The 112,136-nt window shown below is 67.9% G+C and carries 105 protein-coding genes and 2 pseudogenes (2 of these 107 only partly in view); 48 read left to right on the top strand and 59 right to left on the bottom strand.

The annotated features are described in order from the left end of the window. The 9 genes from IPF36_RS28060 to IPF36_RS35175 all read left to right on the top strand — a co-directional run. Positions 1–533: the 3' portion of an AMP-binding protein gene (locus IPF36_RS28060; protein ID WP_133095205.1), read on the top strand. It extends 1,021 nt beyond the left edge of the window; 533 of the gene's 1,554 nt are visible here — the last part of the coding sequence; the start codon falls outside the window, past its left edge; the stop codon is at positions 531–533. Positions 534–547: 14 nt separating this feature from the next. Beyond that, complete coding sequence (locus IPF36_RS28055) at positions 548–1,753, top strand: acyl-CoA dehydrogenase family protein (protein ID WP_135703798.1); 1,206 nt, start codon at positions 548–550, stop codon at positions 1,751–1,753. Positions 1,754–1,816: 63 nt separating this feature from the next. Continuing rightward, complete coding sequence (locus IPF36_RS28050) at positions 1,817–2,806, top strand: tripartite tricarboxylate transporter substrate binding protein (protein WP_195431579.1); 990 nt, start codon at positions 1,817–1,819, stop codon at positions 2,804–2,806. 28 nt (positions 2,807–2,834) lie between these two features. Beyond that, positions 2,835–3,935 carry a CaiB/BaiF CoA-transferase family protein gene (locus tag IPF36_RS28045; RefSeq protein WP_195431576.1) on the top strand — a complete coding sequence of 367 codons (1,101 nt, stop codon included), beginning with the start codon at positions 2,835–2,837 and terminating at the stop codon, positions 3,933–3,935. 122 nt (positions 3,936–4,057) lie between these two features. After that, complete coding sequence (locus tag IPF36_RS28040; protein WP_195431574.1) at positions 4,058–5,221, top strand: ATP-binding protein; 1,164 nt, start codon at positions 4,058–4,060, stop codon at positions 5,219–5,221. 162 nt (positions 5,222–5,383) lie between these two features. Next, positions 5,384–6,076: an aspartate/glutamate racemase family protein gene (locus IPF36_RS28035; protein WP_195431572.1), complete on the top strand. Its 693-nt coding sequence runs from the start codon at positions 5,384–5,386 to the stop codon at positions 6,074–6,076. A 457-nt stretch (positions 6,077–6,533) separates the two neighbouring features. Then, positions 6,534–6,719 (top strand): hypothetical protein, encoded by a 186-nt coding sequence (locus tag IPF36_RS28030; protein ID WP_116319659.1) that lies wholly within the window; start codon positions 6,534–6,536, stop codon positions 6,717–6,719. 65 nt (positions 6,720–6,784) lie between these two features. Beyond that, entirely contained in the window at positions 6,785–7,192 is a 408-nt protein-coding gene (locus IPF36_RS34880) for a DUF1016 N-terminal domain-containing protein (RefSeq protein WP_255519919.1), read from the top strand. Beyond that, complete coding sequence (locus IPF36_RS35175; RefSeq protein ID WP_368671207.1) at positions 7,114–7,521, top strand: PDDEXK nuclease domain-containing protein; 408 nt, start codon at positions 7,114–7,116, stop codon at positions 7,519–7,521. Before IPF36_RS34880 ends, IPF36_RS35175 begins: the two co-directional genes overlap by 79 nt. A 57-nt stretch (positions 7,522–7,578) precedes the next feature. Here the strand turns inward: IPF36_RS35175 and IPF36_RS28020 are convergent, their stop codons facing one another. From IPF36_RS28020 to IPF36_RS27960, 13 genes are all read right to left on the bottom strand, one after another. Next, positions 7,579–9,078, bottom strand: coding sequence for an aldehyde dehydrogenase (locus IPF36_RS28020; protein WP_195431570.1), 1,500 nt, complete (start codon positions 9,076–9,078; stop codon positions 7,579–7,581). Next, on the bottom strand, positions 9,075–9,989 hold the full coding sequence (locus IPF36_RS28015) for a DMT family transporter (RefSeq protein WP_195431568.1): 915 nt from the start codon (positions 9,987–9,989) through the stop codon (positions 9,075–9,077). Before IPF36_RS28015 ends, IPF36_RS28020 begins: the two co-directional genes overlap by 4 nt. Next, positions 9,986–11,233 carry a Zn-dependent hydrolase gene (locus IPF36_RS28010; RefSeq protein ID WP_135703792.1) on the bottom strand — a complete coding sequence of 416 codons (1,248 nt, stop codon included), beginning with the start codon at positions 11,231–11,233 and terminating at the stop codon, positions 9,986–9,988. Before IPF36_RS28010 ends, IPF36_RS28015 begins: the two co-directional genes overlap by 4 nt. A 38-nt stretch (positions 11,234–11,271) precedes the next feature. Beyond that, positions 11,272–12,345: a histone deacetylase family protein gene (locus IPF36_RS28005; protein ID WP_135703791.1), complete on the bottom strand. Its 1,074-nt coding sequence runs from the start codon at positions 12,343–12,345 to the stop codon at positions 11,272–11,274. Between the two features lie 32 nt (positions 12,346–12,377). Next, a complete protein-coding gene (locus IPF36_RS28000) occupies positions 12,378–14,090 on the bottom strand; it encodes a thiamine pyrophosphate-binding protein (protein WP_195431566.1) in 1,713 nt (570 codons plus the stop codon). Further along, positions 14,087–14,419 (bottom strand): cupin domain-containing protein, encoded by a 333-nt coding sequence (locus IPF36_RS27995; protein ID WP_195431564.1) that lies wholly within the window; start codon positions 14,417–14,419, stop codon positions 14,087–14,089. Before IPF36_RS27995 ends, IPF36_RS28000 begins: the two co-directional genes overlap by 4 nt. Continuing rightward, complete coding sequence (gabD, locus tag IPF36_RS27990; protein ID WP_195431562.1) at positions 14,416–15,873, bottom strand: NADP-dependent succinate-semialdehyde dehydrogenase; 1,458 nt, start codon at positions 15,871–15,873, stop codon at positions 14,416–14,418. The genes IPF36_RS27995 and gabD overlap by 4 nt, the downstream gene beginning before the upstream one ends. A 35-nt stretch (positions 15,874–15,908) precedes the next feature. Beyond that, a complete protein-coding gene (gene gabT / locus IPF36_RS27985) occupies positions 15,909–17,171 on the bottom strand; it encodes a 4-aminobutyrate--2-oxoglutarate transaminase (RefSeq protein ID WP_195431561.1) in 1,263 nt (420 codons plus the stop codon). A gap of 51 nt (positions 17,172–17,222) precedes the next feature. After that, positions 17,223–18,860, bottom strand: coding sequence for an ABC transporter ATP-binding protein (locus IPF36_RS27980; RefSeq protein WP_195431556.1), 1,638 nt, complete (start codon positions 18,858–18,860; stop codon positions 17,223–17,225). 32 nt (positions 18,861–18,892) lie between these two features. Further along, complete coding sequence (locus IPF36_RS27975; RefSeq protein WP_116345782.1) at positions 18,893–19,732, bottom strand: ABC transporter permease; 840 nt, start codon at positions 19,730–19,732, stop codon at positions 18,893–18,895. Next, the gene (locus IPF36_RS27970) at positions 19,729–20,733 is read right to left on the bottom strand and encodes an ABC transporter permease (RefSeq protein WP_135703785.1); all 1,005 of its coding nucleotides are present in this window, start codon (positions 20,731–20,733) and stop codon (positions 19,729–19,731) included. Before IPF36_RS27970 ends, IPF36_RS27975 begins: the two co-directional genes overlap by 4 nt. Before the next feature lie 157 nt (positions 20,734–20,890). Next, positions 20,891–22,453, bottom strand: coding sequence for an ABC transporter substrate-binding protein (locus IPF36_RS27965; RefSeq protein ID WP_255519929.1), 1,563 nt, complete (start codon positions 22,451–22,453; stop codon positions 20,891–20,893). A gap of 120 nt (positions 22,454–22,573) precedes the next feature. Further along, entirely contained in the window at positions 22,574–23,929 is a 1,356-nt protein-coding gene (locus IPF36_RS27960) for an ArgE/DapE family deacylase (protein ID WP_195431555.1), read from the bottom strand. Positions 23,930–24,089: 160 nt separating this feature from the next. On the opposite strand from IPF36_RS27960, the gene IPF36_RS27955 reads away from it, so the two are divergent. The 4 genes from IPF36_RS27955 to IPF36_RS34420 all read left to right on the top strand — a co-directional run bounded on the left by IPF36_RS27955 (position 24,090) and on the right by IPF36_RS34420 (position 29,392). Next, on the top strand, positions 24,090–25,685 hold the full coding sequence (locus IPF36_RS27955) for a PLP-dependent aminotransferase family protein (RefSeq protein WP_195431554.1): 1,596 nt from the start codon (positions 24,090–24,092) through the stop codon (positions 25,683–25,685). Positions 25,686–25,845: 160 nt separating this feature from the next. Continuing rightward, entirely contained in the window at positions 25,846–27,264 is a 1,419-nt protein-coding gene (locus tag IPF36_RS27950; RefSeq protein WP_195431553.1) for an FAD-binding oxidoreductase, read from the top strand. Positions 27,265–27,556: 292 nt separating this feature from the next. Further along, on the top strand, positions 27,557–28,792 hold the full coding sequence (locus tag IPF36_RS27945; RefSeq protein ID WP_195431645.1) for a DUF2252 family protein: 1,236 nt from the start codon (positions 27,557–27,559) through the stop codon (positions 28,790–28,792). A 222-nt stretch (positions 28,793–29,014) separates the two neighbouring features. Then, positions 29,015–29,392, top strand: a complete 378-nt coding sequence (locus IPF36_RS34420) for a hypothetical protein (RefSeq protein ID WP_205751607.1) — start codon at positions 29,015–29,017, stop codon at positions 29,390–29,392. A 170-nt stretch (positions 29,393–29,562) separates the two neighbouring features. On the opposite strand, the gene IPF36_RS27935 is transcribed toward IPF36_RS34420, so the two are convergent. The 5 genes from IPF36_RS27935 to gtdA all read right to left on the bottom strand — a co-directional run bounded on the left by IPF36_RS27935 (position 29,563) and on the right by gtdA (position 34,816). Then, positions 29,563–30,906, bottom strand: coding sequence for an aromatic acid/H+ symport family MFS transporter (locus tag IPF36_RS27935; RefSeq protein WP_195431552.1), 1,344 nt, complete (start codon positions 30,904–30,906; stop codon positions 29,563–29,565). 110 nt (positions 30,907–31,016) lie between these two features. Next, entirely contained in the window at positions 31,017–32,243 is a 1,227-nt protein-coding gene (locus IPF36_RS27930) for a 3-hydroxybenzoate 6-monooxygenase (RefSeq protein ID WP_135703782.1), read from the bottom strand. A 50-nt stretch (positions 32,244–32,293) separates the two neighbouring features. Further along, on the bottom strand, positions 32,294–32,935 hold the full coding sequence (maiA, locus tag IPF36_RS27925) for a maleylacetoacetate isomerase (protein WP_135703781.1): 642 nt from the start codon (positions 32,933–32,935) through the stop codon (positions 32,294–32,296). A gap of 35 nt (positions 32,936–32,970) precedes the next feature. Further along, complete coding sequence (locus IPF36_RS27920) at positions 32,971–33,669, bottom strand: fumarylacetoacetate hydrolase family protein (RefSeq protein WP_195431551.1); 699 nt, start codon at positions 33,667–33,669, stop codon at positions 32,971–32,973. Between the two features lie 100 nt (positions 33,670–33,769). After that, positions 33,770–34,816, bottom strand: coding sequence for a gentisate 1,2-dioxygenase (gene gtdA / locus IPF36_RS27915; protein WP_135703780.1), 1,047 nt, complete (start codon positions 34,814–34,816; stop codon positions 33,770–33,772). Between the two features lie 154 nt (positions 34,817–34,970). On the opposite strand from gtdA, the gene IPF36_RS27910 reads away from it, so the two are divergent. From IPF36_RS27910 to IPF36_RS27900, 3 genes are all read left to right on the top strand, one after another. After that, a complete protein-coding gene (locus tag IPF36_RS27910; protein WP_133095228.1) occupies positions 34,971–35,912 on the top strand; it encodes a LysR family transcriptional regulator in 942 nt (313 codons plus the stop codon). A 135-nt stretch (positions 35,913–36,047) separates the two neighbouring features. After that, positions 36,048–36,236 (top strand): YjfB family protein, encoded by a 189-nt coding sequence (locus IPF36_RS27905; RefSeq protein ID WP_195431550.1) that lies wholly within the window; start codon positions 36,048–36,050, stop codon positions 36,234–36,236. 108 nt (positions 36,237–36,344) lie between these two features. Further along, entirely contained in the window at positions 36,345–37,250 is a 906-nt protein-coding gene (locus IPF36_RS27900; RefSeq protein ID WP_135703779.1) for a YihY/virulence factor BrkB family protein, read from the top strand. 38 nt (positions 37,251–37,288) lie between these two features. Here the strand turns inward: IPF36_RS27900 and IPF36_RS27895 are convergent, their stop codons facing one another. Then, positions 37,289–38,029, bottom strand: a complete 741-nt coding sequence (locus IPF36_RS27895) for an SDR family oxidoreductase (protein ID WP_195431644.1) — start codon at positions 38,027–38,029, stop codon at positions 37,289–37,291. Between the two features lie 133 nt (positions 38,030–38,162). On the opposite strand from IPF36_RS27895, the gene IPF36_RS27890 reads away from it, so the two are divergent. Then, complete coding sequence (locus IPF36_RS27890) at positions 38,163–39,062, top strand: LysR family transcriptional regulator (protein ID WP_133095397.1); 900 nt, start codon at positions 38,163–38,165, stop codon at positions 39,060–39,062. Between the two features lie 29 nt (positions 39,063–39,091). Here IPF36_RS27890 and IPF36_RS27885 read toward each other — a convergent pair whose 3' ends face one another. Genes IPF36_RS27885 through IPF36_RS27870 form a run of 4 tightly spaced genes read right to left on the bottom strand, consistent with a single transcriptional unit; the run spans position 39,092 to position 43,323 of the window. After that, the gene (locus IPF36_RS27885; protein WP_195431549.1) at positions 39,092–40,045 is read right to left on the bottom strand and encodes a GTP-binding protein; all 954 of its coding nucleotides are present in this window, start codon (positions 40,043–40,045) and stop codon (positions 39,092–39,094) included. Beyond that, positions 40,042–41,697: an amidohydrolase gene (locus IPF36_RS27880; RefSeq protein WP_195431545.1), complete on the bottom strand. Its 1,656-nt coding sequence runs from the start codon at positions 41,695–41,697 to the stop codon at positions 40,042–40,044. The genes IPF36_RS27885 and IPF36_RS27880 overlap by 4 nt, the downstream gene beginning before the upstream one ends. 24 nt (positions 41,698–41,721) lie before the next feature. Next, positions 41,722–43,104: a sodium:solute symporter gene (locus IPF36_RS27875; protein ID WP_195431544.1), complete on the bottom strand. Its 1,383-nt coding sequence runs from the start codon at positions 43,102–43,104 to the stop codon at positions 41,722–41,724. A gap of 12 nt (positions 43,105–43,116) precedes the next feature. Then, positions 43,117–43,323 (bottom strand): DUF3311 domain-containing protein, encoded by a 207-nt coding sequence (locus tag IPF36_RS27870; RefSeq protein WP_111521179.1) that lies wholly within the window; start codon positions 43,321–43,323, stop codon positions 43,117–43,119. A 153-nt stretch (positions 43,324–43,476) separates the two neighbouring features. On the opposite strand from IPF36_RS27870, the gene IPF36_RS27865 reads away from it, so the two are divergent. Further along, positions 43,477–44,412: a LysR family transcriptional regulator gene (locus IPF36_RS27865; protein WP_195431543.1), complete on the top strand. Its 936-nt coding sequence runs from the start codon at positions 43,477–43,479 to the stop codon at positions 44,410–44,412. A gap of 53 nt (positions 44,413–44,465) precedes the next feature. Continuing rightward, positions 44,466–45,503, top strand: coding sequence for a substrate-binding domain-containing protein (locus IPF36_RS27860; RefSeq protein ID WP_195431542.1), 1,038 nt, complete (start codon positions 44,466–44,468; stop codon positions 45,501–45,503). Between the two features lie 4 nt (positions 45,504–45,507). Here the strand turns inward: IPF36_RS27860 and IPF36_RS27855 are convergent, their stop codons facing one another. Genes IPF36_RS27855 through IPF36_RS27845 form a run of 3 tightly spaced genes read right to left on the bottom strand, consistent with a single transcriptional unit; the run spans position 45,508 to position 49,047 of the window. Further along, positions 45,508–46,215 (bottom strand): sulfite exporter TauE/SafE family protein, encoded by a 708-nt coding sequence (locus IPF36_RS27855; protein ID WP_116319688.1) that lies wholly within the window; start codon positions 46,213–46,215, stop codon positions 45,508–45,510. 2 nt (positions 46,216–46,217) lie between these two features. Next, complete coding sequence (locus IPF36_RS27850; RefSeq protein WP_195431541.1) at positions 46,218–47,678, bottom strand: amidohydrolase family protein; 1,461 nt, start codon at positions 47,676–47,678, stop codon at positions 46,218–46,220. A gap of 19 nt (positions 47,679–47,697) precedes the next feature. Beyond that, positions 47,698–49,047 (bottom strand): uracil-xanthine permease family protein, encoded by a 1,350-nt coding sequence (locus tag IPF36_RS27845; protein WP_135703775.1) that lies wholly within the window; start codon positions 49,045–49,047, stop codon positions 47,698–47,700. 301 nt (positions 49,048–49,348) lie between these two features. On the opposite strand from IPF36_RS27845, the gene IPF36_RS27840 reads away from it, so the two are divergent. The 3 genes and pseudogenes from IPF36_RS27840 to IPF36_RS27830 all read left to right on the top strand — a co-directional run. After that, positions 49,349–50,611, top strand: a complete 1,263-nt coding sequence (locus IPF36_RS27840) for a molybdopterin-dependent oxidoreductase (RefSeq protein ID WP_133095240.1) — start codon at positions 49,349–49,351, stop codon at positions 50,609–50,611. Between the two features lie 10 nt (positions 50,612–50,621). Continuing rightward, positions 50,622–51,278: a c-type cytochrome gene (locus IPF36_RS27835; protein WP_133095241.1), complete on the top strand. Its 657-nt coding sequence runs from the start codon at positions 50,622–50,624 to the stop codon at positions 51,276–51,278. A 78-nt stretch (positions 51,279–51,356) separates the two neighbouring features. Beyond that, positions 51,357–51,497 (top strand): annotated as a pseudogene (locus IPF36_RS27830) (SRPBCC domain-containing protein); the annotation flags it as partial. 41 nt (positions 51,498–51,538) lie between these two features. Here IPF36_RS27830 and IPF36_RS27825 read toward each other — a convergent pair. Further along, positions 51,539–52,426: a universal stress protein gene (locus IPF36_RS27825; protein ID WP_195431528.1), complete on the bottom strand. Its 888-nt coding sequence runs from the start codon at positions 52,424–52,426 to the stop codon at positions 51,539–51,541. Positions 52,427–52,580: 154 nt separating this feature from the next. Continuing rightward, the gene (locus IPF36_RS27820; protein ID WP_195431527.1) at positions 52,581–52,889 is read right to left on the bottom strand and encodes a hypothetical protein; all 309 of its coding nucleotides are present in this window, start codon (positions 52,887–52,889) and stop codon (positions 52,581–52,583) included. 331 nt (positions 52,890–53,220) lie between these two features. On the opposite strand from IPF36_RS27820, the gene IPF36_RS27815 reads away from it, so the two are divergent. Further along, positions 53,221–53,628 (top strand): hypothetical protein, encoded by a 408-nt coding sequence (locus tag IPF36_RS27815; RefSeq protein WP_195431525.1) that lies wholly within the window; start codon positions 53,221–53,223, stop codon positions 53,626–53,628. Positions 53,629–53,718: 90 nt separating this feature from the next. Continuing rightward, a complete protein-coding gene (locus IPF36_RS27810; RefSeq protein ID WP_133095245.1) occupies positions 53,719–53,943 on the top strand; it encodes a DUF3820 family protein in 225 nt (74 codons plus the stop codon). An 11-nt stretch (positions 53,944–53,954) separates the two neighbouring features. On the opposite strand, the gene ggt is transcribed toward IPF36_RS27810, so the two are convergent. The 7 genes from ggt to IPF36_RS27775 all read right to left on the bottom strand — a co-directional run bounded on the left by ggt (position 53,955) and on the right by IPF36_RS27775 (position 62,043). Then, a complete protein-coding gene (ggt, locus tag IPF36_RS27805) occupies positions 53,955–55,673 on the bottom strand; it encodes a gamma-glutamyltransferase (RefSeq protein WP_133095398.1) in 1,719 nt (572 codons plus the stop codon). 111 nt (positions 55,674–55,784) lie between these two features. Next, entirely contained in the window at positions 55,785–56,321 is a 537-nt protein-coding gene (locus IPF36_RS27800; protein ID WP_195431523.1) for a DUF1097 domain-containing protein, read from the bottom strand. Positions 56,322–56,359: 38 nt separating this feature from the next. Then, entirely contained in the window at positions 56,360–57,628 is a 1,269-nt protein-coding gene (locus IPF36_RS27795; protein WP_133095247.1) for an amidohydrolase family protein, read from the bottom strand. A 136-nt stretch (positions 57,629–57,764) separates the two neighbouring features. Further along, complete coding sequence (locus IPF36_RS27790) at positions 57,765–58,433, bottom strand: response regulator transcription factor (protein WP_133095248.1); 669 nt, start codon at positions 58,431–58,433, stop codon at positions 57,765–57,767. Further along, the gene (locus tag IPF36_RS27785; RefSeq protein WP_135703770.1) at positions 58,430–59,491 is read right to left on the bottom strand and encodes a PAS domain-containing protein; all 1,062 of its coding nucleotides are present in this window, start codon (positions 59,489–59,491) and stop codon (positions 58,430–58,432) included. Before IPF36_RS27785 ends, IPF36_RS27790 begins: the two co-directional genes overlap by 4 nt. 223 nt (positions 59,492–59,714) lie before the next feature. Then, the gene (locus IPF36_RS27780; RefSeq protein WP_195431520.1) at positions 59,715–60,854 is read right to left on the bottom strand and encodes an acyl-CoA dehydrogenase family protein; all 1,140 of its coding nucleotides are present in this window, start codon (positions 60,852–60,854) and stop codon (positions 59,715–59,717) included. Further along, positions 60,847–62,043, bottom strand: a complete 1,197-nt coding sequence (locus IPF36_RS27775) for a CaiB/BaiF CoA-transferase family protein (RefSeq protein ID WP_195431518.1) — start codon at positions 62,041–62,043, stop codon at positions 60,847–60,849. The genes IPF36_RS27780 and IPF36_RS27775 overlap by 8 nt, the downstream gene beginning before the upstream one ends. A gap of 93 nt (positions 62,044–62,136) precedes the next feature. On the opposite strand from IPF36_RS27775, the gene IPF36_RS27770 reads away from it, so the two are divergent. The 3 genes from IPF36_RS27770 to IPF36_RS27760 are packed head-to-tail and all read left to right on the top strand — an operon-like array spanning position 62,137 to position 64,209. Further along, the gene (locus tag IPF36_RS27770; RefSeq protein WP_135703767.1) at positions 62,137–63,099 is read left to right on the top strand and encodes a LysR substrate-binding domain-containing protein; all 963 of its coding nucleotides are present in this window, start codon (positions 62,137–62,139) and stop codon (positions 63,097–63,099) included. Between the two features lie 54 nt (positions 63,100–63,153). Further along, entirely contained in the window at positions 63,154–63,957 is an 804-nt protein-coding gene (locus IPF36_RS27765; protein WP_135703766.1) for a BPL-N domain-containing protein, read from the top strand. A 27-nt stretch (positions 63,958–63,984) separates the two neighbouring features. After that, positions 63,985–64,209, top strand: coding sequence for a PIN domain-containing protein (locus tag IPF36_RS27760; protein ID WP_135703765.1), 225 nt, complete (start codon positions 63,985–63,987; stop codon positions 64,207–64,209). A 10-nt stretch (positions 64,210–64,219) separates the two neighbouring features. Here IPF36_RS27760 and IPF36_RS27755 read toward each other — a convergent pair whose 3' ends face one another. From IPF36_RS27755 to IPF36_RS27735, 5 genes are all read right to left on the bottom strand, one after another. Then, on the bottom strand, positions 64,220–65,293 hold the full coding sequence (locus IPF36_RS27755) for a DUF2955 domain-containing protein (protein ID WP_135703764.1): 1,074 nt from the start codon (positions 65,291–65,293) through the stop codon (positions 64,220–64,222). Then, positions 65,283–66,461, bottom strand: a complete 1,179-nt coding sequence (locus tag IPF36_RS27750) for an HlyD family secretion protein (RefSeq protein WP_195431516.1) — start codon at positions 66,459–66,461, stop codon at positions 65,283–65,285. Before IPF36_RS27750 ends, IPF36_RS27755 begins: the two co-directional genes overlap by 11 nt. After that, positions 66,458–68,032 (bottom strand): efflux transporter outer membrane subunit, encoded by a 1,575-nt coding sequence (locus IPF36_RS27745; RefSeq protein WP_195431514.1) that lies wholly within the window; start codon positions 68,030–68,032, stop codon positions 66,458–66,460. Before IPF36_RS27745 ends, IPF36_RS27750 begins: the two co-directional genes overlap by 4 nt. A gap of 18 nt (positions 68,033–68,050) precedes the next feature. Further along, a complete protein-coding gene (locus IPF36_RS27740; protein WP_195431512.1) occupies positions 68,051–69,172 on the bottom strand; it encodes an AI-2E family transporter in 1,122 nt (373 codons plus the stop codon). A 143-nt stretch (positions 69,173–69,315) separates the two neighbouring features. Then, on the bottom strand, positions 69,316–69,756 hold the full coding sequence (locus tag IPF36_RS27735; RefSeq protein ID WP_133095259.1) for a bacterioferritin: 441 nt from the start codon (positions 69,754–69,756) through the stop codon (positions 69,316–69,318). Between the two features lie 260 nt (positions 69,757–70,016). Here IPF36_RS27735 and IPF36_RS27730 point away from each other — a divergent pair, with 260 nt between their 5' ends. The 5 genes from IPF36_RS27730 (at position 70,017) to IPF36_RS27710 (ending at position 73,690) form a co-directional block, all read left to right on the top strand. Further along, on the top strand, positions 70,017–70,880 hold the full coding sequence (locus IPF36_RS27730; protein ID WP_133095260.1) for an adenylate/guanylate cyclase domain-containing protein: 864 nt from the start codon (positions 70,017–70,019) through the stop codon (positions 70,878–70,880). A gap of 199 nt (positions 70,881–71,079) precedes the next feature. Continuing rightward, positions 71,080–71,535 (top strand): Ohr family peroxiredoxin, encoded by a 456-nt coding sequence (locus tag IPF36_RS27725; protein WP_195431510.1) that lies wholly within the window; start codon positions 71,080–71,082, stop codon positions 71,533–71,535. A gap of 137 nt (positions 71,536–71,672) precedes the next feature. Further along, complete coding sequence (locus tag IPF36_RS27720) at positions 71,673–72,134, top strand: MarR family winged helix-turn-helix transcriptional regulator (protein ID WP_135703760.1); 462 nt, start codon at positions 71,673–71,675, stop codon at positions 72,132–72,134. A 34-nt stretch (positions 72,135–72,168) separates the two neighbouring features. Further along, complete coding sequence (locus IPF36_RS27715; protein ID WP_133095263.1) at positions 72,169–72,420, top strand: hypothetical protein; 252 nt, start codon at positions 72,169–72,171, stop codon at positions 72,418–72,420. Between the two features lie 82 nt (positions 72,421–72,502). Beyond that, positions 72,503–73,690: an MFS transporter gene (locus IPF36_RS27710; RefSeq protein ID WP_133095264.1), complete on the top strand. Its 1,188-nt coding sequence runs from the start codon at positions 72,503–72,505 to the stop codon at positions 73,688–73,690. Between the two features lie 7 nt (positions 73,691–73,697). Here the strand turns inward: IPF36_RS27710 and IPF36_RS27705 are convergent, their stop codons facing one another. Further along, positions 73,698–74,603, bottom strand: coding sequence for a LysR family transcriptional regulator (locus IPF36_RS27705; protein WP_135703758.1), 906 nt, complete (start codon positions 74,601–74,603; stop codon positions 73,698–73,700). A 114-nt stretch (positions 74,604–74,717) separates the two neighbouring features. Between IPF36_RS27705 and IPF36_RS27700 the strand changes: the two genes are divergently transcribed. After that, entirely contained in the window at positions 74,718–75,737 is a 1,020-nt protein-coding gene (locus IPF36_RS27700) for an NAD-dependent epimerase/dehydratase family protein (RefSeq protein WP_195431508.1), read from the top strand. On the opposite strand, the gene IPF36_RS27695 is transcribed toward IPF36_RS27700, so the two are convergent. The 5 genes and pseudogenes from IPF36_RS27695 to IPF36_RS27675 form a co-directional block, all read right to left on the bottom strand. After that, positions 75,691–76,719: a transporter gene (locus IPF36_RS27695; protein ID WP_135703756.1), complete on the bottom strand. Its 1,029-nt coding sequence runs from the start codon at positions 76,717–76,719 to the stop codon at positions 75,691–75,693. The two genes, IPF36_RS27700 and IPF36_RS27695, sit on opposite strands and share 47 nt — an antisense overlap. Positions 76,720–76,857: 138 nt before the next feature. Next, positions 76,858–77,555 (bottom strand): annotated as a pseudogene (locus tag IPF36_RS27690) (M24 family metallopeptidase); the annotation flags it as partial. Then, positions 77,522–77,725, bottom strand: coding sequence for a tripartite tricarboxylate transporter substrate-binding protein (locus tag IPF36_RS34870; RefSeq protein ID WP_240745867.1), 204 nt, complete (start codon positions 77,723–77,725; stop codon positions 77,522–77,524). The gene IPF36_RS34870 and the pseudogene IPF36_RS27690, both read right to left, overlap by 34 nt. 30 nt (positions 77,726–77,755) lie before the next feature. Continuing rightward, positions 77,756–78,097 (bottom strand): hypothetical protein, encoded by a 342-nt coding sequence (locus tag IPF36_RS27680; RefSeq protein WP_135703755.1) that lies wholly within the window; start codon positions 78,095–78,097, stop codon positions 77,756–77,758. 94 nt (positions 78,098–78,191) lie between these two features. Then, entirely contained in the window at positions 78,192–81,767 is a 3,576-nt protein-coding gene (locus IPF36_RS27675) for an indolepyruvate ferredoxin oxidoreductase family protein (protein ID WP_135703754.1), read from the bottom strand. Between the two features lie 114 nt (positions 81,768–81,881). Here IPF36_RS27675 and IPF36_RS27670 point away from each other — a divergent pair, with 114 nt between their 5' ends. Next, the gene (locus tag IPF36_RS27670; RefSeq protein WP_133095270.1) at positions 81,882–82,817 is read left to right on the top strand and encodes a LysR substrate-binding domain-containing protein; all 936 of its coding nucleotides are present in this window, start codon (positions 81,882–81,884) and stop codon (positions 82,815–82,817) included. A 35-nt stretch (positions 82,818–82,852) separates the two neighbouring features. Here IPF36_RS27670 and IPF36_RS27665 read toward each other — a convergent pair whose 3' ends face one another. Beyond that, on the bottom strand, positions 82,853–83,263 hold the full coding sequence (locus tag IPF36_RS27665) for a cupin domain-containing protein (RefSeq protein WP_133095399.1): 411 nt from the start codon (positions 83,261–83,263) through the stop codon (positions 82,853–82,855). A 283-nt stretch (positions 83,264–83,546) separates the two neighbouring features. Here IPF36_RS27665 and IPF36_RS27660 point away from each other — a divergent pair, with 283 nt between their 5' ends. Then, the gene (locus IPF36_RS27660) at positions 83,547–83,999 is read left to right on the top strand and encodes a cupin domain-containing protein (RefSeq protein WP_133095271.1); all 453 of its coding nucleotides are present in this window, start codon (positions 83,547–83,549) and stop codon (positions 83,997–83,999) included. Positions 84,000–84,583: 584 nt separating this feature from the next. Continuing rightward, positions 84,584–85,435, top strand: coding sequence for a MipA/OmpV family protein (locus tag IPF36_RS27655; RefSeq protein ID WP_195431506.1), 852 nt, complete (start codon positions 84,584–84,586; stop codon positions 85,433–85,435). 41 nt (positions 85,436–85,476) lie between these two features. On the opposite strand, the gene IPF36_RS27650 is transcribed toward IPF36_RS27655, so the two are convergent. Together IPF36_RS27650 and IPF36_RS27645 are read right to left on the bottom strand one after the other, a co-directional pair. After that, on the bottom strand, positions 85,477–86,778 hold the full coding sequence (locus tag IPF36_RS27650) for a UDP-N-acetylglucosamine 1-carboxyvinyltransferase (protein ID WP_133095273.1): 1,302 nt from the start codon (positions 86,776–86,778) through the stop codon (positions 85,477–85,479). A 182-nt stretch (positions 86,779–86,960) separates the two neighbouring features. Continuing rightward, the gene (locus tag IPF36_RS27645) at positions 86,961–88,022 is read right to left on the bottom strand and encodes a VWA domain-containing protein (protein ID WP_133095274.1); all 1,062 of its coding nucleotides are present in this window, start codon (positions 88,020–88,022) and stop codon (positions 86,961–86,963) included. A 74-nt stretch (positions 88,023–88,096) separates the two neighbouring features. Here IPF36_RS27645 and IPF36_RS27640 point away from each other — a divergent pair, with 74 nt between their 5' ends. The 7 genes from IPF36_RS27640 (at position 88,097) to IPF36_RS27610 (ending at position 96,123) form a co-directional block, all read left to right on the top strand. Next, positions 88,097–89,020 (top strand): S1C family serine protease, encoded by a 924-nt coding sequence (locus IPF36_RS27640; RefSeq protein WP_133095275.1) that lies wholly within the window; start codon positions 88,097–88,099, stop codon positions 89,018–89,020. Positions 89,021–89,033: 13 nt separating this feature from the next. Beyond that, the gene (locus IPF36_RS27635; protein WP_133095276.1) at positions 89,034–90,047 is read left to right on the top strand and encodes a MoxR family ATPase; all 1,014 of its coding nucleotides are present in this window, start codon (positions 89,034–89,036) and stop codon (positions 90,045–90,047) included. Further along, positions 90,025–91,023 (top strand): DUF58 domain-containing protein, encoded by a 999-nt coding sequence (locus IPF36_RS27630; protein ID WP_133095277.1) that lies wholly within the window; start codon positions 90,025–90,027, stop codon positions 91,021–91,023. Before IPF36_RS27635 ends, IPF36_RS27630 begins: the two co-directional genes overlap by 23 nt. After that, entirely contained in the window at positions 91,020–92,102 is a 1,083-nt protein-coding gene (locus IPF36_RS27625; RefSeq protein WP_135703752.1) for a VWA domain-containing protein, read from the top strand. The genes IPF36_RS27630 and IPF36_RS27625 overlap by 4 nt, the downstream gene beginning before the upstream one ends. 525 nt (positions 92,103–92,627) lie before the next feature. After that, positions 92,628–93,929 carry an MFS transporter gene (locus IPF36_RS27620; RefSeq protein ID WP_195431504.1) on the top strand — a complete coding sequence of 434 codons (1,302 nt, stop codon included), beginning with the start codon at positions 92,628–92,630 and terminating at the stop codon, positions 93,927–93,929. Positions 93,930–93,931: 2 nt separating this feature from the next. Beyond that, entirely contained in the window at positions 93,932–95,164 is a 1,233-nt protein-coding gene (locus IPF36_RS27615) for an amidohydrolase family protein (RefSeq protein WP_135703750.1), read from the top strand. Positions 95,165–95,220: 56 nt separating this feature from the next. Then, complete coding sequence (locus IPF36_RS27610; protein WP_133095281.1) at positions 95,221–96,123, top strand: LysR substrate-binding domain-containing protein; 903 nt, start codon at positions 95,221–95,223, stop codon at positions 96,121–96,123. Here the strand turns inward: IPF36_RS27610 and IPF36_RS27605 are convergent. Then, positions 96,120–97,334, bottom strand: coding sequence for a M20 aminoacylase family protein (locus IPF36_RS27605; RefSeq protein ID WP_195431502.1), 1,215 nt, complete (start codon positions 97,332–97,334; stop codon positions 96,120–96,122). The genes IPF36_RS27610 and IPF36_RS27605 overlap by 4 nt on opposite strands. A gap of 8 nt (positions 97,335–97,342) precedes the next feature. After that, positions 97,343–98,347 (bottom strand): tripartite tricarboxylate transporter substrate binding protein, encoded by a 1,005-nt coding sequence (locus IPF36_RS27600; RefSeq protein ID WP_135703748.1) that lies wholly within the window; start codon positions 98,345–98,347, stop codon positions 97,343–97,345. Between the two features lie 129 nt (positions 98,348–98,476). Between IPF36_RS27600 and IPF36_RS27595 the strand changes: the two genes are divergently transcribed. Beyond that, on the top strand, positions 98,477–99,388 hold the full coding sequence (locus IPF36_RS27595; protein WP_133095284.1) for a LysR family transcriptional regulator: 912 nt from the start codon (positions 98,477–98,479) through the stop codon (positions 99,386–99,388). 35 nt (positions 99,389–99,423) lie between these two features. Here IPF36_RS27595 and IPF36_RS27590 read toward each other — a convergent pair whose 3' ends face one another. Then, positions 99,424–100,320, bottom strand: coding sequence for a LysR family transcriptional regulator ArgP (locus IPF36_RS27590; RefSeq protein WP_195431500.1), 897 nt, complete (start codon positions 100,318–100,320; stop codon positions 99,424–99,426). A 74-nt stretch (positions 100,321–100,394) separates the two neighbouring features. Between IPF36_RS27590 and IPF36_RS27585 the strand changes: the two genes are divergently transcribed. Beyond that, a complete protein-coding gene (locus IPF36_RS27585; protein ID WP_195431498.1) occupies positions 100,395–101,045 on the top strand; it encodes a LysE/ArgO family amino acid transporter in 651 nt (216 codons plus the stop codon). Between the two features lie 52 nt (positions 101,046–101,097). Here IPF36_RS27585 and IPF36_RS27580 read toward each other — a convergent pair whose 3' ends face one another. The 5 genes from IPF36_RS27580 to IPF36_RS27560 form a co-directional block, all read right to left on the bottom strand. Continuing rightward, positions 101,098–102,120: a transketolase family protein gene (locus IPF36_RS27580; RefSeq protein ID WP_135703745.1), complete on the bottom strand. Its 1,023-nt coding sequence runs from the start codon at positions 102,118–102,120 to the stop codon at positions 101,098–101,100. After that, positions 102,117–102,962, bottom strand: a complete 846-nt coding sequence (locus IPF36_RS27575; protein WP_135703744.1) for a transketolase — start codon at positions 102,960–102,962, stop codon at positions 102,117–102,119. The genes IPF36_RS27580 and IPF36_RS27575 overlap by 4 nt, the downstream gene beginning before the upstream one ends. Positions 102,963–103,018: 56 nt before the next feature. Next, entirely contained in the window at positions 103,019–104,347 is a 1,329-nt protein-coding gene (locus IPF36_RS27570) for an MFS transporter (protein WP_135703743.1), read from the bottom strand. 83 nt (positions 104,348–104,430) lie between these two features. Next, positions 104,431–105,180: an SDR family NAD(P)-dependent oxidoreductase gene (locus IPF36_RS27565; RefSeq protein WP_133095290.1), complete on the bottom strand. Its 750-nt coding sequence runs from the start codon at positions 105,178–105,180 to the stop codon at positions 104,431–104,433. A 172-nt stretch (positions 105,181–105,352) separates the two neighbouring features. After that, positions 105,353–106,240, bottom strand: a complete 888-nt coding sequence (locus IPF36_RS27560) for a LysR substrate-binding domain-containing protein (RefSeq protein WP_195431496.1) — start codon at positions 106,238–106,240, stop codon at positions 105,353–105,355. 333 nt (positions 106,241–106,573) lie between these two features. On the opposite strand from IPF36_RS27560, the gene phaP reads away from it, so the two are divergent. Both phaP and IPF36_RS27550 read left to right on the top strand, forming a co-directional pair. Then, on the top strand, positions 106,574–106,969 hold the full coding sequence (phaP, locus tag IPF36_RS27555) for a TIGR01841 family phasin (RefSeq protein ID WP_167884564.1): 396 nt from the start codon (positions 106,574–106,576) through the stop codon (positions 106,967–106,969). Between the two features lie 85 nt (positions 106,970–107,054). Next, positions 107,055–107,915, top strand: a complete 861-nt coding sequence (locus IPF36_RS27550; RefSeq protein ID WP_255519918.1) for a response regulator transcription factor — start codon at positions 107,055–107,057, stop codon at positions 107,913–107,915. Positions 107,916–107,976: 61 nt separating this feature from the next. Here IPF36_RS27550 and IPF36_RS27545 read toward each other — a convergent pair whose 3' ends face one another. Both IPF36_RS27545 and IPF36_RS27540 read right to left on the bottom strand, forming a co-directional pair. Further along, positions 107,977–108,963, bottom strand: coding sequence for a tripartite tricarboxylate transporter substrate binding protein (locus tag IPF36_RS27545; RefSeq protein ID WP_195431492.1), 987 nt, complete (start codon positions 108,961–108,963; stop codon positions 107,977–107,979). Between the two features lie 105 nt (positions 108,964–109,068). After that, entirely contained in the window at positions 109,069–109,977 is a 909-nt protein-coding gene (locus IPF36_RS27540) for a LysR family transcriptional regulator (RefSeq protein ID WP_195431643.1), read from the bottom strand. A 195-nt stretch (positions 109,978–110,172) separates the two neighbouring features. On the opposite strand from IPF36_RS27540, the gene IPF36_RS27535 reads away from it, so the two are divergent. Next, positions 110,173–112,136 carry the 5' portion of an aconitase family protein gene (locus tag IPF36_RS27535; protein ID WP_195431490.1) on the top strand. It continues 10 nt past the right edge of the window, so 1,964 of the gene's 1,974 nt are visible here — the first part of the coding sequence; its start codon is at positions 110,173–110,175; the stop codon falls past the right edge of the window.

Here is a 112,136-nt window from a genome sequence, read left to right as displayed (position 1 = left end):
CCGAAGTACGCGTGGTCGACGAACATGGCCGCGAGGTCGCGGCCGGCGAGATCGGCGAACTGGTGATCCGCGGCGAAGACGTGTTCCAGGGCTACTGGGGCGAGCCCGCGCTGACCGCCGAGACCATCGTCGACGGCTGGCTGCACACCGGCGACATGGCACGCGTGGACGACGCCGGCTACCTGTACCTGGTCGACCGCAAGAAGGACATGATCATCTCCGGCGGCTTCAATGTGTACCCGACCGAGGTCGAAGCCACGCTGTACCAGCACCCCGACGTGCTTGAAGCCTGCGTCATCAGCGTGCCCGACGACACCTGGGGCGAGAGCGTCAAGGCCGTGGTCACGCTGCGCCCGGGCCGCGAGGCCAGCGCGCAGCAGCTGATCGCGCACTGCCGCGAGCGCATCGCCGACTACAAATCGCCGCGTTCGGTCGACTTTGTCGCCGAACTGCCCAAGAACGCCAGCGGCAAGCTGGCCCGCAAGATCGTGCGCGAACGCTACTGGCAAGGCGTGGCGCGCCGCGTCAACTAAGGAGCCCGCCTGTCATGTTCGATCACCTGACCAACCCCGTGCTGGTGGAAACCCGCGCCGGCATCCGCCGCTTTATCGACGAGGAACTGCGCCCGCTGGAGCAGGAGCTGGGGCTCGGCTCCGAAGACCCGTGGCCGCGCGAAGTGCTGCGCAAGGTCTGGCGCCGCTCGTACGAACTGGGTTTCTATGCCGCCTGCCTGCCGGAATCGCTCGGCGGCAAAGGGCTGAATATCCAGGAGCAATGCGCGCTCAAGGCCGATCTTGCCGCCAGCGGCTCGACGCTGGCCGCGCATGTGCTGGGCGACCTGGGCGGCCCGCCGCGCGTGGGCAACATGCTCAAGTACGCCACGCCGGCGCAGCTGAAGCAGTACTTCGAGCCGGTCATCCGCGGAGAGAAGTCGACCTGCTTCGCGCTGACGGAAACGCATTCCGGATCCGACGCGCAAAGCATCAAGACCACCGCGGCCGCCGACGGCGACGAGCTGGTGATCAACGGCGGCAAGCACTACATCAGCGGCGCGCCGTTCGCGGACTTCGCCATCGTCATGTGCGTGACGGATGCCACCACGACGCCGCCGGCGATCAGCGCGGTCCTGGTCGACCTGAACCTGCCGGGCGTGACCGTGACCAACGAGTACGTGCCGATGTCGGGCCAGCATATCGACGGCGATATCCGCTTCGACAACGTGCGCGTGCCGCGCGCCAATATCTTTGGCGGCGAGGGCAACGGCTTCAAGCTCGGCATGTCGCGCATCAACGTGAACCGCTTGCTGCACTGCCCGTCGATGCTGGGGCTGGCCATGCGAGCCTATGAGTCGTCGGTGGAATACGCCGGCAAGCGGCGCCAGTTCGGCGGCCCGATCGCGCGCTTCCAGGCAATCCAGCACATGCTCGCCGATATGGCCGCGGCGCTGTGGGCCTGCGAAAGCATGATCGCGCACACCGCGGCACTGGCAGACGCCGGCGCCGATCTGCGCATGAAAGCCGCGGCGTGCAAGCTCTTTGTCTCGGAACGCTGTTTCGAAGTGGCCGACAAGGCGGTACAGATCCACGGCAACGTGGGCGTCACGCGCGGGCATCCGGTCGAGCAGACCTTCCGCAAGCTGCGCATGTTCCGCATCTTCACCGGCACGAGCGAGATCCAGCGCAACACCATCGCGCGCGCGATACTGGAGCCGCTGCAGCAGCAGGCGCAGCCGCCGAAACAGCAACAGGCATGACCGTGCCGGCGGCACGGTCGCCGCCGGCATCAGGACACTACAACAAGACCACGGAGACCTAGCATGAACCGCCGAGAATGGCTCGCCACCGCTGGCGCCGCCGCACTGGGAAGCGTCTTTCTGCCCGCCCGCGCCGCGGCCCCTGCCAACTATCCCAACCGGCCGATCCGGCTGATCGTCCCGTTCATCGCCGGCAGCACGCCGGACAATACTGCCCGCACGCTGTCGGCGGAGCTTGGCCAGAAGCTCGGCCAGCCGCTGGTGGTCGAGAACATGCCCGGCGCCGGCGGCATCATCGGCGCCACCGCGCTGCGGCGTGCCGTGCCCGACGGCTACACGCTGGGCATCCTCGCCAACACGCACGTGATCAACGTGCATATGTACCGCAAGATGCCGTACGATCCGGCGCGCGATTTCACGCCGATCACCGCGCTTTCCGGCGGGCCGACCGCGCTCGTCGTGCCCACATCGTCGCCGTACAAGACCGCGGCCGAGCTGGTCGCCGCCATGAAGAAAGCGCCGGGCAAGTTCAACTACGGCTCCGGCGGCAAGGGCAGCATCGCGCATCTGGCGGTGGAAACCATGCTCCACCAAGCCGGCTGCGACGCAGTGCACATCCCGTACAAGGGCGCGCCGGAAATCATCACCGCCATGCTGACCGGGCAGACCCAGTTCGGCATGCCGGTGCTTGGCACGGCGACCCAGTATGTGCGCAACCAGCAGGTGCGCGTGCTGGCCGTCACCGCCGCCGCGCGCTCGCCGTTCTTCCCGGACGTGCCGACCATGGCCGAAGCGCTGCCGCCCGGCTTTGTCATCGACAACTGGAGCGGGCTGTTTGCACCAGCCAACTTCCCGGCCGAGCTAACCCAGAAGCTCCATGCCGCCGTCGCCGCGCTGCAGAATGCCGGCGTGTTCGACGCGCAGCTCAAGGCCAGCGCGGGCGAACTGCGCCGCAGCGCAACCCCGGCCCAGTTCGGCACGGTCGTGGCCGCGGACAACTCGCGCTATGGCGAGCTGATGAAGTCGATCGGCATGGTCGGCGACCTGGGCTGAGCGCCCTGCTTTCAAACCGGGATTGCAAATGAAACCAGAATGGTCCTGCCTGAAGGACGTCACCATCATCGACGCCAGCCAGCTGCTGCCCGGCCCGCATGCGTGCAACCTGCTGCGGCAACTCGGCGCCGATGTGATCAAGGTGGAGCAGCCCGGCAGCGGCGACTCCATCCGCCAGCTCGGTCCTGCGGCTTATGCGCAGTTCAATCGCGGCAAGAAGTCCATCGCGCTGGACCTGAAAACCGACGCCGGCCGCGAGGCCTTCCTTGAACTGGCGCGCAATGCCGACGCCGTGGTGGAAGGCTTCCGCCCCGGCGTCATGAAACGGCTGGGACTCGACTATGCGGCATTGGCCGCCGTCAATCCGGCCATCGTGCTGTGCTCGGTTTCGGGCTTCGGCCAGACCGGACCGTACGCCAGCCACGCGGGGCATGACCTCAACTACCTGGCGCTGGCCGGCTACTGGGCGACGCCGGTGCAGGTGCACGACAAGGTCTCGCGCCCGCGCGTGCGCGTGTCGGACTATGCCGCGTCAGGTTATGCCGCGCTGTCGCTGGCCGTGGCCATCATGAGCGCGCGGCAGCACGGACGCGGGCAGCATCTGGACGTATCGATCCACGACGCCATCCTGTCATGGACCGCCCACGGCGCCTGGGCAGCGCGCGGCCATGAGGCGGCGCCGCAGGAATCGCCGACTGTGATGCCGGAGAACGACCTGTTCGAGACGCGCGACGGCAGGCATCTGGCGATGGGGATTCTGGAGAACAAGTTCTGGGTCAACCTGGGCGAGGCGCTTGGGGAGGAATTTCCTGCGCTGCGCGATCCGCGATATGCCACACGGGCCGGGCGCTATGGGCACAAGCTGGCGGTCAATGACCTGCTTGCGGCGGTGTTCCGGACGCGCGACCTTGACGATTGGGAGGCTTTCTTCGGACCGCTGGATATACCGTTCTCGCCGGTGCTGGGGGCGGGGGAATTGTTTGAGGATGCGCACATACGGGCGCGAGGGGTGGTGCGGCGCCCAGCAGGAGAAGACGGGATTGCGGTGAACTTCCCGGTCGGGTTCTCCTTAGGGTTGCCAGAGGGGGACGACTTTGTGGCCGGTCTCGGAAAGGGAACGGCGCGCTAAACGGCTCAAAAGAATTCTTTTCGTCACTTTACACCGATACGAAGCGCTGAGCCCTAACGGATTAGCGAGAATTATTGCTCGGCTATAATTATTGGAATCCAATAATTTCCAATAAGTGCGCCATGACAAACATCTATCGTCGCCCGGCCCTTGCAAGCCAGATGTCGAAGCAGTTGCTCCACCCCGGCGTGCTGGACGAAGGGCTGCGGTCAGGCTTATTCCTGTCGGGCTTACGACGCACCGGAAAAACGACGTTTCTTATCAACGACCTCGTTCCAGCCCTCGAGGCCGACGGTGCGATCGTTATCTACGTTGACCTCTGGAGCGACACTCAACGCAGCCCTGCGTCCCTCATCCTTGCCGCGGTAAAGAAGACGCTTGCCGAACTGGAGCAGCCGGGCTCCGCCGCCCTCAGGCAGCTCAAGCGCGTGTCGGGGGCCGACCTTGGCGCCTTTGGCCTCAGATTCGGGTTCAAGCTTGAAAGCGTTGGCGAGCCCGGCGGTGCCACGCTGGCCCACGCCCTTGCCGAAGTCGTCGACAAGGCCAAGACCAACTTGGTCCTGATCGTGGACGAGGTCCAGCACGCCATCACCTCCGACGAGGGCAATCGTATGCTACTGGCACTCAAGGCAGCCCGCGATGCCGTCAATCCACGCCCCAATACGCCTGGCTACTTCATCTTTGTAGGCACTGGCTCGCACCGGGCGCTGGTTGGCGAACTGACAGCGCGCCGCAACCAGGCCTTTGCAGGGGCTACCTCGGTCTCCTACCCCGTGCTTGGTGAAGACTACATCGCACATCTGCTGGAACGCTTGTCGGCAGAGGGATTCAGCGCGCGTCCATCGCTGGACGTTGCCGTCCAGGCGTTCCGCGCACTGGGCAACCGGCCGGAAGAGATGATCAAAGCCTTGCGGCAACTGCATTTCCACTTGCCCCCAGGCAGCAATCCGGACGAGCACCTGCCGGTCATCGCCAACACGCTCCGCTCGACCGCTGCCGACCTTGAACTGATGAAGCTCGAACAGCTGGGTGGACTGGCTACCGCGATTTTCGATCGCATCGCCTGCGCAGATGGTGACGCCCGCGGCTTGTTCTCGGCCGAGTCCGCCGCGGCATACTCCGCTGCCCTGGGACGTGAAGTCCGAATCGAGGAAGCACAGCCTGTGGTCAACGAGATGATGGCGACGAACCTGATCATGCGCAAAGGGCACGGGATCTATGGCGTGACTGACCCGTTCGTGCAGGAGATCTGGCTGGAGCGCAAGTCGCTTGAAGGCAAGCTGTAGCGGGAAGCAAGATAGCCGTCGCCTTTCACAGCTCGCCTTCATCGCAATTCGTGCCGGCACTGGCCGGGTGGAAACCAGCAGAATTGTCCCTGTCCGCTACTGCCCTTCCTTGCTACTTTTCTCAAAGTCAAAGGGGCCGATTGTGCCAAGGGGAGTCAGAGCATGAAGACCATCGGACTGATCGGCGGCATGAGCTGGGAGTCGTCCGCCGAGTACTACCGGCTGATCAACCAGGACATGAAAACGCGGCTGGGCGGGCACAACAATGCCCGCAGCCTCATGGCCACCGTCTGCTTCGAAGAAATCAAGGCACTGCAGCACGCGGAGCAATGGGATGAGCTTGGCCGGCTCATGCAGCAGGCCGCGCGGCAGGTCGAGGCCGGTGGCGCGGACTTCGTGCTGTTGTGTACCAACACCATGCATCGCGTGGCGCCGGCAATCGAGTCAGTGCTAAACGTGCCCTTCATCCATATCGTCGACCCGACGGCGCACGCGTTGCGTCAGGCCGGCATCCGGCGCGTCGGCTTGCTCGGAACCCGCTTCACGATGGAGCAGGATTTCTACCGCGGGCGGATGCGCGAGCTGCATGGCATCGACGTCTTGGTGCCGGAGCAGGCCGATCGCGAACGCGTGCACGATGTCATCTATGAAGAGTTATGCCACGGCATCGTGCGAGATGAGTCAAGGGCCGAATACCAACGCATCGTCGCCGCGCTCGCGGCGCAGGGCGCCGAAGGCGTGATCCTCGGCTGCACGGAAATCACGCTGCTGCTCAGGCAGTATGACGTGGCGTTGCCGGTGTTTGATACCACGGCGCTGCATGCGCAGGCTGCGGTGACGCTGGCGCTCGGCTAAGCGGCCCTGCCCTATCTTGAGCGATTTCTGAGGTGCTGGCCGGCGTGATCCCAGCACGCCTGCTGCGCCAAGTATCGCCTTTCTGCCCTTCTCCATCGCCTGCACCGGTTTCAGGACTCAGCGATTTCCTAGCGAGCCGCGTTCCTGCAAGCTTCGCTTTCCCAATGGGAATGCGACATCTCTTATCGCCTTCGTGGCGCATCCACGAAATACTGGTTGCGTCATCGGATTGCCGGTGACCGGGCGTGGAAACCCGAGCAATTGACGCGAACAGACGTTGCCGCACCAATGGGCAACGTCTGTGTACTCGCACGGACCGATTGGCTCCATGGCGGGTCGAGCGGGGCAGCCGCAAGGCTGGGCCGGTTTTTCGCGTTCTTCCGGTATTTCCACCCTCGCTTTTGACCCGCCGCCCTCACTGACTTGGGTGGCGCAACCACTTAGTGAGGTGTCATCCATGACGATCGAACCAGTCGAAACCAGTGTTTCCCTGCATCAAATCCGCGCCGGCATTGAAGGCGTGCTCGCGCTTTTGGAACAGCTGAGCGTACGTTCCGAAGAGTGCTTCAGCGCGCTATGCCTGCTGGGGATGGTGCAGGCTAAGCTGGCCGAGTTGATGGACGCGGACCCGCTCACAGCGTAGCGGCGCATGCGTTGGCGGCGCTTCGGCATCCGCCAGCGCATAACCTCAAGCTTGACGACAACAACATGACCACGACCAGCGCACTCCCCGACAGCCAGGCATACGCGCTCATCCAGCGAGAAGTCGTGGCATTGCTGGAATCCGCGCGAGGTGCAGCCGCAAGAAGCGTGAACGCCCTCATGACCGCTACATACTGGGAAATCGGCCGACGCATCACCGAGTTCGAACAGGCAGGACAAGAACGCGCCGGGTATGGCGACGCATTGCTCGGACGTCTGGCATCCGACCTTTCCTCCCGGTTCGGCCGAGGCTTCAGTAGGCAAAACCTGCAGCAGATGCGCACCTTCTACCAATTTTGGCCGGCAGAGAAGATTTGCCAGACACTGCCTGGCAAATGTGTGCACGAAAAGCCACTTCACCTTACCGTCCTGCGCAGGCCTTCCGTCTGCCCTGGTCCGCCTATGTGCGCCTGATCTCAGTCAAGAGCCACTACGCGGGACTTCTACGAAACCGAGGCATTACGCTGTGGCTTGTGGATCTCAAGGTTGGTAAGTTCAGCTATGCCGACGCAGGCCAAATGCACCTTTACCTGAACTATGCGCGCGAGAATTGGATGAAGCCGGGGGAGAATCCCCCGGTTGGTCTGATTCTGTGCACGGAACTGGGCGCCTCGGAAGCGCGCTACTCAATCGAAGGTCTGTCCAACACAGTGTTGGCCGCCGAGTATCGGACTGTACTACCCGATGAACGATTACTTGCCGAGAAGCTGGATCAGACGACGCGAGCTGGAAGCCCAGCATAGCGTCAGCAGGATAGAGAAGACCGCAGCCTCCTGACCATGGGGCCCCTCCGTCCGTAGCTACTCAAGGCTTATCCACGTAGTCTTCAAATCGGTGTACTTGTCCAGCGCATGCAGCGACTTGTCCCGACCCGACCCCGATTGCTTGACCCCGCCGAACGGCACCGTGATATCCCCATCCATATAGCAGTTGACCCACACCAGTCCAGCCCGCAGCCGCCGCGAGACCCGGTGCGCACGCGACAGGTTGGCGGTCCACAACCCAGAGCCCAGCCCATAAGGCGAATCGTTGGCCATGCGCACGACTTCGTCCTCCGTGTCGAACACAGTCACGGCCAGCACCGGACCGAAGATTTCTTCGCGCACGATGCTGAGCGACTGGCTCGGGCATTCGAAGATGGTGGGCTGCAGGAAGTAGCCGCCGGTGTCCGTGCGGACGCGTTCGCCGCCCAGGCGCAGCCGCGCGCCTTCGCGTTGGCCGCCGTCCACGTAGGACATCACGCGGTCGAGCTGGCGCGCATCGACGATGGCACCCATGGAGGATGCCGGGTCGAGTGGATCGCCTGGCTGCATTGCTCGGGCATACGCCTCCAGCTTCTCCATGAACGGCTCATAGATGGCGCGCTGGACATAAAGCCGCGAGCCGGCAATGCAGATTTCACCCTGGTTGTTGAAGATGCCGATGGCGGCCGCCTGCGCGGCACGGTCGAGGTCGGGGCAATCGTCAAACACAATGTGCGGCGACTTGCCGCCGCATTCGAGCCAGACACGCTTCAGGTTGGACTGGCCGGAATATTCCATGAAGCGCTTGCCGGTGGCCGTGGAGCCGGTGAAGGCGATGCAATCCACGTCCGGATGCAGGCCGAGCGCCTGCCCGGCCTGTGCGCCCAGTCCGGGCACGACGCTGAAGACACCGGGGGGAATGCCAGCTTCCGCGGCCAGCTCGGCGAGCCGCAGCGCGGTAAGTGGCGACTGTTCGGCAGGCTTGAGGATGACGCTGTTACCCGCAGCCAGCGCAGGCGCGACCTTCCAGCTCCCCATCAGCAACGGATAGTTCCACGGCACCACGGCCGCCACCACGCCGAGCGGCTCGCGCGTGATGGTGGCGAGCACGTTGCCGCCGGTGGGGGCGATCTCATCGTAAATCTTGTCGATGGCTTCGGCGTACCACGCGAAGGTGCGCGCCGCTTCCGGAATGTCGTAGGCCAGCGTATCGCCGATGGGCTTGCCCATGTCCAGCGTTTCCAGCAGGGCCAGTTCCTCGTGGTGGGTTTCGATCAGCGCGGCCAGCCGCAGCAGCACGGCCTTGCGCTCGCGCGGTGACAGTCCGGACCAGACGCCTTGTTCGAAGGCCTGGCGCGCCGCCGCGACGGCACGGTCGACGTCGGCCGCGCCGCATGCCGCCACCTTGGCCAGCACCGCGCCGGTGGCGGGGTTGATGGTGTCGAAGGTGGCACCGTCGGCGGCATCGGTCCATGCGCCGCCGATGCAGGCACGGCTTTGCGGGCGCAGTGCGGCTGCCCGGGCCTGCCAGTAAGACAGGTCGCGTGTTTCGCTCATGGGGTTCCTCGTTTGGTTGACAGGGCCGCGGGCGACGGCAGCGTCTGCGTCAGGCCAGCGACCACGATCAGGGCGATGCCGGCCAGCGCCAGCGCGTCGGGCCAACGGCCGAACCACAGCGCGCTGTAGAACAGCGCCAGCAGCAGGTGGAAATAGCTCAGCGGCGCCAGCCGCGATGCCGGGGCGCGCTGCAGCGCCAGGATCAGCAGCACCTGCGCCGCCGCGCTCATCAGGCCCATGGCCAGGATCGCCAGCCAATCGGCCAGGTCGGGCCAAACCGGGGGCGGGAAGAACGGTGCCGGCACGCCGGTGGCGACCATGCAGATCAGCGCGGCAAAACCGTATTGCACGCGCGCATCGACCTGCCCCGCCATGCGCCGGGTCAGCAGTTGCAGCATGGCGTAGGCCAGCGTGGCGGCCAGCATCAGCACGGTACCAAGCCACGACACCGCGCCGCCGGGGCGTACGATCAGCAGCATCCCGCAGAAGCCTGCGCCTACCGCCAGCCACTGGCGCGAGCCGACCTTCTCGCCCAGCATCCACGACGACAGGCCCACCACCATCAGCGGCGCCATGAAATAGATGGCGGTGGCTTCGGCCAGCGGCATCCACAGCAGCGCGGTCATGAAGCAGGTGCCGACCACCGCGAGCATCAACCCGCGCAGCAACAGCAGGCCGCGGTGCGGGGTGCGCCAGAAGCGGATCTGTCCGCGCAGTTGGCCGGACATAGCGAGCATGGCCACTGCTACCGCCAGCGTGGCGCCGTAGCGCACCGCGTTGAGAAACGGCGCGGGATAGCGGCCGACCAGGTGCTTGGCGGTTGCGTCCACGGTAGCGAACAGCGTCACCACGCACAGGAACAGCAGCCCGCCACGCCACCAGTCGGGCGCGCCGTGCGCCGCGGCGGTCATGCGCCCGCCTGCGCGACCATCGCGCCGAGCAGCACGTTGGCGCCGGCTTCCAGGTGCTCGGGCCGGGCATCTTCCACTTCGTTGTGGCTGATGCCGTCCTTGCAGGGCACGAAGATCATCGCGGTCGGGGTGACGCTGGCCATGTACACCGCGTCATGACCAGCACCGGTGACGATGTTCTGCTGGCTGTAGCCGCGCGCCACGGCCTCGCGGCGCACATGGTCGACCAGTTCCGGCGCGAACGGCGTCGGCGGGAAGTACTGCACGTCTTCGACCTTCACGTCGAACGTGGCACCAGTGGTCTGGCCCTGCGCCAGCGCCTCGCATGCGGCGCGGAAGCGGGCGTCCATCTCGGCCAGCTTGCCGGCGTCTTCATGGCGCAGGTCGACCGTGAATTTGACCGCGCCGGGGATCACGTTGCGCGAGCCGGGGTGGAGATCGACCACGCCCACCGTACCGCGGCCGTGCGGCGCGAAGTCATGCGCGATGCGAACCACTTCCTGCATCACGTGGGTGGCGCCATAGAGCGCGTCGCGGCGCAGCGGCATCGGCGTGGGGCCGGCGTGCGCTTCCATGCCGGTTACGGTCACGTCGTACCAGCGCAGCCCCAGCGATCCCGTGACCACGCCGATTACGTTGTCCGCCGCTTCCAGCACCGGGCCCTGTTCGATATGCGCCTCGAAATACGCCCCCACCGGCCGCCCGCCCACCTCGTCAGGACCGGCGTAGCCGATCGCCTGCAGTTCGTCGGCCACGCGCTTGCCTTCGGTATCGGTGGCGTCCAGCGCGGTCTGCAGCGGGAAAATCCCGGCGAACACGCCCGAGCCCATCATCACCGGCACGAAGCGCGTGCCTTCCTCATTGGTCCAGATGGCCAGTTCGAGCGGCGCTTCGGTGGTCACGCCATAGTCATTGAGCGTGCGCATGACTTCCAGCCCGGCCAGCACGCCGAAGCAGCCGTCGAACTTGCCGCCGGTCGGCTGCGTATCGATATGGCTGCCGGTCATCACCGGCGGCAGCGCATCGTTGCGCCCGGCGCGGCGGCCAAAGATATTGCCGACGCGGTCCACCGTCACGGTCAGGCCCGCGTCGCGCATCCAGCCGCACACCAGGTCGCGGCCCTGGCCGTCGAGCGCGGTCAGCGCCAGGCGCGCGTTGCCGCCCTTCGGCGTGGCGCCGATCTGCGACAGGTCCATCAGCGATTGCCACAGGCGCTGGCCGTTGATGGCGATCTTGCTAGTCATTGCAGTTCTCCTGGTATTGGTGATTGCACCATTCAGCCTTATGCGGTCGCAGGTGCGAAACCCGCCAGGAATGCATCCAGCCCGCGGCCGATCGCCTCGACCTCGTAGCCGCCCTCCTGCACCACCACCGTCGGCAGGCCCAGCGCATGGATGCGCTCGCCGATGCCGCGGTAGCCATCCATGCTGACCTTCAGGACGCTGATGGGATCGTTCTCGTAGGTATCGAAGCCCAGCGCCAGCACCACCGCCTGCGGGCGATAGTCGCGCAGCGCGTCCAGTGCGCCGTCCAGTGCCGACAGGAACTCGGCGTCGCCGCTGCCGTGCGGCAGCGGGAAGTTGAGGTTGTAGCCATAGCCCGCGCCATAGCCGCGCTCGTTCGCATAGCCCGTGTAGAACGGGTAGTAATCGGCCGGATCGGCATGCAGCGAAATCGTCATCACATCTGAGCGGTGATAGAAAATCTGCTGGGTGCCGTCACCGTGATGCGCATCGACGTCGAGCACCGCCACCTTGCCGAAGCGGGCCAGCAGCGTTTGCGCCGCGATGGCCGAGTTGTTGACATAGCAGAAGCCGGCCGCGCGGTCGCTGTGGGCGTGGTGGCCGGAGGGGCGGCACAGCGCATAGGCCATGCCGGCGCCGTCCTGCCGCTCGCACACATGGCGGGCCGCCGCGACCGCGCTGTGCGCGCCGCGCAGGATCGCGCGCCAGCTGTCCGGCCCGAGCGGGCAGCTGAGGTCGCCCAGGTAGTAGCCGGCCTGGGCGATCACCGAATCGTTGGGACACACGGGACGGCGCGGCTCGCCGACCTTGCCGTTGTGATACGGCGATAGATTGGGCAGGACTTCGATGCCGGGCTCGAAGCCGGGTCGCGCCAGTTCCTGCCAGCGCGCCCAGGCGCTGGCGAGGAAGTCGAGATAGGCCGGACTGTGCACCGCTTCCAGCGGCGCGCGCCCGCAATCGGGTGGCGCCGCCAGTTCGATGCCGCGCGCGGCGAGCGCGCGCTGCAGTGCCGCCGCGCGGGCCGGCACGTCGGTCGGCGCGCACAACCGCCCCGCGCGCATGAACTGGCGGGGTTCGTGCAGCAACTGATCATCCGAGAAGAAGGCACGCATGGTGTAGGTAGGTTGTAAAAGGAAGCGCCGGCTCAGCCTGCCGCCTGGCGCGCCAGTGCCGCCGCGCGGATGCCGGACAGGGTCATGCCGGGCGCGATGCCGTCGGGGTCGTAACGCAGCTCCAGCAGCGCCGGCATGCTGTGCGTACTGGCAAAGTCGAGCGCGCGATCCAGCGCGGGGCCGAATTCGGCGTCGCTCGACACCACCTCACCGTAGCCGCGGTAGGCGCGCGCCAGTTCGGCGAACTCCGGGTTCTCGAAGCCCAGCGCGATGGTCCGGCCGGGGAATTCGCGTTCCTGGTGGGCGCGGATCGTGCCCCAGATGCCGTTGTTGAACACCAGCACCACGATGCCGAGGCGGTACTGCATGGCCACGCCCAGCTCCTGCAGGTTCATCTGGAAGCAGCCGTCGCCCGCATAGCAGACCACGGTGCGTTCCGGATGCTCCAGCTTGGCCGAGATCGCCGCCGGCAGGCCATAGCCCATCGAGCCGACAGTCGGCGCCAGGCTGGTGCCGACGCCCTTGTAGCGGTAATAGGTGTGCGGAAAGACCGCGTAGTTGCCGGCGCCGACGGTAATGCAGGCATCCTCGGGCAGGCGCTCGCGCACAAGACAGGCGGCCTGGTTCAGATTCAGCGGACCTGGCGCGGGCAGCGCCTTCTGGCTGTCGAGGTAGTCGCGCCGCGCGCGCTCCACCAATGCCGCGCGGTTGTGTTCGCGCGCCGGGCGCAGGCCGTCCACCGCGGCCGCGAACGAGACGACGTCAGCAACGACAGGCACCTCCGCGCGGAACACGCGGCCCAGCTCCTCCGGATCGGGATACACATGCACCAGCCGCTGGCGCGGCAGCGGGCTTTCCACCACGGTATAGCCCTCGGTGGTGGCCTCGCCCATGCGGGTGCCGACGGCGATCAGCAGGTCCGACCCGCGGATGCGCGCGCGCAGTGCCTCGCCCATGCCCCAGCCGACATGGCCGGCATAGTTGGGATGGTGGTTGTCGAAGCACTCCAGCCGGCGCCACGCCAGCCCCACCGGCAGGCCGAAGCGTTCGGCAAAGCCTTCCATCTGCCGCATCGCCTCGGGGGTCCAGCCGGAGCCGCCGATCATCAGGAAGGGGCGCTCGGCCTGTTCCAGCATCGCGGCCAGCGACGCCAGCGCGTGCGGCGCCGGAGCCGAGTGGCTGCGCACGTAGCGCGGCATGTCGGCCACGGTGGCCTTGCCCCACAGCGTGTCCTCCGGCAGCGCCAGCACCACCGGGCCGGGCCGGCCGCTGGTCGCTACCGCGAAGGCACGTGCGATGAACTCGGGAATGCGGTCGGTGCGGTCGATCTGCGCGACCCACTTGGACATCTGGCCGAACATGCGGCGGTAGTCGATTTCCTGGAAGGCTTCGCGCTCGTAGAAGTCGTTGCCCACCTGCCCCACGAACAGGATCATCGGCGTGGAGTCCTGGAACGCGGTATGCACGGCGATGCTCGCATTGGTGGCGCCGGGGCCGCGCGTGACGAAGCAAACGCCGGGCTCTCCCGTCAGCTTGCCGTGGGCTTCGGCCATGTAACCGGCACCGCTTTCCTGGCGGCAGACGATCGGCGTGATCGCGTCCTGGTGGTCGTACAGCGCATCGATGCACGGCAGGTAGCTTTCGCCCGGCACCAGGAACACGCGCCGCACGCCCTGGATGCGCAACTGCTCGACAAGGATCTGCCCGCCATTGCGCTCGCGCAGGTTGTGGTTGGCTTGGCTCATTGGCAACCTCCTCCGCCCGCGGCGCCGGCCGCCGGCTTGATCTCGATTTCCACGAACACGCATTCGCCTTCGTGGGCATTGATGACGTTGTGCTCGACCCCGGCTGGGCGGTAATAGGCCTGGCCGGCAACGAGCTGGCTGGTGGCCTCGCCAGCCGGCGTCTGCAGGCGCAGCGCCCCGGTGGTCATCGGCACCACCACGTAGTCGTAGCCATGGCGATGCTGCCCGGTCTCGGCGCCGGGCGCGAAGCGCCACTCCGTCACGATCACGCGTTCGTTGTCGACCTGCACGGTGCCGACGGCCCTGGGCCGGTCTTGCGGCGCGCTCACCGGTCCACCCCGCCCATGCACAGGTACTTAGTCTCCAGGTATTCGTCGAGGCCGTACTTCGAGCCCTCGCGGCCCAGGCCCGACTGCTTGACGCCGCCGAACGGCGCCACCTCGTTGGAGATCAGGCCGGTGTTGATGCCGACCATGCCGTACTCCAGCGCCTCGGCCACGCGCCAGACGCGGCCGATATCGCGGCTGAAGAAGTAGGAGGCCAGGCCGAATTCGGTATCGTTGGCCATCGCGATTGCTTCCTCGTCGGTGGAGAAGCGGAACAGTGGCGCCAGCGGGCCAAAAGTTTCTTCCCGGGCCACGCGCATGGCGGGGGTCACGTCGGCCAGCACCGTCGGTTCGAAGAACGTGCCGCCCAGCGCATGGCGCTTGCCGCCGGTCAGCAGGCGCGCGCCCTTGCCGAGCGCGTCGGCGATATGCGACTCAACCTTGGCCACTGCGTCCTCGTTGATCAGCGGGCCTTGCAGCACGCCCGGCTCAACCCCCTGACCGACCTTCAGCTTTGCCACCGCAGCCACCAACTTCTCAGCGAACGCGTCATAGACCTTGTCGTGCACATAGAGCCGGTTGGCGCAGACGCAGGTCTGGCCGGCGTTGCGGTACTTGGAGGCAATGGCGCCCTCCACCGCCGCGTCCAGATCGGCATCGTCGAACACGATGAACGGTGCGTTGCCGCCGAGTTCCAGCGAGAGCTTCTTGATGGTGTCGGCGGACTGTCGCATCAGGATGCGGCCCACCTCGGTCGAGCCGGTAAAGCTGAGCTTGCGCACCACGGGGTTGGCAGTGAGCTCGGCGCCGATTGCGATGGCGTCGCCCGTGATTACGCTGAACAGGCCCGCCGGCAGCCCCGCGCGCTCGGCCAGCACGGCCAGCGCCAGCGCCGACAACGGCGTGTCTTCAGCCGGCTTCAGGACCATGGCGCAGCCCGCGGCCAGCGCCGGGCCGGCCTTGCGCGTAATCATCGCGAGCGGGAAATTCCACGGCGTGATCGCCGCGCACACCCCGACCGGCTCCTTGACCACGACCAGCCGCTTGTCGTTGGCGGGCGTGGCCAGCACGTCGCCGCTGACGCGCTTGGCTTCCTCTGCGAACCATTCGAGGAAGGAAGCGGCATAGATGACTTCGCCCTTCGCTTCCGCCAGCGGCTTGCCTTGCTCGGTGGTCATCAGCAGCGCGAGATCGTCGGCATTGGCCAGCATCAACTCGTACCAGGCGCGCAGCACCGCGGCACGCTCGCGCGCGGTCTTGCGGCGCCAGTTGGTCTGTGCCGCCTGCGCGGCGTCGATGGCGCGGCGGGTTTCGGCCGCGCCCATGCTGGGCACGGTGCCGATCAGGGCGCCGCTGGCGGGATCGGTGACGGTGAAGGTCGCGCCGCTGTCGGCGTCCTGCCAGTTGCCGGCGATATAGGCCTGCGTGCGCAGCAGGCCGGTGTCCTTGAGTTGCATGGGTAATCTCTGTGGAATCAATGAAAGGGGACAGGTCAGCGCGTCAGTGCCTCGGCCAGGATGTCCAGGCCTTCGTTCATCACTGCGTCCTGGATCGTCAGCGGGAACAGGAAGCGGATCACGTTGCCGTACACACCGCACGACAGCAGCAGCAGGCCCTTTTCCAGCGCGCGGTTCTGCACCGTGCGCGTAAAGTCGGGATCGGGGCTGCCGTCGGCCTGGCGGAATTCCACCGCCACCATTGCGCCGACGCCGCGCACTTCGGCGATCTGCGGCACGCGCGGGCGCAGGCTTTCCAGGCGCGTCATCAAACGCTGGCCCAGCTCGGCACCGCGTTCGATCAGCTTCTCGCCTTCGAGCACGTCCAGTACAGCCAGCGCAGAAGCCACCGCAAGCGGGTTCCCGGCATACGTGCCGCCCAGCCCGCCGGGCGCCGGCGCGTCCATCACTTCGGCGCGGCCGCACACCGCCGACAGCGGCATGCCGCCGGCCAGGCTCTTGGCCATCGTGGTCAGGTCCGGCGCCACGTCGTAGTGTTCCATCGCGAACAGCTTGCCGGTGCGGCCGAAGCCGGTCTGCACTTCATCGGCGATCAGCAGGATGCCGTGCTCGTCGCAGACCGCGCGCAGCGCCTGCACGAAGTCGGTCGGCGCGACGTTGAAGCCGCCCTCGCCCTGCACGGGTTCGAAGATGATCGCGGCGACGCGCTTGGGATCGATGTCCGCCTTGAACAGGTGCTGCAGCGCCTTGAGCGAGTCCTCGGTGCCGACGCCGTGCAGCGCGCACGGATACGGAGCGTGGTAGACCTCGCCCGGGAACGGCCCGAAGCCGATCTTGTACGGCGCGACCTTGCCGGTCAGCGCCATGCCCATCATGGTGCGGCCGTGGAAGCCGCCGGAAAACGCGATCACGCCAGGCCGGCCAGTGGCCGCGCGGGCGATCTTGATGGCGTTTTCCACCGCCTCGGCGCCGGTGGTGAAGAAGGCGGTCTTCTTGGCCGAGCGGCCCGGCGCACGGCGATTGATCTTCTCGGCCAGCTCGATATAGCTGGCGTAGGGCACGATCTGGTAGGCGGTATGAGTGAAGCGCCCCAGCTGCTGCTCGACGGCTTCGACCAGGCGCGGATGGCGGTGGCCCGTGTTGAGCACGGCGATACCTGCCGCGAAGTCGATATAGCGCTTGCCCTCGACATCCCAGATCTCCGAATTCAGCGCGCGCTCGGCGTAGAAATTGCACATCACGCCCACGCCGCGCGGGGTGGCGGCGTCCTTGCGGCGAACCAGTTCGGCGTTCTTCATACTTCTCTCCAGTTATCTTTGTAGTTGCGACGTGGTTGGTGCCCGTGCCGCTCAGGCGGCGGCGCGGATCAGTGTGGGGTCCCATGCCTTGCCGGGAATCGCGCCGATCAGGCGCTGGGTATAGGCGTGCTGCGGGGCGTCGAAGATCTGCCCCGGCGGGCCGGACTCGACCACGCGGCCCTTGTGCATCACGATCACGTGGTGGCAGATCTGCGCGGCCACGCGCAGGTCATGGGTAATGAAGATCAGGCCGATGTTCAGGCGCTTCTGCAGGTCGGCCAGCAGCTCCAGCACCTGCGCCTGCACCGAGACATCGAGCGCGGAGACCGATTCGTCGGCCACCAGCAGCTTGGGTTCCAGCGCCAGTGCCCGCGCGATGCCGATGCGCTGGCGCTGGCCGCCGGAGAACTGGTTGGGATAGCGGTCGAACGCGGAGGCCTCCAGCCCCACCAACTGCAGCAGTTCGCGCGCGCGCGCCTGCGCGGCGGCCAGCGGCACGCCGTTGGCGACCGGACCATCGGTGATGATGCGACCGACGGTATGACGCGGATTGAGCGAGGCAAACGGATCCTGGAAAATCATCTGCACGTCGCGGCGCAGCGGACGGAACTGGCGCTCGGAAAGGCGGGCGATGTCCTGCCCATCGAACATCAGCGCGCCGCCATCGATATCCGTCAGGCGCAGCAGGCATTTGCCGATGGTCGACTTGCCCGAGCCCGACTCGCCGACGATTCCCAGCGTCTCGCCGCGGCGTACCGTGAAGCTGACGCCATCCACCGCATGCACCACGCGCTTCCTGGTGAAGAGACCACCGCCGGTCACGTAGGTCTTGCGCAGGTCCCGCACTTCCAGCACGGTCTCGCTCTCGTTGCGCCCGCGCTCTCCGGCACGGCCATGCGGCACCGCGCCGATCAGGCGCTTGGTATAGGCATGTTGCGGGCGGTTCAACACCTGGTCCGCGCTGCCCATCTCCACCAGCACGCCCTTCTCCATCACCGCCACGCGATCCGCGATCTCGGCGACCACGCCGAAGTCATGGGTGACGAACATCACGCCCATGCCCTTCTCGGCCTGGATGCGGCGGATCAGGTCCAGGATCTGCGCCTGCGTTGTGACATCGAGCGCGGTGGTCGGCTCGTCGGCGATCAGCAGTGCCGGTTCGAGCGCGAGCGCCATGGCGATCACCACACGCTGGCGCTGGCCGCCAGACAGGCGAAACGGATAGGCATGCATCAGCGTGGCCGGATCGGGCAGGCCGACGAACTCCAGCAGTTCGAGCACGCGGCGCGCACGCGCCTCGCCCGGGTAGGCGTTGTGCACGCGCATGACCTCGGCGATCTGGTCGCCCACGGTCATCACGGGGTTCAGCGCAGACAGCGGCTCCTGGAACACCATGGCCATGTCCTTGCCGCGCATGCCGAGCAGCGTGGCTTCGTCCTGCGCCAGCAGGTCGCGGCCCTGGAACAGGATCCGGCCCTGTTCCGGCTTCAGGTAAGCAGGTAGCAGGCCCATGATGGCGTTGGCGCTCATCGACTTGCCGGAGCCCGATTCGCCGACGATGCAGAGGATCTCGCCGGCATGCAGGTCATAGGAAATATCGCGCACCGCGTAGGGCCGGTCGCCGCCCGCGGGCAGCGCGATCGAAAGATCGCGGATCGACAGCAGGGGCGCTTGGTCGCTGGTCTTCATCACTTTGGTCCTTTGCTAGTCCAGGCGGGCGCTCATTCGCCGCGGCGGCGCAGCTGCGGGTTCATGGCGTCGTTCAGGCCCTCGCCGATCAGGTTGATCGACAGCACCGTCAGCAGGATCGCCACGCCGGGCCATACGCTCATCCACCACGCTTCGCGGATCATGGTTCGGGCCGCGCCGATCATGAAGCCCCAGCTCATCATGTTGCGGTCGCCCAGCCCCAGGAAGGCCAGCGCCGATTCGGTCAGGATCGCGGTGGCAACCATGAACGAGGCCGACACGATGATCGGCGACATGGCATTGGGCAGGATCTGCGTGGCGATGATGCGCACCGGCTTCTGCCCGATCACCACCGCGGCCTGCACGAACTCGCGCTGCTTGAGCGACAGGAACTCGCCGCGCACCAGGCGCGCCACCGGCGGCCACGACACCACCGAGATGGCGGCAACGATGGAATAGATCGACGGATTGAAGATGGCGACGATCACGACAGCCATCGCCAGCTGCGGAATGGTCTGGAAGAACTCGGTGATGCGCATCAGCGCATCGTCGACACGGCCGCCGCAATAGCCCGCGACCGCGCCCACGGCGATGCCGACGGCGAGCGCCACCGCGGTGGAGATCACGCCGACCAGCAGCGAGACCCGCGCGCCGTACAGCATGCCGGCGGTGATGTCGCGGCCCAGCATGTCGGTGCCGAACGGAAGCGCCGGGTCGGTGAACGGCTGCACCAGCGGCTCGGCCACCATCAGCCACGGCGACTCTTCGTAGAACACGGGCGCGAGCAGTGCCAGCGCCAGCACTGACAGCAGCACCAGCAGGCCGATCACCGCGCCATAGTTGCGGCAATAACGTTGCAGGAAGGCTTTCATGCGGTGGCTCCCTTGCCGCCCGCGGCGATGCGCGGGTCGATAAAGCGGTAGATCACGTCGGTCACCAGGTTGAAGAACACCACCATCGCCGAGGTCACGAAGAAAATGCCGAGCAGCAGCTGGTAGTCGCGCTGCAGCAGCGCATCGAACATCAGCCGGCCGATGCCCGGCCACGAGAACACGGTTTCGGTCAGCACCGCGCCGCCGGCCATCTGGCCCAGCTGGATGCCTGCAAACGTGATCACCGGCAGCAGCGCGTTGCGCAGCACATGCACGCGGATCACGCGGCCGGCCGGGACGCCCTTGGCGCGCGCGGTCTTCACATAGTCCATGCCCATCACCTCCAGCATGGAAGCGCGCGTCAGGCGCACGTACACGGCCATGAAAAAGCAGCCCAGCGACACCGTCGGCAGGATCATGTGCAGCGCCACGTCCTTGACGCGGGCCAGGCCGGTGTAGCCGGCGCCGATGGTCTCCATGCCGAAAGCCGGCAGCCAGCCCAGCACCACCGAGAACAGGATGATGGCCATCAGCGACAGCCAGAACAGCGGCGTCGCGTACAGCAGCAGCGCGCCTGACATCACCGCGCTGTCGATCCAGCGGCGGCGGTTTTCGTAGCGGGTGCGCGCCGCGATCACGCCGAGCAGCACGCCCAGCACGATGGAAAAGAGAAACGCCCCGCTCATCAGCAGGAAGGTCGCGGGCAGCCGGTCGAGGATCAGGTCCAGCACCGGCAGGTGGTTGCGGTAGGAGTAGCCCAGGTCGAGCTGCGCCACGCCCTTCAGATAGATGCCGAGCTGGGTCAGCACGGGCTTGTCCAGCCCGAACTGCTCGCGCAGCTGGTTGACGAAGGCGGCGTCGCCGGCGCCGGCTTCGCCCGCCATCACGGTGGCCGGGTCGCCCGGCGCCATCCGGATCAGGAAGAAGTTGATGACGACCACGCCAAGGACGACCACGACGGCCTTTCCGAGACGGGCGCCAAGAAAGGATAGAAAGTTCACGGCTTGCTCCACGCTGGCGGCCGGGCTGACCACCGCGGCACTGGGATGCAGCTGGCCCTCGCCGTTCCCATGCGGGGCGCGGCGATGGCAACGGATTTCAGGCTTCAGGTCTGGCTGCCCGCGCCGCCTCAGGCGCGGGCAGTGGCTCCGGTCTCGCTCAGTTCTTCTCGATCGAGACGTTGTCGAAGGACTCGTTCAGGCCGATGGCGGTGGTCACGAGGTTCTTGACGTGCTTGCGGTACAGCGTGGGGAACTCCACCTCGAACAGGTTGGCGTTGGCCACGTCGGTCACCAGGATCTTCTGCAGCTCGCTGTACAGCTTCTGGCGCTCCGCGATGTCCATGGTCGAGCCGGCCTTGGCCCACAATTCGTCAGCCTTCGGATTGCTGTAGCCCTGCACGTTGGCGAACGGCGTGCCCTTGACAATATTGCGCGTCACGTAGAGCCGCTCCACGCCCAGCGCGGGGTCGCCGTACTGGTAGGTGTAGGTGGTGGTCAGGTCGAACTCCCAGTTGCTGACGCGCGCCGACCAGGTGCCGGCATCGGCCGACTCGATGCTGACCTTGAAGCCGAGCTGCTCGAGCATCTGCTTGACGTACTCGTCCAGGCGGTCCCAGTTGGCGCCATACGAGGTCGACAGGATCTTGACCGGGTACTTGCCCACGTCCACGCCCGATGCCTTGACCAGCTCGCGCGCCTTCTTCAGGTTGAAGTCGTACTCGGGCATGTTCTTGTCGAAGAACAGCGTGGTCGACGAGAACGGGCTGACCGCCGGCTTGCCCATGCCGAAGAAGATGTTGTTGACGATCATCTTGCGGTTGAGCACGTGCATCACCGCCTGGCGCACCTTCACGTTGTCGAACGGCGGCTTGCGCTCGTTGAGCAGCATGCTGGCCATCGGCGAGAACATTTCCCAGCCCTTGGTGGTGTACTCCACGTTGGGCAGTGCGCGCAGGCGCTTGACGTCGACGTTGTCGATATCGCCGCCGCGCAGCACCTGCACGTCGCCCTTCTCGAAGGCCACGGCGCGCGAGGCGGAATCCGGGATCACGTAGAACACCAGCTCATCCAGGTAAGGCTTGCCCGCCTTCCAGTAGTTGGGGTTCTTCGCCAGCTTGATATAGGCGCCTTTCTTCCACTCCTTGAACATGAAGGGGCCGGTGCCGACCGGCTTCTGGTTGGCCGGGTTGTTGCGGTAGTCGGTGCCTTCGTAGATGTGCCTGGGCATCATCGGCATGGTGCCGGTCTCGAACATCGAGATAAACGGCGGGAACGGCTCCTTGAGCTTGATCTCGACGGTGCTGTCGTTCACCGCGCGGATCGAGGCCATGTACTTGTTGATGACCGCGCGCGTGCGCACGTGCACGTCGCGCAGCATCTTGTCGATCGAGAACACCACGTCGGCCGAGGTGAAGGGCTTGCCGTCATGCCACTTCACGCCCTTCTGCAGCTCGAAGGTGTAGGTCAGGCCGTCCGGCGAGATGGTCCACGACTTCGCCAGTTCCGGCTGCGGCTTCAGGTCGGGGCTGTAGGTCAGCAGGCCCTGGTAGATCTTGCCGGCGACGTACTGGGTCGGCGCCTGCGAGTTCATCGCGCTCACCAGGATCGGCGGCTCGGGCTGGACGATACCGGACAGCGTGCCGCCCTTGGTCTGGGCGATGGCATGGCCCGCAGGCAATGCCAGCGGCAGCAGCGAGAGGCCGGCGGCGGCAAAGGCCATCGACAGCACGCTCTTGGTCAGTCGCATCGTGAATCGGTTCATCGGGCAGTTCCTCAGTTTGGCTCGTTTTTGGTGATGGCTTCGGGATGGCAGCGCCGGTTGTGCTTGCGCGCGGCTTCTTCAGGCCGCGTCGCCGGCCGGTTCCACGCCGCACCAGTCCACCAGGAACTGGGCCAGCGTCGTGGTCACTCGCACCATGCTGTCCAGCGACACCGATTCGTCGATGCCGTGGATATTGCGGGCCTCGGGCCCGTAGCAGGTCACCGGCGTTTCCAGGCCGATGCGGAAATGCCGGGCATCGGTGGTCGCCGTGGTCGCCTCGCGGCGGATCGGCGTGCCGTTGACCTTGCGGTGCGCTTCGCCCAGCGCCTGCATGCTGGGCACGTCAAGATCGAATTCGCAGCCGGGGGCGTGGAAGCCTTCATAGCGGATGCGCAGCTCGAGATTGCTGGCCAGGCGTTCCACCGTGGCGCGGATGCGCGCTGCCACCGTGGCCTTGGCCGCGTCGATATTCATATTCGGGAAGAAGCCGATGCGCACGCCCAGCGTGCAGGTGCACGGCACCGAAGAGTTCCACTCGCCGCCCTGGATCTGGCCGAGATTGAAGTTGATCGGGTGGGCGTGGTCGCGATATGCGGCCGGCCGGTGTTCCGGGCGGTTCCACTCCGCCTCCAGCTGGCGCAGGTCTTCCATCACCGCGATGCCGGCCTCTACCGGGTTCACGCCGCTGGTCATATAGGCCGCGTGCGCCGGCTTGCCGGTCAGCTCGATGAACATCCAGAACACGCCGACCTGCGCGCTCATCAGGCTTTCGCCCAGCGGCTCGGGAATGATCACGGTGTCGAAGGACGCCAGCTTGCCGGCACCGACCGCGCTGCGCAGCGCCGCCACCGTGGCCAGCGCGCCGTTGCCGGTGTTCTCTTCTTCCAGCACGGCATTGAAGCCGACCGCGCCGGCCGGCTGCAGGCCCAGCCTGGCAAGCGCCTTGAACGCGGCCAGCGCGCACACGATGCCGCCCTTCATGTCGCCGGCGCCGCGGCCGTAGAGCCAGCCGTCCTTCACCACCGGCGCGAACGGCGACTGGCTCCACATCGATTCCGGACCGGTCGGCACCACGTCAAGATGGCCGTTGAACAGCACCGAGCGCCCACCCCTGCGGCTGGGCCGGTGCGTCGCCAGCAGGTTGTAGCGGCCGCCATCCGGGCAGCAAGCGGGCGAATACATCGGCAGGTGGCGGATGTCCTCGGTGCGCAGCGCGATGCGCTCGGAAGCCAGGCCCAGTTCGGCCAGCGCACCTTCGATGAAGTCCGCCGCGGGCCGCTCTTCGCCAGACGGGCTTTTGGCCGCCACAAAGCCGGACAGCGTCTCGACCATATAGGGCAGGAGTTCGCGCACGGCCTGCGAGAGTTCAGCGGTGGTGGGTACCGCGGCCGGTACGGAGGCCGGACTGACCGTGAGGGAATCGGGACCTGACATGAAAACTCTCCTGGCGATGGGGACGCATGAAGGGGACGCAATGCCAACGCATCGGGCGCCACTGACAAAAACTTCGCGATGACGCCGACCACGGATGGAAAATTAAACGATCGTTGGTACCATAGGTAGGTCCATATTCACGATATTTGCTGGAGCCACTTTGAAGGAAACGATTCTGTCCGAGTTGTTGCTGCAGCGGCTGGAACGTCCGGCGGGAACGCAGGCGGAGCGCAACGGGACGCATATGAACCGCCAGCTGTATGAGCTGATTCGTCAGGAAATCCTTGCTGGCTCTATCTCCGCGGGCAGCAAGCTGCCCGCGTCGCGGCTGCTGGCGGCTGAGATTGGGGTTTCCCGCAATACCGTTTTGTACGCGTATGAGCAGTTGCTGGCGGAAGGCTATGTCACCGCATCGACCGGACGTGGCACCTTTGTCTCGCAGACTTTTCCCGACCATAGTGCATTGCACAAGGCCGGTGCCGGGATTGGCACCACGACTGTGCCTGCAGTGCAGCAAAACTCGAACCGCTTCGATCTGTCGCGGCGCGGGATGCATCTCGTGTCCAATGCCGGTGCGTCGGACCGGCAATGGGGCGCATTCATGGCGGGCGTGCCCGATGTTTCGCTGTTTCCGCATGCGACCTGGGCCCGGCTGCTGAACAAGCACTGGCGCAATCCGCGTCCGGAATTGCTGACTTACGCCCACCACGGCGGCTATATGCCGCTGCGGCGCGTGCTGGCCGAGCACCTGCGGCTGGCGCGCGCGGTGCGCTGCGAGCCCGAGCAGATCATCCTGACCACCGGCATCCACCAGGCCATCGACCTGATCGCGCGCCTGCTGGCGGATCCGGGCGACAAGGCGTGGATGGAGGACCCGGGCTACTGGGGCACGCGCAGCCTGCTGACCAACGCGGGCGTCGACGTGATTCCCGTGCCGGTGGATGACGAGGGCATCGCGCCCGACGCCGCCACGCTGCAGGATCCGCCGCGCTTTATCTTTGCGACGCCCTCGCACCAGTACCCGCTCGGCACCGTGATGAGCCTGACCCGGCGGCGCATGCTGCTGGAATACGCGCGGCAGCGCGGCGCGTGGATCGTCGAAGACGACTATGACAGCGAGTTCCGCTTCGAGGGGCGGCCGCTGGCTTCGCTGCAGGGCCTGGACGAGCACGACCGGGTGATCTACATGGGCACCTTCTCCAAGACACTCTTTCCCGGGCTGCGCATGGGCTTCATGGTGCTGCCCAAGCCGCTGGCGCCGCATTTCGCCACCGGCCTGTCGGAACTGTTCCGCGAGGGGCAGCTGATGCAGCAGGCGGTGCTCGCCGACTTTATCGAGGAAGGCCATTACGCCACGCACCTGCGCCGCATGCGCCAGCGCTATGCGCAGCGCCAGGGCCTGCTGCGCGAGGCCATCGCCAAGCGCTTCGGCCAGGACTGGCCTACTTCCACGCACGAGGCCGGGCTGCACCTGGTGATGCACCTGCCGCCGGGCGCCGACGATCTCGGCATCAGCATGGCGGCGCGCACGCAGGGCCTGTCGGCACGTCCGCTGTCGCGCTACTACAGCGACGAGCAGCGGGCGCGGCAGGGGCTGCTGCTGGGCTACGCCTGCGTGCCGGAGGACGACATCGGCCCCGCCTTCCACAAGCTTGCCGAAGTCATCGAGCCTGCCCTGGAGCACCTGGCCCGCACGCGCCAGCCGCCGCGCGAGTTCAGCGCGCGCATCAACAACGAAGCATGGAGCGGTGCATAAGATAAGCACGTGAAGCCTGGGCGCGAGGCGTGGTGCCACCGTGCCGCCGCCGATTGGCTCTTATCATCGTGCGCGGCCTTGCCCTAGCATTCTCCGCTGCCCCTGAGCCCTCTTCCCCGCTCTCGCAACTCTACCGACTCCCTTAACCGGAAAGACCCCGATGGCACCCGTGCAAGACCCCTCCGCCCTGCTGGCCGAACTGGCCGGCGTCCTCGATCCCGCCGGCCTGCAAATTGGCGATGCCATCGAAACCCGCTTCCGCAAGGACTGGTACGCGCCGCTGGACCCGCAGCCGCCGCTCGCGGTGGCGCGGCCGCGCAGCACGGCCGAGGTGTCGGCGGTGCTGGCCATCTGCAACCGCCACCGGCAGCCGGTGGTGCCGCAAGGTGGGCTGACCGGCCTGGCGGGCGCCGCCACGCCTGCCGGCGGCGAACTGGTGCTGTCGCTCGAGCGCATGCGCGGCGTGGAAGAGATCGATGCGCAGGCCGGCACCATGACCGTGCTGGCCGGCACCACGCTGCAGGCAGCGCAGGATGCCGCGCGCGCGGCGGACTGGCTCTTTCCGGTGGACCTGGGCGCGCGCGGCAGCTGCCAGATCGGCGGCAATATCGCCACCAATGCGGGCGGCAACCGCGTGATCCGCTACGGCATGATGCGCGAGCAGGTGCTCGGGCTGGAGGCGGTGCTGGCCGACGGCACCGTGGTCAGCTCGCTCAACAAGATGCAGAAGAACAACGCCGGCTACGACCTGCGCCAGCTATTTGTCGGCAGCGAAGGCACGCTTGGCGTGATTACGCGCGCCGTGCTGCGCCTGGCACCACTACCGAACTGCACGCAGACCGCCGTGTGCGCGCTGCGCAGCTACGAAGACGTAGTGGCGCTGCTGCGCCATGCGCAACGCCGCCTGTCCGGCCGCGTCTCGGCATTCGAGGCGATGTGGGCCGATTTCTATGAACTGGTGACGACACGCGTGCCCGGCGTGCGCGCGCCGCTGCCGGCAGGCTCGCCGTTCTATGTGCTCGTGGACCTGCAGGGCAACGATGCCGAACAGGATGGCGCGGCCTTCGAATCCATGCTGGAAACGGCGATGGAAGCCGGCCTGATCAGCGACGCCGCGGTGGCCTCCAGCGAGAAGGAGGCCGAGAGCTTCTGGAAGCTGCGCGACGCGGTCGCCGAGTTCCCGGTGATGTGGGCGCCCAATGCCGCCTACGACGTGAGCCTGCCGATCGGCCAGATCGGCCGCTTCGCCGAGAGCCTGCGCCGGGCTGTGCTGGCGCGCTGGCCGCACGCCGAACTGGTCAACTTCGGCCATGTGGGCGACAGCAACCTGCATGTCAGCGTTTATCTTCCCGGCGCGACGGCCGAGGACTTTCCCGAGCATGAGATCAGCGAGGTGCTCTACCCCACGGTGCGCGAGTTCGACGGCAGCATTTCCGCCGAGCATGGCATCGGCACGCACAAGAAGCCATTCCTCGGGCATTCGCGCACACCTGAGGCGCTCGGGTTGATGCGGCTGCTCAAGCGGTCGCTGGATCCGAACCTGATCCTGTGCCCGGGGCGGGTGATTGACGTGGGCTGATAACGAATCAAGCTTGCCACGCACCAGCGTTTCCTGCCGCCATGGCTAAGAGTTCCGGGGAGCTGGGCAGGCGAGACGCGTGGCGCCTTTTCGCTGAGCGAGGCGCCGACGCGAAGGTGAGAGGTTGTCCGACAGACAGATCACCCACGCTCGCCTAGAACACATTTAGGCATCAGGAGATGCCACCATTCATAGCCAGCGTTGTCCGGTGGTCTGCCAGTTGGCGACGATGGTCTCAGAGGACGAAAGCAACGAAGGCAAATTGGGGCCGCGACCGACCGCTCATATATTCATGGGGGCTAAATTGCCAACTTTCGTCCCGCCCAAGACGGCTCGGAGAAGGACAGCCCTTCTCACTTCGAGGCGTCACCGTAAGATGGCCGCCTCAGCGCACGCCTATGTCCGTGGCAGCACCGCACGCTTCTATGAATGGGTGAATGAAACCGCTGCCTCCAACCTGCCCGAGGGCCCTTCTGTCTGGATTTGCGGAGATTGCCACACCGGAAATCTCGGCCCAGTGGCCGCTGCTGACGGCAAAGTGGAGATCCAGATCCGCGATCTCGACCAGACTGTCATTGGCAATCCCATCCATGACGTGCTGAGACTGGCTTTGTCTCTCGCCACGGCGGCGCGCGGCTCCGATCTGCCGGGCATCACCATACTGCAGATGATGGAGGCGCTGGCCGAGGGCTATGAGAGTGCCTTCGGCCCTGGTGCGCAGCGCCAGGACATTAGCGAAATGCCCCCTTCGCTCAAGGTTACGGTAAGAAAAGCCTTGCACCGGACATCGCAGCAACTTGCCCGGGAGCGAATCCGGGATACCACTCCGGAAATACCGCTAGGCAGGCGATTCTGGCCCCTTGGCAGTGCGGAGCGCAAGGCACTGAAGGCGTTGTTTGAGCAAAGCAAGCTGGCCGCGCTGGCCACGTGCCTGAAAAGTCGTCTCAATGGATGCGACGTGTCTGTCCTGGACGCCGCCTACTGGGTGAAAGGCTGCAGTTCCCTTGGACGGCTGCGATATGCCGTATTGCTGGACGTCGACGGTGAGATGCTTGATGGGGACGATCTGTGCCTTATAGATATAAAGGAAGGCGTTTCAGCCGCCGCGCCTCGGGTCAGAAATGCAGAGATGCCTCGCGACAACGCTGAACGTGTTGTTGCCGGCGCCGTTCATCTTTCGCCATTCCTTGGTACACGCATGTGCCCGGCACGGCTCCTGGAACGTTCGGTCGTTGTACGGGAGCTATTGCCTCAGGACCTGAAGCTCGACATGGAGCAGCTCGCACGCCGGGAGGCCATGGAAATCTCGCGTTATCTGGGCGCGGTCGTTGGAAAGGCCCACGCACGCCAGCTAGGGGCAGACGACAGGCGTGCGTGGCGAAAAGCGATGCATTCCGCCCGGTCGCGATCCACGAATATTCCGAACTGGCTGTGGAAGAGTGTGATTGAGCTGCTGGCAATTCATCAGATCGCCTATCTGGAACATTGCCGCCGGCATGCGAAAAGTTGTCTGCGGTCTTGGCCTTGAGTTCCGCTACTGTTGCTGCGGATCGCTATTTCGGCTGGGTCGCTGCGATCCGGCCAGGATCGAAGATTGAGGACGAGGGGAAAAATGAACGCTTGGCTGTTGGCCGTGAGTCTGATTTGCCTCGCTGCATGTGACCACCGGCCCGCTGATCCAGCGCGATCCAGCGCAACAGGCTCCGCAGCATCAGCGGCGGCAGCGTCAGCCGAGGCACGTTCCCCTGCTGTGCTTGACTGGAATAAGTTCAAAGCCAAGGCTGGATTTGAAAAGGCCACTCCCGAAGAGCAAGTTCTTATCTGGGAAACTTACCGAGACCAGTTCTTGCCAGCCATTGCGGCCGACCAAGGCGTGGCCGTCGCTGAAATGAAACGCCGGTTCGACACTCACGTGCCCCGCCCGACGCAGGCCGAAGCCGGCGGTGAAAGTTTCTCAGGTTCCCGCTGCGCGCAGGACTGCTCTGGGCATGAAGCCGGCTACTACTGGGCGGCGGACAACGATATCTCAGATCCCAACGACTGCACCGGCGACTCCCAAACCTTTGTTGAGGGCTGCCAGGAGTATGTGGAGGAGCGCCGGGAGTCCAGCAGCAAGTCCGGGAATTGAATGCGCGTCTGCCAGCATCTGCTGGCGCGGCTGGAACCCCTGCCGTCATTGGCATCGGCACGAACTAACCATGCACAAGCACGCTTCCTTTCGCCGGCGACGAGGTCTGCAATGCCACAGTCCGTCCCGCCAGACATGCCCCGACACTATATTTAAGGACAGCAGCCAGGTCAGACCGCCAGCTTCCTCTCCGCCGCCCTTTCCCGCCTGACCACCCCCAGCGAGAACATCGACATCCCTGCCACCAGCGCCGGCACCCCGACCAGCACGAACAGCGCCGGCATCCCCAGCCCCATAGACAACATCGTCGCGCCGCCCACGGAACCCACCACGGAGCCAATGCGCCCGACCCCGTTGGCCCAGCTCACACCGGTCGCGCGGCAATCCGTCGGATAGAAACTGGCCGACAGCGCATTGGCACCCACCTGCGACCCGGAGATGCAGAACCCCGCCAGGAACACCGCAATGCCCGCGGCAACCGGCTCGGACGCAAAGCTGCCCACCGCCGCGATGCACACCGCTGCCAGCGAATAGCTGGAAGCGAGCACATAGTGCGGATTGATCCGGTCCATCAGCCAGCCCAGCGCGATCGCGCCCACGGTGCCGCCGACCTGGAACATGGTAGTGACCAGTGCCGCGGTGCGCAGCGAATGCCCGGTGCCGCGCAGCAGCGTCGGCAGCCAGCTCGACAGCAGGTAGATCACCAGCAGGCTCATGAAGAACGTCAGCCAGAACAGCAGCGTGCCGCGCAGCAGCTCGGGGCGGAACAGGTGCCGCACCGGCGAGGTGGTGGCGCGCTGCTCGCTGATTGCGAAGGTGGCGCTGCGCAGGTCTTCAAGCGGGGCGATCTTCTGCAGCGTGGCGACGATGCGCTCGCGCGACTTGCCGGTCATCACCAGGTAGCGCACCGATTCCGGCAGCATCCAGACCAGCGCCACCGCCAGCAGCAGCGGCAGCACGCCGCCGGCGACCAGCACCGAGCGCCAGCCGAAGGCGTCGATCAGCCCGGCCGAGGCCAGGCCGCCGAAGGCGGAGCCCAGCGTGAAGCCGCAGAACATGGTGGTGACCAGGAAGGAGCGGCGTTTGTCCGGGCAGAACTCGGAGGTCAGCGTGATCGCGTTGGGCATGGCGCCACCGAGGCCAAGCCCGGTCAGGAAACGCAGCAGCACCAGCGTCCACAGGTCTTGCGACCACGCCGAAGCCAGGCTGGCCGCGCCGAAGAACAGCACCGACAGCACCAGCACGCCCTTGCGGCCGAACCGATCGGCGAGCGGACCGAACAGGAAAGCGCCGGCCATCAGGCCGCCCAGCCCGGCGCCGAACAGCGGCGCGAGCTGTGCCGGCGTCAGCTGCCATTCCGCGCGGATGGCGGGCGCGATAAAGCCGATCGCGGCGGTATCGAAGCCGTCGACGGCAACGATCAGGAAGCACAGTACGACGATGGTCACCTGGAACGCCGACAGCGGCTGGCGGTCGATGAACGCGGTGACGTTGAGCGGTTGGCTGGCAGGCATGGTGTCTCCTCCTTGTTGCCAGATTCAGGGCGAGAGAGGGCCGGCGGCTTCGTCGGCGGCCAGCTCGCTATCAGGGTTTTCAGCGCGGAAAGAAGGCCGCGTTCAGTGCTTTACAGCCAGGGTGTGGGGCTCAGGCATTTGTCGGCGCGCCAGCCGTGCAGCCATTGCAGCGCGTCGTAGAACTGCGCCTGCGTACGGCCCGTCCACAGGCTGTTGCGCACCAGGCGGTCGACGCCCTTGGCGTGGTAGACGCGGCCCATGTCGCGCGCGGCATAGAGCACGCGCGCGGTGCGCGGGATGCGGGCCTGCTCGTATAACTTGAAGGCCCCGGCGTAATCGCCATCCGCGGCTTTCACCGCGGCGCCCAGCGTCACGGCATCTTCCAGCGCCTGGCAGGCGCCCTGCGCCACGTACTGCGTCATCGGATGCGCGGCATCGCCAAGGATGGTGGCGCGGCCGAAGCTCCAGCGCTCGACCGGGTCGCGGTCGGCGGTGGCCCAGCGCTTCCATGAAGTCGGGCGGTCCAGCATCTGGTGCGGCAGCGGGTGGATGCCCTCGAAGTACGACAGCACTTCTTCCTTGCTGCCGTCGCGCACGCCCCAGCTTTCCTGTTCGCGGCTGTGGAAGGTCACCACCAGGTTGTATTGCTGGCCGCCGCGCAGCGGGTAGTGCACCAGGTGGCAGTGCGGGCCGGCCCACACCACCGGGGCGTTGACCTGCAGGTCCTGCGGCATGTTGGCCACGTCGACCACCGCGCGGTAGACCACGTGCCCGGTCACGCGCGCCTCGTCGCCGATCAGTGCCTGGCGGATCGCGGACTTGACGCCGTCGCAGCCGATCACCGCGTCGCCGCGGTGGTGCTCGCCATGCTGGTCGATCACGGTGACGCCGTGATCGTCCTGCAGCAGTTGCTCGACCCGCGTGCTGGTGCGGAAGGTGATCAGCGGGTGGTCCTGCACCGCTTCCAGGATCGACAGGTGGATGTCGGCGCGATGGATCACCGCATACGGGTTGCCGAAGCGCTCGCGGTACGCCTGTCCGACATCGACCTGCGCGATGACGCTGGTGTCGATGGCGTCGCGCAGGCTGAGGTAGTCGGTAAAGACCGCGCGGCCGCGCGCGGCCTCGCCCACGCCGAGCGCATCGAGCGCGGCGAAGGCGTTGGCGGCCAGCTGGATGCCGGCGCCGATCTCGCCGATCTGCTCGGCCTGCTCCAGCAGTTCGATGCGGATGCCCTGGCGTGCCAGCGCCAGCGCCGCGGCCAGGCCGCCGATGCCGCCGCCGATGATGAGGACCTTGCCGGTCGCGTTATTGGTCGCGTTGAGGGTGCTGCTCATGTCTGTCTCCTGGCCTGCGCCGCTGGCGTTAGGCGGTGCTTAGGCGGTGCTTAGGCGGTGTAATCGGGCTGGCGCGCGGGCGCGGCCTGGGCAAAGGCGGGATGGACGCTGGCATGGGCGTAGACGGCCATCGCGCGCTCGTAGCGGCCGAGGTCGCAGCCCATGCGCAGCGCGTTGGCCACCTGCGGCACCAGCGAGACGTCGGCCAGTGTGGGCGCATCGCCGAAACACCAGCTGCCGTGGCCGTGGCGTGCCAGCAGCCGCTCGACGCCGGCCATGCCTTCGTCGATCCAGTGGCGGTACCAGGCGTCCTTCTGCCCGGGCGTGACCTTCAGCGTGTCCTGCAGGTAGCGCAGCACGCGCAGGTTGTTGACCGGGTGGATATCGCAGCCGATCAGCATCGACAGCTCCAGCACGCGTGCGCGTTGCCCAGGATCCTGAGGCAGCAGGCGCGGCTCGGGATGGCGCGCGTCCAGGTAGTCGATGATCGCGAACGACTGGCCCAGCGTGAATTCGCCATCGACCAACGCGGGCACGGAAGCGGACGGGTTGATACCATCGACATACTCCGCCTCACAGTGCTGGCCGGCGCGGATATTGACGCCGAGGTAGTCGTACGGCAGGCCCTTGAGGGCCAGCGCGATGCGTACGCGATAGGACGTCGAGCTGTTGAAGAAACTGTAGAGCTGCATGATCGGATTGCCTGTGTGCTGTGCGTGGCGTGAAGTCAGACCACGCGCACGGTCAATTCGCCCAGCCCGTCGACGCCGGTGACCATGGTGTCGCCGGCCTTGACCGCGCCCACGCCTTCGGGCGTGCCGGTGAAGATGACGTCGCCCGGTTCCAGGCGGAAGAATTGCGACAGGTAGGCCACGGTCTCGGCCACCGACCAGATCAGGTGGGCGACGGTGCTGCGCTGTTTGGTCTCGCCGTTGACCGTCAGCCACAGGCCGGCCTGCTGCGGGTGGCCGATGTCGCTGGCGCGGTGGATCGGGCCGACCGGCGCCGAGGCGTCGAAGGCCTTGCCGATTTCCCACGGGCGGCCCATCTCGCGCATCTTCATCTGCAGGTCGCGGCGGGTCATGTCGAGGCCGACGGCGTAGCCCCACACGTGCTCGAGCGCCTGCTCGACGGGGATATCCGAGCCGCCCTTGCCGATCACGGCCACCAGCTCGGCCTCGTAGTGATAGTTCTGCGTCTGCGCGGGGTAGGGCAGGTCGAGCGTGGTGCCGGCCTGCACCGGGACGATGGCGTCGGCCGGCTTGCAGAAGAAGAACGGCGGCTCGCGGTCGGGATCGAAGCCCATTTCGCGGGCGTGGGCGGCATAGTTGCGGCCCACGCAGTAGACGCGGCGCACGGCGAACTGGTCATCGCTGCCGGCAACGGGGATGGCAACGGTGGCGGGGGGCGTGAAGACGTAGGACATGTTCAAGGCTTCCAGGGATCTGTCGGGTGAGCGCCGGCACGGCGGTGCCGGACGGCACCGCGCGCGGCGGCATTGGTCAGGGTAGTCGGGGTGGTCGGGTTCAGGTGCGCGATTCGCGCAGCAGGTTCAGCGCGGACAGCACCGGCCGGTCGGAATAGCTGAACAGCACGGCGTCTTCCAGCGCGCCGAGCTGCACCGGCGCCCACGACGGCGCCACGAACACGTCGCGCGGCTCGAACTGGAACTGCGCATCGCCGATGCGCACCGTGCCGCGCCCTTCCACCACGCTGTACACGGTGGCGTCGGTGCTGCGGTAGGTCTTGCCCTGGAAGCCCGCGGGCAGGTATTGCATGAAGGTGGCGATGGTCGGCATCGGCCAGCCGCCGGTGGCCGGGTTGACATAGCGCAGCTTGACGCCGTCCCAGGGATCGAGTTCGCCGTTGCGGTAGAGCTGGTCCAGCGCTTCGCGCGAACGGGCATACGGGTAGCTGAAGACAGGCGAAGTGGGATCGGTCACGCGGTGCCGCACCGGCACCATGTTGTGGCCGAAGCGGGCAAAGCTGTCGCCTTCGGCGCGGGTCACGGGCTGCTGCGACTCGGGGTAGTTCTCGGCAAAGCCGGCGTCGAACTGCTGCACCAGCGGAATGTCCAGGCCATCGAGCCACACTACCGGCTCGCCGCCGTCTTCCACGCTGGGGTTGCCATGGTCATGCCAGGTCCACGACGGCGTGATGATGAAATCGCCGGGATGCATGGTGGTGCGCTCGCCGTTGACGGCGGTCCAGGCGCCCTTGCCTTCGACGATAAAGCGAAGCGCCGACTGCGTATGGCGGTGGCTGGGGGCAATCTCGCCCGGCAGGATCAGCTGCAGGCCCGCGTAGAGCGTGGAGGTGATGCCGGACTTGCCGGGGATGCCAGGGTTCTCCAGCACCAGCACGCGGCGCACCGCTTCCTCGGCGCTGATGACGCCGCCGGCCTGCATTACCAGCGGGCGGATCTGCGCGTACTTCCAGATGGCGGGGACGATCTGCGGGCGCGGCTGCGGCGGCACCAGGGCGTGCAGCGACTCCCACAGCGGGGTCATGTGGCTGCGGCCGATTTCTTCGTAGTAGGCCACGCGGGCCGGGTCTGGGGTGTGCTCGGACATGCTGTCTCCGTAACTTGTGCTCGGGTATGTTCGGGAGCGCTTTTGGGTGCCTGTTTGAGTGCGCACCGTCTTGTTGTCGTTATACGCCCGGCCCTATAAGATTTGAAATGAAGTTTTAATCTTATCGATACGATTTTACGTATAGGTCACACCGATGGATTGGACCCAGAGACTGCGCCTGCGCAACCTGCAGATGCTGCTGAGCCTGGCCGAGACCGGCAACATGAGCCAGTCAGCCGCCATGCTGAACACCACCCAGCCCGGGCTTTCCAAGTGGCTGAAAGACCTGGAGGACGATATCGGCCTGCCGCTGTTCGAGCGCCAGGCGCGCGGGCTGCGGCCCACGCCATATGGCGAGTCGCTGATCGAGCACGCGCGCCGGATCGAGGCCCAGCTGGATACCGCCCGCGACGACCTGCAAGCCATGCGCGACGGCGGCAGCGGGCTGGTGGTGGTGGGCACGTCCGGGGCCTCGGCGGCAGACACGGTGCCGCTGGCCGCGCTGCAATTGCTGCAGCAGATGCCGCGCGCCAGCGTGCGGCTGCTGGAAACCACCATGGACCGGCTGATGGGGCAGCTCGCGCGCAGCGAGCTGGACATCGTCGTGGGCCGTTCGGCGCCGGAGTTGCAGGATGCGCAGATGCGGACCGAATCGCTCTACATGGAGCCCATCCACTTCGTCGCCCGGCCACGGCACCCCCTGCTGCAGGGCGGCAAGGTGGCGTGGGAAGACCTGTACCGCCACCGCTGGGTGGTCTGGCCGCGCGGCACGCCGATCCGCAATGCGCTGGAAGGCGCGCTCGCCAGCGCCGGGCGCGCGCTGCCGGCGGACTGCGTCGAGAGCAATTCCACCGTGCTGAACCTGACCCTGTTCAACAACAGCGACATGGTCGGGCTGGCTTCGCACCGCACCGCGCGCCGGCTGGAAGAACTGGGCGCGCTGCGCATCGTGCCGCTACGGCTGGCGGGGTTCGGCTCGGTGTCGATGTACTGGCGCGCGGATGGCGAGTCGCGCGCGGCGGTGGCGGCGATGCTGGACTGCCTGCGGCGGGCGGCGGGGGCACAGCAGGTGCCGGCGGAGGCGCCGCTGGCGTAGGGGCGATAACCCATGGATAACCCATAGGAATGTCGCCCGTGCCCGCGGCGCTCAAGGTTGGGCGGCCGCGGCCGTCATTGGGTGTTGGCGGTCATCCCGCCGTCTCTCCCCACCTTCGCCAAGGAAACCCTCTTCATGGAAATCTCCAACGTTACCGCCGGCCTGGCTGGCGATCCGGGCGCCGATCCGGTCAGCCTGCTGATGCTGCGCAAGTCGCTGGACATGCAGGCACAAGGCGTGACTGCACTGCTGCAGGCCATGCCCCAGCCGGTCGCGGCCAGCAACCCGCCGCATCTGGGCCAGACGATCGACATCAAGGTCTGATTCCGCGCGGCGCAAGCCGGCGCGGCGCGGGCGCCGCCGGCACCGCGGGCCGGGCACTCGGGCGCCCGCCGACGCATAATGTCGGCACCTGCTCTCTCGGTGCCCGCCATGCAGCTTCTCGACGCCCGCGTCCGCGACCTGCTCCGTCATCCGGGGCGCTTCATGTGGCGCACGCTGGTCCAGTTTCGTGCCAACCAGGGCCTGTTGCTGGCCGGGGCGGTGGCCTACTACGCGTTGCTGTCGATCGTGCCGTTGCTGATCCTGATGGTGATCGCGCTGTCGCATGTGATCGACCCGCAGCTGTTGCTGTCGACGCTGGCACGCTACCTCGAGTGGGTCGTGCCCGGACAGTCCCGCGCGCTGGTGCCCGAGCTGGCGTCGTTCCTGCGCACCCGCGCCACGGTCGGCTGGGTCTTGCTCGGCACGATGCTGTTCTTCAGTTCGCTGGCGTTCACCGTGCTGGAAAACGCCATGTCGGTGATCTTCGTCCATCGCGTCGCGATCCGGCGCCGGCATTTCCTGATCTCGGCGGTGCTGCCTTACTGCTATATCGCGGTGCTGAGCCTGGGGCTGCTGCTGGTGACGGTCGTCTCGGGCGGGCTGATCGCCATCGGCGAACGGCATGTGGAAGTACTGGGCCATGAATGGTCGCTCGACCGGCTTTCCACCACGCTCCTTTACCTGCTCGGTTTCCTGGGCGAGATCCTGATGCTGACGTCGATCTACATGGTGATGCCGGTCGGCCGGCTGTCCCTGCGGCATGCGCTGTGCGGCGCGGTGCTTGCCGCGGTGCTGTGGGAGATCTCGCGCCATGCGCTGGTGTGGTACTTCACCACGCTGTCGCAGGTGGGGCGGGTCTACGGCTCGCTGACCACGGCGATCGTGGTGCTGCTGAGCCTGGAGATCGCGGCGACGCTGCTGTTGCTCGGCGCGCAGGTGATCGCGGAATTCGAGCGCAGCGGCTGGGAGCGGCCGCCTGCTTCGGATGCTCCCACCGGCGAGTTCCATACCTGACGTGCGCCACGAGGATTGCAGGGGTGCGGCGCGGCGGCTTATGCGAATCCCCCATTTGCGCGCAGCACCTGCCCGTTGATCCAGCCACCATCCTCGCCAGCAAGGAACGATACGACGCGACCGATATCCTCGGGCGTACCGAGCCGTTCGAGCGGAGCGAGCCGCGCGATCTGGTCGATCTGCTGCGCACTCTTGCCATCGAGAAACAGCTCGGTGGCCACCGGCCCCGGCGCCACGGCATTGACGGTGATACCGCGCCCGCGCAGCTCGTTGGCCAGTACGCGGACCAGCCCCTCCACGCCGGCCTTGGACGCAATGTACGGCCCATAGCTCGGGAATGACTTCGCGATGACGCTGGTCGACACCGCAATGATCCGTCCTCCCGCGCCGACGTTTTCGGCCGCCTGAGCCAGTACCAGGAACGTGCCGCGCAGGTTGGTCGCAATGACCTTGTCAAAGTCGGCCAGGCTGCCGGGCGCGATCGGTGCCAGCGGCATCACGCCGGCGCAGTTGGCGACCACGTCGATGCCGCCGAATGCCGCCTTGGTCTGCGCAAAAAGACGGGCCACATCATCGGGGCTTCCGACATCGCCCTGAATCGCGATGGCCCGGCCGCCGGCCGCTTCGATCGCCGCGACGGTGTCCCGGGCGTGCGCCACATGGCCGGCATAGCCGACCGCAACGGCAAAGCCGTCGGCCGCGAGACGCAAAGCCACGGCCCTGCCTATGCCGCGCGATCCGCCGGTGACAAGGGCCGCTTTGGTGGGGTTCGTAGTCAGGGTGTTCATGGGAAGGCTCCAGGAGGGACAAGGCGACATGCCGTTGGAGCCAATTGTGGTTGTTCGCCCCTGCCAGATAAATGGTGCAAAATCGCCAAATCAATTCAACCAGCCTCAACAATAGCCACATCCCGTGGACCGCTTCGATTCCCTGCAACTGTTCACCCGCATTGTCGAATTGGGCAGTTTCAGCCACGCTGCGGCGGCTCTCGATATGCCGCGCGCCACCGCCACCCATGCCATCAAGGCGCTCGAGACGCGGCTCGGGGTCCGGTTGCTCGAACGCACGACGCGGCAGGTCAGGCCGACGCTCGACGGCCAGGCGTTCTACGAGCGCTGCGTCCACCTGCTGGCTGAACTCGACGACGCCGAGTCGGCTCTGCAGCATGTGGCGGCGAATCCGCGTGGCGTCTTGCGTGTCGACATGCACGGTACCCACGCCACGCAGATCGTGCTGGCGCGCATCGACGAATTCCGCGCACGCTATCCGCGCATCGATCTGGTGGTATCCGGCGGCGACCGTCTGGTGGATCTTGTACGGGAAGGCGTCGATTGCGTCATCCGCGCGGGTACGCCACGAGACTCTTCACTGATTGCGCGGCGCCTGGCGCTCATGCCGCAGGTCGTGTGCGCCAGTCCGGCGTACCTGAAGGCGTTTGGCACCCCGCAACATCCCGACCAGCTCTCCCGGCACGAAGTCGTGAAATTCTTCTCGCGTAGCGGCGCGCCCGGCTATCCGGTGGAGCTGCACGTCAATGGGCAACTCCAGTCGTATTCACTGGCCGGATGGATGTCCGTCAACGATGCCGAGAACTATGTCGTGGCCGCCTTGCGCGGCTGCGGGCTGATCCAGGTGCCGCGTTTCCACGTCGACGACGCCTTGCGCGAAGGGCGGCTCGTGGAGGTCCTGAGCGACTGGCCCAGCCCGGACCTGCCGGTGTCGGCACTGTATCCGCATCACAGGCAACTGTCTCCGCGCGTGCGTGTGTTCGTCGACTGGCTGGTGGCTCTTTATGCGGAGACGTTTGGATAGTGTGAGTTCCATGCCTGACGCCTTCTGTCTCAGGCCAGTGCAGACTCCATGCTGGCGGAAATGGCATCCGCTCCCGCGGCATCGAAGGCGCCGATGAAGACCAGCGCGAATTCACCGAATTCGCCAGCATCGCCGTGCGGCATGGACCGCATCCGCATCCTGCCCCCGACCACGTGAACCTCGTGCAACCGCGGATCGGCCGCCAGCCTGACCAGGCCCTTCGCGCGCAGCAGGCGCACGGGCAGACTCAACAGCGCCTGGCGTAGCCGCGCCTTGTCGAAGCTGCGGCCGGTCTGGTAGGCGAAGCTGCGGATGCCGGCATGTGGCGCGGGCCGGGGCCAGCCGGCGTGCGCCTGCAGCACGCCGGTGCTAGCCGGCGTCGTCATGGCTGCGTCGACAAAGACTGACAAAGGCAGGTCGCCATCGCAGGCTTCCAGCACCGTGGCGCGCGGCGCAAGCGTACTGATGGTCCCGACCGTTGCCGCTGCACTGCCGGCAGCGCACAGGTCGGTCTTGGTCAGCGCCACCACCGATGCGCCCGCGATCTGCTGCCGCACCATCTCGCCGACCAGCGGGTCGCGCAGGCTGTCATGCACGGCGGCGGCATCCACCGCCACCAGCACCGCGTTGAGCCGGAACGCCGGATCGAGCAGGCCGATCTGTGCGATGCGCTGCGGGTCCGACACACCGCTGGCCTCGATCACCAGCAGGTCGGGCCGCACGTCGCGGTCGGCGATTGCCAGCAAGGCCTCAGCCAGCCGGCCACCGATGGAACAGCACACGCAACCATTCTCCAGTTGGATCACATCGTCGCTGCGCGTTCGGATCAGCGCGGCGTCGATATTGATCTCGCCGAAGTCGTTCACCAGCACGGCAATGCGCAGCCCTTGCGCATTGGCCAGCAACCGGTTCAGCAGCGTGGTCTTGCCCGCGCCCAGGTAGCCGCCGACGACGACCAGCGGGATCGGAGGCCGGGCGTTCATCGCGCAGGCGCCTGGAACACGCGGCCGCCCAACACCGTGCCCCACACGGCCACATCCTTGAGTTGCGCAGGATCCACGGTGGCGGGATCGTCCTCCAGCACGGCAAAGTCGGCCAGCTTGCCAGGCGCGATGCTGCCGATGCGATGGTCGAGCCCGAGCGTGTAGGCCGCGCCCATCGTGACCGCATGGAGTGCGTCCGCCACCGTCAGCCGCTCGGCCTCGCCCATGTCGCGGCCCGAGGCGCTATGGCGCTGCACCGCACACCAGGCGGTGAAGAGCGGGTTCAAAGGCGTGATCGGCGCATCGGAATGGATCGCGAACGGAATGCCGAGGCGCCGCGCGGTGCCCGCAGGGTTCATGCGCGCACCGCGCTCCGGGCCCACGGTCTGCGTGGCATGGGCATCGCCCCAGTAGTACAGGTGGTTGGCGAAGAAGTTGATGCACAGCCCCAGGCGCTTCGCCCGCGCCAGCTGCGCCGCATCGGCAAGCTGGCAGTGCTGCAGCGTATGGCGATGGTCGGCGCGCGGATGGCGCGACAGCAGCGCTTCCAAGGTGTCGAGCACGACCTCGGTGGCTTCGTCGCCGTTGGTATGGATGTGCAGCGGCAGCCCGGCCAGGTGGAACGGCGCGAACGCGTCCAGCAGCTGCTCGGGCGGGATCAGCCACAGGCCGTTGGGCTGGCCGCCGGCGTAGCCGGGTGCGCGCAGCCGCGCGGTAAAGCCCTGGATCGAGCCATCGACGATGAACTTGACCGGGCCGAAGTGGAGCTTGTCGGAGCCGGCGGCGGCGGCCTGCTGAACGCGTGCCGGCCCGCCCCGCGCGTCGCGCTGCGGCGCGAACGCGGGCACGATGCGCAGCGGAAAGCCGTCATCCGACGTCACCGCATGCAGCGTTTCCAGGCCCCTGGCCGAGAGCTCGTTGACCAGGTCTGTCGCCGTGGTCACGCCGGCCAGTTGCGCCACACGCCCGAAGCGGCGCACCGCCTCCGCGTCCTCCGCCGCAGCCAGCGACAGGCCGCGCCCGATCACGCGCTGCACCGGGAACATCGCCGCGAACTCCTGCAGCTCGCCGGTGGGCTTGCCGCCCGCGTCCTTGTGCACGCCGTCGATGTCGGTGTCTTCATCGATGCCGGCCAATGCCAGCATCGCCGAATTGACATTCATCAGGTGCACGCTGGCATGCATCACCACGACTGGCCGCGTCGCCGATATGCGATCCAGCTCGCGCACCGACAGCCGCGCGGTGCCGAAGTAGATGGGATCGAAACCCCACGCCAGCAGCGGCGTGTCGGGGTCTTGCAGCCTGCCGGCGGCATCGGCGAGGCGTTCGATGACTTCGTCCAGCGTGCGCAGCCCACGCCAAAGCCTGCCATCGGGATCGCGGCGGTCGAAGTAGCCGACATAGACCGCGTCCCACATCGCGCCTTCCATCAGGTGGCAGTGGCCTTCGATCATGCCGGGCATCAGTACCTTGTCGCGGAAAGTGTCGAGCACCACCGCGTCAGGCCATGGCGTCATCTCCGCCGCGCCGCCGACCGCAAGGATCTGCCCGTCGCGTACCGCGACATGGGTCGCTTCCGGCTGAGCCACTTCCATCGTGAGGATCTTGCGCGCGACGAATACCTGCGTGCGCGCCGTGTCGTTGTGGGTCATCACTGGTTGCATGAGTCGTAAGGATCAGGCCGGCTGCACGCGCGCCAGGCGCGGCGTATAGTTCGCCACCACGGTCACCAGCAGGTTGACCGCAAGGCTGACCAGGCCGAGGTTGATGCCGCCGAAATCGGCCTGCTGCGCGTACAGCGCGATCGCCAGCCCCTGCCCGCTAAGGATCCCGAGCGCAATCGCCATCGGCCGCACCTTCAGCGAGAACAGGATCACGATGACGCCGGGGAAGAACTGCGTCACGCCGTAGTAGGTGGTGTTGATCAGCGTCAGCATCAGGTTGGGCGTGGCCAGCGTCATCGCGATCGACAGCACCAGGTACACCACGATCACTACTTTGGCGCCCTGTTTCTGGCGCTGCTCGGGCATGCCCGGCAGCAGGTTGCGCGTAACGATCGGGCCAATCGCCAGGCAGATGCCGGCCAGCACCAGCAGCCCCGACAGCGCGGCGCCGGCCGTCACCAGCCCGAGCAGCCAGTCCGGCAGCAGTCGCACCGCCGCCGCGAAGAAGGCTTCATTGGGCGAGGCCAGCTGCAGGTTCTGGCTGATCGCGTAGTACGACGCGAGCACCAGGAACGGGTACATCAGCATGTACAGCGGCATCGCCACCTGCGTGCGGCGGATGGTGTTGGCGCTCTTGGCGGTGAAGAAGTTCTGCACCGCGAACGGCATCACGTAGAAGCCCAGCGCCTGGAACAGCATGGTGCTCATCGAGAAACGCAGCTGCGTGTCGTTCATCTGGTTGCTGACCTGCAGGCTGGCGGCATGGAAGACATCGCCCACGCCGGCCTTCCAGCCGACCGCAACGCCGGTGGCGACGATCGCCACCACCATCAGGATGTCTTTCAGGATGGCGATGTAGGCCGACGCACGCACGCCGGAGATGGCGATATAGGTGAAGGCCAGCGCCGCCGAGATCAGCACCAGGTATACGGGATCGAACTCCCAGCCCAGCCCCTTGAGCGCCGCCACCAGACCGGTGAACTGCAGCTGGCCCCACGGCAGCAGGAACAGGATGGAAGATCCGGCGACCATCAGCTCGAGCGCGCGGCTGCCGTAGTGGCCCTTGAACAGGTCAGGCAGCGTGATCGCGTTGTAGCGCGCGCCGGCTTGCCAGATCTTCGGCCCGAGGAAATAGCCGAGCGGGTAAGCCAGCAGGATGTACCCGAGGAACCAGACGCCATACGTCGGGCCCTTGGCATAGATGCCGCCGGGAAAGCCCACCATGGTGCCGATGCTGTAGATCTCGCCGGCCGCCAGGAAGAACACCAGGTAGGCGCCGAACTGCCGCGAGGCGACGAAGAAGTCATGCACGCTCTGTGCGCCGTGGCCCTGCTTCGAGCGGATGGCGAGATAGAGCGAGAAGACTATAAAGCCGAGGAATACCGCTGTGGTCATCGCTGCTCTCCCTCACGCTTCATGGGCCGCGTCGGCGGCATGGCGGTCGTACAGCAGCCAGCACGCTAGCATGCAGCCCGACGTCAGCACGAACCAGGCGAAGATCCAGGCATAGATAAAGGGCACGCCGAGCACGAAGCGCTCGACGGTCGCTACCCAGGGCAGCAGCCCGATGACGCCGATGTATGGCAGGCCGAGGCCGATAAACAGCTTGAGCATGATGTCTCCGGTTTCCGATGGACGGTGGATGGCGGGCGCCGTGTGTGCTGTCACCGGCCCGCTCTTGTGTTCCGGTCATCATAGGGAGCGCCGATGTATGATTCAAATGCAAATATCGAACCGCTCCCATAACCAACACGCATGGGATTCCGCATGGACACCCAGAAACTTCTGCACCTGCTCGCCATCGTCGAGCACGGCACCTTCTCCGAAGCCGCACGCGCCGTCCACCTGACCCAGCCGGCGCTGAGCCGCAGCATCCGCGCGCTGGAGCACGAGCTGAAGGCGCCGCTGTTCGACCGCGGCGCTCGGCGCGCGCGCCTGACCGTGTTCGGCGAACTGGTGGCCGACCGCGCGCGCCGGATGCGGCTGGAGGAACGCCAGCTGCGCCGCGACCTGGAGCTGCTGCGCGGGGGCGAGGAAGGCTCGCTGACGATCGGCGTGGCGCCCGCGCCTGCCGCGTTGCTGCTAACGCCGTTCCTGATACACATGGCGCAGGCGCACCCGCGCATCAAGGTGCGCACCGAAACCGGCGCCACCAGCGCGCTGCTCGACGCGCTGCGGCGCGAGACCATCGACGCCATCGTCGGCGACGCTTATGTACTGCGCGCCGCCGACGATGTCGACATTGAACCTCTGGGCGAGTTGCCAGCCGGCCTCGTGTGCCGCGCCGGCCATCCGATCCTGCGCAAGCGCCGCATCGATATCGAGGCGATCCGGGCCTACCCGGTGGCGACCACCACGCTCAGCACCATCGTCAGCCGCCAGCTGGCCGAGCTATGGGGGCCCGAGGCCGCGCCCGACAAGCTCTTCACCCTGCACTGCGACAACCTCGACATGCTGCGCAGCGTGACGCTGGCCACCGATACGCTGCTGTTCGGCGTGCTGTCGATCACGCGGCAGGAACGCGCCGCGGGCCTGATGGCGGAAGTGCCGATGCCCCCCGACCCGCGCCGCTGCGGCCGCTACGGCATCGCGCGCATGGCCGCGCGCTCGCTGTCGCCGGCGCTGGAGACGCTTTACGCCTTCACGCGCGAGCACTGGAAGGAATTGTCGTCGGCGCCGGCCAGGCAGGGCGCGCGCCGCTGACCTGCCCGTCACCGCTGATGTATGCTCCCGCTGATTCCCAGCTCAAACCCGGCATGACCGATTCCACGCCAGACCGCCCCCGCCGCCTCACCATCCACGACGTCGCCCGCGCCGCCGGCGTGTCGCTGACCACGGTCTCGCACGCGCTGAACGACCGCGGCGTGCTGGATCCCGCCACGCGCGCGCGGGTCAAGCGCATCGCGGCGGAACTGGGCTACCGGCCCAGCGTGCGCGCGCAGCGGCTGCAGTCGGGGCGTGCCAACTGCATCGCGCTGCTCTCGTCGATGCCGTTCGCGGTGGCGGGCGGGACGTCGCGGCTGGGCTTCATGATGGAAGTGGCGGCGATCGCGGCGGAAGCGGCGATGGGACGCGGGCTCGGCGTGGTGCTGGTGCCGCCGCTGGAAGGCGCCAGCGGATTGCTCGATACGCTCGATATCGACGGCGCCATCGTGATCGAGCCGATTGCCGCCGATCCGCATATCGCGCGGCTGCGCGAGCGCGGCGTCAGCATCGTCTCGATCGGGCGGGAGCCGCTGACCGATACGCCGGTGCCTTGCGTCGACCTGCAATCGGCCGAAACCGCGCGCCTGCTGCTGGAACACCTGCACGGCCGCGGCCGCCGCCATATCGGCCTGATGATCGGCGCCGCGCCGCGGCAGTCATATGTGGAGACCGAGCGCGCCTATCGCGAGTTCACGCAGGCCGCCGGCCTGCCCTGCCATATCGTCAAGGCGCCCGAGGAACGCGGCGAAGCCGGCGGTGCCGATGCCTGCGCGCAGCTGCTGGCGCAGATGCCGCAGCTCGATGCGCTGTGCGCGCCGGTGGATGCGTTCGCGGTGGGCGCGATGGCCCACCTGCAAAGCCTGGGCAAGCGCGTGCCCGACGACGTGCTGGTGGCCACGCGCTACGACGGCATCCGCGCCCGCGGCGCGCAGCCGCCGCTCACCGCGGTCAACCTGCACCTGGAAAGGGTGGCGTCGCTGGCGGTCGAGCTGTTGTTTGCCCACCTGTCCGGCGACCGCAGCCGCACGGTGATTGCCGGGCCCGCTCCGGAACTGGTGGTGCGGGCCTCGTCGACGCCAGCCGCCTAGCCGCTCAGCCGCGCAGCAGCACCACCGCGCCCGAGACCAGCGCGAACACCAGCACGCCGATGCGCAGCATGCGCTGGTTGATGCGCCGGTGCACCAGGTGGCTGGCCACCATGCCCACGCCCAGTACCGGCAGCAGGCCAGCGGCGTAGAACACCTGCTCCATGCCGAGCTTGCCGCTCAGCGCCAGCACCACCAGTGAAATCACCTCCCCCACCAGGAAGCACAGCGCCACGGTCGCGCGCAGCGTTGCCACGGGCGCGTGCTGGTAGGCCAGCGCCAGCGGCGGCCCGCCCACGCCGGTTGCGGTCTCGGTCACGCCGGTGATCAGCCCGGTCGAGGCAAAGGTCAGCCGCCCAGGCGTAAAGGCCGGCGCCAGCAGCGATGCCAGCGCGGCGGCGATGGTGCTGCCGCCGACCAGCGCGTTGAGCCACGCCATCGGCATCGCCACCAGCACCCACAAGCCGCCGAAGGTGCCCGCCAGCCGCCCGGCGCTGATCCAGCCCGCGCCGCGCAGGTCGATGGCATGGCGCTCGCGCCAGGCCACGTAGGCGTTGAGCGGCAGCATCGCCAGCAGCAATGCCCCGGGCAGCATCGCCGGCGCGGCCAGCGCCAGCACCGGCACCACGATCAGCGCGAAACCCATGCCGGTCGCGCCCTGGATCAGCGCGCCGGTGAAGACCGCCACGCCGACGCTGAACCACGTCATGTCCATCGTCACGCTGCCTCGCCGGTTGCGACGCCGGCGGCATGGCGCGCGCGGTGCACGTCGGCCGCTTCGTGCAGCTTGCGGATCGGCGCGTTGGCGACGGTATCCGCGGCGATTGCGTGGATGGCCTGCATCAGCGCGCGCGCATCCCAGTCGGTGGGCCAGCCTTGCCACAGGCGCAGGCTGCCATCGACAAAGACCGCGCGGATCTGGTCGCGGTTGGCCAGCCGCACCAGTTCCCAGGTCAGGTCCCACGACGGCGCCAGCTCGGGCACGTCCAGGTCGACCAGCAGGAAGTCGGCGCGCTTGCCCGCGGCGATCTCGCCGGTCAGCGCGCCCAGTCCCGCGACCTCGGCAGCATCGTGCGTGGCCATGTCGACCCAGCGCCAGCCGGCGCCGCACGACGAATCTCCCACGCCGATGCCGAAGGCAAAGCGCTGCGCCGCTTCGGCGTAGTCGAGCAGGCGGAAAGCGTCGCTGCGGGTGCCGTCGGTGCCGAGGCCCAGGCGCACGCCGAAGGTCGCCATGGTTTCGGCGGGCGCTACCGCGTTGCCCTTCCAGGCGCTGGCCACGGGGTTGTAGGCCACCGCCGCGCCGGTATCGGCGAGCAGGCGGATCTCGTGCGGCGTCACCAGCGTGGCATGCGCCAGCAGCGCCGCCGGGCCCAGCGCGCCGACCGCGGCCAGGTGTTCGATGGGCCGGCGGCCGCAGGCGTTGAGCGAGCGCTCCACCGCCACCAGGTGCTCGTTGGCGTGGGTCTGGAAGATCCGGCCGGACTCGGCGCAGAGCTGGTAGACGTGGTGCAGCATCGCGTCGGAGGCCACCTCGGGGATCGAGATTGCCAGCGACGGCGCCACCAGCGGGTCGCCGGCGTACTTGTCGAGGTGCGCGGCGGCGCGGCGCAGGATCGGCGCGGCGTCGAGCGTTTCGGCGCCCGGCTTGTCGTTGCAAATCAGGCCCAGCACGCAGCGCACGCCGGCATCGGTGACCGCGCGCGCGATCGCATCCAGCCCCGCGTCGCTGCGCGTGCCGGCATCGACCACGGTGGTAAAGCCGCCGCGCAGCGATTCCAGTGCGGCCAGCTTGGACGACAGGTACAGGTGCTCCGTCGTCAGGCTGCCCTCCAGCGGTACCCACACCCGGCGGAAAATCTCCGACGGCTCGCCGAACACCAGCGACTTGCCAAAGGACTGGGTCAGGTGATGGTGCGTGTCGATCATGCCCGGCATCAGCAGCATGCGCGGCAGCGGCAGGGTTTCCAGTTCCGGGAAGCGCGCCTTGACCTCATCGGCGCTGCCCACGGCCGTGAAGCGGCCCTCCTCCACCACCACCGCTTGCCCGCGCACTGCGCCCTGGCGCAGCAGCGTCCATTCCGGCAGCAGGATGCGGGGTTGCCTGAACAGGTCCGGCTGCAGGGCCGGCGCATTTTCGCCGGGCCAGGCCGGCAGGGTTGCATCGTATCGAGTCATTGCAATCGAGGAAGCGGGATCAGTGCGTGGCGGCGGCATCGTCGCCGACCGCGGGGGCCGGGGCCGTGGCACGCAGGCCCGTGTGGAAAAACAGGAAATTGAGCAGCGCTGCGGTGATGGCGCCCATGGCCACGCCGTTGCCGACCAGGATGCGCAGGTTGGCCGGCAGCCCGCCGTAGATGCCGGGCACCAGGATCGGCAGCAGGCCCACGGCCAGCGCCACCGCGACGACATACATGTTGGCGTGATGGCGCAGGTCGACCTTGCGCAGCATGTCGATGCCCATGGTGCCGACGATGCAGAACACCACCAGCCCGGTGCCGCCCACCACCGCCTCGGGGATCGCGCTGATCAGCGACGACACCGGCACCAGCAGCCCGAACACCACCAGGATCGCGCCCGACACCGCGGTGACGAAGCGCGAGCGCACGCCGGTGGCGCGCACGATGCCGATGTTCTCGCCGCTGGTGATGATCAGCGAGGTGCCGAACATCCCGCCCACCAGCGAGGTCAGCGCATCCGCACGGATGGTGCGCGGCACGTCGCGCTGCTGGTCCACCGGCTTGCCGACCGCGTCGCTGATCGCCAGCGTCTGGCCGGTGGCCTCCACCATCGAGATCACGGCGAACACCATCAGCGGGATCGCGGCCACCACGTCGAAGGTCGGCATGCCGAAGGGGAACGGCGTGGGCAGCGCGATCACCGGCGTCATCGACACATGGCCGACTTGGAAGGCACCCGTCAGCACCGCCACCAGCGCGCCGCCCAGCAATCCGAGCAGGATCGCCAGCTGCGCGAGCATGCCCGTCAGCAGCCGCGACGCGGCGACCGTGCAGGCGATGGTGGCAAACGCCAGCAGCAGGTTGAGCGGATCGACCGTGGTGCCCGCTGCCGGATGGCCCGCGATCAGCCGTCCCGATACCTGCGCCAGGTTGATCGCCACCAGCAGCAGCATCGTTCCCACCACCACCGGCGGGAAATAGCGCAGGCAGCGCCGGAACACCGGCAGCACGCAGAAGTAGAAGACGCCGGTCAGGATCACCGCGCCGGCCGCGGTCTGGACGTCGGTCTGCTGTGCGATCAGGATGAACAGCACGATCGGCGCGCCGCCGGGCAGCATCACGAACGGCAGCCTGGCGCCGATGCCGCGCTTGCCGAGCGACTGCAGCAGCGTGCCCAGGCCGCAGATCACGAAGGTGGCGCTGAGCAGTTGCACCGCCAGCGCCGGCGGGAAGTTGAGCGCCTTGCTCATCAGGAACACGGACGCGATCGGCGACGCGGCCATGACAAGGACATGCTGGAGGCCGAAGACGAACAGGCGCCGCCATGGCAGCAGTTCGTCCACCGGCGCGGGGGCGGCGTGGGACATGAATAGGCTCCTCGTTTGGTGTACGGGCGTTATGCGGTGGCCGGCGGCCAGCCGCTGCGTCTGTGCGCAGTTCGCCTCGAATAGTATGGATTTCCGCTAACAAAAACGTTTTTGTTAGTGTAGGGAAACGGAATCTGCGTTGCAAGCGGTTTCTCCGGCCGTCGCAGCGGTATTTCCCCTATATCGACTTAATCGATAAGCCCTAGCAGGAAAACCCGTTTCACAAGCTAACTGCCGTGAGGGCAAAGTGAGCGCCACAACGCATCGCGCACGCCCCCGCGAGCGCCAAGGAGACGCCCCCATGCGAGACAAGAACACGCCCGCCGGCCTTGCCGGCGCCCCCCAGCCTGGCCCCACCCGCCGCCGCTTCGTCCGCCATGCTGGCGGGCTCGCGCTGCTCGCCTCGCCGCTCGGCGCCCTTGCCGCAAAGGCGACCGACGGCGTCACGCTCGCCGACGGCCCGCGTCCGCTGGTGCGCTATCCGGGCAAGCGCCCGCTGGTGCGCGTCAGCACCCGCCCGCCGCACCTGGAAACGCCCTTCTCCACGTTCAACGAGGGGCCGATCACGGCCAACGACGCCTTCTTTGTGCGCTATCACCTGGCCAACATCCCGCTGTCGGTAGACCTGAACACTTACCGGCTGAGCGTGGGCGGCCATGTCGGCAAGCCGTTGCGGCTGTCGCTGGACGAGCTCAAGAAGCTGGCCGATCCCGTCGAGGTGGTGGCGGTGAACCAGTGCTCGGGCAACAGCCGCGGCTTCAGCGAGCCGCGCGTGTTCGGCGCGCAGCTGGCCAACGGCGCGATGGGCAATGCGCGCTGGACCGGCGTGCCGCTGCGCAAGGTGCTGGAGCATGCGGGCATCAAGGCTGGCGCCAAGGTGGTGACCTTCAACGGCATGGATACGCCGGTGCTGCCGAGCACGCCGGACTTCCGCAAGTCGCTCGATATCGCGCATGCGATGAACGGCGAGCCGCTGCTGGCCTGGGGCATGAACGGCGAAGACCTGCCGCTGCTCAACGGCTATCCGCTCAAGCTGGTGGTGCCGGGGTATTTCGGCACCTACTGGATCAAGCACCTTTCCGAGATCGAAGTCCTTGACCACCCGTTCGAGGGCCATGACGCGTTCTTCATGACCAAGGGCTACCGCGTGCCGGACAACGATTGCCAGTGCGTGGCCCCCGGTACGCCGGCCGCCAAGACGCGGCCGATCTCGACGCTGGCCGTGCGCAGCTTTATCACCAGCGTCGAAAACGGCGGCAGGCTGCCGGCCGGCCGTACCGTCGAGCTGAAGGGCATTGCCTTCGACGGCGGCTCGGGCATCCGCACGGTCGAGGTTTCCGTCGATGGCGGGCAGAACTGGCAGGCGGCGAAGCTCGGCGAGGACCTGGGCCGCTTCTCGTTCCGCGCGTGGCACTTGCCGGTGAAGTTCGCCCGCAAGGGCCCCGCGGTGCTGATGGTGCGCGCCACCAGCAACAAGGGCGAGACCCAGCCGGCCAAGGCCAACTGGAACCCCGCCGGCTACCGCCGCAATGTCATCGAAGCCACGCCGGTCACCATCGCCTGAGGAACGCGCCATGAAAGCAACCATCGCCCCCGCGCTGCTGGCGCTCGCCTTGCTCGGTGCCGGCCATGCCGGCGCCGCGCCGCAGGACATCAAGCTGCCGGCGGAAAACGTCAAGCTCAAGCCCGCCAGGCTGCCGGGCTACGGCATCGCCATGCAGAAATGCGCGATCTGCCATTCGGCCGACTACGTCTCCTACCAGCCGCCCGGGCTAAGCCTGGCGCAGTGGACCGCCGAGATGAAGAAGATGCAGCAGGCCTACGGCGCGCCGATCGACGATGCCGAAGTCGAGCAGCTCGGCGCCTACCTGGCCGTGGCCTATGGCTCGGCCAAGGCGAAGGATCCCGAGATCGTGGCGATCGCGCAGAAGGCCGGCAAGCCGGCTGCAGCGGCGCCTGCTCCCGGCGCCGCGGCCGCGAGCGTCGACGTGCAGGGGCTGCTGGCAAAGAATGCCTGCCTGAGCTGCCACAGCGTGACGCAGAAGGTGGTCGGACCGGCCTACCATGAGGTCGCCGTGCGCTACAAGAACGATGCGCAGGCCCAGGCGAAGCTCGAAACCAGCATCCGCGGCGGCAGCAGCGGCAAGTGGGGTGCGGTGCCGATGCCGCCGTTTGCCAGCCTGAAGCCGGAAGAAGTGCGCGCGCTGGCGGCATACGTGCGCCAGCAATAAATTTCCACCTGCCAACTCGCGCCCCGGCCATTGCCGGGGCGTTTGCATTTTTCTCCTTGCCAGACGCGCCGTCGCCACGAAGACGATGGCACGCGCTACACCGCGCGCGTGATGCATCCGGACGAAGCCACGCGCAAGCAGCATGAAGAGCTGGGCTTCCACGAGGGCTGGAATACCTGCATCACGCAGCTGGAAGAATTTGCTGCGCAGCTGAAGTGAGCCGGCAAGGAGGTTGCCGCAGGCGCGCGGCGGCGCGCGCTTCAGTGCGAGAACAGCACCGGCACGGTCATCGACTGCAGCAGCACGCGGGTCACGCCGCCGAGGACCAGTTCGCGCAGCCGGCCATGACCGTAGGCGCCCATCACGATCAGGTCGGCGCCAAAGTCCGCGGCGCGCGACAGGATCAGCTCGCCAATGGTCAGGTCGGCGCCAAAGTCCGCGGCGCGCGACAGGATCAGCTCGCCAATGGTCAGGTCAGCGCCGCCGGGGCCGTGCTCGACTTCGACCGAGGCGCCCTGCCGCTCCAGCACCCGCTGCGCGTGGCTGACCGGCGTGGCATCGGCACGCAGCTCCTTGGCGGGGGTATGGGCGCCGAGCATGCGGACTTGCGCGCCAGCCAGCAGTGGTAGCGCGTCGTGCAGGGCGCGCGCGGCCTCGCGGCTGCCGTTCCAGGCCAGCAGCACGCGCGTGCCGATGGTGCTGAACTCGCCGGCGCACGGGACCACCAGCGTGGGCCGGCCGGATTCCAGCAGCAGCGCTTCCAGCAGCTGCCGGGCCACCGGGCCTTCGACGTTGTCGCCATCGTACTGGCCGGACACGATCAGCCCGGCCTCGCGCGCTTCGCGCAGCGCCAGCGTGACGGGGTCGCGATCGACCGCGCGCCAATCGGCCACGACCCCCAGTTCGCGGGTGGCGGCCTCGAAGGCGCAGTGCATGTCTTCGCGCTGCAGCCGGCGGCGTTCCTGGTCTTCGGCCAGACAGCGCTGGGCATTGTCCATGCGGTAGGACCAGCCGGGGTCGGGCACGCGCCCGGCCAGCAAGCCGATCAGCGGGCAGCCGGCGGCGCTGGCGAGGCGGCCGGCAAGGTGCAGGCGGCGGGAGGACTGTGGATTGCCGTCCAGGTGGACCAGGATGCTGTCGTAGGCCATGATGCCCTCGCTTCGGTCTTGCTTGCATCCAGTCTAGGCCGCAAGACCGATTGGGCCTTGACCCGAGTCAAGGCGGCCGGAACCCGCGCTTAATCCGGCCGGCACGGAAAGCGACAAGAAACGGACGGCAGGCGCCATCTGCCACCAGCATCACTCAGTCGTCGTGGTCTTCGTGCCAGCGGCGCCATTCACGCTCGCGCCGCCTTTGTTCGCGCCATTCGCGCTCGCGCCACTTGCGCTCCCGCCATCGTTGTTCGCGCCAGTCGTCGTAATAGGCCGGCGCCACGACCACCGGCGGCGGCGGCGCCACGTAGACCGGCGCCGGCTCGTAGTAGACCGGGGGCGGCGCCACGGCATAGCCGGGAATGCCGATGCCGATATCGACGTTGACGCGGGCCTGGGCGGTGCCCGGGCCCATGACTGCGATGCCTGCCAGAGCGCAGGCGGCCAGGATGCTTCGCATGGTGATGTCCTCCTGGCCGGCAATGTAACGGTGCGCCGCGGCGGCAGGTGTTCGCAGAAGGTTAGGCACGTAGCAACGTGTAACCGCACCGGCGCTTTTGCGGCGCTGGTGGCGCCCCGGCGCGCTGTCGCACTCCCCGTCGGCCAGCACGCGCACTTCGGGCTCAGGGTGGAGGGGCAAGCGGTGGCGCTGGCATCGCGCGCGTAATTAACCCGCTCACGCGTGCCTGGCAAGGCTGGTAAATCACCGTTGCAAAAACAAACAGAATGTCAGGTGCCTCGGCGCTAAAGTGGTCTTTCCCATGCCTGAAGGCTAATTTGGAGGTACACGCATGAAGCAACATCTGGCGAAATCCCTGTTGATGGCTGGCGCGATGGTCGCGTCCTACCCGCTGTTCGCACAGCAGGCCCAGCCCCTTCAACCGGCCCAGCCGATGCAAGCCACGCAACCGATGCAAGCCACCCAGCCGGCGCCGTCCGCGCAACCGATGCAAGCCATGCCGGCCCCCGCACCGTCCGCACCGTCCGCACCATCCGCCCAGGTCGCACAGGCCCCGGGCGCAGCCAGCCCGTACGCACCCGCAGGCCAGCCCGCGCAACCGGGCATGGCGCCGGCCCCGGTCGACCCGATGCAGGCAGCCGCACCTGCCGGCGCCGTCGATCCCGCCAGCATGAGCCTGGCCCCCGATGCGCTCGGCACCCGCCTGGGCCAGCGCAGCGGCTTCCTCGACGGCGCCTGACGCCAGTCCCCGCGCGCTAACGCGCGGACCGGTGGCGGACCGGCGGGCGCAAGCTGTGGTAGCGTAGCGCCCTGCCGATTTGACGCCACCATGACTCCGTTCGATTCCGACGCACTGAAGCGGCTGGTCAGCGTCGCCATGCCCTATGGCAAGCACAAGGGCACGGTGATTGCCGACCTGCCGGGCAACTACCTGAACTGGTTCGCCCGCGAAGGCTTCCCGCCAGGGGAGATTGGCGGGCTGCTGGCGCTGATGCACGAGCTCGACCACAACGGCCTGTCGCACCTGCTCAAGCCGTTGCGCGGGCGCGGCTAGCACCGCGCCGGCTACAGCCCCAGCGCGCGTCCGTCGCTGCGCGGGTCGTGCGCGCCGGCAAGCTGCCCTTTCGGTCCGATCCGGATCGCGCCCGGATGCCCGGCCAGCTGGCTCTGCGCCGGGATCGGGCTCAGCTGGTGGCCGCGCGCCGCCAGCTCACTGAACACCTGCCTGCCGGCGTCCTGCTCCAGCTTGAGGCTGTCGCGGCTGTCGGAGAAAGTCTTGCCCAGCAGGAAGCGCGGCCGGCCGAGCGCGGTCAGCGGGTCCATGCCGTAGTCGATCATCCGCGTCAGCACCGCCGCCAGCGTCTGCGGCTGTCCGTCGGCGCCCTGCGTGCCATATAGCAGCCGGGGGCGGCCGTCCTTGAGGTAGATGCCCGGGTTCAGCGTGTGGAAGGGCCGCTTGCCGCCCTGCAACACGTTGGGGCTGGCGGGATCGAGGCTGAACGATGCGCCGCGGTTGTGCCAGAGTACGCCCGTGTCGCCCACCACCACGCCGCTGCCCCAGTCGAAATACACCGTCTGCAGCATGCTGACGCAGCGGCCCTCGCGGTCGGCCGCGCCGATGTACACCGTATCGCCGGGCTGGTACACATGCGGCCACGGCATGGCCCGTGCCATGCGGATGCGTTGCGCCTGCGCATCGAGGTGCCGGCGCGACAGCAGCCGGTCCACCGGCACGTCGACGAAATCGGGATCGGCGACGTAGCGATTGCGATCCAGGAACGCCAGCTTCACGGCTTCGACCAGCAGGTGGTAGTAGTCGGCGCTGCCCTCGGGCACGGCCGACAGGTCGAAGCGGTCGAGGATCCCCATGATCTCCAGCGTCGTCACGCCCTGCGTGGGCGGACGCAGGCCCAGCAGTTCGCCGCCACGGTAGGCCACGCGCAGCGGCACTTCCTCGCGTGCCTGGCAGCGCGCCAGGTCATTGGCGCGCAACGGCGAGCCGGCCTGCGCCAGCCCTGCCGCAAGCCGGCCGGCGATGTCGCCCTCATAGAACTCCCGCCCGCCCTGCGTCGCCAGCCGCTCCAGCGTGCGCGCCAGTTCGGGCTGGCGGAACATTTCGCCCGGCTTCGGCATGCGCCCGTCGGGGGCGAACACGCGGCCGAAGCCGCCCCAGGCCGGCAGGTCCGCGGCGCGGAACTCCTGCCAGAAGCATTGCGACGGCGTGACCGGGAAGCCGTTGGCGGCGTACTCGGTCGCGCGCCCCAGCAGCGTCGACCATGACTGGGTACCGCCCCACTGGCTCTTGCCGAAGGCAAAGGCGCGGTCCCAGATCGCGACCGTCGCGGCCGCGGTCAGCGCGGCGCCCGGCCCGCGCAACGGGATGGCGCCGCTGTAGCCCGGCGTTTCGGCGGCGGCCTGCCCGATCCCGGAGAACGAGCGCACGTTGCCGTCGCGGTCGCTGGTCACCAGGAAGGCATCGCCGCCCAGACCGGTGAAATGCGGATAGGTCACGCTCAGCACCGCGCCGATCGCAATCGCTGCCTCGATCGCATTGCCGCCTGCCTTCAGCACTTCCAGTCCCGCCTGGCTGGCGAGCCCATGCGGGCTGGTGACCATGCCCGCATCCGAATGCGCCAGGACGCCGCGCGCCGCGGGCGCGGCGTCCTGCGCCGCCTCGGCGCTTGCGGGCGCCAGGATCGTGCTGCCCGCCAGCGCTGCTGAACTTGCCAGGAAAGCCCTGCGCGAGGTGCCGCCGCAGGGGTCGACTTCAATCGTATGTTTCATGCCGCTGTTTTCCATGCCGTTGTGTTCCATGCCCGTTCCCCCGGAAAGACCGGCTGCCCCGTGCCGTCGCCGCGCGGGCAGCCGCGATGATGATGACGATGCGATGGCGGTTCAGGCTTCGCGCTTGTGCGCCTGCCACGACCGCTCGACCAGGCTTTCCGGCGCCGAGTAGCGCGCCTTGATCCAGGCATAGGCCGGGCCCATTGCATTCATGGCAATGACGGCACCCAGCGCGGCGACGGGATCGCCCGGCGTGGGCCCGAAGCCCCCGAACAGCGTGGCGAAGTAGGAGGCAAAGCCGAAGAACATGCCGGGAATGAAACGCAGCGTGTAGAACACGCGCGCCAGGAACATCATGCCGGCGTTGAGCATGAACAGGATCATCATCTCCGCCGCGATCAGCGCCGGCCCCGAGTACTGCTCCGCGGCCTGCCGGAAGCACAGCACGATCACGAACGCGAACAGCGACCCCACCGGCAAGGTCGGCCAGATCTTCTTCAGGTTCTCCGGCGTGGGCCCGCCCATGGCAAAGGTGGCGGCCCAGCTGATAAAGATGGCCCACGGCGGCAGGTGCGACGCATGCGCGGCAATGGGAACGGTGGTGATGGCCAGCAGCGAGGCCACGACTTCGGCAGGCAGCTTCTTCATGATCGTCTCCTGGAAAGCCTTGAAAGGGTTGGGGCGGTTCAGTGCGCGCAGCAATGGTGCCGGCGGATGTCGCAGCGGTGCTGCGTCACCACCGTGATCCGCCCGCGCTTGACCACCCACAGGCGCGGCGGAATGTCGATCAGCGCGTCCGCCACCTTGAAGGTGTCGAGGATCACGATATCGGCCTGCCGGCCCACTTCCAGGCCATAGCTGTCCTGCAGCCCGATCGCGCGCGCGGCGTTGTGCGTGCCCATGCCGAGCACAGCGAGCTGGTGCTCCGGCACGCCGAACTGCGCCACGTGCGCGAGCATATTGCCGATCTGCAGCATGTCGGCCTTGCCGAACGGCGTGAAGGCATTGCGGATATTGTTGGACGAATACGCGACGTTGACCCCGCCGTGATGCAGCGCCTTCACCGGCGTCAGCCCGCGGCGCTGGTTCTGCGCGTCCTTGCGCCCGCCCAGGTACAGGTCGGTCGCGGGCAGGGTCACGATGCTGATGCCGGCGTCGCGCAATTGCGCCACCAGCGGCTCCAGCTGCGCCGTGTCGAGCGCGCCCAGGCTGGTCACATGGCCGAGCGAGACGCGGCCCTGGTAGCCGCATTCGATGGTCTTGCGCGCGATGTAGTCGACCGCGGCAAAGCGCTGGTCGGCGGTATCGTCGGCAAAGTCGGCATGCATGTCGACCGGCGCGTCATAGCGTTGCGCCAGCTCGAACACCATGTCGATATGGCGCACGGTATCGGCCCAGCTCAGCTCGTTGTAAGGGCAGCCGCCGACCACGTCGGCGCCCATGTCCATGGCCGCGATCATCAGCTCGCGCGTGCCCTGCGACTTCAGGATGCCCTCCTGCGGAAAGGCCACGATCTGCAGGTCGAGCAGGTCGTGGTACTCCGCCTTGAGCTCCAGCAGCGTCTCCACCCCGATCAGCCCCTGGATCAGGTCGACGTCGGGGTGGGCGCGGATCGCGACGGTGCCATGCCGGACCGCCATGTCCAGCACCTGGCGCGAGCGGTCGAGCACGTCGTGCCGCTGCTGCTTGCTTTTCAGGATGCCGGTGACGCGGATGGCCTCGTCCAGCGTGCCCAGCCGGGCGGGCAGCCGGCGATGCAGCAGCGCCTTGTCCAGGTGCAGGTGCGGTTCCACCAGGCCAGGGATGGCGGCGCGCCCGCCGGCTTCGATCACTTCGTGCGCCGGCGCGTCGATGCCGGGTTCGATGGCGGCAATGCGCCCGTCGCGGATGGCGATGTCGGTCAGGGGCGCGTCGTCGCGGACGCACGCATCCCGGATCAGCAGGTCCAGCTGCATGGCGTGTCTCCTCAGGTCTTGTCGTTCTGCCGGAGCCGCTGCCCCGTGACCTGAAGCGTAGGTGCCGGCGCGCGCCGGCTGCATCAGGATCGGCTGAATTCGACCTAAGGATCGGCCTAGCTGCGCCGCAGCAATGCTATGGGATAACGCTCGCCTCCCCGGGCTCGCCCGCTTCCGCCAGCAGACCGTGCCGGATGGCGTAGTGCACCAGCCCGGCGGTCGACGAAAGCTCCAGCTTGGCCAGGATGTTGGCCTTGTGCGTACTGACCGTCTTGCCGCTGAGCGACAGCGTCAGCGCGATCTCGTTGATGCCCTGCCCTTCGGCCAGCATCTGGAACACCTGCAGTTCGCGCGCGGTCAGCCGGGCATGCGGCAAGGCCGCCAGCGGCTGGCGCGCCTGCCCGATCAGCTTGTCGGCGATCGCGGCCGAGACCGCGGTGCCGCCGCGCGCCACCTTGCGGATCGCACTGATCAGCTGGTCCGATTCGACATTCTTGGTGAGATACCCGGCAGCGCCGGCGCGGATCGCCTGCACCGCGTACTGCGACTCGCGGTACATGCTCAGTACCAGCACGGGCAGCGCCGGATAGCTGGCCTGCAACTGCTGGATCAGCACGATGCCGCTGCGGCCCGGCATCGACATATCCAGCAGCAGCACGTCCGGCAGGCCGGCGCGCAGCAGCGCGAGCAGTTCGTTGCCGTCGGCGGCCTCGGCCACCACCTGCATGTCCGGCACGGTGGACAGGATCTTCTTCAGCCCGTCGCGGATGATGGTGTGGTCATCGGCCAGCAGGATGCGGATCATCTGCTGTCTCCGCTCGCAATACCGGCATCGCGCGGAACCAGCGCCTCGATGCGTGTGCCGTGGCCTTTCTCGCTGCTCACCACTAGCTTGCCGCCCAGCATCAGCGCGCGCTCGCGCATGCCGAGCAAACCCAGGCTGCGGCGGCGGCCGGTGACGGAAGTATCGATGCCGCAGCCATTGTCGGCGACCACCAGCCGCAGCATGCCGCCCGCCTCGGCCAGCTCGACGCGCACGCGATCGGCCTGGCCATGGCGGCAGGCATTGGTCAGCGCTTCCTGCGCGATCCGGAAGACCGCGGTGCTGACTTCCGCACCGAGGTCCGCCACCGGCTGGAGCGCCTTCTCGCAGGCAATGCCAGTGCGCTCCGACAATGACTCGACCAGCCACTCGATCGCCGAGGCCAGCCCCAGTTCGTCCAGCACCGGCGGGCGCAGGTCGGCCGCAATGCGCTGCACGGCTTCCACGGTCGAATCGGCGATCTCCTTGAGCATCTGCACATGCTTGCGGTACGCGTCGTCGGCAGCCGGGCCCTGCTGCGCCTCGATGTAACTAAGCCCCAGGCGCAGCGCCGTCAGCGACTGCCCCAGCTCATCGTGCAGCTCGCGCGAGATGCGGGTGCGTTCCGCCTCGCGCACGGATTGCAGGTGCGCGGACAGCTCGCGCAGCTGCGCGCGCGAGGCCAGCAGCTCCTGCTCGGAGCGCTTGCGGTCGGTGATATCGCGCGAGATCCCCACCGTGCCGATGACCTCGCCGCCCGGGTTGTGGATCGGCATCTTGATGGTGTCGAACCAGCGCACGCTGCCGTCCTTGCCATGCCGGCTTTCTTCGTAGCGGCGGCGCACGCCGCTGTCGACCACCGCCTTGTCGGTATCGAGGTAGACCTGGCCCCATTCCGCCGACCAGACCTGGTCCGGCGTGCTGCCCACGATCTCGGCCTCGGTCCGTCCGCATGCGGCCATGAACGCGTCATTGACCAGCACGTAGCGCGAGCCGGCATCCTTCAGCCAGGCCTGGTCCGGGATGTTGTTCAATATGGCGCGCTGCAGTTCGACATCCATGCCTCCCCCTTTGCAAGGCAGCCCTCCGCCCTGCCACTCCGGTCCTTCGGATTGATTCGGGACGCGCATGCATTCATGCCAATTGCGCATAAATTGCGCAATCGGCGCGCTGGCAAGCCCCGGCCCTCGCAGACTATAGCCAGCGGCGGGCGGCTGCGCCCTTGTCGTTTTCCTGAATGGGCGAGAGCAACGGATGCAGTCGGGGCGTCTTGCGGCGCACGCCCTACGCCAGCACCGCGCGCGCAATCACCGCGCGCTGGATCTCCGACGAGCCTTCGTAGATGCGCAGGATGCGCGCATCGCGCACCAGCCGCTCCAGCGGCATCTCGCGCGTGAAGCCGTAGCCGCCGTGGATCTGCAAGGCGGTATCGGTGACGAAGGCGACCGTCTCCGAGGCATAGAGCTTGGCCATCGATGCATGCTCGGTGAAGGGCTCGCCGTCACGGCGCCGCACCGCGGCCTGCAGCGTCAGCAGCCAGGCGGCTTCGAGCCGCGTGCGCATGTCCGCGAACATCCACTGCAGGCCCTGCTTGCGCGCCAGCGGCTCGCCGCCGACCTGGCGCTGCCTGGCCCAGTCGACCGCGCACGCCAGCGCCGCTTCGCTGATGCCGAGGCTGGTGGCGGCCACGTCGAGGCGGCTGTTGTCGAGCACTTTCATCGCCGTGCGGAAGCCGCTGCCTTCCGCTCCCAGCCGGTTTGCCGCGGGAACGAAGCAGTCCAGCGCCACCTCGTGCGCCGGCGCGCCGCGGATGCCCATCAGCTTCTCGGCGGGCGCGACCTCCACGCCGGCGCTGTGCCGGTCCACCACGAAGGCGCTGATGCCGCGCGTGCCGGCCGCGGGATCGGTCTTGGCGTAGACGACGATAAAGTCCGCGGCGTCGGCGTTGGAGATGAAGTGCTTGACGCCGCGCAGGCGGTAGCCGTCGCTTTCGGGGGTGGCGCGCGTGGCCATGTCGGCGGGGTTGGAACCGGCGCGCGGCTCGGTCAGCGCGAACGCGCCAAGCTTGCGGCCGGCGGCGGCGTCGGGCAGGTAGCGTGCGCGCAGGCTGTCGTCGCCGCCGATCAGGATGGAGTCGGTGGCCAGGTAGTGCGCGCCGATCATCGACGAGGTCGACGCGCAGGCCTTCGCGACTTCGGCCAGCGACAGGATCAGCGCGACCGGCGAGGTCTCGGTGCCGCCCCAGCGTTCGGGCAGGTTCATGCCCATCAGGCCGAGCTCGGCAAGCTGCGGCACGTAGCGCGTGGTGGAGGTTTCGTCGCGATCCACCGCGGCGGCGTTCGGGGCCAGCTCGCTCTGCGCGAAGCGGCCGATCGCGTCGGCGATCTCCAGGTCTTCCGCTTCGACGCCCATTCGCTTATGCATGTTGCTTCTCCTTATTGAAATTACTGAAATCGTGCGCGGCCAGGATGGCCCCGGTGTGCTGGCCCAGCGCCGGCGCGGGCGTCACGCGGTTGGCGCCGTAGGCAGAGAACTTGACCGGCTGCGACGGCAGGCGCACCGTGCCGCCGTCCGTGCCGGGCACCTCGGTCAGCAGGCGGCGATGCGCCGCGTGCTCGCTTTCCAGCGCTTGCTTGACATTGCGGATCGGCGCGACCGGGATGCCGGCGGCGCCGAGCACGGCGTTCACCTCCGCCACCGTGCGCGTCGCCGACCAGCTCTCCAGCATGGCGCGCAGGTCGGACTCGAAGCGGCACCGCGTCTCGTCATCGGCAAAGCGCGGGTCGTGCGCCATCGCGGGCTGGCCGATGGCGTCGGCCAGCGCCTGGAACAGCTTGTTGTTCAGCACCGCCACCACGTAGAAGCCATCCGCGGCGCGATACGCACCGAACGGCGCCGACGACGGATGGCGGTTGCCCACGCGCCGCGGCGCCAGCCCGGTGGCCGCGTAGCGCGCGACCAGCGTGGCGCTGAGGCTGAGCGTGGCATCGAACATCGACACATCGACATGCGTGCCGCGCCCCGTCTTCTCGCGCGCCAGCAGCGCGGCCAGCACGCCCCACGAGGCGAACAGGCCGCTGACGGCGTCGGACACGGCCTCGCCGAGCATGGTCGGCGCGCCGTCGGGCGCACCGGTGGCGTCCATCAGCCCGCACATCGCCTGCAGGATGATGTCGTAGGCCGGGCGGTGCGATTCCGGGCCGGTCTGGCCAAAGCCCGACACGCTGGCATAGACCAGCGGCGGGTTCAGTTCGCGCAGCGCGGCGTAACCGATGCCGAGCTTGTCCGCCACGCCGGGGCGGAAGTTTTCCACCACCACGTCGGCACCGCGGCACAGCGCGCGGGCGACAGCCAGGCCGTCGTCCGTCTTCAGGTCGATCACGATGCTCTGCTTGTTGCGGTTCATCGCCGAGAACAGGCCGCTCTTGCCGTCGGAGAAGGGACCGACCGTGCGATAGTCGTCGCCGCCGGGCGGCTCTACCTTGATGACTTCGGCGCCGAGGTCGCCGAGCAACGCGGTGCAATACGGGCCGGCGAGCACGCGCGAGAAATCGATCACGCGCAGGCCGGCTAGCGGGAGATCGGGCACATCAGGCAGGTTGGAATGCGTCATGGTCTTGCTCCTCAAGGGCTGGTGGTCCGATTCTGCGCAGCGCAGGCTATCAAGTAAAATATTGATTCTTAGTAGCACCTATAGGATTATTTAATGGCATCGCAGCCATCTCCTTCGCGCATCTCGCTGCGCCTGTTGCGCTACTTCGCCGCCACGGCGGAATCCGGCAGCACCGCCGCCGCTGCGCGGCTGCTCAATGTCTCGCAGCCTTCCATTTCGGTCGCCATCCGCGAGCTGGAAGCCTTGTTCGACGAAGCCCTGTTCGCCCGCGATGCGGGCACCAGGCTGGCGCTGACCCGCTTCGGGGCACGCAAGCTGGCGGAAGCGCGCCGGATCCTGGGCGCGGCAACGGCATTCGAGATCGACCAGCGCGGCGACGGCGATGCCGGCGAGGTGCGCATCGGCGTGTTCCGCACGCTGGCGCCGGCCTACCTGCCGGCGGTGCTGCGCGTGGCACGCGAGCGCTATCCCCGGCTCGCAGTGCGTTTTGTCGAAGGCGACCTGGCCCAGCTCGAAGACTGGCTGCACGGTGGCCAGATCGAGCTGGCGCTGACCTACGACGTGGGGCTGCCTGCCGAGATCGGCCGCGAAGTGCTGGCGGAACTGCGGCCCTACGGGCTGGTGCCGGCCGGCTCGAAGCTGGCCCGCGGCAAGGCCGCAATCTCGCTGCACGCGCTGGCGCGCGAGCCGCTGATCCTGATCGACCTGCCACACAGCCGCGAATTCCTGATGGCGCCGTTCTGGCAATTCGGCCTGCAGCCGGAGGTGCGCTACCGCGCCACGTCGCTGGAACTGGCGCGCAGCATGGTGGCGAACGGGCTGGGTTCCGCGTTGCTGATCACGCAGGCGCCGGCCTCCGGCCAGTCGGCCAGCGTCGTGGAAAAGCCAATCCTCGAGGAAACCGTGCGCCAGCCGCTGGTGATCGCGCAGGCGGGTACCGGCCAGACGCGCGCGGCGGCGCTGCTGGCGGAATGCGTGCGCGAAGCCGTACGCGATACGATGGCGGCGCGCGGCCCCAGGAAAGCCGGTACTGCGCCGTCGCGAAAACTAGGGTAGAAAGCAAGCGATAAGCGTTGCCTGTGCCCCCCGCCCCCAACCGCCACGACCAGCATGTCCAAGCACAAGATCCTGACGTATGTCGACGCCGGCGCCTCCGACTGGACCGCCTGCCTGATGCGCACCATCGGCCACCAGCTGCAGGCCGGCGCCTACGAAATCCGCGCGGTCATGGCCGACGATATCCGCCACGACCCTACGCTGTTCGACGATGCGGTGATGTTCGTGATGCCGGGCGGCGCCGACCTGCCCTACTGCGCGGCGCTCAATGGCGCACCCAACGCGCGCATCCGCAGCTTTATCGAACGGGGCGGCGTCTACCTGGGCATCTGCGCCGGCGCCTACTACGCGTGCCGGGAGCTTGCTTTTCACGCCGGCACCTCGGGCGCGATCTGCGGCGCCCGCGAGTTGCGCTTTGTCGACGCGGTGGCGGTCGGCTCGCTGCCCGACCTCACCGGCGGACGCTTGTACGACGGCACGCCGCGCACCGCCGCGGCCGTGGAGATCCGCACCACCGATCACCTGACACCGACACCGGTCTCTCTCTACATGCACTACCACGGCGGCTGCCTGTTCGATTTCGGGGGTGAGCCCGGCCCGGGTACGCAGGTGCTGGCGGTCTACACCGGCATGGCCGGCTCCCCGCCTGCGATCGTGTCCGCGCGCGTGGGCTACGGGCGCGCCATCCTGACGGGGGTCCACGTGGAGATTTCCGAGCGCGAGTGCAAGGACGCGCTGCGCGGCCACAGCGACATGGATGCCCACGTGCACGTGTGCCACCGGCTGGCCGAGACCGGCGAAACCCAGCTGGCGGTCTTCCGCCAGTTGCTGGCGCATGGCGGGCTGGCGCTGGGATAAGACTTTCTACGTGATGCCGCACTGAAGATGCTCGACGAGGAGTTTGCCGAGCGGGTGCTTCCGTTCGACGAGAACGCCGCCGTGCACTATGCCGCGCTCGTTTCACAGCGAGAGCGCAATGGTCGTCCGATCAGCATGGCAGATGCGCAGATTGCTGCCATTTGCAGGCATAACGGCGCCACGCTCGCCACGCGCAACGGAAAGGACTTCGATGGGACCGGGATCGTTTTGGCCAACCCCTGGGTGGATTGATGCCGGGCATCTATTGCGACGACTGCGGTTGCCCTCTGCGCATCGCGCGCGGCTGGTCCAGCAGCTCGATCATCAGCCACGCGTACAGCGTGACGCCGATAAACAGCCCCATGCGCACGACAAAGGCGGTATAGACGTCCTTGCCGGCCGCGCTGTCCTGCACCGACTGCCCCAGCAGGATGACCAGCGTCACCAGCGTATTGAGCCAGAAACCGGGCGCCTGGCGCGAGGGGCTGAGCCCATAGAGCTTGCGCGCCACCAGCAGCGCAAACAGCAGCATCCACAGGAAATACATCCACAGGTGCACGAACAGGCTGAGCGCGCCCCAGAATGCGATCGCCAGCAGGCCGCCGAGCAGCGTCGAGCCCAGCAGCTCGCGGCCCGCGTTGCGCGCAGAAGTGGTGCAGCTCTGCCGGCCCAGGCTGACCGCCTTCATGATGATCGGCATGTAGGTGGTGGGATCGGTCATCGTGAGCAGGAAGGCTGGCATCACCACCAGCGCCGCGCGCAGTGCGACCCACGCCGCCAGGTCGTCCGGCAGCGCGCTGGCCGGGGGCGCCGCCGGTGTGCCCGCGGGCTCGGGAAAAAGCCAATGCCCGAGCGCCAGCGCCAGCACCGCCAGCAGCAGCCCCTTGACCAGCGCGGCAATGACCGTCACGGCCAGGCCGAAGTCGAAGGTGCCGGCCGACGAGATCATGGTCAGGCCGACCACCAGGAAGGTCGACACCAGGTTGTTGCCGCCGCGCAAGCCGTAGCGGAATGCCAGGAACAGGCACAGGCCGGTCAGCAGCACGCCGCTGACCGGGTAGTGGCGCAGCAAGGGAATCAGCAGCAGGCCGCTGCCGGTGGTCAGCATCACCACCAGCGCCAGGCCCACGCCGGTCTTGAACGCCAGCGGACGGTTCATGCTGGCGAGCAGGAATATGGCCAGCACTGGCGCGAGCATCGGGATCGGCAGGCCCAGGCCGAAGCTGGCCGCCAGGCACCACGCGGTGCCGCCGGCCAGGCGCAGCGCGCGCCGTGCGCGCGGCGAGGGCGGCGGCCGCGATGCCGCCGGTACCGTCGCCGGGCTGTCAGTAGACATAGGACAGCCAGCTCATCAGGTACAGGAAGGCGCGGCCGAGCGGGTTGAGCGGATTGCCTTCCGTCGGAAACGCCATGACCTCCGCCTGCCCGCCCACGCGCACGCCGCGCAGCGACGACAACTGGCCGGGATCGAATTCCACCGTCACCGGGAAACGCTGGGCCGGGCGCAGCCAGTCGCGGCTGTTCTGCACCGTCGGCAGGCTGCCGGGCTGCGTGGGGGGGCCGCCGACACTGACACCATAGCCGACACTGCGCACGCGCCCGGTGAAGACCCGCCCCGGCAGCGAATCCAGCACGATCGCCACCGGCGTGCCGGGCACCACGTGGCCAAGGTTGTTCTCGGTCATCTCCGCGTTGATCCATACGTCGTGGATGGTGATCAGCGTCATCACCGGATTGCCCGCAGCGGCAAACTGGCCGGTCTCGGTGCGCAGATCGGTGACCAGCCCGGCCGAGCGCGCGCGCACGCTGGTATTGGCCAGGTCCAGCTCGGCCTTTTCCAGCGCGGCGGCGGCGCTGCGCAGCTTGGCGTTGTCTTCGGCGCTGCCGCCCTCCTGCTCGCGCGCGCGCTGGACCTCGGCGCGGGCCGCGGCCACCTGCGCGGTGGCTGCTTCCAGGCTGGCACGCGCGATCTCCAGCCGGCGCAGCGATATGGTGCCCTGGTCCTCGCGGTACAGGCGCTCCAGGCGTTCGCTGTCCTGGCGCGCCTTGACCTCGTTGGCGCGCGCTGCGCGCAGCGCCGCCTGCGCCGATTCGATGCCGGCGGTGCTGGCGCCGATCTGCCGGCGCGTCGACTCCAGGTCGGCGCGCGCGCGGTCGGCGGCGATCCGGTAGTGCTGCGGGTCGACCTCGAACAGCACCGTGCCGGCCGCCACGTCCTGGTTGTTGCGCACATGGACGCGGGTCACGCGCCCCGCCACCTCCGACGCCACCGGCACCACGAAGGCCTGCACGCGCGCCTGCTGGGTATAGGGCGTGAGCCGGTCGGCCAGCAGGTACCACACCAGGCTCACGGCGATCAGCACGAGCACCCAGCGAATGCCTTTCCTGGCCGGATCGGCGGTCGCTGCCGCGGCGGGCGGCGGCGGCGGCGGCGGCGGCGGCGGCGGCGGCGGTGGCGATGCTGGCTCCGGCGGGACTGCTGCGGGCTGTGGCGTGTCGCTCATCGGGCCTCCGCGTTGGATACCTGCCGTGGTGTCGCCGGAACGCCCGCCCCCGCAGGCGCGGCCGGCCGCGCGGCTTCTTCGAACAGGTCGCCCCAGTTGGTGCGCTGCTGCATCTGCTGGCGCGTCGCCGGGTCGACCAGAGGCAGTTCGCTGTGCCAGCCGCCGCCCAGCGCCTTGTACAGCGCGATCAGGTTGCTCACGGCGCTGCTGCGGTTGAGCACGTAGGCATCCTGCTGGGCCGCCAGCGCCCGCTGCGCGTCCAGCACGCGCTGGAAGTCGGAATAGCCCTCGCGGTAGAGCGAGTTGGCCAGCGACAGCGAACGGTTGGCGGCGACCGTGCCTTCGCGCAGGATCTCTTCGCGCTCCAGCGACTTGAGCAGGCCGCTGGCGGCATCGTCGGCTTCGCGCGCGGCCTGCCGCACCGCGTCCTGGTAGGCCACGATCAGCTGCTGCAGGCGTGCGTCCTGCACCCGCACGTTGTTGCGGATGCGGCCATAGTCGAACACGTTCCAGCGCAGGCTGGGCCCGCCCACCAGCGCCAGCGTGTTGGGCGTGCCGGCCAGCGTGCTGGCGGACCAGACGATGCTGCCCAAGAGCGACAGCGACGGGTAGAGATCGGCCTCGGCCACGCCGATCAACGCCGACTGCGCCGCAATCTGCAGCTCCGCGGCGCGCACATCCGGACGGCGCACCAGCAGGCTGGCCGGCACGTCCTGCACCACGGCGCGGTCGAGCAGCGGGAGTGCCCCTTCCCGCTCCGCGAGTTCGGGCAGCTCCGGCAGCGCGCCGGGAGGGTGGCCCGCCAGCACCGCCAGCGCATTGCGCGTGCGCAGGATCTGGCCCTCGAACTCGGGGATGCTGCTGAGCGTGCCCAGGTACTGCGTCTTGGCTTGCTGCAGGTCGAGCTCGTCGGTCTCGCCGCTGCGGAACAGCCGCTCGGTGATTTCAAAGCTGCGCTGCTGCAGCCGGGCATTGTCGCGGGCGATGCGCAGCCGCGCCTCGGCGGTGCGCAGCGCGAAGTAGGTCTCGGCCACCTGGGCGCGCAGCAGCACCAGCACATCCTCGTGGTTGGCGCGCGCGGCAAAGTACGCGGCATCGGCCGATTCGATGGCGCGGCTGAAGCGCCCCCAGAAATCCAGCTCCCAGCCGATGTCGAAGCCCGCGCTGAACTGCCAGAAGCGGCTGTTCTGCGGGTTGCGCCCGCCGGCCTGGCGGCTGGAGGTGTACAGCGCATCGGTGCTCACCTGCTGCAGCTGCGGGTAGCGGCCGCTCTGGGCGATGCCGAGCTGCGCGCGCGCTTCCATCACGCGCAGGCCGGCGATGCGTAGTCCGGCGTTGTTGGCATCGGCCTCGGCGATCAGGCGCTCCAGCGTCGGGTCGCCGAATACCTGCCACCACTGCCCCAGGTCGGGCGCCAGGCGCCGTTCAGTCGCGCCCTGCAGCGCCGGGCTGTCCCATGAGGCCGTCCACGCCTCGCGCTGCGGCTGGAAGTCGGGGCCCACCCGCGCGCATGCGCCCAGGCACAGCACGCCGGCCAGCAGCATTCCGTTCGGCCGGTTGCGCACGGGCATGAGGCGAACCGGCCTGCACTATTCCGCGGTCTGCTCGATCGATTCGGGCACCGGCTGCGCAGGCTGCGGAGGCGGCTGGTCTTCGACCCACTGCCAGAACAGCCGGTAGGCCACGGCCAGCATCACGGGACCGATAAACAGCCCGATGACGCCGCCTGTCACCATCCCGCCCAGCGCTCCGATCAGCACCACCGGCATCGGCACGTCCACGCCGCGGCCGAGCATCAGCGGCTTGAGCACGTTGTCGGCCAGTCCCGCGATAAAGGTGTAGACGGCAAAGATCACGGTCCCCCCGGTGGCACCCTCGGCGGCAAAGACAAGGATGATCACCGGGATGGTGATCAGCGTCGCCGGCAACTGCATGATGCCGAGCAGCAGCACCGCCAGCGCCAGCAGGCCGGCGCCGGGAATACCCTTGATCACGAAGGCAACGCCGATCAGCAGCATCTGGATGAAGGCGATGCCTACCACGCCCTGCGCCACCGCGCGGATGGTGGCGGTGCACAGCATAGCCAGCCGCGGGCCGCGCTCCGGGCCGAACACGCGCGAGGCGATCTGCCTGGCGCTGTGCGTCCCTTCCTCGCCATAGGCCATGATGATGCCGGCGATGATCAGCGCGAACAGCAGGACCAGCAGGGCCACGCCGACGCCGGCGAGCTTGCCCAGCAGCGCCAGGCTGACGCCCTTGAGTTGCGGCATCAGCTTTTCCATCACCGCTGTCATGTCGGTGGCGGCCTGCAGCCAGAAGTCGTAGAGGCGCTGCCCGACGAACGGCCACGCGGCGACCGACTCCGCCGGCATCGGGATATGCACGCGGTCCTCCCTGACCATGGCGATGGCGTTCTCCACGGACTCGACCAGCGCCTCGCCCAGCAGGTAGGTCGGCACCAGGATGATGGCGAGGACCAGCACCACGATCAGCGTGGCAACGCGCCCGTCATGGCCGCCCAGCCGCGTGCGCAGCCGAACCTGCAGCGGGTACATGGTGACCGCCAGTATCACCGACCACAGCAGCAGGTCGACAAACGGGTGGAAGATCTGGAAGCAGAAAACCGCCAGCACGGCGATCAGCCCGGCGCGGATCAGGACGTCAAGCAACCCGCGGGACAGCGCCTTCTCGGAAATGGGCGTGGGCAACATCGAGCGTCTCCCCGCGGTGAAAGCCGCAAAGGTTCACATCGGTACGCCAGGCTTGTACTCAGCGCCGGCCGAAATCCAGTCTAGGCGAGCCCGGGGGCTCGGGCAACCTTTTCGTCACCCGGGCCACAAACCCGCCCATCAACCTAGGGCTGTCCGGGCTTGCGCAGCATCTTGTCGACCTCGCCGGCATGCAGTTCCTCCAGCTGGATCGACTCGCGCGCATATTCTTCCAGCGCCACCGAGCGGCCCTCGACCAGGGTCAGCAGCTGGCGGTACAGGTCCAGCGCCTGCCGCTCGGTCGCCAGCGATTCGCGCAGGATGGTGCCGATGTCGGTGGTGTGGCTGTCCAGCAGCGCCGCGATGCCGAGCGAGGGATACGCGCCCAGCGTGGTGATCCACTCCCCGGCCTGCTGCGCATGGAGCAACGATTCGTTGGCCTGTTCGCGCAGCCAGGACACTACGGGAATGCGGCCGAAGCCGAACACCAGAAAGGAATAGTGCGTATAGCGCACAACCCCGGCGAGTTCGGCTTCCAGTATCTGGTTCAGCACCCCGACGACCTTGTCTTTCTCGATTTCCGCCATGGCATCTTCCTCCCGCGATGCAGAGACAAAACAGAGGGACAAACACAGGCTGATTCATTCTAGTCGGCGCCACGCCACACCTGAGGCTTTGCGCACCGGCGGCGAGCGCGTGCGGGCCAGCAATCCGCCAGTGGAATTCCTATCATGCAGACGTGGCGCGCGCCCGCAGCAGCCCGCGCTGCCCGCCCGGAAAACTGACAACTTCGCCGGTGATGCAAAAGGATCCAGGTTCGCCAGCCGACCAATGCGACGGCGCCGTGATGTTCGCGGACATCTGCGACAGCACGCGGCTTTACGACAAGGCCGGCGACGCGGTGGCACTCGCCGCCATCCGCCAATGCCTGGCGCTGATGAAGGCGCGCGCCGCGCTCGCGCAAGGGCGCGTGGTCAAGACCATCGGCGACGAAATCATGGTGCTGTTCCCCGCCGCCGATCACGCGATGCAGGCCGCACTCGACATGCAGGAGGGCGTGGCCGGGCTGGCACCGATCGCCGGCATAGCCTTGTCGATCCATATCGGTTTCCACCATGGCCCGATCCTGTCGGACGAAGGCGGCGACGTGTTCGGCGACACGGTCAACCTGGCCGCGCGGCTGGTCAAGCTGGCCTCGCGCGGACAGATCATCACCAGCAAGCATGCCGTGGAGCAGCTATCGGCACCGCTGCGGCAGATGACGCGCGCGCTGTATCCGATCCAGGTGCGCGGCAAGCTGCAGCTGATCGAGCTGTACGAGGCGATCTGGCAGCAGAACACCGAGCTGACCCTGGTCGCCCCGGTTGATGTCGCGGCGCGCCGCTCGCTGTTCCTGTCGCTGCGCTACCGCGACACGCTGTTCGAGATGGACGCCACCTCGGCGCCGCTGACCATCGGCCGCGACAGCACCATGAGCATCGTCATCCTCGACCGGCAGGTGTCGCGCTTCCAGGCGACTGTCGAGCCGCGCGGCGGCCGCTTCGTGCTGATCGACCGCAGTTCCAACGGCACCCATGTCCGCATCGACGGCGAAGACAGCCTGATGCTGCGCCGTGACGAGATCACGCTGCGGGGCCACGGCTGGATCACGTTCTCCGCACCCGGCGATGCCGGCCAGGAGGCGATCGAGTTCTTTGTCGAGGAAGACTGAGGCGGCTCCCGCACAGTTGCACGGTGGCGTGGAAATTCTCCTTGACTTCAGCCGGTCCGTATCCCATCATGCTTTCCATCGCATGCGATTGAAGCGTTTGCGATAGATCAGCGACAGCTGATTGTTTTTCCCCGTACATATCGCATGCGATGCAATCGCACAAGATATAAATACCACCTGACCGAAAGGAACCCCCGCCATGAGCAAGATCGACAAAGTCCTGGCCACCGGCAAGACCTACACCACCCTCAGCGCCGCCGGCAACACGCCCCGCGGGCATGACGGCACCGTCGACATGCGGCTGTCGTCGCCCGGCAGCGAAGCCAACCCCCACCATGTCTTCGATGGCAGCGATGCGCATCCCACCGCCGAGCGCCTGTTCGCGGCCGCGTGGTCGGCGTGCTACATCAGCGCGGTAGGCCTGGCGGCCAAGACGCACAAGCTGACCCTGCCGTCCGACCTGGCCGTCGAGATCGAGGTGGACCTGGGCCAGACCGGCCGCGAGTACCTGCTGCAGGCCCGCCTGAACGTGCGCATGCCCGGCGTGCCGCATGACGTGGCGACGGCGGTGGCCCATGCCGCTGACGAAATCTGCCCGTACTCCAAGGCCACGCGCGGCAACATCGACGTGGCGATCAACGTCATCACCGGCTGACGCAGCCGCGCGGCCCCGGTCCGTGCCTAAAAGGCACGGACCGGGGCCCATGGGTCGCATCCGGTTATCGCATCCCCGATACAATCGCATACGACCTATAATTTCCCGCAGCGTCATCCAGACACGGGAGCCAGACCATGAAAGCCACCGACAAGGCCGCCGCCGCGGACCCCAAGCTGTCCGATTTCCTCTGCTTCGCCGTCTATTCCGCCAACCTGGCGTTCGGCAAGGCGTACAAGCCCGTCCTCGAACAACTGGGGCTGACCTACACGCAATACATCACCATCGTGGCGTTGTGGGAGGAAGACAACCAGACCGTGGGCAGCCTGGGCGAGAAGCTTTTCCTGGAATCGAACACGCTGACGCCGATCCTGAAGAAGCTCGAAGCCATGGGATACGTGGAACGGCAGCGCGATCCCGAGGACGAGCGCCAGGTGCGGGTCAGCCTGACCCGCACTGGCCGCCGCCTGCGCGAAAAGCGCCTCGAAGGCAGCCTGGCCGAAGCCACCGGCCTGGCGCCGGACGAATTCGCACGCCTGCAGAAGGCGGTGGCGACGCTGCGCAACAACCTGATCCGGTCGGTCAGGTCCGGCGACTGAAGCCGGCCACCGCCCTGCATTACGAGCTACTGACATGAACCAGGCATCCACCCCGTACAGCCCGATCAGCTGCGAATTCCACGACCTGCTCGAAGCGCTGGCCACCGTGCGCCGGCCCGCCGTGATCCGCTATCGCGACCAGGATGGCGCGGCGCGGCAAGTGACGGCGACGATCACCGATATCTTCAGCCGCGAGCGGGTGGAGTTTGTCTCGCTCGGCACGGGCGAGGCGCTGCGGCTGGACCAGCTCGTCGAGGTCAACGGCGAGAAGCTCCGCGACTACTGAGCCCCGCTCCCGGCCCTACTCCCGGCCCTACCCCCGTCCTTGCCCTATCCTTCCAGGGAATACACCGGGCAAGGTGGGCCGCATGCGCGCATTGATCTTCTGCTCCGTGCAGTTCCTGCTGGCGGTCACGTGGACCCTCTACGTGGCGTTCCTGCCGCAGCTCGCCACGCAGGCAGGCATCCCGCGCGCGCAGGTTGCGTGGATCCTGGTGATGGACCAGGTGATCTTCGTCGCCATGGACCTGGCGCTGGGCATCGCCGCCGACCGTGTCGCCAACGGCATGCGCCGGCTCGGCGGCTGGATCCTGGCGCTGTCGGTGGTTTCCGCGCTGGCGTTCGTGCTGCTGCCTTCGGCTTCCTCGCCGGTGCTGCTGCTTGCCCTGACCGCGTTGTGGGCCGCCACCTCTTCGGCCCTGCGCGCGCCGCCCATGGTGATCATCGCGCGGCGGCTGCAGGGATCGGCTTCGTCGTTCCTGGTGTTGGCGTCGCTGCTCGGCATCGGCCTGGCCGGCGCGGTGGCACCGGTGCTGACGGCGCGGCTGCGCGAGGCTTCGCCGTTGATCCCCTTTGCCGCGGCCAGCGCGGCACTGGTGGTGGCCGTGGTCGCGCTGCGCTGGGTTGAATTGCCGCCGGCAAGCCAACGGGCTGACGCGGCGCCGATTGCCAGTGCCGGCCCGCGGCGCCTGTGGCTGCTGTTCGCAGCGGTCTGGCTGCTCGCGCTGGGCTTCCAGGTCCACACCGCGATCAACTCCGGACCGGCCTACCTTCGCTTCGTTGCCAGCGCCGAGCTGGTGCGGGTGATGCCGGCGTTCTGGATCGGCTTCGCGCTGTGCGTGCTGCTGCCCGAGACACCATGGCTGCGGCGCTTTCCCGCCTGCGTGCTGCTGCTCGCCGCGTCGGTGCTGGGCGCGCTGGCCTTGTCCGGGTTCATTGCCGCCGCTTCGCTGCAGGCGGTGCTGGCCGCGCAATGCCTGGCCGGCGGCATGTGGGGAATCATGTTTGGCGCGGCGGCCAATGCCGCGCTCGATGCCGGGCGTGTGGGCCGCGAAGGCAGGCTCACCGGACTGGTGTTTGCCGTGCTGGCCATCGCCGCTTTCCTGCGCATCGCCGCGGTGGCCTCCGGCGCCGCCAAGGGCGCGATACTGGCCAGCCTGATGCCGTGGGTGCCGGCGCTCGCATGGAGCGCGGGGGCGCTGCTGCTGGCGTTCTTCGTCGCGGCAAACCTGCCCTATCTCGCCACGCGCGCTCAGGTAGCAAGGCCACCGGCGTGATGCCGGACTAAGGCCCCATCGTCGCCGTTCCGGCGTAGTCGCGAAGTCCTGCGACCAGCGCGGCAAACGTCACCGCGCAGCGCGCGCTGCCGCGCAAGTCCTCGTGCATCGCTACCCAGGTATCCATCGCCACCGAAAACTCGCTGCGCAACACCCTGACCAGCCCCGGGTCGCGGCCCGCGAGCGCGGCATGGCACACGCCGATGCCGAACCCGGCGCGGATCGCGCCCAGCTGGGCCAGGTCGCTGTCGGCGCGAAAGGCCAGGCGCTGGCGCGAGAACGCCGGAAAGCGCTCCAGCAAGCGGCGGATGAACAGCGTCTCCCGGTCGAAGCCGATCATGGCAAACCCCGGCAGTTCCTCCAGCGACTGCGGCACGCCGTGCGCGGCCAGGTAGCGCTCATGCGCATGCAGCCCCAGTTCGATGCCGCCGACGCGCTGGGCCACGAGCGCATCCTGCTCGGGCCGGAACATCCGCACGGCGATATCGGCTTCGCGATGCAGCAGGTCGTCGACGCGGTTCGACAGCACCAGTTCGATCTCCAGCGCCGGGTGGGCTTCGCGCAGTGCGGCCAGGATCGGCGGCAGCACTTCGACGCCGACGACCTCGCTCGCCGACAGCCGCACCGTGCCGCGCACGCCGGCGCCGTGCCCGCTGGCCGCGCGCCGCATGGCCGCGGCCGTGGCGGCGAGTCCGGCGGCATAGGGCCGCAGCGTGTGTGCGGCGTCGGTCGGGGCGAAGCCGTCGAAGGAGCGCGTGAAGAGCTTCAGGCCCAGCGCGGCCTCAAGACTGTCGATATGGCGGCCGACGGTCGGCTGCGTCAGGCCCATGGCGCGGCCGGCAGCCGACAGCGAGCCGGTTTCCAGCACGTGGAGGAAGGTGCGGTACCACTCCCAGTTCGGTTCGCCGGCCATGCCTATGCATTTTTGTTTAGCAACCAGCCGATTATAGGCAATTTTCTTTTTGCCGAGATGCCCGCAAACTGGCCTGCATCAGACCACGACAGCACCCATGCCAAGGAGAATCCCATGTCCAGGATCGCGCTGTTTGGCGCCGCCGGCGCCATTGGCCACAGCATCGCCGCCGCACTGGCAGGCCGGGGCGAGCCGTATCGCGTAGTCGGCCGCGATGCGGCGCGCCTCCACCAGGCCTTCGGGGCCGACCCGCTCGCCGAGATCGTCGCGTGGGACCCCGATTCGCCGGCCTCCGTCCAGGCCGCGGCGAGCGGCATCGACACGCTGGTCTACATGGTCGGCGTCGACTACTGGCGCTTCGACCTGCACCCGGAACTGCTGCGCAAGACACTGGATGGCGCGCTCGCAGCGGGCGTCAGGCAATTCATCCTGATCGGCACCGTCTACCCCTACGGACGCGTCCAGGGCGGCAATCCGGTCAGCGAGGACCACCCGCGCGCGCCGCATACCTTCAAGGGCCGCATGCGCAAGGCGCAGGAAGACCTGCTGATGCAGGCCGACGCCGCCGGGCGCATCCGCGCCACGGTGCTGCGGCTGCCCGACTTCTACGGCCCGGGCGTGCAGGCCAGCCTGCTGCACCGCGCCGCGCAGGCTGCCGTATCCGGCGGCACCGCGGACATGATCGGGCCGATCGATGCGCCGCACGAGTTCGTCTATGTGCCGGACGTGGGGCCGGTGGTGGCGCGGCTGGCGGATACGCCCGCGGCCTTCGGCAGGATCTGGCACCTGGCCGGCGCCGGCGCCACGACACAGCGCGAACTGGTATTGGAGATGGAAAGGCAGACCGGCCGCCGGCTCAGGCTGCGCATCGCCGGCAAGGGCATGCTGCGCCTGCTCGGGCTGTTCAACCCGTTCATGCGCGAACTGGTCGAGATGCACTACCTGATGACCGATCCGCTGATCCTGGACGATGCCGCGCTGCAGCGGCTGATCGGGCCGATCCGCAAGACGCCCTACGCCGAGGGCATCCGGCAGACGCTGGCGGCATGCCAGCCTGGCCGGCACGCCGCCAACCTCGCCAACGTCGCTAACCTGCCTGCTTGCGAAACGCCCAGCGCCCCGCCAGCACAGTGAAGCTGGCCACCAGTGCCACCAGCACCCAGAAGCCGTGCGGATGCTCGGCCAGCGGGATGCCGCCCACGTTCATGCCAAAGAAGCCGGCCACGATATTGATCGGCAGCGCCAGCACGGTCACCAGCGTCAGCGTGAACAGCGTGCGGTTGGTCTGCTCGTTGAGCTTGGCGGCGATCTCTTCCTGCAGCAGCTTGATGCGTTCGACCAGCGCGGCAAGGTCGTTGAGCACCAGCGAGAACTCTTCGGTCGATTCGCGCAGCTCCTGCAGGTCGGTTTCCTGCAGCCACGCCGGCGGCCGGTTCAGCAGCCGGAACAGCGCGCCCGGCTCGGGCGCCAGCAGCCGTTGCAGCCGCACCAGGCCGCGCCGCATCGCGCCCAGATCGGCGCGGTTGCCCTGCAGCCGCTGCGACAGCAGCTGGTCCTCGATCTGGTCGACGTTCACGCCGGTCTCGCGCACGATCTGCACCAGCACGTCGGCCTGGTCGCGCAGCAGGTGCACCATCAGGTCCGCCGGCGAGCGGAACGCCTCGCCGTGCCGCACCGCCTCGCGCAGCCGGTCCACCGAGCGCAGCGGCCGCGCCCGGGCCGTGACCAGCAGGCGGTGGTCAGCGTGGGCCCACATGGTCGAAATGTCCGTCGATGAGACGCCGAAGTTGTAGATCACATCGTTGACCACGGCCAGCAGCGCGGTGTCCAGACGCTCGATCCGCGTCGAGCGCGAGCCCTGGCGCAGCGCCTCGAAGTATTCGTCCGGCAGCCCCAGGTGCCCCTTCATCCAGCGTTCGCAGGCGCTGTGGGACAGGTTGAAATGCAGCCAGACGAAGCAGCGCTCGTGCGCGGCAGCCGGCGGCGCCTGCTGCAGCCAAGCCGCCGCGCCCCGCGAATCGATCTCGCGCATGGCCCCGCCGGGCGCGAACAGGAAACCGCTGACCAGGCCGACCGGGTCCGATCCATAGCCCGCCTCGACAATGCCCGCTTGCATGCCTGCTCCCTTCACATGGAATTTGCCTCGCGCGACGTTATCACGCCGCAATGACAGTGTCGGAAAATGAAGGCGCGGGTGGTCCCGGGTCTGGTCTGTGCGTTTGCGGCTTCCGGCGCCGCCCTGCCTTGTCGGCCCCTACAACACCGTCGCGTACTCCAGCGTCTTCGGCGTCTTCACGATCACCTCGGGCACTTCCCGACGATGACCGTGTCATCGAGCCGGAATCCGCCCAGCCCGTAGACGTACAGCCCCGGCTCCGACGAATACACCTCTCCCGCCAGCAGCGCGCGCGTGTTGAAGGCCATGTCTTCGGGATACTCGTGCAGCATCAGCCCGACCGCATGCCCGGTGCGGTGGAACACGTACTGTCCGCAGCCGGCCGCTTCGATCACCGCTTGTGCGGCGGCGTCCATGTCGCAGACGCACCGGCCGGGCACCGCGGAGGCGACGGCGGCATCGGTCGCGCGGGCCGCGACCTGGTAGAGCCGCGCCTGCTCGTCTCCGGGCCGGCCGCAGAACCATGTGCGCTCGTTCTCGACATAGAGGCCGTTCAGCCGCGGCAGTATGAGATTGACGATGGTGTCGCCTTCGGCGATGCGCGATCCGCACGCGGCGCCGTCGCCATGCGGCGAGGCCGAGGCCGGGCCGGTGAGCGTCCAGCACTTGAGGATGTCGAAGTCCTCGCCGGGAAAGCGCCGGGCGGCTTCCTCGACCATCAGCGCCGCCATGGCGTGATCGAGTTCCTGCACCAGGCGGCCGGGGCGGATGCTCTCGCGGTAGCGGTCCTGCACCCAGTCGGTCAGTGCGCCCAGCTCGCGCATGACTTGCAGTTGGCCAGCATCGCCACGCCGGTCAGGTCCTTCGACGGGTTGTACGGCAGCTTCGGATACAGGAAAGGATTGAAGGCAAGGTTGGAATCGCCGGCGATAACTTTCCCGCCGAAAGATAACGATGCGCAACTCGCCGGCATTTCTCCCCCGGCAGTGATCGCTGCGCTATTCATGCCGATGGTTCTTAAAACCCGATAGCCGGGTCAGCGCTGGCCGGCATCGAAGGCCTTCTGCCAGACATCGTGGTCTGGCGGATAGACCGCGTCGAAATGCTCGCGCAGCGCGGCGATCTCCTGCACGATCGCGAACGAAAAGCCCTGGCGGCCGCCGCGGTCGTCGAACTGCAGGCCGTTCAGGTAGTGCCGGCATCCGACCGCATCGAACCACTTGGCGGCGACGGTATTGACGATGCGGGGGAAAGCCCGCCCCAGTTCTACCGGACGGACCGCGTCGGGCAGCTCGGCCATCCAGCGGATGGTCTCGCGGCGCAGCGTCAGGTCATCGTCCGTGGCGGTCTTGCGGTGGAAGGCGGGGTCTTGCGTCAAGGGAGTCTCCGGGTGCAGCCGGGAGGATAGCCGATTGTGGCCGGACCATGCCAGGTCCGGCCAGCCCGGGCTTTTCCCGGTTGCACGCCGGCGCTCAGGCCGCGGCCCGGCGCGCCGCCCCGCGATACTCCGCCAGCAGTGCTTCGCGGCGCGCGGCCGCTGCCTGCATGCTGGCTTCCTTGACATGGCCGTAGCCGCGGATGTCGTCGGGCAACGTGGCCAGCGCCAGCGCGGTGTCGAGCTTGTCGGCGCCCAGCGAGGCGGCGAACTCGTCGACCATGGCCAGGTAGTCGGCCACCAGCGCGCGCTCGGCGCGACGCTCCGCGGTCTTGCCGAACACGTCGAACGCTGTGCCGCGCAGGCCTTTCAGGCGGGCCAGCAGGCGGAAGGCGGTCAGCGTGCGCGGGCCGAAGCGGCGCTTCACCGGATGGCCCTTGCTGTCGGTCTTGCCCGCATTCGTCAGCGTGGGCGGGGCCAGCCAGAAGTTGAGCTGGTAGTCGCGGCCGGGCTCGCCTTCGAACTGCGCGCGCAGCTTGTCGAGGAAGGCCGGGTCGGCGTACAGGCGCGCCACCTCGTACTCGTCCTTGTACGCCATCAGCTTGGCCAGGTTGCGCGCCACCGCTTCGGTCAGCGGCAGCTTGCGGTCGGCGCCCAGCTTCTGCTCGGCGGCGCGGATACGCTCGACCGCTTCACGGTAGCGGCTGGCGTACGCGGCGTTCTGGTAGTCGGTCAGCATCGACTCGCGCTTGCGGATCAGCGTGTCGAGCGTCTGCGGCAACGCCACCACGTGGGCCGTCTGCGCCGGCGCATCCGGCAGCAGCGCCTTCACGGCAGCCTCGCCGTGGTGCGCGAGATACCGGCCCCATTCGAACGCCTGGCGGTTCTTGTCGACCGACACGCCGTTGAGTTCGATCGCGCGCAGCAGGCTGGCATGCTGCAGCGGGATCCAGCCTTTCTGCCAGGCAAAGCCGAGCAGCAGCGGGTTGGAGTAGATGGCATCGGCCAGCAGCGTCACGGCCCAGGCGCTGGCGTCGATAAACGCGCTGGCCTCGCCCACGCTGTTGCGCAGGTCCTGCTCGGCGCTGGCGCCGGGGAACTTCCACTTCGGGTTCTTGATGAACTCGGCGGTCGGGGTGTTGGCGCTGTTGACCACCGCAGCGGTCACGCCGTGCCGGGTCTTGGACAGCACCTCGGCCGAGGCCGAGACGATGGCGTCGCCGCCGATCACCAGCCGCGCGTCGCCGGTGGCGATACGCGTGGCATGCAGGTCATGCGGCGCCGGTGCGATCTGCACGTGGCTGATCACCGCCCCGCCCTTCTGCGCCAGGCCTGCCATGTCGAGCACGGTGACGCCCTTGCGCTCCAGGTGCGCGGCCATGCCGAGCAAGCCGCCGATGGTCACCACGCCGGTGCCGCCCACGCCCGTCACCAGCACGCCATACGGCCGTTCCAGCGCGGGAAGCGTTGGCATCGGCAGCGCCTCGAAATCGGCGCCGGCGCCCTTGCCGCCCGCCGCCGCGGGCTTGCGCACCTGCGCGCCCTCGGCGGTGACGAAGCTGGGGCAGAAGCCGTTGACGCAGGAGAAATCCTTGTTGCACGACGACTGGTTGATCCGGCGCTTGGTGCCCAGTTCGGTCTCCAGCGGTTCCACCGACAGGCAGTTGGACTTGGCCGAGCAGTCGCCGCAGCCTTCGCACACAGCGTCGTTGATAAAGGCGCGCCTGGCCGGATCGGGATACGTGCCGCGCTTGCGGCGGCGGCGCTTCTCGGTGGCGCAGGTCTGGTCGTAGATCAGGACGGTGACGCCCTCGGTGTCGCGCAGCTCCAGCTGCACGGCATCGAGCTGGTCGCGATGGAACACCGTCACGCCGGACGGCAGCATGCTGCCGTCGCCGTACTTCTGCGGCTCGTCGGTGACGACGACCAGCTTCTTGGCGCCCTCGGCCAGCACCTGGTGGGCAATCTGCGGCACGGTCAGCACGCCGTCGATCGGCTGGCCGCCGGTCATCGCCACCGCGTCATTGAACAGGATCTTGTAGGTGATATTGGCCTTCGCCGCAATCGAGGCGCGGATCGCCAGCAGGCCCGAGTGGAAATAGGTGCCGTCGCCCAGGTTGGCGAACACGTGCTTGTCGCCGGTGAAATGCATCTGGCCGGTCCACGCCACCCCTTCACCGCCCATCTGGCTGAAGGTGTCGGTATTGCGGTCCATCCACAAGGTCATGTAGTGGCAGCCGATGCCGGCCAGCGCGCGCGAGCCTTCCGGCACGCGCGTGGAGGTGTTGTGCGGGCAGCCCGAGCAGAACCAGGGCTTGCGCTCGGCCGAGATGCGCGGCTGCGCGGCCTCGCGCTCCTTGGCCTCGATCACCGCGACGCGCGCGGCGATGCGGGCGCGCACGGCTTCCGGCAGGTCGAAGCGCTCCAGGCGCCGGGCGATAGCCTTGGCGATCAGCGCCGGCGACAGCTCGTAGTGCGCCGGCAGCAGCCAGTTGCCGCGCGGCACCGACCATTCGCCGCCGTCGTTGCCGCGCTGGTCGAACTTGCCGAACACCTTGGGCCGCACGTCCTCACGCCAGTTGTACAGCTCTTCCTTGAGCGCGTATTCCAGGATCTGGCGCTTCTCTTCCACCACCAGGATTTCTTCCAGGCCGGTGGCGAACTCGCGCGCGCCATGCGCCTCCAGCGGCCACACGCAGCCTACCTTGTAGACGCGAATGCCGATGCGGGCGCAGGTCTCGTCGTCGAGGCCAAGGTCGGCCAGCGCCTGGCGCACGTCCAGGTAAGCCTTGCCGGCGGTCATGATGCCGAAGCGCGCATTGGGCGAATCGAGCACCACGCGGTTCAGGCGGTTCGCGCGGACATAGGCGAGCGCCGCATACCACTTGTGGTCGAGCAGGCGCGCTTCCTGTTCCAGCGGGGTATCGGGCCAGCGGATATTGAGGCCGCCGGCCGGCATGGCAAAGTCTTGCGGCAGCACCACCTGCACGCGGTCGGGGTCGATCTCGACCGAGGCGGTCGACTCGACCACATCGGTGACGCACTTCATCGACACCCACAGGCCGGAATAGCGGCTCATGGCCCAGCCGTGCAGGCCGTAGTCGAGGTATTCCTGCACGTTGGCCGGATACAGCACCGGGATGCCGGCGGCCTGCAGCACGTGCTCGGACTGGTGCGCGACGGTGGAGGACTTGGCGGCATGGTCGTCGCCGGCCAGCAGCAGCACGCCGCCATGGCGCGACGAGCCGGCCGAATTGGCGTGCTTGAGCACGTCGATGGACCGGTCCACGCCCGGACCCTTGCCATACCACATCGAGAACACGCCATCGCGCGAGGCGTTGGGGAACAGGTTGACTTGCTGCGACCCCCACACCGCGGTGGCGGCAAGGTCTTCGTTGACGCCGGGCTGGAACACAACATCGTTGTCCGCCAGGTGTTTCTTGGCCTTCCACAGCGCCTGGTCGACACCGCCCAGCGGCGAGCCGCGGTAGCCGGAGATAAAGCCGGCCGTGTTCAGGCCGGCGGCGCGGTCGCGCGCCTTCTGCAGCATCGGCAGGCGGACCAGCGCCTGGACCCCGCTCATGTAGACGCGGCCTTTGTCCAGGGTGTACTTGTCGTCCAGGCTGGCGCTGGCGAGGGTGTCGAGGAGGGTGTGGGGTAGCGGTGCGTTCACGATGTCTCCGTGCTTATTCTGGTGTCCGGAGCAGTGTAGGAATCCCGCTGGTTATCGTAAAATCAAGAATTCCCACACCTGATATCTGCAAAACGGATATCCCCGGAGACATACATGGCCAAGGCGCGCGAGAGCTCGGAGAGACTTGCCAAGGAAATCACATTGCGGCAGTTCCGCTACTTTGTCGCGGCGGCGGAAACCGGGCAGTTCTCGATGGCGGCCACGGCCGAGCATGTGTCGCAGTCGGCGGTGACCAACGCCGTGCTGGCGCTGGAGCAGCGGCTGGCCGTGCGGCTGTTCGAGCGGCGCCCGCACGGCGTGACGCTGACGGCGGAAGGCCACCTGTTCTACCAGCATGCGCGCCAGATCCTGGATTCGGTCGAGGATGCGCTGCGCGAGCCGCGCTTCCAGGTGCACGGCCTGCAAGGCAGCGTGCGCCTGGCCGCCTCCTATACCGTGCTCGGCTACTTCCTGCCGGGCTTGCTGGCGCGCTTTCGCACCAACTACCCGGACATCGAGCTGGACCTGCTTGACATGGACCGGCCGGATATCGAGCGCGCCGTGCTGGCGGGCGAGATCGAGCTGGGGATCGCGCTGCTGTCCAACCTGGAACGGCCGCAGCGCTTCAAGCGCCACACGCTGATGCGCTCGCGCCGCCAGCTGTGGACCTCGGCCAGCCATCCGCTGCTGGACATCGAGCGGCCGTCGCTGCGCGACGTCGCGGCTTACCCGTACATCCTGATCACGGTCGACGAGGCCGAGGAATCGACCATGCGCTACTGGCGCAGCCTGCGGCTCTCGCCCAATATCGCCTTCCGCACCGGGTCGATGGAGGCACTGCGCGGGCTGGTCGCGCACGGCTTCGGCGTCACCGTGCTGTCCGACATGGTATACCGGCCGTGGTCGCTGGAAGGCAAGCAGATCGAAGCCCGGCCCATCGCCAACGCGGTGCCGGACATGGAGGTCGGCATGCTGTGGCAGCCGGGACGCAAGCTGGGCAAGCCGGCCGACGCGCTGCGGGAGTTCCTGATCCACGCGTGCGGCAGCTGAGGGCTCGCCGGGCCGGTCGTCCTCACGGTTGCGCCCTACTTCACCGGCGTCAGTATCGGCGCCCCCTTGTTCTTCAGCAGCATTACCAGGAACTTCGCCGGCTGCGTCTTGCTGGCGTTGTGCCCCACCGAGTGGATATCGTCAGGGCCTTCGTGCCAGGTCTGGCCGGCGGTCAGCGTAACTTCCTTGCCGCCCCTGACGCCCATCACGATGGTCCCTTCCAGCACATAGATAAATCCATGCGCATCGTGGCGATGTACCGGGTCGGCACCGCCGGGCGGATATTCCACCATGATGATCTGCACTTCCTTGCCCGGGTATTGCGGCAAGGGCTCGGTCGTCAGCAGCGTGACCTTGGCTTCCGGGGGTGCCGCCACCGCCGGCTGCAGGGCCAGCAGTCCGCTGAGCACCAGCGCGACGATGCCGTATGGTCTGGCGCGCTTCATGCCGTTGAACAGCTCGTGCGATTGCTTGATGTTGTGGATGCGCTGCGGCATGGTATCTCCTGCTGGATGGGGACTGCGGCGCCTCGGCGGCGCCTGCAACAAAGCGTAGTTGGCTGGCATGGCCGCCGCCAGTGCATGCCGACCCAGGCCGGCACCGATGCGCATGGAGATCCACTAGGACAGCCCGTTTCCCGCGCCTAGAATAGGCTGACACCACGGCACCCCGGCGCGGGGCGCCGCTGCCATTCCCGGATCCAGGTCCCGACAAACGGAGGCGCGCATCATGAAGCCAGAACCCTTTGTGGTAACGCCGGACGCCTATGCGCGCGCGCTCAACGTAGTTGGAGAGAAGATCACCGTGCTCGCCTCCAACGCCGCCACGCAGGGCTACGAGGTCTTCCTGCAGCAGGGCGACGAAGGCACCGGCCCACCGCCGCATTGCCATGACTGGGACGAATCGTTCTTCGTGACCCGCGGGACGATCGAGATCGGCTATGGCGGGCAGGCCTTCCAGGCGGTCGCCGGCACCTTTGTCCATGTGCCGGCGGGCACGGTCCACTACTTCCGTTTCGGCGCCGGGGGCGGCGAAATGGTTTCGGTCACCAGCCACAACGGCAACGCCTCGCGCCTGTTCACGCGGCTGGATGAGGAAATCGCGCCCGGCGCACCGGATTTCGACAAGCTGCTGGCCGTGGCGCAGGAATGTGGCGTGACCGTGCCGCCACCGGAGCACTGATGCCGCTGGCCCCGCTGCTACGTTGCACCGACCTTGGCTGGCCATCGCCGCTTGCATATGGTTCTGCGTACACCTTCATTCCCCTGCAGCCATGGCTCGACTATGGTGGAAGCGTTCCCCCGGGCATGCCAGTCACCGGGGGCCGCAAGGAGGGTTATGGACCTGCTCGACTGGATCACCGCCGTGGCAACCGTGGTTCTGGTGTATGCCGCGTTGCGTCATCCGCTCTATCCGCCCGGCTGGAACGGCCGGAAAGACGACCGCTCGTGATGGGCCGCCGCTGGGCGGCCCTTTGTGATTTTGCTCATGCCACTGACAGTGTGTAGGGTATGAAGCCCTCACGCCGCCGCGCGAGTGGGTACGGCTCTTGCGCCTGCGCTGGCACATCGGGCCCGCAGAGGAGAGTTGCCGTGCGCACACCTGCCAGTATTGCCAAACACCCGATTCCAGGATGGCGGGGCGGGAAGATGGTGCATGTGCATGGCGTCAGCGTGGTGACGCCTCCCGACCCGGTGCGCTGAAAAGGGCCGCACGGCCTGGCAGGCGTGTAAATTTTGCAGGGCGCGCAATCTCCCCGGTACGATATGCGGCGATGCAGGCGTTGCGGCGCGCTGGCGCTCGCCGCCGCGGCATTTGGCACGACCTGCGCGGCACAGGATCTCGATGAGGTAGAACGACCGCTTTGGGAAGTCGGGCTCGGCCTCGGCGGCATCACCGTGCCGCACTACCGTGGCTCGGACCAACGCGCCAGCCTGCTGTTTCCCGTGCCCTATTTCATCTACCGTGGCGAGCACCTGCGCGCCGACCGCAATGGCGTGCGCGGCAAGCTGTTCGACAGCGACCGCGTCGAACTCAACGTCAGCCTGGGACTTTCGCTGCCGGTGGAAAGCGGCGACGACGAAGCGCGCCGCGGCATGCCCGACCTGAAGACAGCGGTGGAAATCGGCCCCTCGCTGAACCTGACGCTATGGCATTCCGACTCGGACCGCACCCGCCTCGACCTGCGGCTGCCGGTGCGGCTGGCCCTGACAGTGGAATCCTCGCCCCGCTCGATCGGCTGGATCTTCTCGCCAAACCTGCATCTCGACATCGCCGACCTGGGCGGCTTCGCGGGCTGGAACCTGGGCGTCACGGCCGGGCCGCTGTTCGCCACCGCACGCTACAACCAGTACTTCTATGCCGTCGAGGCGCAGTTCGCGACCGCTACGCGGCCGGCCTACGCGGCCCATGGCGGCTACGCCGGCAGCATGGCGATGGCGACGCTGTCGCGCCGCTTCCGCCATGTCTGGCTGGGTGCCTTCATGCGCTATGACCGGCTGGACGGCGCCACCTTCGAGGACAGCCCGCTGGTCCGGCGCAAGGACGCGTTCGCGGCCGGCGTGGCACTGACCTGGATCTTCGGCGAATCAGCGACGCGGGTTCCCAGCCGGGAATAGCGGGTAAAAGCACGGCGGGTAAAAGCGCGCGCGCACGACGATCATTCCTCGCTGGTCCACTCGACATGGACGCCGAGGCTGCGCAGGTTCTCGACAAAGCGCGGATGCGCGCGCCGGATCGGCGTGGCGTTGCGGATTTCCGAGCGGCCTTCGATGCTGGCCGCGACCATGAACAGCGCGATCGCGACGCGGATGATGTACGGGCTTTCCACCACCGCCGGCGTCAGCGGATTGCCGCCGAAGGTGATCAGCCGGTGCGGGTCCGACTGGAACACATGCGCGCCGAACTTCGACAGCTCGCCGGTCCAGCCGAGCGCGCCGTCGTAGATCTTGTTCCAGAACATCGCATTGCCCTGCGCACGCACGCCCAGCGCGATAAAGATCGGCAGCAGGTCGACCGGGAAATACGGCCACGGCGCGGCCTCGACCTTGGTCAGCACATTGCTGGTAAAAGGCGTCTGCACCTTCAGCGGTCCCTGCAGCAGCGCGCGCGACCAGCCGTCCTCGTGCACTACCTGCACGCCGAACTTGGCGAAGGTGCGGTCGATCAGCGGGAAGTTGCCCGGCGTGCTGTTGCGCACCACCACGTCGCCGCCGGTGATCGCGCCCAGCGCGAGGAAAGTGGTGATCTCGTGGAAATCTTCCTCGAAGGTGAACTCGCCCCCGCGCAGCCGGCCGCCGCCGCGCACGGTCAGCCGCGAGGTGCCGATGCCGTCGATGTCGGCGCCAATCATCTGCATGAAGCGGCAGAACTCCTGCACGTGCGGCTCGGACGCGGCATTGGTCAGCGTCGATTCGCCTTCGGCAGCGGCCGCGCACAGCACGAAGTTCTCGGTGGTGGTCACCGAGGCATAGTCGAGCCAGTGGTGCGTGGGCTTCAGCGGCTCGCCGCTGCGCACCAGCAGCGAGCCGCTGGCGCGCTCTACCGCGCCGCCGAACGAGCGGAAGATGTCGACGTGCGGGTCGATCTCGCGCACGCCCAGCGTGCAGCCCTTGACGTTGTCTTCCAGCCGCGCCACGCCGAAGCGGGCCAGCAGCGGCGGCACCAGCATGATAGACGAGCGCATTTCTTCCGGGAGCCGGTGCGTGGCTGCGTCGAAAGTGGTGTCGCGGTGGTGCAGGTCGAGCGTACCGGTGGCTTCATCGAGACGGACATCGCTGCCCAGCATGCGGAAAATATCGAGGATCTTGCGGACATCGGTGATGTCCGGCACGCCGTGCAGGCGCAGCGGCTGGTCGGTCAGCAGCGTGGCGCAAAGCACCGGCAGCACTGCATTCTTGTTGGCCGAAGGGATGATGCGGCCGCGCAGGGGCGTGCCACCGTGGACGATGAGATTGGACATGGGCGATGCGGTCGGGTGGCGGGAAAGGCAGATCCGGCAGATCCGGTAAAACAAGCGTCCGGCATTGTACTGCCCCAGCGCACCACACCGGCTCGTGCAGAGAAGCGCCGCTGATTCCGCAGGCTATGAAGTGACCGGTACGCCCGTCACCGCGTGACGCGGCCTGCGCCTGCCGGCGCCGGTCAGCGCCGGAACCACAGCAGCGACAGCCCGGATGCCAGCACCAGCAGCAGCACCGCTGCCGCCGACAACAGCGCACTCAGCTCGGTTTCCCGGCGCTCCAGCGCGAAACGGGCGCTGAGCTGGCGATAGACCCTGGTCAGGTCGGCGGCCGATCCTGCCTGGAAGTACTCGCCGCCAGTCAGCGTCGCCACCGCGCGCAGCGCCGGTTCGTCGAGCTGCATGAAGTACGCCAGGCTCGACTCCGGCACGCCGCCGCCCTGGGGCGAGCCGAAGCCCACGGTATAGACGCGCACGCCGCGCTCGGCCGCCATGCGCGCGGCATCGATCGGGTCCGGCCCGGTGGTGCGGCGGCCGTCGCTGAGCAGGATCACCGCGCCATGCCGGTATGCGCCGGGCTGCATCGGCTGGCGTTCCTGCCCGCGCTTGCGCGCGGCCTCCGCGGCGGCGGCCTCGTCGAGCGACGGCGGGCGGCCGAACGGGGTTGCGCTGTCGCTGAAGAGTATCGCCTCCAGGTCGATGCCGTCATCGGGAAACAGCACCGCCAGCGCCTGGATCAGCCCGCTGCCGGTGGCGGTGCCGCGTTGCAGCTGGACCCGATCGAGCGCGTCGAGCATATCCTGGCGATTGCTGGTCGGCGGCAGCACCACGGTCGCGGTGGCGGCAAAGGACACGATGCCGAGCCGCACGCTGGCCGGAAGTCCCACGACCAGGTCACGCGCGGCCTGCTGCGCCGCGGCGATGCGCGTGGGCGGCACATCGGTGGCCTCCATGCTGCGCGAGATGTCCATGGCCAGCACCAGCGTGATCGTGTCGGACGGCAAGGTGACGGTCGCGGTGGGCCGCGCGCACGCCAGCAGCGCCGCGCCCAGCGCGACCAGGAACAGCATTGGGGGGATGTGACGCCGCAGCCGTTGGCGCCGGCCCAGCGCGGCGCGGGGCAGCGCAAGGCTGGCATACAGCAGGGCGGATTTCTTGCGCCGCGCGAGCAGGTACAGGTAGGCAGCTGCCAGCACCGGTAGCGCCAGCAGCAACCAGAGCATCTGCGGCCAGAGAAACTGCATGCCCTGCTCCTTGGCGCGTGGTTAAGAGGATGGTACTGTATTTTTTAAGGCGGGACGGGACCTCGGGGGCAGCGATGAAACGGGTGACGATCTACGGGCTGGCCTCGGCGGCGGTGGTCGTGGTCATCGCGGCGGGCGCGGCCATCGCCTGGTGGTCGCAGCCGCCACCCCGCGTGCTCAAGCAGGCAGATATCGACGCCGCGGTGCTGCACACGCTGCGGACCAAAAGCCTGCCGTCGCGCACCGCCAGGGCAGCAGAGGCGGTGCGCGAATCGGTGGTCGAGATCCGCAGCTATACGCCGGCGGAGGATCCCGTGGAAGCGGCCTCCGTGCCGAAGGCGAAGCGTGATCCCCCTGCCACACGCCGCAAGTCGTCACCAGCCTCGCAACCTGCGCCACAGGACGAGCTGGCCAAACGCGAACCGCCCGACGGCAAGGACCCGGCCGGCGGCAAGCGCGAAGCGCGCCACATCGGCTCGGGCGTGGTCGTGACCGAAACCGGCATGGTGCTGACCAGCTACCACGTCGTCGCCGATGCCAAGCGGCTGGAGGTCAGGTTCCACGACGGCCACATGGCCGAAGCCACCGTGGTGCAGGCCATCCCCGAGAAAGACCTCGCCGTGCTCCGGCCCAAATCCATTCCCGACGACCTGCCGGCGGCGACACTCGGCTCCAGCCGTGATCTGGCGCCCGGCAGCGAAGTCGTGGCGGTCGGCTTCCCGTTCGGCATCGGCCCGTCGGTGTCGGCCGGCGTGGTCTCCGGGCTCGACCGCCATTTCGTCTCGCCCGACCGCAAGCAGAGCCTGGACAAGCTCATCCAGTTCGACGCGGCCGCCAACCCGGGCAACTCGGGCGGGCCGCTGGTGAACATGGACGGGGAAGTAGTCGGCATCGTCACTGCCATCCTCAACCCTAACCAGAGCGGCACTTTCCTCGGGATCGGCTTTGCCGTCACCATCGAGAGCGCCGGCGTTGCCATCGGATCTTCTCCTTTCTGAAACGTGGGGGCCTATGAACGACCAAGCCAGGGACGCTGCCGACAGCGCAGACTTGATGGAACGCCTGCTGTACGAGGTGAAGCGCGTGGTCGTGGGCCAAGACCACTTTCTCGAACGTGTGCTGGTGGCGATGCTTGCCGGCGGGCACCTGCTGGTCGAAGGGGTGCCGGGGCTGGCCAAGACGCTGACGGTCAACACGCTGGCGCGGACCATGAGCGGCACGTTCAAGCGCATCCAGTTCACGCCAGACCTGCTGCCCGCCGACCTGATCGGCACGCGCATGTATAACCAGGGCACCGGCGAGTTCTCCACCGTGCGCGGCCCGGTGTTCGCCAACCTGCTGCTGGCTGACGAGATCAACCGCGCGCCGGCCAAGGTGCAGAGCGCGCTGCTCGAGGTCATGCAGGAGAAGCAGGTCACCATCGCCGGCGAGACCCACCGCGTGCCGTCGCCCTTCCTGGTGATGGCCACGCAGAACCCGATCGAGACCGAGGGCACCTATCCGCTGCCCGAGGCGCAGGTCGACCGCTTCATGATGAAGGTGCTGGTGGGCTACCCGAGCGAGGAAGAAGAGGTCGTGATCGTCAACCGCGTCACCGGCCCGCGCATCAACGTGGGCGCGGTCGCCACGCCCGAGCACCTGGCCGAGCTGCAGGAGGCGTGCCGCAGGGTCTATGTCGATCCCGCGCTGATCCAGTACGCGGTGCGCGTGGTGGCGGCCACGCGCAAGCCCGGCAGCTACGGCGTGGAGGACATGGACCGCTATATTGCCTTCGGCGCCAGCCCGCGCGCCACCATCGGCCTGATCGAGGGTGCGCGCGCACTGGCCTTCCTGCGCGGCCGGCACTATGCGCTGCCGGAAGACGTTGCCGACCTGGTGCCCGACGTCCTGCGCCACCGCCTGGCGCTGTCTTACGAGGCCATGTCCGATGGCGTCACGGCCGACCATCTGGTCGGCCGCATCCTGCAGGCGCAGCCGGTCCCCGAGCGGCCGCTGGAATCCCATGTTCGGGCGGCTGAGCGCTAGGCGCCGCCGGGAGGCGGAGGCCGCGGCGCAGGTCTCCGCTGCCGCCAACGCGGCAGTGGCCGCGGTCGGGTCCAAGCAGACCGAGGCGCTGCTGCGACGGCTCGAATGGACCGTGGTGCGCCGCCTCGACGGGCTGCTGCAGGGCGACTACCGCACGCTGTTCCGCGGCTTCGGGCTGGACCTGGCCGACCTGCGCGAATACCGCCCCGGCGACGACGTGCGCCATATCGACTGGAACGTGACCGCGCGGCTGCAGACCCCGCACGTGCGCGAGTTCCAGGAAGACCGCGACGTCTCGGCGTGGTTCGTGCTGGACCTGAGCGGATCGGTCGAGTTCGGCTCGGGCGCGGTGCGCAAGCGCGACCTGCTCACCGACTTCACCACGGTGATGGCGCTGCTGCTGACGCGCTACGGCAACCGCGTCGGCGCCGTGCTCTATGGCGGCGCCACCGAAAAGGCCGCGACCGTGATCCCCGCGCGCTCGGGCCGGCGCCAGCTGCTGCACGTGCTCGACCGCATGCATGCCACGCCGGCGGCCTGCCCTGGCGAGACCCGACTGCGCGACCTGCTGGAGCAGGCACGCCTGGTTGCCAGGCGGCGCTCGGTGGTGTTCGTCGTGTCCGACTTCATCAGCGCGACCGGCTGGCAGGCGTCGCTCGGCATGCTGGCGCGGCGCCATGAAGTGGTGGCGGTGCGGCTGGTCGATCCGCTCGAACTGGCCCTGCCCGACCTGGGCCTGGTGGTGCTGCAGGATGCCGAGACCGCCGAGCAGATCTTCGTCGACACGCATGACCCGGCCTTCCGCAAGCGCTTCGCCGCCGCGGCCGAGGCGCGCGAGGCCGAGCTGCACAATGCCTTCGCGCGGGCCGGCGTGCAGTGCCTGACGCTGTCGACCTACGCCCGGCTGGACCTGGCGCTGCTGAGTTTCACGCGCCAGCGGCGCCACCGGCAAGGAACCGCCAGGGGTGCGGCATGACCGAAGCGATAACCCGCCTGCCCGTCTTCAGCTTCCTGTGGCCGAGCATGCTGTGGGGGCTCGCCACCGTGCTGGTGCTGGCGGGCGGCTACCTGTGGCTGGATGCGCGCCGCCGGCGCGCGACCGTGCACTACCCCGCGCTGAAGTCTGTCGGCGTGCCCGTCCGCGGCGGCGCGGGCTGGCGCCGCCATGTGGCACCAGCCCTGACGCTGCTGGCGCTGACCGCGCTGATCGTCGCCATCGCCCGGCCCCAGGCCCTGCTGACGCTGCCCTCGCGCATCAAGACCGTGATCCTGGTCATCGACCTGTCCGGAAGCATGCGCGCGAAGGACATCAAGCCCACCCGCATCCGCGCGGCGCAGCAGGCCGCCCGGGTCTTGCTGGAAGACCAGCCCGCGAGCGTCAGCGTCGGCGTGGTGGCGATGGCCGGCACCGCGGCCGTGGCGCAGGCCCCAAGCCGCAGCAAGGACGACGTGGCTGCCGCCATCGAGCGCCTGAAGCCGCAGGGCGGCACGGCGCTGGGCAATGGCCTGCTGATCGCGCTGACTGAGCTGCTGCCGCAGGCCACCAACGAGGCCGAACGCCTGATGAACGACGACAGCCCGCAGCCGAAGAAGCCGGCGGTCCCGGGCAGCGCCTCCTCGTCCCCCGACAGCGACACGGAGCCGGTCTCGCCCGGCTCGTACGGCGCGGGCGCGATCGTGGTGTTCTCCGACGGCGAGAGCAACGCCGGCCCGGGCGCACTGCAGGCCGCGGAGCTGGCCGCCAACTACGGCGTGCGCGTCTATACCGTGGGCGTCGGCACCCCCGAGGGCGTGGTGCTGTCGGTCGACGGCATGTCGTCCCGCGTCAGGCTGGACGAGAAGGTCCTGAAGCAGGTCGCCAACGCAACCGGCGCCGAGTACTTCCGGCTGGAAGACACGGCCCAGCTGAAGAAGGTGTACAGCGCGCTCAACGCCAAGCTGGCCTTCGACAAGCGCGACCAGGTGGAGGTCACCGCGTTCTTCACCGCGCTGGGCGCGCTGCTGGCGGCGATGGCGGGGCTGCTGTCGCTGTGGTGGTTTGGCCGGGTGATGTAGTGCCGCGGCTTAGGCCAGGCGTTGCGCGCCGGGCGCTGTGTCAGGCGCTGAATCAGGAGCCTCCGGCGCCAGCGCCCGGCATGCCGCCGCGCGCGCCGCGTCGAATTCCTGCCGCGTGCGCGCCACCAGTTCTGCCACCGACTCCACCTGCGCGACACCCGACACCGAGTGCCCCGCGCTCCAGATATCGCGCCAGCGTTTGATGCGGCGCCCCGGGCCGAGGCATGCGCGGAGCGCATGCCCTGTTGCCGGCATCAGGGCAAACCCTGATATCCGATGCCTTGCCCTTGCCGGCGGCGCGGCACAAGGCTTTGCGCCCCGCTGCCCGCCAGCCTTGGCCCGGCGCGGCTTTGCCGTGATCCCCCGCCCGCTTCGCCCGCCCCGCCATGCGCTGCGCGCATGCCTCCATGCGCAGATATCGTTTTTTTTATCATCGGGCCGACACCTATCATCGGCTTGCCTACCGATGCGCCCCGGCATCCCCGTAGCCCCTAGCCCCCGATCTGTCGCCTGGAGTGGAGTGACATGCAAGCCAACCCAACCCTTGACCGCGTGAGCGCGCCGATCGGCGCCAGCCAGCGGCGCCGCGCCATCGTTGCCACCGTGATCGGCAACGGTCTCGAATGGTTCGATTTCACCGTCTACAGCTTCTTCGCGGTCATCATCGCCCGGCTGTTCTTCCCCACCGGCGACGAACTGTCGTCGCTGCTGCTGGCCGTCGCCACCTTCGGCGTCGGCTTCTTCATGCGGCCGGTGGGCGGCATCATCATCGGCATCTATGCCGACCGCGTCGGCCGCAAGGCGGCGCTGTCGCTGACCATCCTGCTGATGGCCGTGGGCACCACACTGATCGGCATCGCGCCGACCTACGATCAGGTGGGCCCATTCGCGCCGATGCTGATCGTGCTCGCGCGCCTGCTGCAGGGCTTCTCCGCCGGCGGCGAGATGGGCGGCGCCACCGCCTTCCTGACCGAGTACGCACCCGAGCGCGAGCGTGCCTACTATTCCAGCTGGATCCAGGCCAGCATCGGCGTGGCCGTGCTGCTGGGCGCGGCGGTCGGCACCTTCGTCACCTCGTCGCTGCCGCCCGAGGCGCTGAACAGCTGGGGCTGGCGCCTGCCCTTCCTGATCGGCATGCTGATCGGCCCGGTGGGCTACTACATCCGCCATCACCTCGATGAGACGCCCACGTTCCAGCAGACCAAGGACAAGACCGATTCGCCGCTGAAGGAAGTGCTGCGCGACTACCCGCGCCAGACCGCCGCCAGCTTCTCGATGGTGATCCTGTGGACGGTGTGCACCTACGTGCTGCTGTTCTACATGCCGACCTACGCCGTCAAGGTGCTGAAGGTGCCGCAGTCGTCCGGCTTCGTGGCCGGCATGGTCGGCGGCATGGCGATCCTGGTGTTCGCGCCGCTGGTGGGCCGCCTGGCCGACCGCTTCGGCCGCCGCATCCTGCTGTCGGGCTCGGCCGCGCTGATCTTCGTGCTGGCCTGGCCGATGTACGTGTACATCAACCAGGTCCCGGGCCTGTTCTCGCTGCTGGTGTTCCAGCTAGTCTTTGGCGTGCTGATCGCCGGCTACACCGGCCCGATCCTGGCGGCCTTCTCCGAACTGTTCCCGGCCAAGGTGCTGTCGACCGGCCTGTCGGTCGCCTATAACCTGGCGGTCACCATCTTCGGCGGCTTTGCCTCCTTCATCATCACCTGGCTGATCGCCACCACGGGCAGCACCATGGCGCCCGCGTTCTACGTGATGATCGCCGCCGCCATCAGCTTCGCCGGCACGCTGCTGGTGCGCGAACCGGCCTATCTCCGCAAGCAATGACCATGAACCAGATCCTGCTGAAGGGCGGCAACGTCCTGGATCCCGCCCGCGGCACCGCGCTGCCGCGCGCCGATGTGCTGATCGAAGGCGAGCGCATCGTCGAAGTCTCCGCGCAAGGCATCGTGGCGCCGCATGCGCGGCAGATCGATGTCGCCGGCAAGACCGTGATGCCCGGCCTGATCGACTGCCACGTGCACGTGCTGGCGTCGCTGGCCAACCTGGGCCTGAACGCGGTGCAGCCCAACGTGCTGGTGGCCTTCCGCGCCATGCCGGTCATGAAGGCGATGCTGGAGCGTGGCTTCACCACCGTGCGCGACGCCGGCGGCGCCGACTGGGGCCTGTCGCAGGCGGTCGCCACCGGGCTGATCCCCGGGCCGCGTATCTTCCCGTCCGGCAAGGCGCTGTCGCAGACCGGCGGGCATGGCGATTTCCGCCCGCGCGCCGACGTGCTCGAGCCCTGCTCGTGCGCCTTCCGTGCCGGCGCCATCGCGCGCGTCGCCGACGGTGTCGACGCGGTGCGCCTGGCCGTACGCGAAGAGATCCAGAAGGGCGCCACGCAGATCAAGATCATGGCGTCGGGCGGCGTGGCTTCGCCGACCGACCCGATCGGCAACACCCAGTACAGCGAGGACGAGATCCGCGCGATCGTGGCCGAGGCCGAAGCCGCGCAGACCTACGTGATGGCGCACGCCTACACCGGCCGCGCCGTCACGCGGGCGATCCGCTGCGGCGTGCGCACCATCGAGCATGGCAACCTGGTCGATGCCGCGGCGGCGCGCGTGATGCGCGAGCACGGCGCCTTCGTGGTGCCGACGCTGGTCACCTACGACGCGCTGGCCCGCGACGGCGCGCGCCTGGGCCTGCCGCCGGAGTCGGTCGCCAAGATCGAGACCGTGCGCGAGGCCGGCCGCAACTCGCTGGCGATCTACGCCGAGGCTGGCGTGCCGATGGCCTTCGGCTCCGACCTGCTGGGCGAGATGCACCACTACCAGTCCGACGAGTTCCGCATCCGCGCCGAGCTGCTCGGCGCGCTCGAGACCATCCGCTCGGCCACCTCGATCGCCGCCGCGGTGCTGCAGCGCGAGGACGAGCTGGGCACGGTCAGGGCCGGCGCGCTGGCCGACCTGCTGGTGGTCGACGGCGACCCGCTGCAGGACATCGGCCTGCTGTGCGGCCAGGGCGAGCATATCTCGCTGGTCATGCAGGCCGGGCGCATCCACGCGCGGCAGGGGTGAGCCTTCCGGCTTTCCCTTAAGATGGGCGGCTGGTTCCCCGACCTCCGGCCGCCCCCATGCGCATCTCCCCGCTTCCTCCCCTTCCCTGCCTGGTCGCCTTCGAGGCGGCCATGCGGCACGGCAACTTCACCCGCGCGGCCGCGGAACTGCACCTGACCCAGAGCGCGATCAGCCGGCAGGTGGCGCAGCTGGAACGCTTCCTCGGCAAGAAACTGTTCGAGCGCGGGCCGCGCGCGCTGAGCCTGACCGTCAGCGGCCAGCAATACGCCGAGCAGATCCAGCGCCTGCTGGTCGACTGCGCCGAAGCCACCGAAAGCGTGATGCGGCGCAAGGGCAGCACCGAGCTGACGGTGGCGGCGTCGTCGGGCGTGTCCACGCTGTGGGTTGCGCCGCGGCTGGCGCAGTTCCGCGCCGAGCATCCGGACGTGCAGGTGCGGTTGTTCGTCAGCGACGGGCTGGCGTCGCTGGTCGACACCAGTTTCGACGTGGCGCTGTACTACCTGCGCGAAGGCCCGCCGCAAGGGCTGGCCGCGCAGCGGCTCTACGACGAGGAAGTGATACCGGTATGCGCGCCCGGCTACCTGCGCGGCCGGCGGCTGGCCGTGGCCGACCTGCCGGCCGAGACGCTGCTGGTGCTGGAAGACGCGCAGCGCCAGTGGATGTCGTGGCCGGCGTGGCTGGCGCAGAACGGGCTGGGCAAGGCGCGCGTGCAGAATACGGTGGTGTCGAACGCCTACCCGATCCTGGTGCAGCTGGCGATCGAAGGCCACGGCATCGTGCTGGGCTGGCGCCACATGATCGACGGCTGCCTGAAGGACGGCCGGCTGGTACGCGCGTGCGAGGCCACCGCCACGCTCGGCGGCGGCTACTACGCGCTATGGCACCGCGACCGGGTGGAGACCTCGGTCGCGCGCACCTTCCGGCAATGGCTGGTGCAGCAGAGCGGCAGGCCGGCCTAGGCGTTCGCCGCGTTCGCCGCGTTCTCCATGTGCTCCACGTGCTCCGGCCACGGCTGGTCCACCAGGAAGCGCTCGCATAGCAGCGCCCAATACGCCGCGCCAACCGGTATATTGCCGTCGTTGAAGTCGTAGCCGGGGTTGTGCACCATGCACTCGCCGTTGCCGATCCACAGGTAGCAGCCGGGCACCTCATCCAGCATGAAGGCGAAGTCCTCGCTCGCCGCGATCGGCGGCGCCTGGCAGTCGACGTGGCCGGGCCCCAGCAGCTCCAGCGCAACCTGGCCGGCAAGCGCCGTTTCCGCCGGCGTGTTGACCAGCACCGGGTAGCCGCGCGCGTAGTCGATCCGCGCCGTCACGCCATAGCTTTGCGCCTGCGCGGAGACCAGTGCGCGGATGCGCTGCTCGAGCTGGTCGCGCACGCGGCGGTCCAGCGCGCGCACGCTCAGGCGGAGCACGGCCTGCGCGGGAATGATGTTGGAGACGGTGCCGGCCTGGAACGCGCCCACCGTGACCACCGCCGTTTGCAGCGGGTCGACATTGCGCGCCACGATGGTCTGCAACGCCATCACGATCGAAGCGCCGGCCACGACCGGATCGGCCGCGTTGTGCGGGAACGCCGCATGGCCGCCGATGCCGGCGAGCGTGATGGTCACGCTGTCGGCCGAGGCCTGCGCGGCGCCCTGGCGCAGCAGCAACCGGCCCGGCGCCGTGCCGGGGACATTGTGCATGGCGAAGACGGCATCGCACGGGTACTTGTCGAACAACCCCGCTTCCATCATCCGCTTTGCCCCGCCCAGCCCTTCCTCCGCCGGCTGGAAGATCAGGTTCAGCGTGCCGCTGAAACTGCCGTGCCGCGCCAGATGTCTGGCGGCGCAGAGCAGCATGGCGGTATGCCCGTCGTGTCCGCAGGCGTGCATCACGCCGGGATGGCAGCTGGCATAGGGCAGCCCGGTGGCTTCGGCCAGCGGCAGCGCGTCCATGTCGGCGCGGATGCCGAGACTGCGCCTGCCGCTGCCCCGCCGCAGCCGGCCAACGACGCCGGTAGTGCCGAGCCCGCGTTCCACCTCGTAGCCCCATTCGGCGAGCAGGCTGGCCACGATGTCGCTGGTGCGGTGTTCCTCGAAGCCGAGTTCCGGATGGCGATGGATATCGCGGCGGATGGCGACGAAGGCTTCCGCACTGTCTTGCAGCGTTTCCAGGAGGGGATGCATGGCGTCCTTCATTGCGGCTGCAGGCCGATGGCACGCGCGATGCCGCGGTACTGGTCGATGCTCTGCTGGTACGCCTTCTGGCTTTCCGCCAGCGATGCCGGACGGGATGCGGGCAGGTTCGCGGCATCCAGGCTGGCACGCACCGCCGGGTCGGCCAGCGTCTGCGCCAGCGCCTTGTGCAGCGCCTGCACGACCGGCTCGGCGGTGTCCTTCTTCACGAAGACACCGGCCCAGGTCGAGTAGTTGAAGCCGCGCAGCGCCTTGCTTTCATTGACGCTCGGCACGGACCTGACCGCGTCGAGCCGCGTCGGCGACAGCACCGCCAGCATCCTGACCTGGCCGGTGCGCATGCGCTCGATGTCGGGCTTGCCGAACGGCGAGATAAAGATATCGACGATGCCGCCCACCAGGTCCTGGATCACGGGCGCGCCACCCTTGTAAGGCACGTGCGTCATCGGCGCGCCGATGGTCTGCGACAGGTGCGCCCCGAGCAGGTGGTAGAGCGACCCGATGCCGACGCTGGCATACGTCAGCGGCTTGCCCGCCCGTGCTGCCTGCGCGGCATGGGCCGCGAGCTCATCGACATCCTTCACCGGCAGGTCCTTGCGCGCCAGGATGGCCAGGTCGACCGCGCCGACCATGTGGACCAGCCGGAAGTCCTCGCTCTTGTACTTGATGGCCGCGTTCGCCAGCGGCGTCGTGATCAGTTCGCCGGGGCCGGCCTGCAGCAACAGGTGCCCGTCGGCCGGCGCATGCAGGACCTTCTGCGCGGCGATCGCGCCGCCGGCGCCGCCCAGGTTCTCGACGATGACCGGCTGGCCGAACTGCCGCCCCAGCGGCGCATTGAGGTTGCGGGCGACCACGTCCGACAGCCCTCCCGCCGGGAACGGCACCAGCAGCGTGACGGGCCGGTCGGGGTAGGCGTGGGCCGGCGCCAGGCCCACGCACAGCAGGCCGGCCACCGCGCCGCGCAGCAGCCGGCGGGCAATGTTCTGGAATCGGATTCGGGTCATGGCAGTCTCCTCGGCGCCTTGCGTCGCTTCGTGTGGGTGTTGTGCGACGGATCGTATCGGCCAGCCCGCTATGTGTCCAATGCATTACTCGTCTAAAATTTATTCATAAAACTCATCCACAAGGCATCGATGCACCTCAAACACCTGCGGCACCTGCTCATGGTCGCGGACGTGGAATCGTTCAGCCGCGCCGCGCAACGGCTGCACCTGACCCAGTCGGCGCTGAGCCGCAGCATCCAGGCGCTGGAGGACGAGCTTGGCGGCAAGCTCATCGACCGCCATGGCCGGCGCAATGTGCTGACCCCGCTGGGCGAACTGATCGCCGAGCGGGCCCGGCGCATGCTGTTCGAGGAAGCCGAGCTGCATCGCAGCGTCGAACTGTTCCACCGCCATCACCTCGGCGCCATCCGCGTCGGGCTGGGCGCTGGCCCCGGCGCGGTGCTGATGACGCCGTTCCTGCGCCACATGGCCATGCACCACCCCGGCATACAGGTGGCGGTGTCGCTCGGCACTTCCGACGCGCTGATGATCCAGCTGCGCCAGCGCACGCTGGACGCGGTCATCGTGGAGGTCACCAGCGTGGCGCCGGCCACCGACCTGCGCCACGAATTGCTGGCGCAGCTGCAGGGCCGCTTCATCTGCCGCGCGGGCCATCCGCTGCTGCTGCAGGCCGCCGCCGGCGAGGCCGTGACCTTCGACGATGTCATGCGCTATCCGCTGGCGTCGGCACCGCTGAGCCCGGAAGTCGCGCGCGGGCTGGTCAAGCGCTTCGGCCCGCGCGCCGATCCCGAGCATTGCCTGAGCCTGCGCTGCGAGAACGTGCGCAGCCTGGTCGAGGCCGTGCTGGTCTCGGACGCGATCCTGTTCAGCATCGTCGCGGCCGTGCGGACGGAAATCGCCGAGGGGAAGCTGTGCGAACTGGCGACCACGCCCGCGGTCGACGACGGCCCCCGCTACGCTTTCTTCACGCTGGCGGGCCGGACCGAGGCGCCGAGCATGGCGCTGTTCCGGCGTTTCGTGGACGAGCACCTGCACGACTGACCCCGGCACGCCGCCGGTGGCTTACCGCTGCCAAGTCAGGGCGCCAGCAACGCGGCGCGGCCGGCCGCCAGCACCTCGCGGCTCAGGCCGTCGAGCAGGCCGGACGCGGCGCGCGCGTATTGCCAGTGCAACGGCACGTCCAGCGGCGTGCCCGGCACCAGCTCGACCAGCGAGCCGTCGCCGAGATGCTGCGCGATCAGCGACTGCGGATGCAGCCCCCAGCCCATGCCGGCCAGCGCCGCAGTCACGAAGGCCTGCGAGGAAGGCAGCATGTGCCTGGGCACATCAACATGCCGATGGCACAGCCGCCGCGCCCAGCGCACCTGCAGTTCATCCTTGGTGTTGAACAGCAGGCTGGGGGCCTTCGCCAGCGTGCCGGCTCCCACGCCGCCGGCAAAATGCTGCCGCACGAAGGCCGGGCTGGCGGCCGCCAGGTAGCGCATGGCCCCCAGCGGCTGGCTGTTGCAGCCTGCCGCCGGGCGCGCCGTCGCGGTCACGGCGGCCAGCACGGTGCCGCTGCGCAGCCACTCGGTGGTGTGATCCTGGTCGTCCACGGCGACTTCCATCAGTACGGGGCTGGCCGCGGCGAAGGCCGCAATGGCCGACGCGGCCCAGGTCGCAAGGCTGTCGGCATTCACCGCGATCGGCAGCGCGACGCGTGCGATGCCCTCCGGCGCCAGCGCCGGCAGCGCCCCCTGCAGATCCTGCTCGAGCAGCCGCACGCGGTCGACGTGCTGGCACAGCCTGCGGCCCGTCTCCGTCGCGCGGCAAGGCTGGTCGCGCACCACCAGCGCGCAACCCAGCCGCTCCTCCAGCAGCCGGACGCGCTGGGAAATGGCCGACGGCGTGACATGAAGCGCGCGCGCGGCACGCTCGAAGCTGCCTTCGCGTATCACGGCGGCCAGTGCGGAGAGGGCCGAATAGTCCAGCATCGCCTTAAATTTTCCTAAACCAGATAAAGGAAAGATAGTTTGTCTTCATCTGCGCGGCCAGGCAAGCTGCCCCCATGATGACGCCGCTCGCCACTTCCTCCCTCTCCTTGTCTGTCTGGCTCCAGGGTATGGCCCTCAGCCTGGGCCTGATCGTCGCGATCGGCGCCCAGAACGCCTTCGTGCTGCGCCAGGGCCTGCGCCGCGAGCATGTCGGCAGCGTGGTGCTGTTCTGCGCCGTCGCGGATGCCCTGCTGATCGCAGCGGGGGTCATGGGCATGGCCCGGGCGCTGGGCGAGAACCCCGGCCTGGCGCGCGCGCTGGCGCTGGCCGGCGCCGCGTTCCTGGCGCTATACGGATGGCGAGCCCTGCAGCGCGCGCGCCAGTCGCACCAGCTGCGGGCGGCGGCAGGACAGGAGGGCCTCAGCCGCGGCGCCGCGCTGGCGCAGGCGGCTGCGTTCACGCTGCTCAATCCCCATGTCTATCTCGACACGGTGCTGCTGGTCGGCAGCATCGGCGCGCAGCAGCCGGCGGCGCTGCGCGGCTGGTTCGTGGCGGGCGCGAGTTCGGCCAGCCTGTTCTGGTTCGGGCTGCTGGGATTCGGGGCGCGCTGGCTGGCGCCGTGGTTCGCCCGGCCGTTGGCCTGGCGCGTGCTGGACGGGTTGATCGGCGTGACGATGTTCGTGCTGTCGGCACTGTTGCTGCATCACGCCGTTGCTGGAGTCTGAAGGTCATTCCCGCGGCAGCGGAAATGACCATGGGGGATGCGAAAGACGGCCGTCAGGCGATCCAGTCGCGGATCGATTGCGCCATCACGCCCGCCGAGATGCCATAGCGGTCGTGCAGCGTGGGCAGTGCGCCGGCATCGAGGAATGCGTCGGGCAACCCGACCTGCCGGAACGGCACCATGGTACCCGCCTGCATCAGCGTGGCCGCGACCGCCTCGCCCAGGCCGCCGATCACCGTGTGGTTCTCGGCCACCACCACCAGGCGCCCTTGCCGCTTCGCTTCGCGCACGATGGTTTCGGTATCGAGCGGCTTGATGGTCGGCACGTGCAGCACCGCCACGCCGATGCGGTCCTTCTCCAGCGCCTTGGCCACCTCCAGCGCTCGCATGGTCATGATGCCCGACGAGATCACCAGCACCTCGGCGCCATCGCGCAGCAGCTTTGCCTTGCCGAGCTCGAACTTGTAGTCGTACTCGTCCAGCACCACCGGCACGTTGCCGCGCAGCAGGCGCGCGTACACCGGGCCGTTGTGCGCGGCAATGGCCGGCACCATCTGCTCGATGTCGATCGCGTCGCACGGGTCGATCACGGTCATGTTGGGCATGGCGCGCATCAGCGCCAGGTCCTCGGCGGCCTGGTGGCTGGGGCCGTAGCCGGTGGTCAGCCCGGGCAGCGCACAGACGATCTTCACGTCGAGGTTGTCCTCGGCGATGGTCTGGTGCATGAAGTCGTAGGCGCGGCGCGTGGCGAATACCGCGTAGGTGGTGACGAAGGGCTGTGCCCCTTCATGCGCGAAGCCGGCGGCGGCACCCATCAGCAACTGTTCGGCCATGCCCATCTGGTAGTAGCGCTCGGGGAACGCCTGCGCAAAGATATGCAGGTCGGTGTACTTGCCCAGGTCGGCGGTCATGCCGATCACGTCCTGCTTCTGGCGCCCCAGTTCCACCAGCGCGTGGCCGAATGGCGCGGATCGGGTGGCCTGTCCTTCGCCGGCGATGGAGGCGATCATGGCCGAGGTCTTCAGCTTAGGCTTGGTGTTGGTGTTGGTGCTGGCGGTGGCGATGGTATTGCTCATGCTTGTCTCCCGGCTTCCAGGGCCTGCAGTGCGAGTTGCCATTCGTGGGCATCCACGCGGATAAAGTGGTTCTTCTCGCGCTGCTCGAGGAACGGCACGCCGCACCCCATGCGCGTATCGCAGATGATCATGCGCGGCTGCGCGCCGCTATGTTCGCGCGCCGCACGGAAGGCGGCAGCCACGGCGTCGATGTCGTTGCCGTCGACGCGCTGCGTGAACCAGCCGAATGCTTCCAGCTTCGGCACCAGCGGCTCGAACGCCATGACCTGCGTGGACGGGCCGTCGGCCTGCTGGTTGTTGACGTCGACGATCGCGATCAGGTTATCCAGCTTCCAGTGCGCGGCGGACAGGATGCCCTCCCAGATCGCGCCCTCGTCCAGCTCGCCGTCGGAGAACAGCGTGTAGATGAAGTTGCCGGAGCCCTTGCGCCTGAGGCCGAGGCAGCGGCCCACGGCGATGGTCAGGCCCTGCCCCAGCGAGCCGCCGGACATTTCCATGCCGGGCGTGTAGCTGGCCATGCCTGACATCGGCAGGCGGCTGTCGTCGCTGCCATAGGTCTCCAGCTCTTCGGCGGGCAGGATGCCGGCTTCCAGCAGCGCCGCGTACAGCGCGATGGCGTAGTGGCCGTTGGACAGCAGGAAGCGGTCGCGCCCTTCCCATTCGGGATCTTCGGGGCGGTAGCGCATGGCGTCGAAGTAGGCCACGGCGAGCACGTCGGCGATATCGAGCGCCTGGCCGATATAGCCCTGGCCCTGGACTTCGCCCATCAGCAAGGCGTTGCGGCGGATGCGGTAGGCGCGTTCCCGCAAGGACACGGCCTTGTCGGTGGTTGCTTGTTGCATGGTGTCTCCAGCAATCGGTTCGATCAGAGTTTCAGAAATTCGGCAAAGAGGGGGTGTCAGCGGTTCACGGACCTGGCGGGGACCAGGAGCACCAGCATCGCGCCGAAGACAACCGTGCCCGAGATGAACATCAGGCCGGCGGTGGACTTCCCGGTCAGGTCGTTCAGCCAGCCCACGATGGCGGGCGAGAAGAAGCCAGCCAGGTTGGCCACGCAGTTGACCGCGGCGATGCCCGCTGCGGCCGACATGCCGCCCAGCAGCGCGGTAGGCAACGCCCAGAACTGCGACGACGAGGCCAGGATGCCGGCGGCGGCGATGCACAGGCATACCAGCGATGCACTGACACTGCCCAGCAGCGGCAAGGTGGCAAACCCGGTGGCGGCGACCACCATCGGCACGATCAGGTGGAAGCGGCGCTCGCGGCGGCGGTCGGCGCTCATGCCCACCAGCGGCAGCGCCACGATCGCGCACAGATACGGCAGCGCGGTGTAGATGCCCACCCACAGCGGATCGGCGACGCCGGCCTTGCGGATGATGGTCGGCAGCCAGAAGGTCAGCCCGTACTGGCCCAGCACCACGCAGAAGTAGATCGCTGCCATCAGCCACAGGCGGCGGTCCGCCATGAACGAGCGGATCGACATGTGTTCCATCTTGTGCACGTTGTCGCCCTCGATATTGCGCTTGAGCAGGGCCTTCTCGGCGTCAGTCAGCCAGTGCGCGTGGTCGATGCCGTTGTCGAGGTAGAACAGGATGGCCACGCCCAGGCACAGCGAAGGCAGCGCTTCGATCAGGAACAGCCACTTCCAGCCGGCCAGGTCGCCCACGCCGTGGAAGGCATGCATGATCCAGCCCGACAGCGGCCCGCCCACGATGCCGGCCAGCGGGATCGCCATGAAGAACATCGACAATGCCTTGGCACGCCGCTCGGAGGGGAACCAGTACGTCATGTACAGGATCACGCCCGGCGCGAAGCCGGCCTCCGCCACGCCCAGCAGAAAGCGCAGCACGTAGAACTGGGTTGGCGTGGTGACAAAGGCGAAGCACGCCGAGATCACCGCCCAGGTCAGCATGATGCGCGCCAGCCAGCGCTTGGCGCCGACCCGGTGCAGGATCACGTTGCTCGGCACTTCGAAGAGGAAGTAGCCGAGGAAGAAGATGCCGGCGCCGAGGCCGTAGATGGTTTCGCTGAACTGCAGGTCGCTCAGCATCTGCAGCTTGGCAAAGCCGACATTGACCCGGTCCAGGTAGGCGCCCAGATAGCAGAGCATCAGGAACGGGATCAGCCGCTTCACCACCTTGGCGTAGGTGCGGGTCTCGAAGGTGGCGGAATCGGCGTGCAGCGTCGCTTCGCCGCCGATGGGCGAAGCCGCGTATTTGGTCTTCATCGGTTGTCTCCTGCCTGGTGGCGCCGCGCTGCGGTGCCCCGGCTGTTGAAGGCTGCGCCTCTGTCGGGCGGCTTCACTTGAATTTAGTGGATCAGCATGCCGCCGTTGACGTCCAGCGTGATGCCGGTCAGGTAGGCGGACATGTCGCTCGCCAGGAACACGCAGGCGTTGGCCACGTCGGCCGCGTTGCCCAGCCGGCCCAGCGGGATGCCCTTGATGATGTCGGCGCGCATCTCGGGAGTGAGCTTGTCGCCGGTGATGTCGGTCTGGATCAGGCCCGGCGTGATCGAATTGACGCGGATGCTGTCGGGCCCGAACTCGCGCGCCATGGCGCGCGCCAGGCCCAGCACGCCGGCCTTGGCGGCGCTGTAGTGCGGCCCGCCGAAGATGCCGCCGCCACGCTGCGCCGACACTGACGACATGCACACGATGCTGCCGCGCTTCTGCTCGCGCATCTGCGGCAGCACCGCCTGCGACATGTACAGCGTGCCGCGCAGGTTCACGTCAAGCACGGCGTCGTAGTCGGTCGCCTGGATATCGAGCGTGCGCACCGGCTGGGTGATGCCGGCGTTATTGACGAGCGCGTCGATGCGACCGTAGCGCTGCAGCACGGTCTGCGCCGCGCGTTCGCAGGCGGCCTTGTCGGTCACGTCGCAGGCCAGGCCCAGGTGGCGGTCACCCAGCTCACCGGCGGCAGCCTGCGCGTCTTCGAGGCGCAGGTCCAGGATCACCACGGTGGCACCCTGCGCGGCGAAGGCCCTGGCGGTGGCCCTGCCGATGCCGCGCGGCGAGGCGGCGCCGGTGATGATGACTACGTTGTTCTCGACCAGCATCTTTGTCTCCTTGCAATTGGACTTGGGATGTGTCGAGTTTTGTCGCTGGCGGCCTGACGATCAACGCGGTCTGCCTCAGCTATTGCTGAGAAATTTTCAAACATCGGCAGACGGTCGCCTCGAAGCGCGCCGTCTCGTTCACTTCATCGGCCGCGCATGTGGCATCGCGCGTTCAGCGCGGCGCCGGCAACTGGCGGTCGAGCCAGGCCAGGAAGCGCGCCACACGCGGCAAGCCGGCGTTCTGCGCCGGGCAGACCACGTGGTGGCTGCCCACCTCCAGCGCGTGGCTGTCGTCGAACACGGGCATCAGTGCGCCCTTGCGGATCTGCACCGATGCCAGCAGCGTGCTTTCCAGCGCCACGCCCAGGCCCAGTGCGGCGGTCTCCAGCGACATGTAGGAGCGGTCGAAGCTGAAGTCGAAGGTCTTGTGCGAAGCCCGCACGCCGAACCGCGCGAACCACTGTTGCCACTGCACCAGCGGCGTTTCGGAATAGATCAGCCGCTGCGCCAGCAGATCCTCGGGCGTACGGATCGGATGCTTTTCGAGATAGGCAGGAGAAGCCAGCGGCGCGATCGTCTCGCGCCGCAGCGTCTTCACCTGCAGGTCGCGCCAGTGCGCGTAGCCATGGCGGATATCGACATCGTAATAGCCGCTGGTGAACGATACGTCTTCATACGAGCACGACAGGTTGAGCTGGATATCGCCATTGTCGGCCTGGAACGATTCTAGCCGTGGCAGCAGCCACATCAGGCCGAAGCTCGGGCTCGAATGGACGCGCAGGATCTCGATATTGGCCGGGCTCGAGGCGCGTTCGGTAGCGCGGTTGAGATCGGCCAGCACGCCGGTGATATCGCGCAGGTACTGCTCGCCCACCGACGTCAGCGCCAGCCCGCGCCCTTGCCGGAAGAACAGCGGCTGGCCCAGGATCTCTTCCAGGTTGCTGAGCTGGTGGCTGACGGCGGAAGCGGTCAGGCCGAGTTCATCAGCGGCGCGGCTGACGCTCTTGGTCCTGGCGACGCTTTCGAAAGCGATGATGGCCTTTACCGGGGGAATCCGCATGGCATGTCGAGGGGATGGAGTCGCAGCGATTCTACTTGCCGCTATGCCGATCTCCTCCGTCATTCGTCGCGCATTGCGGCTGTGTTCCGGAACGCGCCGGCCGAAATGCCAAACGAAAACGAAAAAAACAAAATCGTACAGAAACGCTGAAGCCATCGGGGAATCCCCCTAGGCCTGCGGATCACATTGTTTAGAGTGCTTACTCTAAAATTGGGCGCGAATGATGCAACGCAGCACGCCGGGCGTCTCCTCCGACGCACTCCTCCGGTCGTGCGTTCACCCGCAAACCTGTCGTCGGGCACCATGCCCCGGCGGATCCAAGGAAACCATTGCATGCCCGATTTCGCGCCCGATCAGTTCCCTGCCAGTCACGGCAGCGGCTTCGCTGACTGCTTCGCCTACTCCAGCATCCTGTTTGCCGGCTTCCAGCGGATCGCCGAGCTGAACCTGCAGACCGCGCAGGCAGCCTTCGACGAAAGCCAGCAGCGGATGCAGGCGCTGCTGGCCAGCAGGGACCTGCGCAAGGTCCTCGACATGCAGAACGGCCTGACGCCCGTTGCCGCAGACAAGGCCTGCGCCTACACGCGGCAGCTGTATGAAATCGCGTCCGAAACGCAGGCCGGGCTTGCCCAGCTAGCGCAGGCCCGCTTCCAGCAAGCGGTCGAGCTTGCGCAATCCAGGCTGAGCCACGCCACCATGTCGCCAGTCGCAACGCGAGCCGCCGCATAAATCACGGCCGCCGGACGTACGATGCCGCATGCCGCTCCCTGCCGCGGCCGCGGCGCCGCGTCCGCGCGCAAGAGAGACATGTGCAATGAAGGTGCTGTTGATTGAATCCCACGCTTTGCTGCGGGTGGCGTTGCGCAGGACACTGGAAAACGTCGACGCCGTCGGCGAACTCGTTACCGCCGACCCGGCTGAACTCGCGGGGCACTGCGCTGCCGGCGAAGGCATCACATTGGTCGTGCTGGGGCTGCCGGACGATCCGGAGGCTGCATGGCAGCTGCTGTGCCAGGTCGGCAGGATGTGGCCCGCGGCGCGGCTGCTGGTACTTTGCGACATCGCGCCCCGGAACTGGGTCGATGACAAGGTCACGGCGGGCGTCGTGGGTTGCCTGCCGAAATCGGTGCAGCCCGATGTGCTGGAAGCAGCGATCCGGCTGGTCGGCAGCGGCTACCAGGTCAGCCTGAGGCCGTTCAGCCGGCGGGCGGCGCTGGAACCGGATATGGCACCGGATACTGCGCCGGCATCGCACGATGGCATGCGCCAAGGCAGCGCCGGACGAAACGCGGAGCGCCGCGCCAAAGGCGCCTTTACTGCAAACGACGACACGGTGGCCGACGTCCGTTCGCCCGGCGAGGCCCACGCGCTCGGCCTCACGCCGCGCCAGTACGAAATCCTCGTACTGCTCGCACGCGGCTATCCCGCCAAGACCATCAGCCGGCAGCTGAACGTTTCAGTGGCGACGGTCAAGTGCCATTGCAACGCCCTTTACAAGGCGCTCGGCGTCCGCAGCAAGGGCGAAGCCGTCCATGTGGCGCTGCAACGCGGTGCGCGTCTGGGACAGGCCCTGGCTCCCGGCCCTGGGCAACCGGCACCGAAGCCCGTGGCAAGCACAACCAAGCCGGTGCCGCGTGCGGCTGTCGCGGATCCGGAAGACTGCGCCGCGCTGTAGGGAGTGCAAAAGGAAAAGGACCCGCCGCAAGCGGCGGGCCCCCGGTGTCAGGCACGTTGCCTTAGTTCAGCGTCGCGCCCGCCTGCCTGACGATCCTCGCATGCTTGTCCAGCTCGCTGCGAAAGAACGGCACGGCCGCGTCGGCACCGGTGGCCGCCACGACCACGCCCTGCCCCGCCAAATGCTCCTGCACGTCGCGCTCCTGCAGCGTGGCCTGGATCTTCGACTGCAACGCCGACACGTTCGCCTTCGACAGGCCCGCCGGGCCCACGATCGCCAGCCAGGCATCGAAGCTGTAGCGCGGCAGGCCCGACTCCGCCAGCGTCGGCACGTCCGGCAGAGCCGGCACGCGCTGGGCGGTCGACACGGCGATGGCCTTCAGCTTGCCGGCCTTCAGCAGCGGCAGCACCGCCTGCACCGTCAGGAAGCCGACCTGCACCTGGCCGCCGACAAGGTCCGTAGTGTAGTTACCCGCGCCCTTGTAAGGTACATGCCGGATATCGACCTTCGCTTCGCTGGCAAACAGTTGCCCGGCCAGATGCAGCACCGTGCCGTTGCCCGACGAGCCATAGTTGAGCTCGCCCGGCTTCGACTTGAGCAGCGCGACCAGTTCGCGGGTGGTTTGCGCGTTGACGGCAGGATTGACGACCAGCACCAGCGGCAGCGTGCCGATCACCGTGATCGGCGTGATGTCCTTGAGCGAGTCATAGGGCAGGTTCTTGTAGATAAACGGGTTGATCACGTGGTTCGACGAGATCAGGCCCAGCGTCGAGCCGTCTTTCGGCGCCCTGACGATCTGCTGCGTACCCGGCACGCCGCCGGCACCGGCAATATTCTCGATCACCACCGACTGGCCCAGGTGCTTGCCCAGCGGCTGGCTCAGCGCACGCGCCACGGCGTCGGCCTGCGATCCCGGCTGGGTTGGCACGATCAGCCTGACCAGCCTGGTTTCCTGGGCGTTGACCGCGCCAGGCAGGCCGCCCAGCATGGCCAGTGTGGTGATACCCGCAAGCGCATGGCACGCCCGCCGAAACAGCGTTGTCCGCATTCCTTGTCTCCGTTTATTGAAATCGCACCGTGGGCGGTGGCCTTGGGTCGGAGTGTAGGGCTGCGTCGCTGCGCGGCAGAGTGCTAATCCGCTGGACCGGCTATCTCAGCCCGGCATAGCCTCCGTGGTGCCTGGCTGGAGCGCGCGGATCATGGCCGCGATCGCGCGCAGCCGCGGCTGCTTGTAGGGCGCGTAGATCAGCAGCTGCCGCTCGCGCCATGGCTCGTCCAGCGGCACGCGCACAAAGCCGCGCGTGCCGGCATAGGCAGCGCCGGCACTGGCCGGCAGCACGGCGATGCCCAGGCCGGCCTCGACCATGCGGCATGCGGCTTCGAAGCTTGACACCGTCACGCTCTGGTTGAACGGCAGGCGCAGGTTCGCCGCCTGTTCGCGCAGCTCCTGGTCGAGCGCGCCGCCGGGCTGCACCACCACCAGCGGATGCTCCAGCACTTCGGCATAGCGGATGCGCTTGCGCCGCGCCAGCCGGTGCGACGACGGCAGCACAACATTGAGCGGATCGCTGGCGAACGGCCACGACTCCAGCCCAGCAGGCGTCTTGGCCGCGACGCCGATGCCGATGTCGACGCGGTCATCGAGGCAGGCGCGGATCGATTCGGCAGTGGAACGTTCGTACAGCGCGATCTCGACCAGCGGATGCGCCGCCTTGAACGCATGCAGCCGCTCCGGCAGGAAGCCGATGATGGCCGACGGACTGGCCGACACGCGCACCACGCCGGCCACCTGGTCGCCGAGATCCTGCACTTCGCGCGCGAAGCTGGCGATGTCCTCATTGAGCTTGCGGCCCAGTTCGAGCGCGCGGGCGCCAGCATCGGTCAGCACCACGCCGGCGGGCGAACGCACGAACAGCACCACCCCAAGGCTGCGCTCCAGTTCGGCGATGCGCCGGCTCAGCGCCGACTGCGCAATGTGTTCGGTCTCCGCCGCGCGCTTGATCGAGCCTTCGCGTGCCGCGGCCAGGAACAGCTGGATATTGACGGGGTCGATGCGGTGCATGGTCTTCAGGATGCCGGCGGCGAGCCGCGTGTCGCCGAATACTAACGCCTGCGCACGGGCCTGCCGCATGCACCACGCCGAACACATGGGTTAACCCTGATATGCCACCCGCAGATAGCAGACATGCCGGATCAGCGCTTCGTGCCGGCGCGATGCAGCCAGTAAAGTGCCGCCAATATGCCACTGGAGACCCGCATGAGCGCCCAAGATTTCGCAGGCCGCATCCTGTTCCTCGCCGACTCGGCGGATGCCATGGCGCGCCAGCTGCAAGGCGAGGCCTTCACGCCTGAGCAAGCCGGGCCCCTGCGCGACGACGTGTCCACCGACGAGATCACGCCGGTGCCGATCCTGACGCACTATGACGACAAGCTCGGCCGCTACCCCTATACCGGCTACAAGGTCGGCGGCACCTGCCCGGTCGCGCCCGGCGCGATCCGCGAGGGCGGCTTCTCGGTGACGGTCGCGGGCAACCGCTACGGCAAGGGATCGTCGCGCGAGCATAGCCCGGCGGCAGAGAAGCTCGCCGGCATCCGGCTGGTGATCGCGCGCAGCTTCGAGCGCATCTACCGACAGAACGCCGACAACATCGGCCTGTTCACCTCGACCGACTTCGGCCTGCTAGCGCGCCTGCAGGCCGGCGAGCCGATCGCCGCGCAAGCGCTGGTGGCCGGGCGCGACGCGCTGGCCGCCGCCATCCTGCTGAGCGGCGGGCTGCTGAAGTTCGGCCAGCAATACCTGGGCAAGGTCGAACCGGCCGCCGCGACGCCGCCCGCGGCACCGCAAACCCTCTTTGAGAAGATCGTCCACCGCCACCTGCTGGCGACGCCCGTGACGCCGATATCCCTGGCGGGCCCGCAACCGGGCGACGGCATCTTCGTGCGCGCGGACTGGCGCTTTATCCACGAGTACTACACCGGCATGTGCGCCCACATGCTGCACGCCACGTTTGGCAGGCCGCTGCGGCTTGAGGATCCCGAGCGCATCGTGGTATTCGAGGACCATACCTCCTACGTCAATGAAAGCCCCGCGCATGTGCGTGGCGGGCTGGTCGACAACATTGCCCGGATGTGCGCGGCACAGCGGGAGTTCGTCGACGCCTACCAGCTGCGTTGCCACCGCACGCTCACAGAGGAAGCGTCCCGCACCGACGACGGCAGCCACGCCGCGGGCATCTCGCACGCGATGATGGCCGAGCGCTATGCACTGCCGGGACAGGTCGTGGTGGGCACCGACTCGCACACCCCCCATAGCGGCGCGCTGGGCTGCGTGGCCTTCGGCGTCGGCACGACCGACATGGCCAATGCGTTCATGACGGGTGCGGTGCGCATGACCATGCCCGAGGGCATCCGCGTCGCGCTCCACGGGGCACTTGCGCCTGGCGTCACGGCCAAGGATGTGGTGCTGCACCTGCTGGCGCAGGCCGGGATCAAGGCAGGCGCCGGGGTCGGCAAGGTGTTCGAGTTCACCGGTCCCGTCGTGCGCGCGATGTCCATCGACGAACGCGCCACGCTGACCAATATGTGCGCCGAGTTGGGCGGCTTCACCGGCATCGTCGCGCCGGATGCGCAGACGGTGCGCTTCCTCAGGGAGCGCCGGGGCATCGATTTCGTGATCGAGCCGTGGATGCGCAGCGATGACGATGCCGCCTTCGCGGCCACCATCGAACTGGACTGCAGCACGCTCGGCCCGATGGTGGCCCGCCCCGGCGACCCCGGCAACGGCTTGCCGCTGGCCGCGCTGGACCGGCGCGTGCGCGTGGATATCGCCTACGGCGGCTCCTGCACTGCCGGCAAGCGCGAGGACTTCGACCTGTACCACGAGGTGCTGCACTGGGCGGTGCAGCGCGGCCTGCGGCTGCCGCCGCATGTCACGCTCTACCTGCAGTTCGGCACCACCGACGTCCGGGACTACTGCATCCGCCAGGGCTACATGGAAACGTTCCATGCGGTCGGCGCGCGCATCCTGCAGCCATCGTGCGGGGCGTGCGCCAACTGCGGCCCGGGTTCGTCGGAACGGGCCGGGCAAGTGACAGTGAGTTCGATCAACCGGAATTTCCCCGGGCGCTCGGGTCCCGGGCAGGTGTGGCTGGCCAGCCCGCCCACCGTGGCTGCCAGTGCGATGGCCGGCGAGCTGGTGTCATTCCATGACTTGCAGCGGCG

This window comes from Cupriavidus sp. IK-TO18 (genome assembly GCF_015549295.1).
Taxonomy (GTDB): domain Bacteria; phylum Pseudomonadota; class Gammaproteobacteria; order Burkholderiales; family Burkholderiaceae; genus Cupriavidus; species Cupriavidus oxalaticus_A.
This window is presented reverse-complemented; position numbering and strand designations above follow the sequence as displayed.

Coding starts and splice junctions, on each gene's coding strand:
- IPF36_RS28055 (WP_135703798.1), top strand. CDS start 548: ATGTTCGATCACCTGACCAACCCCGTGCTGGTGGAAACCCGCGCCGGC.
- IPF36_RS28050 (WP_195431579.1), top strand. CDS start 1,817: ATGAACCGCCGAGAATGGCTCGCCACCGCTGGCGCCGCCGCACTGGGA.
- IPF36_RS28045 (WP_195431576.1), top strand. CDS start 2,835: ATGAAACCAGAATGGTCCTGCCTGAAGGACGTCACCATCATCGACGCC.
- IPF36_RS28040 (WP_195431574.1), top strand. CDS start 4,058: ATGACAAACATCTATCGTCGCCCGGCCCTTGCAAGCCAGATGTCGAAG.
- IPF36_RS28035 (WP_195431572.1), top strand. CDS start 5,384: ATGAAGACCATCGGACTGATCGGCGGCATGAGCTGGGAGTCGTCCGCC.
- IPF36_RS28030 (WP_116319659.1), top strand. CDS start 6,534: ATGACGATCGAACCAGTCGAAACCAGTGTTTCCCTGCATCAAATCCGC.
- IPF36_RS34880 (WP_255519919.1), top strand. CDS start 6,785: ATGACCACGACCAGCGCACTCCCCGACAGCCAGGCATACGCGCTCATC.
- IPF36_RS35175 (WP_368671207.1), top strand. CDS start 7,114: ATGTGTGCACGAAAAGCCACTTCACCTTACCGTCCTGCGCAGGCCTTC.
- IPF36_RS28020 (WP_195431570.1), bottom strand. CDS start 9,078: ATGAGCGAAACACGCGACCTGTCTTACTGGCAGGCCCGGGCAGCCGCA.
- IPF36_RS28015 (WP_195431568.1), bottom strand. CDS start 9,989: ATGACCGCCGCGGCGCACGGCGCGCCCGACTGGTGGCGTGGCGGGCTG.
- IPF36_RS28010 (WP_135703792.1), bottom strand. CDS start 11,233: ATGACTAGCAAGATCGCCATCAACGGCCAGCGCCTGTGGCAATCGCTG.
- IPF36_RS28005 (WP_135703791.1), bottom strand. CDS start 12,345: ATGCGTGCCTTCTTCTCGGATGATCAGTTGCTGCACGAACCCCGCCAG.
- IPF36_RS28000 (WP_195431566.1), bottom strand. CDS start 14,090: ATGAGCCAAGCCAACCACAACCTGCGCGAGCGCAATGGCGGGCAGATC.
- gabD (WP_195431562.1), bottom strand. CDS start 15,873: ATGCAACTCAAGGACACCGGCCTGCTGCGCACGCAGGCCTATATCGCC.
- gabT (WP_195431561.1), bottom strand. CDS start 17,171: ATGAAGAACGCCGAACTGGTTCGCCGCAAGGACGCCGCCACCCCGCGC.
- IPF36_RS27980 (WP_195431556.1), bottom strand. CDS start 18,860: ATGAAGACCAGCGACCAAGCGCCCCTGCTGTCGATCCGCGATCTTTCG.
- IPF36_RS27975 (WP_116345782.1), bottom strand. CDS start 19,732: ATGAAAGCCTTCCTGCAACGTTATTGCCGCAACTATGGCGCGGTGATC.
- IPF36_RS27965 (WP_255519929.1), bottom strand. CDS start 22,453: ATGGCCTTTGCCGCCGCCGGCCTCTCGCTGCTGCCGCTGGCATTGCCT.
- IPF36_RS27960 (WP_195431555.1), bottom strand. CDS start 23,929: ATGTCAGGTCCCGATTCCCTCACGGTCAGTCCGGCCTCCGTACCGGCC.
- IPF36_RS27950 (WP_195431553.1), top strand. CDS start 25,846: ATGGCACCCGTGCAAGACCCCTCCGCCCTGCTGGCCGAACTGGCCGGC.
- IPF36_RS27945 (WP_195431645.1), top strand. CDS start 27,557: ATGGGGGCTAAATTGCCAACTTTCGTCCCGCCCAAGACGGCTCGGAGA.
- IPF36_RS27935 (WP_195431552.1), bottom strand. CDS start 30,906: ATGCCTGCCAGCCAACCGCTCAACGTCACCGCGTTCATCGACCGCCAG.
- IPF36_RS27930 (WP_135703782.1), bottom strand. CDS start 32,243: ATGAGCAGCACCCTCAACGCGACCAATAACGCGACCGGCAAGGTCCTC.
- maiA (WP_135703781.1), bottom strand. CDS start 32,935: ATGCAGCTCTACAGTTTCTTCAACAGCTCGACGTCCTATCGCGTACGC.
- IPF36_RS27920 (WP_195431551.1), bottom strand. CDS start 33,669: ATGTCCTACGTCTTCACGCCCCCCGCCACCGTTGCCATCCCCGTTGCC.
- gtdA (WP_135703780.1), bottom strand. CDS start 34,816: ATGTCCGAGCACACCCCAGACCCGGCCCGCGTGGCCTACTACGAAGAA.
- IPF36_RS27910 (WP_133095228.1), top strand. CDS start 34,971: ATGGATTGGACCCAGAGACTGCGCCTGCGCAACCTGCAGATGCTGCTG.
- IPF36_RS27905 (WP_195431550.1), top strand. CDS start 36,048: ATGGAAATCTCCAACGTTACCGCCGGCCTGGCTGGCGATCCGGGCGCC.
- IPF36_RS27900 (WP_135703779.1), top strand. CDS start 36,345: ATGCAGCTTCTCGACGCCCGCGTCCGCGACCTGCTCCGTCATCCGGGG.
- IPF36_RS27885 (WP_195431549.1), bottom strand. CDS start 40,045: ATGAACGCCCGGCCTCCGATCCCGCTGGTCGTCGTCGGCGGCTACCTG.
- IPF36_RS27880 (WP_195431545.1), bottom strand. CDS start 41,697: ATGACCCACAACGACACGGCGCGCACGCAGGTATTCGTCGCGCGCAAG.
- IPF36_RS27875 (WP_195431544.1), bottom strand. CDS start 43,104: ATGACCACAGCGGTATTCCTCGGCTTTATAGTCTTCTCGCTCTATCTC.
- IPF36_RS27870 (WP_111521179.1), bottom strand. CDS start 43,323: ATGCTCAAGCTGTTTATCGGCCTCGGCCTGCCATACATCGGCGTCATC.
- IPF36_RS27865 (WP_195431543.1), top strand. CDS start 43,477: ATGGACACCCAGAAACTTCTGCACCTGCTCGCCATCGTCGAGCACGGC.
- IPF36_RS27860 (WP_195431542.1), top strand. CDS start 44,466: ATGACCGATTCCACGCCAGACCGCCCCCGCCGCCTCACCATCCACGAC.
- IPF36_RS27855 (WP_116319688.1), bottom strand. CDS start 46,215: ATGGACATGACGTGGTTCAGCGTCGGCGTGGCGGTCTTCACCGGCGCG.
- IPF36_RS27850 (WP_195431541.1), bottom strand. CDS start 47,678: ATGACTCGATACGATGCAACCCTGCCGGCCTGGCCCGGCGAAAATGCG.
- IPF36_RS27845 (WP_135703775.1), bottom strand. CDS start 49,047: ATGTCCCACGCCGCCCCCGCGCCGGTGGACGAACTGCTGCCATGGCGG.
- IPF36_RS27840 (WP_133095240.1), top strand. CDS start 49,349: ATGCGAGACAAGAACACGCCCGCCGGCCTTGCCGGCGCCCCCCAGCCT.
- IPF36_RS27835 (WP_133095241.1), top strand. CDS start 50,622: ATGAAAGCAACCATCGCCCCCGCGCTGCTGGCGCTCGCCTTGCTCGGT.
- IPF36_RS27825 (WP_195431528.1), bottom strand. CDS start 52,426: ATGGCCTACGACAGCATCCTGGTCCACCTGGACGGCAATCCACAGTCC.
- IPF36_RS27820 (WP_195431527.1), bottom strand. CDS start 52,889: ATGCGAAGCATCCTGGCCGCCTGCGCTCTGGCAGGCATCGCAGTCATG.
- IPF36_RS27815 (WP_195431525.1), top strand. CDS start 53,221: ATGAAGCAACATCTGGCGAAATCCCTGTTGATGGCTGGCGCGATGGTC.
- IPF36_RS27810 (WP_133095245.1), top strand. CDS start 53,719: ATGACTCCGTTCGATTCCGACGCACTGAAGCGGCTGGTCAGCGTCGCC.
- ggt (WP_133095398.1), bottom strand. CDS start 55,673: ATGAAACATACGATTGAAGTCGACCCCTGCGGCGGCACCTCGCGCAGG.
- IPF36_RS27800 (WP_195431523.1), bottom strand. CDS start 56,321: ATGAAGAAGCTGCCTGCCGAAGTCGTGGCCTCGCTGCTGGCCATCACC.
- IPF36_RS27795 (WP_133095247.1), bottom strand. CDS start 57,628: ATGCAGCTGGACCTGCTGATCCGGGATGCGTGCGTCCGCGACGACGCG.
- IPF36_RS27790 (WP_133095248.1), bottom strand. CDS start 58,433: ATGATCCGCATCCTGCTGGCCGATGACCACACCATCATCCGCGACGGG.
- IPF36_RS27785 (WP_135703770.1), bottom strand. CDS start 59,491: ATGGATGTCGAACTGCAGCGCGCCATATTGAACAACATCCCGGACCAG.
- IPF36_RS27780 (WP_195431520.1), bottom strand. CDS start 60,854: ATGCATAAGCGAATGGGCGTCGAAGCGGAAGACCTGGAGATCGCCGAC.
- IPF36_RS27775 (WP_195431518.1), bottom strand. CDS start 62,043: ATGACGCATTCCAACCTGCCTGATGTGCCCGATCTCCCGCTAGCCGGC.
- IPF36_RS27770 (WP_135703767.1), top strand. CDS start 62,137: ATGGCATCGCAGCCATCTCCTTCGCGCATCTCGCTGCGCCTGTTGCGC.
- IPF36_RS27765 (WP_135703766.1), top strand. CDS start 63,154: ATGTCCAAGCACAAGATCCTGACGTATGTCGACGCCGGCGCCTCCGAC.
- IPF36_RS27760 (WP_135703765.1), top strand. CDS start 63,985: ATGCTCGACGAGGAGTTTGCCGAGCGGGTGCTTCCGTTCGACGAGAAC.
- IPF36_RS27755 (WP_135703764.1), bottom strand. CDS start 65,293: ATGTCTACTGACAGCCCGGCGACGGTACCGGCGGCATCGCGGCCGCCG.
- IPF36_RS27750 (WP_195431516.1), bottom strand. CDS start 66,461: ATGAGCGACACGCCACAGCCCGCAGCAGTCCCGCCGGAGCCAGCATCG.
- IPF36_RS27745 (WP_195431514.1), bottom strand. CDS start 68,032: ATGCCCGTGCGCAACCGGCCGAACGGAATGCTGCTGGCCGGCGTGCTG.
- IPF36_RS27740 (WP_195431512.1), bottom strand. CDS start 69,172: ATGTTGCCCACGCCCATTTCCGAGAAGGCGCTGTCCCGCGGGTTGCTT.
- IPF36_RS27735 (WP_133095259.1), bottom strand. CDS start 69,756: ATGGCGGAAATCGAGAAAGACAAGGTCGTCGGGGTGCTGAACCAGATA.
- IPF36_RS27730 (WP_133095260.1), top strand. CDS start 70,017: ATGTTCGCGGACATCTGCGACAGCACGCGGCTTTACGACAAGGCCGGC.
- IPF36_RS27725 (WP_195431510.1), top strand. CDS start 71,080: ATGAGCAAGATCGACAAAGTCCTGGCCACCGGCAAGACCTACACCACC.
- IPF36_RS27720 (WP_135703760.1), top strand. CDS start 71,673: ATGAAAGCCACCGACAAGGCCGCCGCCGCGGACCCCAAGCTGTCCGAT.
- IPF36_RS27715 (WP_133095263.1), top strand. CDS start 72,169: ATGAACCAGGCATCCACCCCGTACAGCCCGATCAGCTGCGAATTCCAC.
- IPF36_RS27710 (WP_133095264.1), top strand. CDS start 72,503: ATGCGCGCATTGATCTTCTGCTCCGTGCAGTTCCTGCTGGCGGTCACG.
- IPF36_RS27705 (WP_135703758.1), bottom strand. CDS start 74,603: ATGGCCGGCGAACCGAACTGGGAGTGGTACCGCACCTTCCTCCACGTG.
- IPF36_RS27700 (WP_195431508.1), top strand. CDS start 74,718: ATGTCCAGGATCGCGCTGTTTGGCGCCGCCGGCGCCATTGGCCACAGC.
- IPF36_RS27695 (WP_135703756.1), bottom strand. CDS start 76,719: ATGCAAGCGGGCATTGTCGAGGCGGGCTATGGATCGGACCCGGTCGGC.
- IPF36_RS34870 (WP_240745867.1), bottom strand. CDS start 77,725: ATGAATAGCGCAGCGATCACTGCCGGGGGAGAAATGCCGGCGAGTTGC.
- IPF36_RS27670 (WP_133095270.1), top strand. CDS start 81,882: ATGGCCAAGGCGCGCGAGAGCTCGGAGAGACTTGCCAAGGAAATCACA.
- IPF36_RS27665 (WP_133095399.1), bottom strand. CDS start 83,263: ATGAAGCGCGCCAGACCATACGGCATCGTCGCGCTGGTGCTCAGCGGA.
- IPF36_RS27660 (WP_133095271.1), top strand. CDS start 83,547: ATGAAGCCAGAACCCTTTGTGGTAACGCCGGACGCCTATGCGCGCGCG.
- IPF36_RS27655 (WP_195431506.1), top strand. CDS start 84,584: ATGCGGCGATGCAGGCGTTGCGGCGCGCTGGCGCTCGCCGCCGCGGCA.
- IPF36_RS27650 (WP_133095273.1), bottom strand. CDS start 86,778: ATGTCCAATCTCATCGTCCACGGTGGCACGCCCCTGCGCGGCCGCATC.
- IPF36_RS27645 (WP_133095274.1), bottom strand. CDS start 88,022: ATGCAGTTTCTCTGGCCGCAGATGCTCTGGTTGCTGCTGGCGCTACCG.
- IPF36_RS27640 (WP_133095275.1), top strand. CDS start 88,097: ATGAAACGGGTGACGATCTACGGGCTGGCCTCGGCGGCGGTGGTCGTG.
- IPF36_RS27635 (WP_133095276.1), top strand. CDS start 89,034: ATGAACGACCAAGCCAGGGACGCTGCCGACAGCGCAGACTTGATGGAA.
- IPF36_RS27630 (WP_133095277.1), top strand. CDS start 90,025: ATGTTCGGGCGGCTGAGCGCTAGGCGCCGCCGGGAGGCGGAGGCCGCG.
- IPF36_RS27625 (WP_135703752.1), top strand. CDS start 91,020: ATGACCGAAGCGATAACCCGCCTGCCCGTCTTCAGCTTCCTGTGGCCG.
- IPF36_RS27620 (WP_195431504.1), top strand. CDS start 92,628: ATGCAAGCCAACCCAACCCTTGACCGCGTGAGCGCGCCGATCGGCGCC.
- IPF36_RS27615 (WP_135703750.1), top strand. CDS start 93,932: ATGAACCAGATCCTGCTGAAGGGCGGCAACGTCCTGGATCCCGCCCGC.
- IPF36_RS27610 (WP_133095281.1), top strand. CDS start 95,221: ATGCGCATCTCCCCGCTTCCTCCCCTTCCCTGCCTGGTCGCCTTCGAG.
- IPF36_RS27605 (WP_195431502.1), bottom strand. CDS start 97,334: ATGCATCCCCTCCTGGAAACGCTGCAAGACAGTGCGGAAGCCTTCGTC.
- IPF36_RS27600 (WP_135703748.1), bottom strand. CDS start 98,347: ATGACCCGAATCCGATTCCAGAACATTGCCCGCCGGCTGCTGCGCGGC.
- IPF36_RS27595 (WP_133095284.1), top strand. CDS start 98,477: ATGCACCTCAAACACCTGCGGCACCTGCTCATGGTCGCGGACGTGGAA.
- IPF36_RS27590 (WP_195431500.1), bottom strand. CDS start 100,320: ATGCTGGACTATTCGGCCCTCTCCGCACTGGCCGCCGTGATACGCGAA.
- IPF36_RS27585 (WP_195431498.1), top strand. CDS start 100,395: ATGATGACGCCGCTCGCCACTTCCTCCCTCTCCTTGTCTGTCTGGCTC.
- IPF36_RS27580 (WP_135703745.1), bottom strand. CDS start 102,120: ATGAGCAATACCATCGCCACCGCCAGCACCAACACCAACACCAAGCCT.
- IPF36_RS27575 (WP_135703744.1), bottom strand. CDS start 102,962: ATGCAACAAGCAACCACCGACAAGGCCGTGTCCTTGCGGGAACGCGCC.
- IPF36_RS27570 (WP_135703743.1), bottom strand. CDS start 104,347: ATGAAGACCAAATACGCGGCTTCGCCCATCGGCGGCGAAGCGACGCTG.
- IPF36_RS27565 (WP_133095290.1), bottom strand. CDS start 105,180: ATGCTGGTCGAGAACAACGTAGTCATCATCACCGGCGCCGCCTCGCCG.
- IPF36_RS27560 (WP_195431496.1), bottom strand. CDS start 106,240: ATGCGGATTCCCCCGGTAAAGGCCATCATCGCTTTCGAAAGCGTCGCC.
- phaP (WP_167884564.1), top strand. CDS start 106,574: ATGCCCGATTTCGCGCCCGATCAGTTCCCTGCCAGTCACGGCAGCGGC.
- IPF36_RS27550 (WP_255519918.1), top strand. CDS start 107,055: ATGAAGGTGCTGTTGATTGAATCCCACGCTTTGCTGCGGGTGGCGTTG.
- IPF36_RS27545 (WP_195431492.1), bottom strand. CDS start 108,963: ATGCGGACAACGCTGTTTCGGCGGGCGTGCCATGCGCTTGCGGGTATC.
- IPF36_RS27540 (WP_195431643.1), bottom strand. CDS start 109,977: ATGCACCGCATCGACCCCGTCAATATCCAGCTGTTCCTGGCCGCGGCA.